This window comes from Sphingopyxis sp., from assembly GCF_036261875.1.
Taxonomy (GTDB): domain Bacteria; phylum Pseudomonadota; class Alphaproteobacteria; order Sphingomonadales; family Sphingomonadaceae; genus Sphingopyxis.
On sequence record NZ_DATAJZ010000025.1, the window covers coordinates 109,448 to 220,522 of the forward strand.

General features: G+C 65.8%; 107 protein-coding genes and 5 tRNA genes (1 of these 112 running past the window's edge). 68 read left to right on the forward strand and 44 right to left on the reverse strand.

Annotation, left to right across the window (positions count from 1 at the left end; all coding sequences use genetic code 11):
• The first annotated feature begins 79 nt into the window (after positions 1-79).
• The 5 genes from pdhA (at position 80) to VHO04_RS11860 (ending at position 4,473) form a co-directional block, all read left to right on the forward strand.
• Positions 80-1,150, forward strand: a complete 1,071-nt coding sequence (gene pdhA, locus VHO04_RS11840; RefSeq protein WP_257550391.1) for a pyruvate dehydrogenase (acetyl-transferring) E1 component subunit alpha — start codon at positions 80-82, stop codon at positions 1,148-1,150.
• A gap of 1 nt (position 1,151) precedes the next feature.
• Positions 1,152-2,549, forward strand: coding sequence for a pyruvate dehydrogenase complex E1 component subunit beta (locus VHO04_RS11845; RefSeq protein ID WP_329628469.1), 1,398 nt, complete (start codon positions 1,152-1,154; stop codon positions 2,547-2,549).
• Between the two features lie 133 nt (positions 2,550-2,682).
• Positions 2,683-3,318 carry a hypothetical protein gene (locus VHO04_RS11850; RefSeq protein ID WP_329628470.1) on the forward strand — a complete coding sequence of 212 codons (636 nt, stop codon included), beginning with the start codon at positions 2,683-2,685 and terminating at the stop codon, positions 3,316-3,318.
• A gap of 88 nt (positions 3,319-3,406) precedes the next feature.
• Positions 3,407-4,126 carry a serine O-acetyltransferase gene (cysE, locus tag VHO04_RS11855; protein ID WP_329628471.1) on the forward strand — a complete coding sequence of 240 codons (720 nt, stop codon included), beginning with the start codon at positions 3,407-3,409 and terminating at the stop codon, positions 4,124-4,126.
• A complete protein-coding gene (locus VHO04_RS11860) occupies positions 4,126-4,473 on the forward strand; it encodes a DUF2794 domain-containing protein (protein WP_329628472.1) in 348 nt (115 codons plus the stop codon). The genes cysE and VHO04_RS11860 overlap by 1 nt, the downstream gene beginning before the upstream one ends.
• Here VHO04_RS11860 and VHO04_RS11865 read toward each other — a convergent pair.
• The 3 genes from VHO04_RS11865 to VHO04_RS11875 all read right to left on the reverse strand — a co-directional run bounded on the left by VHO04_RS11865 (position 4,451) and on the right by VHO04_RS11875 (position 7,225).
• Positions 4,451-5,524, reverse strand: a complete 1,074-nt coding sequence (locus VHO04_RS11865; RefSeq protein ID WP_329628473.1) for a hypothetical protein — start codon at positions 5,522-5,524, stop codon at positions 4,451-4,453. The two genes, VHO04_RS11860 and VHO04_RS11865, sit on opposite strands and share 23 nt — an antisense overlap.
• Before the next feature lie 80 nt (positions 5,525-5,604).
• Positions 5,605-6,261 (reverse strand): DUF4328 domain-containing protein, encoded by a 657-nt coding sequence (locus VHO04_RS11870; RefSeq protein WP_329628474.1) that lies wholly within the window; start codon positions 6,259-6,261, stop codon positions 5,605-5,607.
• Between the two features lie 61 nt (positions 6,262-6,322).
• Positions 6,323-7,225 (reverse strand): SDR family oxidoreductase, encoded by a 903-nt coding sequence (locus VHO04_RS11875; protein ID WP_329628475.1) that lies wholly within the window; start codon positions 7,223-7,225, stop codon positions 6,323-6,325.
• Between the two features lie 208 nt (positions 7,226-7,433).
• Between VHO04_RS11875 and VHO04_RS11880 the strand changes: the two genes are divergently transcribed.
• Positions 7,434-8,798 (forward strand): OprO/OprP family phosphate-selective porin, encoded by a 1,365-nt coding sequence (locus tag VHO04_RS11880; RefSeq protein ID WP_329628476.1) that lies wholly within the window; start codon positions 7,434-7,436, stop codon positions 8,796-8,798.
• 7 nt (positions 8,799-8,805) lie between these two features.
• On the opposite strand, the gene VHO04_RS11885 is transcribed toward VHO04_RS11880, so the two are convergent.
• The 3 genes from VHO04_RS11885 to VHO04_RS11895 are packed head-to-tail and all read right to left on the reverse strand — an operon-like array spanning position 8,806 to position 10,976.
• On the reverse strand, positions 8,806-10,011 hold the full coding sequence (locus VHO04_RS11885; protein WP_329628477.1) for a diaminopimelate decarboxylase: 1,206 nt from the start codon (positions 10,009-10,011) through the stop codon (positions 8,806-8,808).
• A gap of 10 nt (positions 10,012-10,021) precedes the next feature.
• The gene (locus tag VHO04_RS11890; protein ID WP_329628478.1) at positions 10,022-10,498 is read right to left on the reverse strand and encodes an SET domain-containing protein-lysine N-methyltransferase; all 477 of its coding nucleotides are present in this window, start codon (positions 10,496-10,498) and stop codon (positions 10,022-10,024) included.
• 49 nt (positions 10,499-10,547) lie between these two features.
• Complete coding sequence (locus VHO04_RS11895) at positions 10,548-10,976, reverse strand: ATP-binding protein (protein WP_329628479.1); 429 nt, start codon at positions 10,974-10,976, stop codon at positions 10,548-10,550.
• Between the two features lie 124 nt (positions 10,977-11,100).
• Here VHO04_RS11895 and VHO04_RS11900 point away from each other — a divergent pair, with 124 nt between their 5' ends.
• A complete protein-coding gene (locus VHO04_RS11900) occupies positions 11,101-11,436 on the forward strand; it encodes an STAS domain-containing protein (RefSeq protein ID WP_329628480.1) in 336 nt (111 codons plus the stop codon).
• Here the strand turns inward: VHO04_RS11900 and VHO04_RS11905 are convergent, their stop codons facing one another.
• From VHO04_RS11905 to VHO04_RS11915, 3 genes are read right to left on the reverse strand one after another with little or no spacing between them, the layout of a single operon-like run.
• Complete coding sequence (locus VHO04_RS11905) at positions 11,437-12,657, reverse strand: hypothetical protein (protein ID WP_329628481.1); 1,221 nt, start codon at positions 12,655-12,657, stop codon at positions 11,437-11,439.
• Positions 12,648-14,039, reverse strand: coding sequence for a HAMP domain-containing protein (locus VHO04_RS11910; RefSeq protein ID WP_329628482.1), 1,392 nt, complete (start codon positions 14,037-14,039; stop codon positions 12,648-12,650). Before VHO04_RS11910 ends, VHO04_RS11905 begins: the two co-directional genes overlap by 10 nt.
• Entirely contained in the window at positions 14,029-16,443 is a 2,415-nt protein-coding gene (locus VHO04_RS11915) for an MFS transporter (protein ID WP_329628483.1), read from the reverse strand. The genes VHO04_RS11910 and VHO04_RS11915 overlap by 11 nt, the downstream gene beginning before the upstream one ends.
• Before the next feature lie 113 nt (positions 16,444-16,556).
• Here VHO04_RS11915 and VHO04_RS11920 point away from each other — a divergent pair, with 113 nt between their 5' ends.
• Positions 16,557-18,179, forward strand: a complete 1,623-nt coding sequence (locus tag VHO04_RS11920; protein WP_329628484.1) for a PP2C family protein-serine/threonine phosphatase — start codon at positions 16,557-16,559, stop codon at positions 18,177-18,179.
• Between the two features lie 139 nt (positions 18,180-18,318).
• Here VHO04_RS11920 and VHO04_RS11925 read toward each other — a convergent pair whose 3' ends face one another.
• Positions 18,319-19,110, reverse strand: coding sequence for a hypothetical protein (locus VHO04_RS11925; RefSeq protein ID WP_329628485.1), 792 nt, complete (start codon positions 19,108-19,110; stop codon positions 18,319-18,321).
• 181 nt (positions 19,111-19,291) lie between these two features.
• Between VHO04_RS11925 and VHO04_RS11930 the strand changes: the two genes are divergently transcribed.
• From VHO04_RS11930 to VHO04_RS11945, 4 genes are all read left to right on the forward strand, one after another.
• Complete coding sequence (locus VHO04_RS11930) at positions 19,292-19,945, forward strand: PepSY-associated TM helix domain-containing protein (protein WP_329628486.1); 654 nt, start codon at positions 19,292-19,294, stop codon at positions 19,943-19,945.
• Positions 19,946-19,956: 11 nt separating this feature from the next.
• Entirely contained in the window at positions 19,957-20,481 is a 525-nt protein-coding gene (locus VHO04_RS11935; RefSeq protein ID WP_329628487.1) for a DUF2271 domain-containing protein, read from the forward strand.
• A gap of 20 nt (positions 20,482-20,501) precedes the next feature.
• Complete coding sequence (locus VHO04_RS11940; protein WP_329628488.1) at positions 20,502-21,350, forward strand: DUF4198 domain-containing protein; 849 nt, start codon at positions 20,502-20,504, stop codon at positions 21,348-21,350.
• A 104-nt stretch (positions 21,351-21,454) separates the two neighbouring features.
• Positions 21,455-22,312: an FAD:protein FMN transferase gene (locus VHO04_RS11945; RefSeq protein ID WP_329628489.1), complete on the forward strand. Its 858-nt coding sequence runs from the start codon at positions 21,455-21,457 to the stop codon at positions 22,310-22,312.
• A 10-nt stretch (positions 22,313-22,322) separates the two neighbouring features.
• On the opposite strand, the gene VHO04_RS11950 is transcribed toward VHO04_RS11945, so the two are convergent.
• The 3 genes from VHO04_RS11950 to VHO04_RS11960 form a co-directional block, all read right to left on the reverse strand.
• On the reverse strand, positions 22,323-22,964 hold the full coding sequence (locus VHO04_RS11950; RefSeq protein WP_329628632.1) for an energy transducer TonB: 642 nt from the start codon (positions 22,962-22,964) through the stop codon (positions 22,323-22,325).
• A 70-nt stretch (positions 22,965-23,034) separates the two neighbouring features.
• On the reverse strand, positions 23,035-23,712 hold the full coding sequence (locus VHO04_RS11955) for a Fe2+-dependent dioxygenase (RefSeq protein ID WP_329628490.1): 678 nt from the start codon (positions 23,710-23,712) through the stop codon (positions 23,035-23,037).
• Positions 23,713-23,787: 75 nt separating this feature from the next.
• Complete coding sequence (locus VHO04_RS11960; protein WP_329628491.1) at positions 23,788-26,091, reverse strand: catecholate siderophore receptor Fiu; 2,304 nt, start codon at positions 26,089-26,091, stop codon at positions 23,788-23,790.
• Here VHO04_RS11960 and VHO04_RS11965 point away from each other — a divergent pair.
• Positions 26,085-27,305, forward strand: a complete 1,221-nt coding sequence (locus VHO04_RS11965; protein ID WP_329628492.1) for a hypothetical protein — start codon at positions 26,085-26,087, stop codon at positions 27,303-27,305. The two genes, VHO04_RS11960 and VHO04_RS11965, sit on opposite strands and share 7 nt — an antisense overlap.
• Positions 27,306-27,328: 23 nt before the next feature.
• Here the strand turns inward: VHO04_RS11965 and VHO04_RS11970 are convergent, their stop codons facing one another.
• The 7 genes from VHO04_RS11970 to VHO04_RS12000 all read right to left on the reverse strand — a co-directional run bounded on the left by VHO04_RS11970 (position 27,329) and on the right by VHO04_RS12000 (position 32,016).
• Positions 27,329-27,820 carry a hypothetical protein gene (locus VHO04_RS11970; RefSeq protein WP_329628493.1) on the reverse strand — a complete coding sequence of 164 codons (492 nt, stop codon included), beginning with the start codon at positions 27,818-27,820 and terminating at the stop codon, positions 27,329-27,331.
• Positions 27,821-27,838: 18 nt separating this feature from the next.
• Positions 27,839-28,174 (reverse strand): hypothetical protein, encoded by a 336-nt coding sequence (locus VHO04_RS11975; RefSeq protein ID WP_329628494.1) that lies wholly within the window; start codon positions 28,172-28,174, stop codon positions 27,839-27,841.
• Between the two features lie 10 nt (positions 28,175-28,184).
• Entirely contained in the window at positions 28,185-28,658 is a 474-nt protein-coding gene (locus tag VHO04_RS11980; protein WP_329628495.1) for a hypothetical protein, read from the reverse strand.
• Positions 28,659-28,664: 6 nt separating this feature from the next.
• Complete coding sequence (locus VHO04_RS11985; protein WP_329628496.1) at positions 28,665-29,141, reverse strand: hypothetical protein; 477 nt, start codon at positions 29,139-29,141, stop codon at positions 28,665-28,667.
• Between the two features lie 114 nt (positions 29,142-29,255).
• Complete coding sequence (locus VHO04_RS11990; RefSeq protein WP_329628497.1) at positions 29,256-30,161, reverse strand: AraC family transcriptional regulator; 906 nt, start codon at positions 30,159-30,161, stop codon at positions 29,256-29,258.
• Between the two features lie 215 nt (positions 30,162-30,376).
• On the reverse strand, positions 30,377-31,105 hold the full coding sequence (locus VHO04_RS11995) for an energy transducer TonB (protein ID WP_329628498.1): 729 nt from the start codon (positions 31,103-31,105) through the stop codon (positions 30,377-30,379).
• 44 nt (positions 31,106-31,149) lie between these two features.
• Positions 31,150-32,016: an alpha/beta hydrolase gene (locus tag VHO04_RS12000; RefSeq protein ID WP_329628499.1), complete on the reverse strand. Its 867-nt coding sequence runs from the start codon at positions 32,014-32,016 to the stop codon at positions 31,150-31,152.
• 89 nt (positions 32,017-32,105) lie between these two features.
• Here VHO04_RS12000 and VHO04_RS12005 point away from each other — a divergent pair, with 89 nt between their 5' ends.
• Complete coding sequence (locus VHO04_RS12005; RefSeq protein ID WP_329628500.1) at positions 32,106-32,897, forward strand: SDR family oxidoreductase; 792 nt, start codon at positions 32,106-32,108, stop codon at positions 32,895-32,897.
• A 43-nt stretch (positions 32,898-32,940) separates the two neighbouring features.
• Here VHO04_RS12005 and VHO04_RS12010 read toward each other — a convergent pair.
• Both VHO04_RS12010 and cpdR read right to left on the reverse strand, forming a co-directional pair.
• A tRNA-Val gene (locus tag VHO04_RS12010) sits at positions 32,941-33,015 on the reverse strand.
• 181 nt (positions 33,016-33,196) lie between these two features.
• Complete coding sequence (gene cpdR, locus VHO04_RS12015; RefSeq protein WP_329628501.1) at positions 33,197-33,574, reverse strand: cell cycle two-component system response regulator CpdR; 378 nt, start codon at positions 33,572-33,574, stop codon at positions 33,197-33,199.
• 138 nt (positions 33,575-33,712) lie between these two features.
• On the opposite strand from cpdR, the gene VHO04_RS12020 reads away from it, so the two are divergent.
• The gene (locus tag VHO04_RS12020) at positions 33,713-34,582 is read left to right on the forward strand and encodes an N-formylglutamate amidohydrolase (protein ID WP_329628502.1); all 870 of its coding nucleotides are present in this window, start codon (positions 33,713-33,715) and stop codon (positions 34,580-34,582) included.
• A 241-nt stretch (positions 34,583-34,823) separates the two neighbouring features.
• Here VHO04_RS12020 and VHO04_RS12025 read toward each other — a convergent pair.
• Both VHO04_RS12025 and VHO04_RS12030 read right to left on the reverse strand, forming a co-directional pair.
• Positions 34,824-34,900 (reverse strand) — tRNA-Pro (locus VHO04_RS12025).
• Between the two features lie 104 nt (positions 34,901-35,004).
• On the reverse strand, positions 35,005-35,433 hold the full coding sequence (locus VHO04_RS12030; RefSeq protein ID WP_329628503.1) for a JAB domain-containing protein: 429 nt from the start codon (positions 35,431-35,433) through the stop codon (positions 35,005-35,007).
• A 139-nt stretch (positions 35,434-35,572) separates the two neighbouring features.
• Between VHO04_RS12030 and thyA the strand changes: the two genes are divergently transcribed.
• The 4 genes from thyA (at position 35,573) to VHO04_RS12050 (ending at position 40,237) form a co-directional block, all read left to right on the forward strand.
• Positions 35,573-36,508: a thymidylate synthase gene (thyA, locus tag VHO04_RS12035; protein WP_329628504.1), complete on the forward strand. Its 936-nt coding sequence runs from the start codon at positions 35,573-35,575 to the stop codon at positions 36,506-36,508.
• Between the two features lie 93 nt (positions 36,509-36,601).
• Positions 36,602-37,909 (forward strand): 3-methyl-2-oxobutanoate dehydrogenase (2-methylpropanoyl-transferring) subunit alpha, encoded by a 1,308-nt coding sequence (locus VHO04_RS12040; protein WP_329628505.1) that lies wholly within the window; start codon positions 36,602-36,604, stop codon positions 37,907-37,909.
• A 20-nt stretch (positions 37,910-37,929) separates the two neighbouring features.
• Positions 37,930-38,934: an alpha-ketoacid dehydrogenase subunit beta gene (locus VHO04_RS12045; protein WP_329628633.1), complete on the forward strand. Its 1,005-nt coding sequence runs from the start codon at positions 37,930-37,932 to the stop codon at positions 38,932-38,934.
• Positions 38,935-38,938: 4 nt separating this feature from the next.
• Positions 38,939-40,237: a dihydrolipoamide acetyltransferase family protein gene (locus tag VHO04_RS12050; protein WP_329628506.1), complete on the forward strand. Its 1,299-nt coding sequence runs from the start codon at positions 38,939-38,941 to the stop codon at positions 40,235-40,237.
• A gap of 105 nt (positions 40,238-40,342) precedes the next feature.
• Here the strand turns inward: VHO04_RS12050 and VHO04_RS12055 are convergent, their stop codons facing one another.
• The 4 genes from VHO04_RS12055 to VHO04_RS12070 all read right to left on the reverse strand — a co-directional run bounded on the left by VHO04_RS12055 (position 40,343) and on the right by VHO04_RS12070 (position 48,026).
• Positions 40,343-45,409 (reverse strand): hypothetical protein, encoded by a 5,067-nt coding sequence (locus tag VHO04_RS12055; protein ID WP_329628634.1) that lies wholly within the window; start codon positions 45,407-45,409, stop codon positions 40,343-40,345.
• 90 nt (positions 45,410-45,499) lie between these two features.
• Positions 45,500-46,561, reverse strand: a complete 1,062-nt coding sequence (locus VHO04_RS12060) for a hypothetical protein (RefSeq protein ID WP_329628507.1) — start codon at positions 46,559-46,561, stop codon at positions 45,500-45,502.
• A 74-nt stretch (positions 46,562-46,635) separates the two neighbouring features.
• Complete coding sequence (locus VHO04_RS12065) at positions 46,636-47,100, reverse strand: hypothetical protein (RefSeq protein WP_329628508.1); 465 nt, start codon at positions 47,098-47,100, stop codon at positions 46,636-46,638.
• 11 nt (positions 47,101-47,111) lie between these two features.
• Complete coding sequence (locus VHO04_RS12070) at positions 47,112-48,026, reverse strand: hypothetical protein (RefSeq protein WP_329628509.1); 915 nt, start codon at positions 48,024-48,026, stop codon at positions 47,112-47,114.
• A 280-nt stretch (positions 48,027-48,306) separates the two neighbouring features.
• Here VHO04_RS12070 and VHO04_RS12075 point away from each other — a divergent pair, with 280 nt between their 5' ends.
• Both VHO04_RS12075 and VHO04_RS12080 read left to right on the forward strand, forming a co-directional pair.
• Positions 48,307-49,506 (forward strand): AI-2E family transporter, encoded by a 1,200-nt coding sequence (locus VHO04_RS12075; protein ID WP_329628510.1) that lies wholly within the window; start codon positions 48,307-48,309, stop codon positions 49,504-49,506.
• Positions 49,507-49,549: 43 nt separating this feature from the next.
• Positions 49,550-49,626 (forward strand) — tRNA-Asp (locus VHO04_RS12080).
• A gap of 79 nt (positions 49,627-49,705) precedes the next feature.
• On the opposite strand, the gene VHO04_RS12085 is transcribed toward VHO04_RS12080, so the two are convergent.
• The 4 genes from VHO04_RS12085 to VHO04_RS12100 form a co-directional block, all read right to left on the reverse strand.
• On the reverse strand, positions 49,706-49,936 hold the full coding sequence (locus tag VHO04_RS12085) for a DUF2842 domain-containing protein (protein ID WP_329628511.1): 231 nt from the start codon (positions 49,934-49,936) through the stop codon (positions 49,706-49,708).
• Positions 49,933-50,508 (reverse strand): 5-formyltetrahydrofolate cyclo-ligase, encoded by a 576-nt coding sequence (locus VHO04_RS12090; RefSeq protein ID WP_329628512.1) that lies wholly within the window; start codon positions 50,506-50,508, stop codon positions 49,933-49,935. The genes VHO04_RS12085 and VHO04_RS12090 overlap by 4 nt, the downstream gene beginning before the upstream one ends.
• A 234-nt stretch (positions 50,509-50,742) precedes the next feature.
• Complete coding sequence (locus VHO04_RS12095; RefSeq protein WP_329628513.1) at positions 50,743-51,183, reverse strand: cell division protein ZapA; 441 nt, start codon at positions 51,181-51,183, stop codon at positions 50,743-50,745.
• Complete coding sequence (locus VHO04_RS12100) at positions 51,176-51,391, reverse strand: hypothetical protein (RefSeq protein ID WP_329628514.1); 216 nt, start codon at positions 51,389-51,391, stop codon at positions 51,176-51,178. Before VHO04_RS12100 ends, VHO04_RS12095 begins: the two co-directional genes overlap by 8 nt.
• Before the next feature lie 156 nt (positions 51,392-51,547).
• Here VHO04_RS12100 and tkt point away from each other — a divergent pair, with 156 nt between their 5' ends.
• The 5 genes from tkt (at position 51,548) to VHO04_RS12125 (ending at position 57,511) form a co-directional block, all read left to right on the forward strand.
• Positions 51,548-53,515 carry a transketolase gene (gene tkt / locus VHO04_RS12105; RefSeq protein ID WP_329628515.1) on the forward strand — a complete coding sequence of 656 codons (1,968 nt, stop codon included), beginning with the start codon at positions 51,548-51,550 and terminating at the stop codon, positions 53,513-53,515.
• A 37-nt stretch (positions 53,516-53,552) separates the two neighbouring features.
• Positions 53,553-54,560, forward strand: coding sequence for a type I glyceraldehyde-3-phosphate dehydrogenase (gap, locus tag VHO04_RS12110; protein WP_329628516.1), 1,008 nt, complete (start codon positions 53,553-53,555; stop codon positions 54,558-54,560).
• Between the two features lie 129 nt (positions 54,561-54,689).
• Entirely contained in the window at positions 54,690-55,886 is a 1,197-nt protein-coding gene (locus VHO04_RS12115) for a phosphoglycerate kinase (RefSeq protein WP_329628517.1), read from the forward strand.
• A 99-nt stretch (positions 55,887-55,985) separates the two neighbouring features.
• A complete protein-coding gene (locus tag VHO04_RS12120; protein ID WP_329628635.1) occupies positions 55,986-56,855 on the forward strand; it encodes a fructose bisphosphate aldolase in 870 nt (289 codons plus the stop codon).
• On the forward strand, positions 56,855-57,511 hold the full coding sequence (locus VHO04_RS12125; protein ID WP_329628518.1) for an O-methyltransferase: 657 nt from the start codon (positions 56,855-56,857) through the stop codon (positions 57,509-57,511). The genes VHO04_RS12120 and VHO04_RS12125 overlap by 1 nt, the downstream gene beginning before the upstream one ends.
• 49 nt (positions 57,512-57,560) lie before the next feature.
• Here the strand turns inward: VHO04_RS12125 and VHO04_RS12130 are convergent, their stop codons facing one another.
• A complete protein-coding gene (locus tag VHO04_RS12130; protein WP_329628519.1) occupies positions 57,561-57,965 on the reverse strand; it encodes a hypothetical protein in 405 nt (134 codons plus the stop codon).
• Between the two features lie 44 nt (positions 57,966-58,009).
• Between VHO04_RS12130 and thiE the strand changes: the two genes are divergently transcribed.
• Both thiE and VHO04_RS12140 read left to right on the forward strand, forming a co-directional pair.
• Positions 58,010-58,636: a thiamine phosphate synthase gene (gene thiE, locus VHO04_RS12135; RefSeq protein ID WP_329628520.1), complete on the forward strand. Its 627-nt coding sequence runs from the start codon at positions 58,010-58,012 to the stop codon at positions 58,634-58,636.
• Positions 58,637-58,665: 29 nt separating this feature from the next.
• Entirely contained in the window at positions 58,666-59,154 is a 489-nt protein-coding gene (locus tag VHO04_RS12140) for a M23 family metallopeptidase (protein ID WP_329628521.1), read from the forward strand.
• Here VHO04_RS12140 and VHO04_RS12145 read toward each other — a convergent pair.
• On the reverse strand, positions 59,151-59,303 hold the full coding sequence (locus VHO04_RS12145; protein WP_329628522.1) for a hypothetical protein: 153 nt from the start codon (positions 59,301-59,303) through the stop codon (positions 59,151-59,153). The two genes, VHO04_RS12140 and VHO04_RS12145, sit on opposite strands and share 4 nt — an antisense overlap.
• Before the next feature lie 126 nt (positions 59,304-59,429).
• On the opposite strand from VHO04_RS12145, the gene VHO04_RS12150 reads away from it, so the two are divergent.
• The 3 genes from VHO04_RS12150 to VHO04_RS12160 all read left to right on the forward strand — a co-directional run bounded on the left by VHO04_RS12150 (position 59,430) and on the right by VHO04_RS12160 (position 63,040).
• Entirely contained in the window at positions 59,430-61,391 is a 1,962-nt protein-coding gene (locus VHO04_RS12150) for an OPT family oligopeptide transporter (protein ID WP_329628523.1), read from the forward strand.
• Positions 61,392-61,503: 112 nt separating this feature from the next.
• Positions 61,504-62,067, forward strand: a complete 564-nt coding sequence (efp, locus tag VHO04_RS12155; protein WP_297660157.1) for an elongation factor P — start codon at positions 61,504-61,506, stop codon at positions 62,065-62,067.
• A gap of 154 nt (positions 62,068-62,221) precedes the next feature.
• On the forward strand, positions 62,222-63,040 hold the full coding sequence (locus VHO04_RS12160) for an inositol monophosphatase family protein (RefSeq protein ID WP_329628524.1): 819 nt from the start codon (positions 62,222-62,224) through the stop codon (positions 63,038-63,040).
• 109 nt (positions 63,041-63,149) lie between these two features.
• Here the strand turns inward: VHO04_RS12160 and VHO04_RS12165 are convergent, their stop codons facing one another.
• On the reverse strand, positions 63,150-63,632 hold the full coding sequence (locus VHO04_RS12165) for a YbjN domain-containing protein (protein WP_329628525.1): 483 nt from the start codon (positions 63,630-63,632) through the stop codon (positions 63,150-63,152).
• A 215-nt stretch (positions 63,633-63,847) separates the two neighbouring features.
• Between VHO04_RS12165 and VHO04_RS12170 the strand changes: the two genes are divergently transcribed.
• The 21 genes from VHO04_RS12170 to VHO04_RS12270 all read left to right on the forward strand — a co-directional run bounded on the left by VHO04_RS12170 (position 63,848) and on the right by VHO04_RS12270 (position 83,143).
• Positions 63,848-64,222, forward strand: a complete 375-nt coding sequence (locus tag VHO04_RS12170) for an NADH-quinone oxidoreductase subunit A (RefSeq protein WP_297660166.1) — start codon at positions 63,848-63,850, stop codon at positions 64,220-64,222.
• A 17-nt stretch (positions 64,223-64,239) separates the two neighbouring features.
• Positions 64,240-64,806 (forward strand): NADH-quinone oxidoreductase subunit B family protein, encoded by a 567-nt coding sequence (locus VHO04_RS12175; protein WP_329628636.1) that lies wholly within the window; start codon positions 64,240-64,242, stop codon positions 64,804-64,806.
• Positions 64,806-65,723 carry an NADH-quinone oxidoreductase subunit C gene (locus VHO04_RS12180; RefSeq protein ID WP_329628526.1) on the forward strand — a complete coding sequence of 306 codons (918 nt, stop codon included), beginning with the start codon at positions 64,806-64,808 and terminating at the stop codon, positions 65,721-65,723. The genes VHO04_RS12175 and VHO04_RS12180 overlap by 1 nt, the downstream gene beginning before the upstream one ends.
• Before the next feature lie 50 nt (positions 65,724-65,773).
• Positions 65,774-66,991: an NADH-quinone oxidoreductase subunit D gene (locus VHO04_RS12185; RefSeq protein WP_329628637.1), complete on the forward strand. Its 1,218-nt coding sequence runs from the start codon at positions 65,774-65,776 to the stop codon at positions 66,989-66,991.
• A gap of 14 nt (positions 66,992-67,005) precedes the next feature.
• A complete protein-coding gene (locus tag VHO04_RS12190; protein WP_329628527.1) occupies positions 67,006-67,380 on the forward strand; it encodes a hypothetical protein in 375 nt (124 codons plus the stop codon).
• Positions 67,380-68,048 carry an NAD(P)H-dependent oxidoreductase subunit E gene (locus tag VHO04_RS12195; protein ID WP_329628528.1) on the forward strand — a complete coding sequence of 223 codons (669 nt, stop codon included), beginning with the start codon at positions 67,380-67,382 and terminating at the stop codon, positions 68,046-68,048. The genes VHO04_RS12190 and VHO04_RS12195 overlap by 1 nt, the downstream gene beginning before the upstream one ends.
• 109 nt (positions 68,049-68,157) lie before the next feature.
• Positions 68,158-69,447, forward strand: a complete 1,290-nt coding sequence (nuoF, locus tag VHO04_RS12200; RefSeq protein ID WP_329628529.1) for an NADH-quinone oxidoreductase subunit NuoF — start codon at positions 68,158-68,160, stop codon at positions 69,445-69,447.
• Positions 69,444-69,743: a hypothetical protein gene (locus VHO04_RS12205; RefSeq protein ID WP_329628530.1), complete on the forward strand. Its 300-nt coding sequence runs from the start codon at positions 69,444-69,446 to the stop codon at positions 69,741-69,743. The genes nuoF and VHO04_RS12205 overlap by 4 nt, the downstream gene beginning before the upstream one ends.
• Positions 69,740-70,072 (forward strand): hypothetical protein, encoded by a 333-nt coding sequence (locus tag VHO04_RS12210; protein ID WP_329628531.1) that lies wholly within the window; start codon positions 69,740-69,742, stop codon positions 70,070-70,072. The genes VHO04_RS12205 and VHO04_RS12210 overlap by 4 nt, the downstream gene beginning before the upstream one ends.
• Positions 70,065-72,101 carry an NADH-quinone oxidoreductase subunit NuoG gene (gene nuoG / locus VHO04_RS12215; RefSeq protein ID WP_329628532.1) on the forward strand — a complete coding sequence of 679 codons (2,037 nt, stop codon included), beginning with the start codon at positions 70,065-70,067 and terminating at the stop codon, positions 72,099-72,101. The genes VHO04_RS12210 and nuoG overlap by 8 nt, the downstream gene beginning before the upstream one ends.
• A complete protein-coding gene (gene nuoH, locus VHO04_RS12220) occupies positions 72,098-73,141 on the forward strand; it encodes an NADH-quinone oxidoreductase subunit NuoH (RefSeq protein ID WP_329628533.1) in 1,044 nt (347 codons plus the stop codon). The genes nuoG and nuoH overlap by 4 nt, the downstream gene beginning before the upstream one ends.
• The gene (gene nuoI / locus VHO04_RS12225; protein ID WP_329628534.1) at positions 73,138-73,626 is read left to right on the forward strand and encodes an NADH-quinone oxidoreductase subunit NuoI; all 489 of its coding nucleotides are present in this window, start codon (positions 73,138-73,140) and stop codon (positions 73,624-73,626) included. The genes nuoH and nuoI overlap by 4 nt, the downstream gene beginning before the upstream one ends.
• 168 nt (positions 73,627-73,794) lie before the next feature.
• Positions 73,795-74,406 (forward strand): NADH-quinone oxidoreductase subunit J, encoded by a 612-nt coding sequence (locus VHO04_RS12230; RefSeq protein ID WP_329628535.1) that lies wholly within the window; start codon positions 73,795-73,797, stop codon positions 74,404-74,406.
• Positions 74,403-74,708, forward strand: a complete 306-nt coding sequence (nuoK, locus tag VHO04_RS12235; protein ID WP_053554267.1) for an NADH-quinone oxidoreductase subunit NuoK — start codon at positions 74,403-74,405, stop codon at positions 74,706-74,708. Before VHO04_RS12230 ends, nuoK begins: the two co-directional genes overlap by 4 nt.
• 4 nt (positions 74,709-74,712) lie before the next feature.
• Positions 74,713-76,746, forward strand: coding sequence for an NADH-quinone oxidoreductase subunit L (gene nuoL / locus VHO04_RS12240; RefSeq protein WP_329628536.1), 2,034 nt, complete (start codon positions 74,713-74,715; stop codon positions 76,744-76,746).
• Positions 76,743-78,299 carry an NADH-quinone oxidoreductase subunit M gene (locus tag VHO04_RS12245; RefSeq protein WP_329628537.1) on the forward strand — a complete coding sequence of 519 codons (1,557 nt, stop codon included), beginning with the start codon at positions 76,743-76,745 and terminating at the stop codon, positions 78,297-78,299. The genes nuoL and VHO04_RS12245 overlap by 4 nt, the downstream gene beginning before the upstream one ends.
• The gene (gene nuoN, locus VHO04_RS12250; RefSeq protein WP_329628538.1) at positions 78,296-79,735 is read left to right on the forward strand and encodes an NADH-quinone oxidoreductase subunit NuoN; all 1,440 of its coding nucleotides are present in this window, start codon (positions 78,296-78,298) and stop codon (positions 79,733-79,735) included. The genes VHO04_RS12245 and nuoN overlap by 4 nt, the downstream gene beginning before the upstream one ends.
• Positions 79,657-80,460: a biotin--[acetyl-CoA-carboxylase] ligase gene (locus VHO04_RS12255; RefSeq protein ID WP_329628539.1), complete on the forward strand. Its 804-nt coding sequence runs from the start codon at positions 79,657-79,659 to the stop codon at positions 80,458-80,460. Before nuoN ends, VHO04_RS12255 begins: the two co-directional genes overlap by 79 nt.
• A 2-nt stretch (positions 80,461-80,462) precedes the next feature.
• Complete coding sequence (locus VHO04_RS12260) at positions 80,463-81,248, forward strand: type III pantothenate kinase (protein ID WP_329628540.1); 786 nt, start codon at positions 80,463-80,465, stop codon at positions 81,246-81,248.
• Positions 81,245-82,879 carry a ribonuclease J gene (locus tag VHO04_RS12265; RefSeq protein ID WP_329628541.1) on the forward strand — a complete coding sequence of 545 codons (1,635 nt, stop codon included), beginning with the start codon at positions 81,245-81,247 and terminating at the stop codon, positions 82,877-82,879. Before VHO04_RS12260 ends, VHO04_RS12265 begins: the two co-directional genes overlap by 4 nt.
• 3 nt (positions 82,880-82,882) lie before the next feature.
• Complete coding sequence (locus VHO04_RS12270; RefSeq protein WP_329628542.1) at positions 82,883-83,143, forward strand: DUF1467 family protein; 261 nt, start codon at positions 82,883-82,885, stop codon at positions 83,141-83,143.
• A gap of 435 nt (positions 83,144-83,578) precedes the next feature.
• Here the strand turns inward: VHO04_RS12270 and VHO04_RS12275 are convergent, their stop codons facing one another.
• Positions 83,579-85,954 (reverse strand): hypothetical protein, encoded by a 2,376-nt coding sequence (locus tag VHO04_RS12275; protein ID WP_329628543.1) that lies wholly within the window; start codon positions 85,952-85,954, stop codon positions 83,579-83,581.
• A gap of 68 nt (positions 85,955-86,022) precedes the next feature.
• On the opposite strand from VHO04_RS12275, the gene VHO04_RS12280 reads away from it, so the two are divergent.
• Positions 86,023-86,319 carry an Hpt domain-containing protein gene (locus VHO04_RS12280; protein ID WP_329628544.1) on the forward strand — a complete coding sequence of 99 codons (297 nt, stop codon included), beginning with the start codon at positions 86,023-86,025 and terminating at the stop codon, positions 86,317-86,319.
• 168 nt (positions 86,320-86,487) lie between these two features.
• Positions 86,488-87,771, forward strand: a complete 1,284-nt coding sequence (locus VHO04_RS12285; protein WP_329628545.1) for a tetratricopeptide repeat protein — start codon at positions 86,488-86,490, stop codon at positions 87,769-87,771.
• 73 nt (positions 87,772-87,844) lie between these two features.
• Here the strand turns inward: VHO04_RS12285 and VHO04_RS12290 are convergent, their stop codons facing one another.
• Positions 87,845-88,318, reverse strand: coding sequence for an Lrp/AsnC family transcriptional regulator (locus tag VHO04_RS12290; protein ID WP_297664689.1), 474 nt, complete (start codon positions 88,316-88,318; stop codon positions 87,845-87,847).
• A 168-nt stretch (positions 88,319-88,486) separates the two neighbouring features.
• On the opposite strand from VHO04_RS12290, the gene VHO04_RS12295 reads away from it, so the two are divergent.
• From VHO04_RS12295 to VHO04_RS12305, 3 genes are all read left to right on the forward strand, one after another.
• Entirely contained in the window at positions 88,487-90,106 is a 1,620-nt protein-coding gene (locus VHO04_RS12295) for a histidine kinase dimerization/phospho-acceptor domain-containing protein (protein ID WP_329628546.1), read from the forward strand.
• 59 nt (positions 90,107-90,165) lie between these two features.
• Entirely contained in the window at positions 90,166-91,191 is a 1,026-nt protein-coding gene (locus VHO04_RS12300; protein ID WP_329628547.1) for a polysaccharide deacetylase family protein, read from the forward strand.
• A 72-nt stretch (positions 91,192-91,263) separates the two neighbouring features.
• Positions 91,264-91,339 (forward strand) — tRNA-Ile (locus VHO04_RS12305).
• Positions 91,340-91,459: 120 nt separating this feature from the next.
• On the opposite strand, the gene VHO04_RS12310 is transcribed toward VHO04_RS12305, so the two are convergent.
• The gene (locus VHO04_RS12310) at positions 91,460-92,626 is read right to left on the reverse strand and encodes a cytochrome P450 (RefSeq protein WP_329628548.1); all 1,167 of its coding nucleotides are present in this window, start codon (positions 92,624-92,626) and stop codon (positions 91,460-91,462) included.
• Between the two features lie 148 nt (positions 92,627-92,774).
• On the opposite strand from VHO04_RS12310, the gene VHO04_RS12315 reads away from it, so the two are divergent.
• Genes VHO04_RS12315 through VHO04_RS12330 form a run of 4 tightly spaced genes read left to right on the forward strand, consistent with a single transcriptional unit; the run spans position 92,775 to position 97,262 of the window.
• Positions 92,775-92,951 carry a hypothetical protein gene (locus tag VHO04_RS12315; RefSeq protein ID WP_257550217.1) on the forward strand — a complete coding sequence of 59 codons (177 nt, stop codon included), beginning with the start codon at positions 92,775-92,777 and terminating at the stop codon, positions 92,949-92,951.
• Positions 92,952-92,972: 21 nt separating this feature from the next.
• Positions 92,973-95,612: a lanthionine synthetase LanC family protein gene (locus VHO04_RS12320; RefSeq protein ID WP_329628549.1), complete on the forward strand. Its 2,640-nt coding sequence runs from the start codon at positions 92,973-92,975 to the stop codon at positions 95,610-95,612.
• The gene (locus VHO04_RS12325; RefSeq protein ID WP_329628550.1) at positions 95,599-96,441 is read left to right on the forward strand and encodes a phytanoyl-CoA dioxygenase family protein; all 843 of its coding nucleotides are present in this window, start codon (positions 95,599-95,601) and stop codon (positions 96,439-96,441) included. The genes VHO04_RS12320 and VHO04_RS12325 overlap by 14 nt, the downstream gene beginning before the upstream one ends.
• Positions 96,441-97,262: a TauD/TfdA family dioxygenase gene (locus tag VHO04_RS12330; protein ID WP_329628551.1), complete on the forward strand. Its 822-nt coding sequence runs from the start codon at positions 96,441-96,443 to the stop codon at positions 97,260-97,262. Before VHO04_RS12325 ends, VHO04_RS12330 begins: the two co-directional genes overlap by 1 nt.
• Before the next feature lie 19 nt (positions 97,263-97,281).
• Here VHO04_RS12330 and VHO04_RS12335 read toward each other — a convergent pair whose 3' ends face one another.
• A complete protein-coding gene (locus tag VHO04_RS12335; protein ID WP_329628552.1) occupies positions 97,282-98,007 on the reverse strand; it encodes a sulfotransferase family 2 domain-containing protein in 726 nt (241 codons plus the stop codon).
• A gap of 37 nt (positions 98,008-98,044) precedes the next feature.
• On the opposite strand from VHO04_RS12335, the gene VHO04_RS12340 reads away from it, so the two are divergent.
• The 3 genes from VHO04_RS12340 (at position 98,045) to VHO04_RS12350 (ending at position 101,614) form a co-directional block, all read left to right on the forward strand.
• Positions 98,045-99,520, forward strand: a complete 1,476-nt coding sequence (locus tag VHO04_RS12340; RefSeq protein WP_329628553.1) for a M20 family peptidase — start codon at positions 98,045-98,047, stop codon at positions 99,518-99,520.
• 37 nt (positions 99,521-99,557) lie between these two features.
• Positions 99,558-99,634 (forward strand) — tRNA-Pro (locus VHO04_RS12345).
• A 126-nt stretch (positions 99,635-99,760) separates the two neighbouring features.
• Complete coding sequence (locus VHO04_RS12350) at positions 99,761-101,614, forward strand: hypothetical protein (protein WP_329628554.1); 1,854 nt, start codon at positions 99,761-99,763, stop codon at positions 101,612-101,614.
• Here VHO04_RS12350 and VHO04_RS12355 read toward each other — a convergent pair.
• Together VHO04_RS12355 and VHO04_RS12360 are read right to left on the reverse strand one after the other, a co-directional pair.
• Positions 101,607-101,891, reverse strand: a complete 285-nt coding sequence (locus VHO04_RS12355) for a hypothetical protein (RefSeq protein ID WP_329628555.1) — start codon at positions 101,889-101,891, stop codon at positions 101,607-101,609. The genes VHO04_RS12350 and VHO04_RS12355 overlap by 8 nt on opposite strands.
• 259 nt (positions 101,892-102,150) lie before the next feature.
• A complete protein-coding gene (locus VHO04_RS12360) occupies positions 102,151-103,515 on the reverse strand; it encodes a M20/M25/M40 family metallo-hydrolase (protein WP_329628556.1) in 1,365 nt (454 codons plus the stop codon).
• A gap of 270 nt (positions 103,516-103,785) precedes the next feature.
• Here VHO04_RS12360 and ettA point away from each other — a divergent pair, with 270 nt between their 5' ends.
• Positions 103,786-105,465 carry an energy-dependent translational throttle protein EttA gene (ettA, locus tag VHO04_RS12365; RefSeq protein WP_329628557.1) on the forward strand — a complete coding sequence of 560 codons (1,680 nt, stop codon included), beginning with the start codon at positions 103,786-103,788 and terminating at the stop codon, positions 105,463-105,465.
• Between the two features lie 44 nt (positions 105,466-105,509).
• On the forward strand, positions 105,510-105,914 hold the full coding sequence (locus VHO04_RS12370; protein WP_329628558.1) for a PaaI family thioesterase: 405 nt from the start codon (positions 105,510-105,512) through the stop codon (positions 105,912-105,914).
• On the opposite strand, the gene VHO04_RS12375 is transcribed toward VHO04_RS12370, so the two are convergent.
• From VHO04_RS12375 to VHO04_RS12385, 3 genes are read right to left on the reverse strand one after another with little or no spacing between them, the layout of a single operon-like run.
• The gene (locus tag VHO04_RS12375) at positions 105,899-107,248 is read right to left on the reverse strand and encodes a chloride channel protein (protein WP_329628559.1); all 1,350 of its coding nucleotides are present in this window, start codon (positions 107,246-107,248) and stop codon (positions 105,899-105,901) included. The genes VHO04_RS12370 and VHO04_RS12375 overlap by 16 nt on opposite strands.
• 52 nt (positions 107,249-107,300) lie before the next feature.
• Positions 107,301-107,810 carry a CinA family protein gene (locus VHO04_RS12380; RefSeq protein ID WP_329628638.1) on the reverse strand — a complete coding sequence of 170 codons (510 nt, stop codon included), beginning with the start codon at positions 107,808-107,810 and terminating at the stop codon, positions 107,301-107,303.
• A 51-nt stretch (positions 107,811-107,861) separates the two neighbouring features.
• The gene (locus VHO04_RS12385) at positions 107,862-109,040 is read right to left on the reverse strand and encodes a bifunctional 2-C-methyl-D-erythritol 4-phosphate cytidylyltransferase/2-C-methyl-D-erythritol 2,4-cyclodiphosphate synthase (protein ID WP_329628560.1); all 1,179 of its coding nucleotides are present in this window, start codon (positions 109,038-109,040) and stop codon (positions 107,862-107,864) included.
• A 97-nt stretch (positions 109,041-109,137) separates the two neighbouring features.
• On the opposite strand from VHO04_RS12385, the gene dusB reads away from it, so the two are divergent.
• Together dusB and VHO04_RS12395 are read left to right on the forward strand one after the other, a co-directional pair.
• On the forward strand, positions 109,138-110,136 hold the full coding sequence (dusB, locus tag VHO04_RS12390; protein ID WP_329628561.1) for a tRNA dihydrouridine synthase DusB: 999 nt from the start codon (positions 109,138-109,140) through the stop codon (positions 110,134-110,136).
• Positions 110,133-111,075, forward strand: the 5' portion of a protein-coding gene (locus tag VHO04_RS12395) for a two-component system sensor histidine kinase NtrB (protein WP_329628562.1). 152 nt of this gene lie beyond the right edge of the window; the window shows 943 of its 1,095 coding nt (coding positions 1-943); its start codon is at positions 110,133-110,135; its stop codon lies beyond the right edge, outside the window. Before dusB ends, VHO04_RS12395 begins: the two co-directional genes overlap by 4 nt.

Below are 111,075 nucleotides of genomic sequence, written 5' to 3' on the forward strand. Positions count from 1 at the left end.
AAGCGGGCGTTGCCAAGCGGGGCGTCGCTCTCCTATAGGAGGCCTTGCCGTAACGGCTAATCGCAAGAGGAAATCCGCCTTGGCCAAAGAACCCGCGCGTAAGACTGCCGCGCCGAAAAAATCCGCTTCCACCCCAGCGCCCGCCACCAACCGCGAGCAGCCGAGCGAGCCCGCTCCCTATCAGGCGACGCCCGAGGAGCTTGAGAAATTCTATCGCGAGATGCTGCTCATCCGCCGCTTCGAGGAAAAGGCCGGGCAGCTCTATGGCCTCGGCCTGATCGGTGGCTTCTGCCACCTCTATATCGGTCAGGAAGCGGTTGCGGTCGGGCTCCAGTCGGCGCTCGACGGCGACAAGGACAGCGTGATCACCGGCTATCGCGACCACGGTCACATGCTCGCCTACGGCATCGACCCCAAGGTGATCATGGCCGAACTCACCGGCCGCGCCGCGGGCATTTCGCGCGGCAAGGGCGGCTCGATGCACATGTTCAGCGTCGAGCATAAATTCTATGGCGGCCACGGCATCGTCGGCGCGCAGGTGTCGCTCGGCACCGGCCTCGCCTTCGCCCACAAATATCGCGGCGACGGCGGCGTCGCCATGGCCTATTTCGGCGACGGTGCCGCGAACCAGGGGCAGGTGTACGAAAGCTTCAACATGGCCGAGCTCTGGAAGCTGCCGATCATCTTCGTGATCGAGAACAACCAGTACGCCATGGGCACGTCGGTCAACCGTTCGTCGGCCGAGGACCAGCTCTATCGCCGCGGCGAAAGCTTCCGCATTCCCGGAATGCAGGTCGACGGCATGGACGTGCTCGCGGTGCGCGGCGCGGCCGAGGCGGCGCTCGAATGGGTGCGCGCGGGCAAGGGGCCGATCCTGCTCGAACTCAAAACCTATCGCTATCGCGGCCATTCGATGTCCGACCCTGCCAAATATCGCAGCCGCGAGGAAGTGCAGGCGGTGCGCGACAAGAGCGATGCGATCGAGCATCTCAAGAAGCTGATGCTCGACGCCGGGATCACCGAGGACAAGGTCAAGGATATCGACAAGGAAATCCGCCAGATCGTGAGCGACGCGGCCGACTTCGCCGAAAGCGCGCCCGAACCCGAACTTCACGAACTTTATACCGACGTGCTGGTGGAGCAATATTGAGATGGCGATCGAACTGAAGATGCCGGCGCTGTCGCCGACGATGGAAGAGGGCACGCTCGCCAAGTGGCTCGTCAAGGAAGGCGACACGGTCAAGTCGGGCGACATCCTCGCTGAGATCGAGACCGACAAGGCGACGATGGAATATGAAGCGATCGACGAAGGCACGATCGCGTCGATCCTGGTTCCAGAAGGCACCGACAATGTGAAGGTCGGCACCGTGATCGCGACGATCGCGGGCGAGGGGGAAGAGGCGGCGCCTGCGCCTGCGCCCGCCAAGGACGTCGCCCCAGCGGAAGCTGGGGCCGCCAGCGAGAGCGAGCCGACACCAGCGGCCCCAGCTTCCGCTGGGGCGACGGTCAAGGCGCCCGCACCCGCCGTGCGCGCCGCCGATCCGTCGATCCCCGAGGGTACGGCGACGGTGAAGCTCACCGTCCGCGAGGCGCTCCGCGATGCGATGGCCGAGGAAATGCGCGCCGACGACCGCATCTTCGTGATGGGCGAGGAGGTCGCCGAATATCAGGGCGCCTACAAGGTCACGCAGGGGCTGCTCGACGAGTTCGGCGCGCGCCGCGTCATCGATACGCCGATCACCGAATATGGCTTTGCCGGGCTCGGCACCGGCGCGGCGATGGGCGGCCTCAAGCCGATCATCGAGTTCATGACCTTCAATTTCGCGATGCAGGCGATCGACCACATCATCAACTCGGCCGCGAAGACCAATTATATGTCGGGCGGCCAGATGCGCTGCCCGATCGTGTTCCGCGGGCCGAATGGCGCCGCGTCGCGCGTCGCGGCGCAGCACAGCCAGAACTACGCCCCCTGGTATGCGAGCGTCCCCGGCCTGATCGTGATCGCGCCCTATGACGCTGCCGATGCCAAGGGCCTGCTCAAGGCCGCGATCCGCAGCGAGGACCCGGTCGTCTTCCTTGAGAACGAGCTTCTCTATGGCCGCAGCTTCGACGTTCCCGACGTCGCCGACTATGTCCTGCCGATCGGCAAGGCCCGGGTGATGCGCGAAGGCAAGGATGTGACGATCGTCAGCTATTCGATCGGCGTCGGGCTCGCGCTCGAAGCCGCCGATGCGCTGGCGGGCGAGGGGATCGAGGCGGAGGTGATCGACCTGCGCACGATCCGTCCGCTCGACATCGCGACGGTGCTCGCCAGCCTTAAGAAGACCAACCGGCTCGTTGTCGTCGAGGAGGGCTGGCCGACCTGCTCGATCGCCAGCGAGCTCGCGATGGTCGCGATGGAGCAGGGCTTCGACGATCTCGACGCCCCGGTGGTGCGCGTCTGCAACGAGGATGTGCCGCTGCCCTATGCCGACAATCTCGAAAAGGCGGCGCTGGTCGATACGCCGCGGGTGATCGCGGCGGTGAAGGCGATCACCAACCGGGGATAACACCTCGTCATGGCGAGGAGCGACGCGACGAAGCCATCTCCAGCTATCGGCATACGGGTCGCGGGCTGGAGATTGCTTCCCCCGGCTTTCGCCGGGGTCGCAATGACGGTGATGGGATGATACCGCGCTGCGCATGAACGGCGACGCCGAATCCGAAGCCAGTCCTTACCCCGACATCCGCGACCCGCGCGTGATGGTGGCGGTGCCGCGCGAGCGGCGGCCGGCGATCGCAGCGCTGTGGGCGCTTGCCGAGCGGCTGACCAAGCTGCTCCGCGATGCGCGCGAGCCGATGATCGGGCAGATCAAGCTCGCCTGGTGGCGCGACATGTTGGCGATGCTCGCGAGCGATCCCGGCGAATTACCGAAGGGCGAGCCGCTGCTCGCCGAATTGCAGGTGACGTGGGCAGGGCAGGGCGGGCTCGATGCGCTTGTCGATGCTGCCGAGGCGATGCTGCTTGCCGAAAACGAAACGGAACGGTGCGACGCGGCGGCGGGGTTCGGCGAAGCGCTGTTCCGCCTCTCGGGCGGCGCTGGCGGCGCGCGCTGGGGATTGCTGTGGGGCGCGGGGCTTCAGCGAGGCGAAGCGGAGGCGCGGCAACTTTTCGCCGATGCCTGCGACCGGCCCGCGCCGCCGCGCGCATCCTTCCGGGGAAACAAGGCCCTGCTGATGCTCGATCGCTGGGCCGCCGCGATCGCTGCGCGCGATGGCGAACGGCGCTGGCGGAGCGAGGAATTGCGGCTGCTGCGGATCGGCCTTTTCGGGCGCTGAGCGACAAAAGCACGCGCGGGGGTGGAAATGCCGCCGCCGAACATCTATCTTGCGCGGTACAGAAATAGGGTCGCAGGGGACAGACGCGATGTTCAACGGGCTGATCGCCTATCTGGATTCGATCAAGGCGCGCGATCCCGCGCCGCGGACGCGCTGGGAAATCCTGCTCTATCCGGGGCTGCTCGCGGTCGGGATGCACCGCATCGCGCACTGGCTGTTCGAGGCGGACCTGTTCTTTCTCGCGCGCTTCGTCAATCATCTGTCGCGCTGGCTGACCGGGATCGACATCCATCCGGGCGCGCAGATCGGACGGCACCTGTTCATCGATCACGGCTTTGGCGTGGTGATCGGCGAGACCGCCGAGATCGGCGATAATGTCTCCATCTATCAGGACGTGACGCTGGGCGGCACCGATCCCGCCAACGGCGTCGGCGGCAAGCGCCACCCGACCTTGTGCGACGATGTGATCGTCGGATCGGGCGCGCAGATTCTCGGCCCCGTCACCGTCCATGCGCGGGCGCGCGTCGGCGCCAATGCGGTGGTGACCAAGGACGTGCCCGAAGGTGCGGTGATGGTCGGCATCCCGGCCCGCTCGACCTTGCTCGACGCAAGCGAATATGCGCGCGAGTTCGTGCCCTATGGCACGCCGTGCTGCGAGACCTTCGATCCCGCCACACAGAAACTCGAACTGCTGCAATGCCAGCTTGAGCAGATGCAGAAGCAGATCGCGATGCTGGTCGCGGAGCGCGATGCGCTCAAAGCGGAAGCCGACGCGCCGCAGCGCAAGGGGAGTCGGAAAAGCGCCTGATGGGAACGGTGACGCCTCTGCCGTTCAGCAATCGGGCGGCACCGCAGCAGACCGGTTTCGAGCGCACTGAATTGATGCGCATCCTCGACCTCTATGGCCGTATGGTCGCGGCGGGGCATTGGCGCGACTATGCGATGGATTTCCACCGCGATGCCGCGATCTTCTCGGCCTTTCGCCGCGCCGCCGAGCGTCCCGAATATCGCATAGAAAAACGCCCCGCCTTGCGGAGCCGGCAGGGCATGTGGGCCCTTGTCTCCGAAGCCGGGGCGATATTGAAGCGCGGGGACGAGCTTGCGGGCGTGCTCGCCCCCGTCGAGCGCAAGCTTATGAAGCTGGTCGGGGACTGATCGAACGGATCGTCGCCGGCAACTGGTTCGCCAGATTGTCGGGAAGCAGGCTCACCACCGCGGCCCGGGCATTCTGCCAGAAGGCGGAAAGCAGCAGCAGCGCCGACCCGATCACGAACGCCGTCAGCGCGACGTTGAGTTCGACCGCGCCGAAAGTGCGGAACAGCTGCGTCATCGCGAACAATACATAGGCGAGCGCCGAGACGAGCAGCGCGCGGCGGTCGATCGCAAGCGCGATCAGCCCGAACAGGATATAGATACCGACGACGAGCACCGCCGCGCCGCTGCCGATATCATCGCCGCGCGTCACACCGAGCAGGTGAAAGACCGGGTGGGCGATCATCGGCGCGGCGAGCAGGTGGAGCCAGAAAGCGACGTCGCTGCGGCGCGTCTGGCGCACCCGGTCGCTGCGATCCCACCACATGGCGAGCGTGAAGACGCCGAGGCCGGCGATGAGCACGAGGATCATCGGCAGCGTGCCGTCGGGGCTGGGCACGCCGGTGGCGGCCAGCACGAGCGCCACCGCGGTCGCGGCGAGCGCGGCGGTTCCGGCGGCGACGGTGATCGGCACCATGAAGCGTTTCCAGTGGAACCAGGTCGCGCCCGCCGTTACGGCGGCGATGACACCGATCAGCGCCGCGCCGGTCGCCTCGTCGAGCCGTGGGCCGAAGATCGCTTCGCCATGCTTGAACAGAAAGCCGATCATCGTTGCGCAGACCCCGGCCGAAAAGGCGAGGACGAGGACGATGCTCGGCAGCGCCATACGGCGTTTGCGCGTGAAATATTCGGCGAGACCCCACGCCGATGCGGCAACGAAAGCGCCGGCGAGGGCGGGGTGGATCGATTCGCCGATCCAGCCGACCGCGACGAGCAGGATCACCGCGGCGATGCTGACGAAGATGTCGTTGAAACCTGTGATGAGGCGGAAGGATTCCTCGTCCGCTCCGGGGGCTTCGCGCACCGACGCGATATGCGACCGAGAGGCCTGCGCGGCCTCCGGCGTCAGCACTTTCGCATCGACCGCGGCTTGCAGGTCGCTTTCACTATACATCGGGGTCGTCCTTCCTGGATCCGATCCCCTTGCCCCATGGGGCTTTTAGCAAAACTGTGTTAGTGTTGCAATACGATATATCACGCAAAAATATGGGCGGCGTTGAGCCGCGCACGCTGCGCTTCGGTGATCCGGCCCACCAGCCGATAGGCGGCGGGATACAGCACCAGACTGACGGCCGACGCGACGAGACCCACCTGTTGCCCCATCAGGAGCGATTCCGACGAAGACGGGTTGAAGGTCATGCGGAAGGATATGTTGGAGGCGATATTGGAGGCTATCCAGCAACCCCACCATAGCGCGAGCAGGCCCTCTGCGTGGTCGAGCCGTTCGCCTTGTTCGCCATGGCTCGCGTTCCAGATCTGGCGCATCGCCGAGAAGGGTTTGAACAGGTTGGCGAAGGGAATGAAATACCAGCCCACGGCCCATCCGGGCGTGTAGGCGAAGCCCGCGACGTCGGCGGCGACGACGTTGGCGGCCGCGCGATATATCCACATGGCGAAAAAGACGGTTGTGACAAGCGTGAGCACGCCGTCGGCCATCCCGACGATGGCGTAGAGCCCCGATGCACCGGTCAGTTCGACGCTTTCATCGAGCGACACATATCCCAGAAGCTCGGCGATTTGCCCCGCGAGAACCGCGGCGATCACCACGAATCCGCCGGCCAGCAGAAATTTGACGATCTTCGCGCGCCGCTGAAGCAGATCGATGCCGTCGGCCAAGCTCATTTCGGCCATGTATTCCCCCGTTCCGGGGGCGCCGCCCCGGCGCCCCCTTCGGAAGGATGGAATATCAGGCTCAGCCCAGGGCCTGCAATGCCTTCATCACCGCCATCGACTGCTCGGCGCCCGATTGCGGGACAGTCTCGCCATTGCGGTCGATGATCTTGTCCCACGCGGCGGCGACGCCTTCGGGGGTGCGCTCACCCTCGGGCAGCGCGATGCCGGGGGTCATGGTCACATAGGCGGCGTGGAAGGCGCCGGCGCCGGCGCCGACGATCATGTTCGTCGGCGCATCCTCGCTGACCAGATAGAGCGCGGCGGGGACGACATTCTCCGGCGTGAACTTCTCGAACAGTTCGGGCGGGAAGATGTCCTCGGTCATGCGGGTGCCCGCGACCGGCGCGATCGTGTTGCAGCGGATGTTGTATTTCGCGCCTTCGAGATGGAGCGTCTTGGTGAGGCCCGCGAGCCCGAGCTTCGCCGCGCCGTAATTGGCCTGGCCGAAATTGCCGTAGAGGCCGGTCGACGAGGCGGTCATCAGGATGCGGCCATAGGCCTGCTCGCGCATGATGTCCCACGCCGCCTTGGTGACGTTGGCGCTGCCGAGCAGGTGGACCTGCACGACGAGGTCGAAGTCGGCGGGCTCCATCTTGGCGAAGCTCTTGTCGCGCAGGATGCCGGCGTTGTTGATCAAAATGTCGACGCTGCCCCACTCGGCCTTCGCCTTGGCGACCATTTCGGCCATATGGTCATATTCGGTGACGCTGCCGCCGTTCGACATGGCGGTGCCGCCCGCGGCGCGGATTTCCTCGACGACCTGGAGCGCGGCATCCGAATGGCCGGTGCCGTCGCGCGCGCCGCCGAGGTCGTTGACCACGACCTTCGCACCGCGCCGCGCGAGTTCGAGCGCATAGGCGCGGCCGAGCCCGCCGCCCGCGCCGGTCACGATGGCAACACGTCCGTCAAATTTGATCGTCATGATGATCTCCCGAAAGGGCCGCCGAAAAGGTTGCCCGTAAAAACTGGTCAGAAAGCTGGCACGTCCTTAGCCATTCATCGCGGGCAGGCAAGGGGCGAATGAAAAGCTATTCGGTAACCGAAATGTCATCGAAATGACGTGCAACTGTCATGTAGCGGTCATAGGAGCGCCGCGAGATTGTCACCTATCACAGCGGAGCAATTCCCTCATGCGCCCTCTTCTGACCGCGTCCTTTCTGGCGACGACGATGTTCATCCTGCCGCAGGCCGCCCACGCCCAGGCGATGACCGCCGAGGAGGCCGCCGATCTGCGCGCGCAGATCGAAGCGCTGAAGGCGCAGGTGCAGACGCTCGAGTCGCGGCTCGACGCCGCGACGGGGCAACCGGCGTCAGCGCCCGTCACGGCACCCGCGCCCGCTGCACCGGCGGTGACCGCGAAGCCCGCGACCGAAATCGTCTGGAAAGGGGCGCCCGAGATCAGAACCGCCGACGGCTGGAGCTTCAAGCCGCGCGGGCGGATGCAGGTCGATGTCGCGAGCATCGACGCGCCGACGGGCGTGACCAATGCGCGCGGCGGCGTCGGCACCGAATTCCGCCGCATCTATCTGGGGTTCGACGGCAAGATTCCGGGCGGGTTCGCCTATCGGGCCGAGGCCGACTTCGCGAACAGCGGCGTCGAACTGGCCGACGTCTATCTGACTTATGGTCCCGGTCCCTTTTCGGTGACCGCGGGTCAGATCAAGCCCTTCTGGTCGCTCGACGAACTAACGAGCGATCTGTTCAACAGCTTTACCGAGCGCGCCGCCTTTACCCAGGCATTTAATTTCAAGCGCCGCGTCGGCCTGTCGGCGCAGTATAAGGGCAAGGCGCTGCTGCTCCAGGGCGGGATATTCGGCGACAATGCCAATGACCTGCTGAGCGATACGAACAATAGCGTCAGTTTCGACGGTCGGGTGGTGTGGATGCCCAAATGGGGTGACACGCAGCTTCATCTTGGTGGGTCGGCGCATTGGCGCAACATCAACGACGCGCCGGGCGGTCTCAGCTATGCGGCCCGGCCCTTCATCCATACCACCGACGCCCGCATTGTCAGCACCGGCGCCTTCACCGTGTCAAGCGAACGCGGGCTGGGGCTGGAGGGCGCGGCGCTTCGCGGACCGTTCCATGCCGCGGGCGAAGCCTATTGGCATACCGCCCGCCGCCCCACCTTTGCCGATCCGACCTTCTTTGGCGGCTATGCCGAGGTCGGCTATGTCCTGACGCGCGGCGATGCGCGCGGTTACAAGGACGGCGCCTTCGACCGGCTGTCGCCGAAGCGCCCGATCACCGAGGGCGGACCGGGGGCTATCGAGATCAACGCACGTTACGACCATCTCGACCTCAACGACGCGGGGATCGTCGGCGGGCGCCAGCGCACGCTGGGCGTCTCGCTGGTATGGGCGCCGATTTCCTATGTCCGCCTGACCGCCAATTACGGGCATCTGATGTTCGACAAGGCCGCGATCGGTACGGTGACGGGCGACCGCGACTATTCGGCCGACGCCTTCGGCCTGCGCACCCAGTTCGATTTCTGATCTTCTCTCAGTCGAGCAGCGTTTCGCGGAAGGCGCCGCGCATACAATGATCCGAACTCATCGCGGCGCCATAGCCGCCGGCGTTGAGCAGGGCGATGACGTCGCCCTCTTCGAGCGGGGGTAGAGCCACGTCCTCGGCCCAGAGGTCGAGCGCCTCGTTGATGTTGCCGGCGACGGTGCAACGCTCGAACGACGCAGGGTCCGACGCGCGCGGGACGCAGGCCACGGGCTCGCAGGGGAGGTCGTAGAAGGCCGGTTCGGGGTGCAGGTTGAAGCCGCCATCGACGCTGACGAACAGCGTGTCCTGCTTGCGTTCGACGTTGGTGACGCCGAGCAGGAGCATTCCGGCGTCCTTGACGAGATAATCGCCGGGCTCGACTGCGATCTCGACTGCACAGCCGGCAAAGTGGCGCCGCAGCAGCGCGGCCCATTTCGCAAGATCGAGCGGTTTGTCCGACGCGCGGTGCGGCACGCCCAGCCCGCCGCCGATATTGACGACGCCCACGTCGGGAAGGTCGGCGAGGAACGCGAGGCCCGCTTCCAGCGCCGCTTCCCAGTCGGCGAGCTGTTCGTCGAGATAGCCGCAGCCGACATGGAAATGCAGGCTGGTGACGCGAAGGTCGTGCGCTCGCGCGGCGGCCAGCGCTTCCGCCCATTGTTCGCGGTAGATGCCGAATTTGGTCGTCCGCGCGCCTGCGTAGGTCAGGCGTTCGCTGTCGCCATAGCCGACTCCGCGCGCCGGATTGACGCGAATACCGATCGTGCGGCCGGGCACGCGCTCGCCGATCCGGCGGATCATGCCGATCGAATCGCAATTGATGACGAGATCGCCGTGCGCGAGCAGCGCGTCGAGATCGCGGCGTGCGACGCCGGTGCCGGTGAAGCTGATCCGGTCGGCGGTGAAGCCGCAGGCCAGCGCACGCTCCAGTTCGCGTGGCGAACAGATATCGATGCCGCACGCGTCGGTTGCGGCCAGCATTGCGAGGAGGGGCGGGTGGCGGTTGGCCTTCATTGCATAATAGAGGCGGTGCGGGCGGCCGGTTTCGGCGAGCGCGGCGTGCAGGCGCGCGAGATTCGCGCGGACGCGCGCGGCGGAATAGAGATAGAGCGGGCCGTCGGCCGCCTCGGCGAGCGCGGCGACGTCGCGGCCGGCGAAGATCAGCCGGCCGGCGTCATGGCGAAGGTCGTCGCGTTCCCACCAAGGCGCTGACATGGCTTGCTCGTCAGACCGGCGCGGCGGCGCCGTCCTGCGCCGCCAGATAGCGGGCTCCCGCCGCACTGATCGGCTCGTCGCGTCCGGTGATCCAGCGGCGGCAGTCGGGCGCGCCGCAGGCGCAGGCGAACTGGACATAGAGCCGATCCTCGGTAGCCGCATAATCGATCGACAGCAGCTCGCCCGCCGCGATCGCGCGCAGCGCCACCAGCTCGAAGCGCGCCATGTCGAGGCGGCAGTTGGGATCGCAGGCGTGCGACAGATAGCCGATATGCCGCGTTCCCGCGATGTGCGACCCCGGCCGCACCTGCAGGCTGTGCTGAGAGACGCGCGGGCCGATGTCGCCCTCGAAGCGTTCGATGACGCTTCCCGCAGCGCAGGCGCCGAGCGCCCGGACGCAAAGTCCCAGCGCCGCGTCGCGGCAGACCGCGAGCAAAGGCGCGGACGCCGCCGGATCGGCCACGAACTTGCGCGACGATGTGAACATGCAACATCCCCCGATCGCGCCGTGCCCCCCACGGGCGGCGCTGCGGCCCCTAATCCGAATCCTTTAGCGCGAACATCTTATGGAATCGTAGCCGGTTCCGTCCGTGATCGCGATCATAGCGGATTTCGTCCATCGTTTCGCGGACGATATGCAGGCCGAGCCCGCCGATCGGCCGGTCCTCGATCGACAGCCTGGTGTCGGGCGGCGCGGCGGCGAGCGGGTCGAAGGCGATGCCGTCGTCGACGATCTCGCCCGCGATTCGCCCTTCCGCAATGCGCAGGCCGACCGTGACGGTCGGCTCGCCCTCGCGGACGCCATGGGCGAAGATATTGCTGACGATCTCGTCCAGCGCGATCAGTGTCTGGGCGGCGGCGCGATCGGGGACTGCATGCTCGGCGAGAAAGGCCTCCGCGCCGTCCATCATCGCCTGCAAATCGGCATCGCCATCGGACAAGGTGCAATTGAATTCGGTCGCCACGATGCCGATCGTTCCATAATGCGGGGGCTTGCGCCCGCGGGACGTCAGCTTAATCGAGTGGAAAAATTTCACAATCGCTACATAAGAGTATGTGGCGGCGCGCGCCGCAGGGCAATGGGACGGAATGATGGATATCAGCGAACAGCAACTCGACGGCGCGTGGCTCGTCGCGGCATCGGGCCGGATCGACAGCAACAGCGCGCCGCAGCTCGAGGCGGTGCTGCCTGATCGCGTGCAGCGGCATGAGGCGACGATCATGGATCTCGCCGGGGTCGCCTATGTCAGTTCGGCCGGGCTGCGCGTCTTTTTGAAGGGGATGAAGGCGGCGAAGGCGGGCGGCCACCGGCTGGTGCTGACCGGCCTGTCCCCGGCGGTTCACGAGGTTTTCGACATCAGCGGCTTCACGCCGATCTTTGCCATCGAAGCCGATGTCGACGCGGGGCTTGCCGCGCTTCGCTGATCAGGCCGGGCCGACGACGGCGAGGATGCCATCGGGTTCGAGCAGGGCGTCGATCCGGTCGACCGTCGTCGCGGGCGGCGCATCGGGGGCCGTGCGGACATAAGATTCGGCGGCAGTCGCGGCATCGATGATCGCCAGCAGGCGAGGAGCGGCCGGCGGTTCGCTTTCGCTCCAGGCAAGATGACGAAGCTGCGTTGCGGCGAAGGATTCGCGCAGCGCCTTCAACGCATCATCGGGAGTCCTTTCGTGCCAATGGCGTTCGAGAAAGTCGCGCGCCGCGATCGCGTGAACCAGCGCCTCGCGAGGGTCGCCGTCGCATTCGCCGGTCACCAGCGCCGCCTGCCCCTGCGTCTCGCAGAGCGCGAAAAAGCTGCCGGGCGCTGCATTGCCGCATAGCCGCGCCGCGACGCGCGCGCCCGCGGTCGTCGCGTCGATCGCCGGAAAGGCTGCGCTGCGCCATGTGGCGAGCGCCGCGGCGTCGGTCCGGTCGCGATCTTCCTGCGCCAGCCGCTTGTCCAGCCCCGAAAGCGCTGCGCGCCGATTGGCGTCGAGCAGGCGCAGCGCCGCCGCGAGATCGGACGCTTCGGTGATGGTCAGCGCGGTCGTTTCGGGGGCGGGAGCGCCCGTGTCGAGCGCGGTCATCAGGCGCCGGCTCACCGCCAGTTCGCGCTGGATTCGCCGCGCGACGTGCCAGCCGGCAGCCAGGCCGACGCCCCCTGCCGCCGCGACCCCCGCGACGATCCAGCGCAAGAGGTCGGCCAGCCGCGCGAACAGCGGCTCGGCATCGATGCGGGCGGCCACGAAGCCGCCGCCCGCGAGGCGCGCGCGCGCGACGATGTGGCGATTCCCGCCGATATTCGTCAGCGGGCTGACCTCGGCAGCGGCCCGGGGAACGGTGTGATCCGGCGTCCACGGCCGATCCGGCGGCACGAGCGCCATGGCCCGTCCGGCTGCGTTTACCAGATAGAGCCCTTCGAGCCCTTCGACCTGCCGCGTCGCGGAAATCAAGGCGGTTCGGCGGACGGGATTGGCGAGCCGCGCGGCTGGATCGTCCATCGCCGAGAGGAATTCGGCGGTGGTAATCGCCGCCGCAAGCGCGCGCGCGTCGAGGCCGCGTCGCATCTCGGCCTCGGTCTGGAAATAGAGGAGGGCGCCGTTCACCGCCGCAAGCAGCAGCAGCAGCGGGATCGCGGCGGCGAGGATGATCGACCTTATCCGCATGACGGCAGCGCTTCCATGTCGAGCAGACCGACGATGAACGGGGGGCATTCGCGCGCAATGGTGAACAGGTGCGCGCGCGCGAGGCAAAGCGATTGCATCCCTTCGGTGCCCGCGCGGTAATCCTGCGCGGCGGGAAGCGAAAAGAGCAGCGACGGAACGTCGAAAAGCGAGGGTGCGCGCGCTTCTCCCGCCATCGCCCAGCCTGCGACGACGATGTGCAGCACCTGCGCAGGCTGACCGCGCTCGATCAGCAGCGCGCCGGGTGGCGACGATCGCGGACGGACGTGCTGCGCGACGAGCAGAAGCTCGCGGGCTGACAGTCGGTCGAAGGGCGCGATCGAGGCCAGCGCCGCCATATGATCGATGACCTTGGCGGGGATGGCCGCGCGCTCCCGTTCGGGATCGACCGGGGCGGCGCGCGGCGCGAGGGTTTCGGACGCACGGTCGTGCGGGCCGTCCACCGGCATGACCGGCGCTCCGCTTTCGTGGCCGAACAGCCATGCCTCGCTCGCCGCCAGCCGATGCTGCGCGGCGCGCGCAGCGGCGCTTTCGAGATCGGCGGTCGCGTGGGCGCTCAGTGCCGCGAGTGAAGCGGTGAGATCGCGCACCTCGCGCGGGGCATGCCCATCGGCGGGTGGGCGATGATCGCCGGCGGCGATGCGTAGCGCTTCCTGCGTCAGCCGCTCGATCGGCCGCGCGACGCGCCGCACGATCTGTAAGGTGACCAGCAGACAGGCGAGAAGCGAGGCGATGCCGATCATTGCGCTCAGGAACAGGGCGTTCTGGGTCGCGACGCGAATGACCGACACATTGACGTCTGCGCCGGCCGTGCCGCTGATTGCTCCGCCGGCGCCATAGACCGGCGCCGCCGCGGTCTTCAGCAATCCCCATTTTTCCTGATATTCGACCGGCGAGACATAGATGTCCCGCCGGTGCTGCACATCGCGGAGCCCCGCCATCGTCTCCGCGGGTAGGGTGTCGGGCGACCCTGACGGTGTGTGCTCCTCGCCCTCTGTGCCGTCGAGGATGTAGCGCACCTCGGTCGGACCGCTCGTTATCTGCGTGTAGATATAGGTGAGCCCCAGCCGCTCGCGAATCCGGCGCATCGGCTCGACGTTCCGGCGATAGCGGATGTCCTGCTCGATCGCTGCGGGATCGCGCCCGGCCTTCGCCGCGTCGATCAGCCAGTCGTGATCGGCGGGGTCGATTAGCGCGCCGGTCAGCGCGCTCGTCGCGATCAGCCGGTCGTCGAACTGACGCAGGATCGTGGCGTTGATCCGGTTGTAGACGAAAATCGCCCCCAGCAGCGCCGCGAGCGCGACCACCGGCAGGAACACCCGCAGCAGCAGCGTCTGGATGCCGATTTTCCGGTTACGCCGCATGGTTGCGCCCGTCCTGCACGCGCAGCATCACCAGCGCGAGGTCGGGGTGCCGCGCGGCGACCCGCCCGATATCGTCGTGTGCGATCCAGAAGCGGTCGCCGCTGGCGGTGACGCCGCTCCAGGCGCTGGCAAGGGGCTCGGTCCGCGCCGCTTCGGCAAGGCTGGCGAGTGATTCGAGCGTGGCAGCGGCGAAGTTCGGGGTTCGGCGCAGCGTGTCGATCATGGCGACGCGGCCCGGACCGGTCGCACGCCGCAGGTCGAGCAGTGCGAGCAACTGGCGGCGCAGCGGGGTCGGCATTCCCGCGCGGATCAGAGGCGCGGTCCGGCGAGCAAATTCGCCTTGCGAAAGGCGCTGGTGGAGCAGGGCCAGTGCAACGGCCACCTCGACGGGGGCGCCGCTGTCGAGAGCGGCCTCGGCGAGTGCGATGATCTCGTCGCCGGACGGGGGCGCGGCGGCGTTCGGTTCGGGCGGTCGCAGCACCGCATCGACGTGACGGAACAGCGCATGGCCGATGCCCGTCTCGACCGCCTCCATGGCGTTGGCGCGCACCTTGGCATTGGCGGAATGGAGCGACACGATCAGCAGGTCGAAATCGGGCAGCAGGCCGCGCAGCGCCAGCAGTTCGAGCAGGAAATCGACCGCCGCACCCGCGCGCTCGCGCTGGGCGCGGGCGAGCAGGCCGGCGAGGCCCGAGCCATCGTCGGCCGCGTCAAGCCGCCGGGCGCTGTCGATCGCCCGCCGCGCGGCGTCGAGTTCGGCGGCGACGATCGCGTCCGATTGCGCCGCGAACTGTGCCTGCGACAGGCTGGCGAGCGCGCGCGCTGCCACCGCGCGCTCGCCTTGCGGGCGGCGTGCATCGCGCAGCGCGGCGACGAGATGCGGGATGGCGGTCTCCCCGAAATCGGCAATCAGCGCCGCGCTTTGGCGCCGTTCGCGCGGGCTTTGCCGGGGCGCCGCCGCGAGGAGATCGGCGATGGCGTCCGGATCGGCGAGGCGGGACTGGTCCGTTTCGCCGTGCAAGCCGGCGGCAAGGAAGTGGAGCGGCGTGCCGGGCGACGCCGACAGATCGCGCAGCCGTGCCTCCGCCTCTGGGGCCAGGGCCGGGACCGGCGCGCCGAAATTGAGCCAGCCCTGCCGCATGTTGCCCGCCATCGCCGCCGGATAGAACTGGCGCAGCAGGACGACGGTCGCGATCAGCAGCGCGCCCAATATCACCCCGATTCCCGAAAGCTCGCGCAGGTCGAGATATTTGGCGGCATAGAGCAGGAAACCGCCCGCGATCAGGCTGGCGAGCGGCTCGCACATCCCCTCGATCACGGTGCGGAGCGGGCGCTTGATCGCCGAGGGCACCGCGTTGAACAGCAGATTCTGGTTGTTGTATTCGATCGAGGTCAGCACGCCGTGATAGGCGAAAAAGGCCGCGATCGCGGCCGCATAGCCGCTGCTGAGAAAGAAGAAGCCGAACACCGCGAAATAGGTGAGGGGCAGAATGAAGGCGACGTTGCGGACGCCGAGGCGCATCACCAGCCGGTTGAAGACGAACAGGCAGACGAGGAGGTTGAAGATGTTCGACGCCGCATAGAGCGCGCCGAACAGCGCCGCGAGCTGGGCCTCGCTGCGCCCCTGCTGGAGCACCGCGGCATATTGATATTCGGCGAGATTGGTCATCAGCAGCGTGACGAACAGGGTCGCCGTCAAAACGAGCGTGTAGCGCGAGGTGCGGAAGCTGTTCGCCATCATCGCGACCTGCTCGGCTACCCCCGCCGGTTGCCCGCTTTCCTCGGTGTCGCTTTCGCTGAGCTGCGGCCAGCGGCGGCCGAGCGACCGGGCGAGCGGCATCGTCGCGAGCGCGATCCCGGCCCAGAGCAGGAGGAAGCCCGGTAAGGGGACGACGGCGGCGAGCAGATTGACGATCAGCGCCCCGGCCGCGGTTCCGAGCGCGCAAAAGGCGGCGAACAAAGGGAACAGCCGTTTGGCGTCCTGAATGTCGAAATAGGCGTCGGTGAAGTTCCAGAACAGGCTGTAGAGCGCGATATACCACATCGCGAGATAGAGCTTCAGTACGTAATAGAGCGGCGCACTGTCGCCCGCGCGGCCGAGCAGCGCCCACAGGATCACGCCGCCCGCGACGAGCATCGCCAGCGTCGCCATCACCATATGGTTCAGCGAAAAGCGCACCATCAGGACCGAAAACAGGCCGGTGTAGACCAGCATCACCGCCGGGGTGAGCATGAAGATCACCGGCAGCGCGTCGGCGCCGACATGGCTGAAGAAAGCGGCGTCGCCGGCGCTGAAGCCGATGCCGAGCCCCATTTGCAGCAGAAAGCCGAACAGCGCGAACTGCGCGAGTTTCGGCCACTCCCCCGGCTCGACGCGCAGCAGACGGTTCAGCCTGTCGATCAAGATGTTTCGCCCCTTCGCCCCGCAATGCCGCATCGCATAGCAACAAAATATTGATGAAGTCAGCCGCACGGTTGTCAGCACGGGCAAAAGCAGCGATGGTGGCGGCAGGGGCGATGACGGGACGCAAACGAAAATTCGGGCTCAAGCCCCAGCTGTTGTTGCTGCTGTTCGCGCTCAACCTGATCGCGGCGACGGCCTATTCGGTCGTGCTTTATACGATCGATCGCGCCGAGATACTGGCCGGAATCGATCGGCAACTCGTCACCGCGGCCAATGCGGTGCAGGAAATCGTGCCGCGCGGCTATCACGACGGAATCAGCGACGCGGCGTCGGTCTCGCCCGGGCAATTCGACGTCGTGCAGGACCGGCTGTCGCATTTCGCGAACGAGTCGGGGCTGGTCTACGCCTATACCTATATGCAGTTCGGCCCCGAGATTCGCACCGTCGCGACCAGCGCGACGATTGCCGAAATGCAGTCGGGGACGGAGACGCACTTCTTCGCGCTCTATGACACGGCGCCTGCCCGCCTGCGCCAGAGCTTCCGCGACGGACGGGTGCGGTTCGACGAATATAGCGACAGCTTCGGCCGCTTCCGCTCGATCTACAAGCCAATGCGGATGCGCGACGGGCGCACCTACGTCATCGGTGCCGATATCGACCTGCACCAACTCGACGCCAGCCTGCGCAAGGCGCTGATCCAGTCGATCGCGGTCGGGGTCGTCATGTTCGCGCTTTCGCTCGCCGTCGGCTGGTTGCTGATCGGGCGGATCGTGCGGCCGCTGGCGCAGCTCACCGCTTTCACCCGCGGGATGGAGGAGCGCAGCTTCGAACCCGACGAGCGCGAACTGCTCGCGATACAGCAACTCGGCGGCGCGCGGCGCGACGAGGTCGGCAGCCTCGCCGAAGCGATGTCGGGGATGATCGCGCGGCTGCAGCGCTATCTGATCGAGGTCGAGACCGCGACTGCGGCGCGCGAGCGCGTTGAGGGCGAGCTGACCGCGGCGCGCGATATTCAGATCGGAATGCTGCCGCGCAAATTTCCGCCCTTTCCGGGGCGCACCGACCTCGACGTTTTCGCGATGCTCGAACCGGCGAAGCAGGTCGGCGGCGACCTTTACGATTATTTCCTGATCGACCGGAACCGGCTGTTCTTCGTCGTCGGCGATGTCGCGGGCAAGGGGGTGCCGGCGGCGCTGTTCATGGCGATGACCACGACGCTGTTCAAGGCGCAGGCGCTGTCCGCGACCTCGACGGCCGAGATCATGACGCGCGTCAACGCCGAACTGGCACGCGACAATGTGGCGGAAATGTTCGTCACCGCGCTGGCCGGCATATTGGACCTGCGCGACGGCAGCGTCGTCTATAGCGACGCCGGCCACGAAGCGCCCTTCATCGTGCGCGCGGACGGCCGCGTCGAGCGGCTGGAGAAGCAGCAGGGCATGGCGATGGGCATCTTCGACGATGTCGCCTATCGCTCGGATCGCTTCACGCTGGCGCCCGGCGACGCGGTGGTCCTGTTCACCGACGGGGTGTCGGAGGCGACGGGGCCGGACGAAGAACTCTATACCGCCGCGCGCATCCGGGCGGCGCTGGAGCGCAGCCGCGAGAATCCATCGGCGCGTTATATCGCCGAAGGCCTCGCCGACAGCGTGCGCGCCTTCGTCGGGGAAATCCCGCAGTCGGACGATATCGCGATTCTGGTGGTCTGCTACGAAGGGCCAGCGGGGGGCGGTTAGGGCATGATCGAGTAAACCCCGAAACTCCGTGTTCTTATCTCGTCATCCCGGCGAAGGCCGGGACCTCGCCGTTTCGGCCTGACGCACCGGCGAGATCCCGGCCTTCGCCGGGATGACGATTCCCTCAACATGACCAGGCCTAACTTCGCAGCACCAGCGGCGCGCGGTCGACGCCGTGCATCTTGCGCAGATAGAGCCGCATGTCGGCGATTGCGTCCAGCAGCCGCTTCGGCTCGCTCGGCGGGGCAGCGGCCGCCGCGGCAACGAGCGGGCATTCTTCGATCTCCCACGGCAGGAAGTCGAAGCCGGTTTCGGCGTCGCTGACCCAGACGATCGGATAGGGGCGGCCGAACATCACGCCCTTCAATTCGTCGCGGCCGACGAGGTGGAAGGCGAGATCGCCGGCGTTGCGGGCGCCCAGCAACTGTTCGAGCAGGTCGAGCGAGACGACGAGGCTCGACGGACGGGCATATTTGGAAAGGCGGAAGCCGAGATCGACGTCGGGGCCGATATAGTCGATATGCCGCGCCCCGTCGCCCGCCGCCAGTTCGGCGATGTCGAGTTCGATATTCTGTTCGCCGAAGGCGACGAGCCAGGCGGTGCCCTTGAGCCGCAGCGGAATGCGCTCGAAATAACGGCTTTCGTAGAGTGCCATCGCGCGGAGCAGCGCGCGCAGAATCGACGCCGCCTCTTCGGCGCTCTGCGGCTCGGCGGCGAAGATAACCTCGTCGCCCATCGCCTTCCAGATGTCGATCGACGGCGTGCGCTCGTCATCGATGAATTCGAAGCCGACCTGCCCGGCGAGGATCAACGGAAAATTGCAGAAGAAGGCCTGGAACACCTCGAGCCAGCCCTGGCTTCCCTGGCCCGAAAAGCGGGCCTTGAACTGGGTCGAGCCGACCATGTCGATGGATAGGAAGAGGCGGATCATGTCATTCCCCGAGCGGCGATAGCGGGCGGCGGCGCGCGATCTATACCCGCGCCCCGTTAACATAAGCAGACGACAGGACCACGAAATATCGTCGGTGTCGGGACAGGGCCGGAGCGTAATTCTATTGTAATTGCGAATCGTTCTCGATAATGGCGGGCATCGCTTTCAACCAGAAGTCCCCATGCACGCACCCCCATCCTCGCGCACGGCCCCGCGCCCGCCGGTCAAGAAGAGCCGCAAAGCCTTCTGGTTGAAGCAGCTGCACATGTGGCACTGGATGAGCTCGGCGATCAGCCTGATCGGCCTGCTGCTGTTCGCGGTCACCGGCTTCACGCTCAATCACGCCGCCGACATCGAGGCGGCGCCGGTTGTCGCCCAGAAGACGGCGCAGATGCCGCAGACGGTGCTCGGCCAGCTCGGCGTCGATCCGGCGGGGGGCAAGGGCGTCCTGCCGCGACCCGTCGCGGCGTGGGTCGAGAATCATTTCCCGGTCAAGGCGACGGGCGAGGCCGAATGGTCCGCCGACGAAGTCTATCTGCCCGCGCCGCGGCCCGGCGGCGACGCGTGGGTCGCGATCGACCGTGCGAGCGGCGCGGTGTCGAGCGAGATCACCGACCGCGGCTGGATTTCCTATCTCAACGACCTCCACAAGGGCCGCAATTCGGGCGGCGAGTGGAGCCTGTTCATCGATGTCTTCGCCTTTGCCTGCCTGATCTTCGCGATCACCGGGCTGGTCCTGCTCTGGCTGCATTCGGCGAAGCGCAAGAGCACCTGGCCGCTCGTCGGCGCCGGCCTGATCCTTCCCGCGGCCATCGCGATCGTCTTCATCCACTAAGGAGAGTCTTCATGCAGTCCCCTTCGCGCACGCTTCTGGTCGGCGGTTCGCTGAGCGCCGTGCTGACCGCCCCGGTTCTGGCCGCCGCGCCCGCGACGATGGACGTCACCATCACCATCCCGCGGCTCAAGGTCGCCGAATATCACCGGCCTTACGTAGCGATCTGGGTCGAAAAGGCGGGCGCTCCGGCGAAGACGGTCGCGGTCTGGTACGATTATGACATGAAGAAGAACGAGGGCACTAAATGGCTGCGCGACGTGCGCCAGTGGTGGCGGGCCTCGGGCCGGACGATGACCTTTCCCGCCAACGGCATCACCGGCGCGACGCGCGCGCCGGGTGCGCAGAAAATCTCGTTCAGCCGTGCCCAGCTCGGCGCAACCGCGCCCGGCAATTATGTGCTGGTGATCGAGGCGGCGCGCGAGGTCGGCGGACGCGAACTGCTCCGCATCCCCTTCGCCTGGCCGGCGAAGGCCGGCCCCGGCGGCCGCGCCGCGGGCAAGACCGAACTCGGCGCCGTCACGGTCGCCTTCCGCTGATTTAACGAAAGGGCAGGGCAATGAAGAAGCAGATTTGGGGTTTCGCGGCGACGGTCGCGCTGGCGGCGATGGCCGCGGTTCCGGCGAGCGCGCATCGCCAGTGGATGCTGCCGTCGTCGACGGTGCTGTCGGGTGACGATGTGTGGGTGACGGTCGACGCCGCGGTGTCGAACGATCTTTTCTATTTCGAGCACCAGCCGCTGCGGCTCGATGCCGTCCATGCGTGGGCGCCCGACGGCAGCGAGGTGGCGATCGAGAATAAGGCGACGGGGCGCTATCGCAGCACCTTCGACGTCCATCTGACGCAGAAAGGCACCTATCGTATCGCGTCGGTGTCGGATTCGCTGATGGGCAGCTATGAACTGAACGGCAAGACCGAGCGCTTGCCTCGCGGCACCACTGCCGCCAACCTTGCCGAGCGGCTGCCGGCGGGGGCGACCAATGTGAAGACCGCCGAGGCGAACAACCGCAACGAGATTTTCGTGACGGTCGGCGAGCCGACGACGACGTTGTTCAAGCCGACCGGCAAGGGGATCGAGATGGTCCCGGTGACGCATCCCAACGACCTGTTTGCGGGCGAGGCGGCGACGTTCCAGTTCCTGCTCGACGGCAAGCTGGCGGCGGACCTGCCGGTCACGGTGATCCCCGGCGGCATCCGCTATCGCGACCAGCTCGGCCAGATCGACCTCAAGACCGATGCCGAGGGCAAGGTCGCGGTGACCTGGCCCGAGCCCGGCCTATACTGGATGAACGTCACGACGCCGCAAACCGCGCGTGGTGAAGGCGGCGAGGGCGGCCCGCCGCCGGCATCGGCCGCGCCGCAGCGTCGCGCGGGTTATGTCACCACGCTCGAGGTGATGGCGCCCTGAGCGAACAACCCGGCGACCGCATCCTGATCCCCCGCGCGCTGACGCCCGCTGCCTTTGCGGCGCGAACCGGCGCGGGGGATATCCAGATCCTGTCGGGCGAAGCGATGGGGACGAGCTGGTCGCTGCACGCGGTCGCCACCTTGTCCGATCTCGCGGCGGGGGTGGAGGCGGCGTTCGACTGCGTCATTCGGCAGATGAGCCAGTGGGAGTCTGACTCCGATTTATCGCGCTTCAATCGCGCGCCCGCGGGCGCGTGGCGGGAGATTTCTGCCGAATTTGCGCATGTGGTCGCGGCGGCGCTGGCGATTGCGGATGCGAGCGATGGCGCCTTCGATCCTGCTCTGGGAGCGATTACCGAATGCTGGGGCTTCGGGAGCCGGGGTCCGGTGGATCGCGTCCCGCGCGATCAGCCTATCGTGGAGCGGCGCATCGAACTGGAGGAGGGCCGCATCCGGCGCAGCGAAGGCGCACAGCTCGACCTGTCGGGGATCGCCAAGGGCTATGGCGTCGATCTCGCCGCCGAATGGCTGCTCGGGCAGGGCGTGCGTCATTTCCTGCTCGAACTGGGCGGCGAATTGCGTGGCGAGGGGATACGGCCCGATGGCCAGCCGTGGTGGGTCGATGTCGAGATGCCCCCGACGACGTCGATCGCACCGTGGCGCATCGCGCTGCACGATTTGTCCGTGGCGACCTCGGGCAACTACCGGCGCGGCTTCGTGGCGGACGGGCGGCATTATTCGCACAGCTTCGATCCCATGACCGGGCGGCCGATCGTCAGCACCGTGTCCTCGGTGACGGTGCTGCACCGAAGCTGCATGATGGCCGACGGTTGGGCGACCGCGCTGACCGTGCTGGGACCGGAGAAAGCGCTCGCGCTCGCCGATGCGCAGGGGCTCGCGGCATCGATGGTCGCTGGGACTCGCGAACATGTCTCGCGCGAATGGCGCGCGATGCTGGGCTGAGGCGCGCGCCCTATCCGCGCAGGACGAACGGGATCTCGACCAGTCCCCTGACCTTCACCGCCTGGCCGCTGCGCATCGTCGGCGCCCAGCGCCATTTGCGTACCGCGCGGAGCGCCGCTTCGTCGAGGCGGTCGAAGCCGCTGCTGCGCGCAACCGAAATCGCCGCGACCGAGCCGTCGATGTCGAGCGTCAAGGAAAGCACCACCGTTCCCTGCTCGCGGTGCCGCCGGCTTTCGGTGGGATAGCGCGGCGGGGCGCCCGATACCATGCGCGTGCCGAGATCGCTCGCCTGCACCGTCGAAGGCGGCGCGGGCGGGGCCGGGGGTGCAGGCGGCGTGGGTGCCGGGACTGGCGGCGCCGGAACCGGATCGGGCGAGGTCTGGATCGGCGGCTGATCGGTCGGAATCGCAACCAGCGGACGCGGGGCGAAGACCGGCGCCTTATGCTGCGGCGGCACTTCCTTCGGCGGGGACGGCGGCGGTGGGGGCGGCGGTGCGATCGACAGATTGACCACCGCCAGCTTCGCGGCCTCGGTCTGCGCGCGGTGATAGCCGGTGTGGAGCAGCACGGCGAACAGCCCCGCCGTCAGCAGGGCGGCGAGCGCGGCGGCGGGCAGATTGAGCCTCTGATCCTCGCCATAGCGGCCAGGCATCACGGAGCCCGCGTTCGCGAAAACGCCGCGGGCCGATACCGCCGCGCGCGCCCGCATTGCCGTCTCGGGCTCAGGTTTCGGACCAGCGCCGGAGGAGATTGTGATAGACGCAGGTGAGTTGGAGGACAGCATTGTCGTCGGCTCCGTCGAGCGTGAGTTTCTGGATGGCGGTGTCCATCTCGAACAGCATCCGCCGCAGGTCGTTGTCGCGCACCATGCTCTGTATCCAGAAGAAGGATGCGAGCCGCGCGCCGCGGGTCACCGGCTCGACACGGTGAAGGCTGCTCGAGGGATAGAGGATCGCGTCGCCGGCGGGCAGCGCGACGGCATGTTCGCCATAGGTGTCGCTGATGATCAGCCGGCCGCCCTCATAATCGGCGGGATCGTTGAGGAAGAGCGTGCACGACAGGTCGGAGCGCAGATGCTCGCCCGTCGCCAGCTTCATCACCGCGCCGTCGACGTGAAAGCCATAGGCGCCGCCGCCCGCATAGCGATTGAAGCGCGGCGGCAATATCTTGCGCGGCAGCGCGGCGGCAAAGAAGAGCGGGCTGCGCTTCAGCGCCGCGAGCACCGCGGCGCCGAGTTCGGCCTTGAGCGGCGAAGCGTCGGGCACCTGCTCGTTGCGTTTGACCTTCGCGCCCTGCGCACCGACCGTCTCGCGTCCGTCGGTCCAGTCAGCGCCGTCGAGACGGCGGCGGAATTCCGAGGCCTCCGCCGGCGTCAGGACATTCGGGATATGCAGCAACATGCCGGCTCAAATCCTTTTCAAACGGCGAAGGCGGGAGGCGCGCCCCCCGCCCAGGCCCTGGTCGGTTCCGGCTCCCTAGAAGCGGAAATCGGCACTGAACAGGAAGGTCTGCGGCTGCCCCGGCGTGTAGCGATAGCCGCTCTTGTTGATCGCCGCGACATAATCTTTGTCGAAGAGATTATAGGCGTTCAGGCGCAGTTTGACGTTGTCGTTGACCGCATAGCCGAGCAGCGCATCGACGACCGTATAGCCCTGGGTGCGAGGCGGCGTGCCCACCGCGCCGTCGGTCCCGCGCCGCATCCCGCTGGTATAGCGGACGCCGCCGGCGATCTCGAGGCCGAAGGGCGCGCGATAGCTGGTCCAGGACGAGAAGCTGTCGTCGGGAGAGTAGGTCAGGCCTTCGCTGCCGTCCGCCGCGATGCCGCTGCCGTTCGTGACCTTGGTCTTCTGATGCGCGTATCCTGCGGAGATCGACCAAGCGTCGGTGATGTTGCCGACCACCGACAGCTCGACGCCGCGCACCCGCTTCGAACCGCTCTGGATGTCCGACGGGTCGGTCGCGTTGATCTCGTTCAGCACCTTGGTCTGGAAGATCGCCGCGTTGACTGCGAGCGCGCCGTCGAGCACGTCCCACTTCACACCCGCCTCGATCGTCTTGGCCTTTTGCGGCTCGAAGTCGGGATTGTTGGCGCTGTTGCCGGTCGCCAGGGTGAAGGCTTCGCCGCCCGGAGGCTGCTGCGACAAGGCGTAGTTCACATAAAGGCTGAGCGGCTCCACCGGCTTGAGCACCGCGCCCAGTTTCCAGTTGAACAGCGTGTCCTTGGCCTTCAGGTCGGCGGTGGTGACGATCGAACCGACCGGGGCGGTCCCGCACGGCACCGCGCCGCGGCCGGTGCCGTTGTTGCAGATGGCGGTGTTGACGTAGGTCGTCTTGTAATGATCGAGGCGGATGCCGCCGGTGATCAGCAGCAGCCCGTCGAAGAATTTGGCAGTGTCGAAGGCATAGAAAGCCAGCGTGTTCGTCTTGCCGCGTCCGGCGGTTCCGTTGCGCGAATGGGTATAGTCGCTCGTGTCGTTCCAGTTCGGGTTGTAGAGGTTGGCGACCGGCAGCGTGCCCGTCGAACTGTGGCCGTAGATGACCTGTTTCTCGCTGGTCAGTTCGGCGCCGATGCTCAGATTATGCTCGATCGCTCCGGTCGCGAAATCGGCGCGCAGGTTGAGCTGATCGGTCAGGATGCGGTTTCGCGCGTCGCGGATCGTGGGGTTGCCGCGGGTCAACGTATAGGCGGACAGATCGTCGGGGTTGGCGGGATTGCCGACGATGTTGGCGCCCGTCGACATGAAAGCGGTCAGCAGATAATCCTGCTCGGTCTGGCCGATGCGCGCGACGTTCGACAGCCGGACATTGTCCGAAAAATCATGCTCGATGATCAGCGTCGCCATCTGCGCCTTCACATCGTCATGATCCTTGCGCGTGCCATAGAAATTCTTCGAATCGACGGGGTGGCCGACCAGCGACTCCAGCCCGGCCTGCGGCTCCCAGCCGGGAAGGGCGATCGTCGGGACATAGCCGTCGGGGATATTGTCCTGATCGACATAGAGCAGGTTCAGATAGGCGCGGGTCGCGGTGTCGAGCCCGAGGCCGAGCGAGGCGGCGAGGCCGAGCCGCTGATTATTGACATGGTCGCGGCCCGGAACGTCGCTGTCCTGCCACAGCATGTTGAGCCGGAGCGCGCTGTTGCTGAGGCCACCGAGGGTCTGGTTGACATCGGCGGTGATCCGCTTCTGCCCGTCGACGCCGACCGACAGCGTGCCCGACAGCGCGCTTTCGAGCGTGGCGCGCTTGCTGACCAGATTGATCGCGCCGGTCGGCGAGGTGCGGCCGTTGTCCGTGCCCGCCGGGCCCTTTTCGACCTCGACCGCCTCGGTGTTGAAGATGTCGCGCGACACCGATCCCAGATCGCGGATGCCGTCGACGAAGATGCTGCTCGACGTGTCGAAGCCGCGCATGCGGATCGAATCGCCGCTCGTCGTATTACCGTTCTCGCCGGCGTAGAAGGTGCCGACGCCGGGGCTGTTGCGCAGCACTTCGGTCAGCGTCGTTGCGCCCTGTTCGTTGAACAGTTCCTTGCTGATGACCTGAATCGTCTGCGGCGTGTCGCGCAGCGGCTGGGTGAATTTGGGCGAGGAGGGCTTGTCGACCTTATAGCCTTCGTCGTCGATGGCGGTATCGGTGACCGTCACGCCGCCGAGCACCGGCTGTTTCGCTTCCTGTCCATCCTGCGCGAGCGCGGGAGTTGCCGCGATACCGAAGCAGCTCAGCGCCAGATAGGCCGGAGCCGCCGCCGACATGGTTTCGCGCAAACGCAAGAATGACATGGATTTCCCCTTTTCCGTCCGAAGGTCGTGACGGGGGTCCCGCTATTGAGAGTCGTTCGCAGAGTCAATGTTTATTGATAATCATTCGCGATATTGTCGCTATTTTGTCGCAAAAGCGAGGGGCTGGCGCCTTCGAAGGGCAAGGCGCGCAGCCGCCCATATTCGCTTTTCGACAAGATCGCTCTTCGTCCCCGTCCAAGACAAGCGATGCGTGCCCCTTAAAAAGTGTCTCGGCCGATGAAGGGGAATGTCCGATGTGGAGCCTGCGTCATCCGACTCGAACGGGGTTGATCTGGGTCAGCGTGCCGCTGATCGGCCTGATGCTGACGGTGGCATTTGTCGTGCTGGGGGATCGATTGATCGATTCCTATTACGCGGCGTCGAAAACCCCCTCATCGGCGATTCAGACATGGGTGTTGGTGCCCAGCGCCGTCTCGGGCGCGATATTTTTCCTCAGCCTCTTCATCGTGCCGCCCTATATCGCCAAGGCGTGGCGCGCGTGGCGCTATATGCGGCGTCTCGCCGAGCCTGAAAGCGCCAATCTCGTCGCCGGTTGGACCGTGACTGCGTCCAACTGGGCGCAGTTCCAGCGCGATTTGCGTAACGCGCGCGACAAGGGCGATGGCGACGGTCTTTCCAAGATGGCGATGTCGCTGTGCGACCTCGATGCGCCGGCTACCGGGGTCGATATTCGCGTCGGAGAAGAAGGGGTGCAGGTCGGCGCACGATATTTCGCCTTGCGCGGCGGCCTGTCATCCAGCCTGACCGGGGTGATGCCGGGGGCTTTGGGGCGCGGCGCCCCGCGTTCGGGCGCCGACTATCTGACGTTCGTTTCGACCTTCGAGGGCTCGTCGCGTTCGCTCGGCGCCTATGCGGTCGAGGAGATCGGACTGCTCGTCCCCGTCCCGCCGGCCGATCGCGCCGCGATGCAGCGCGTGCTCGATCATTTCACGCCGGCGGCGATTGTGGACCTGGCGGCGCGCGACGCGCGGCGCGGGCGGGTCGGCTGCCTTCTCAACCTGAGCCTGCTGGCCGTCAGCATCGGGATGATGGCACCGTCCGCCATCTTCGGTGGCTATTATCAAATCGGCTGGTACGGACTGGAGTTGTTCGCCGTCTGGCTCGCCTGGCTGGTCTATTACCTGATTCAGGTCATTTTCGGGATGATTGTCGGCCTCGGTCATATGCTCCGAATGATGCGCGCGCCGCGATAGCGACGGAACCGGGCCGCCGACGGTTATGCGGCCGGGCTGCCCGCCTGTTCGGCGCGTTCGCGCGCTCGCGCCGCGGCCTGCGCCGCGCCGGTCAGCGAGAAACGGGCCTCACCGAACTGCCCGGCGTCGAGCGGGAAGGCGATGCCAAGCTCCCCGCCTGCTGCCATCGCATCGGCCAGTCCGCCGCCCAAGGGGAGAACGAAAGCGCGGAAATCGCCGATCGTCGTGCATCGCATCGTGGCCGCGAACGTCGCCGTCCGCGAACCGATCAGGACCGGATAGTCGCGCCCGTCGTCGCACGCGATTTTCGGATTGAAGAAGGCGTCGCATTTCGTGCGGTCGCACACCAGGCCGAACAGCGATCCGGCCGGGGTGGCAGTGCTGGCGGTGATCGCACCGTCCGCCGGCCCCTGGACGATCCAGTCGCCATAGCTTTCCGCCTGCCGTGCCGCCGCGTCGGGGGACAGGATCAGGATCGCGGCGCTGAGCGCGACCCCGAAGCCGTTACGCGGCATGGCGGCGCGTCCTGGCGGTCATCGGGCCTCCATGGCCGCGACGCATTTGTCGATGTTCATCGCGCCATAGTCGAAGACATGCTGGCTGCCGTCGGCAAGCGTCACCGTCGCGCGCTTGCTGAACAATTTGCGCTGGACGTCGATGGCCCGGATATCGGTCTTCTCGATCGCCAGTTCGCCATCGGCGGCGTAATTGCCGAGCGTGCCGAGGAGGCTGGCGTCGAGCTTTGCATCATAGAGCAGCCGCTGATTGGTAACGGTCAGCTTGCCGTTATATTTGCCGCCGCCGGGCGGGAGATAGAAGAGCGTCCAGGTATCGATGGTGCTTTCGCCGGGGCGAAGGGTCGCGGTCATGGCAAACTCCTTATCGTATCGGATTACCGGATAGCGGCGCGCTGTCGTCGGGCATCAGCGACCATCGGCCGAGGATCGTTCCGATCAGCGCCGAAACGAAGAAGGTCAGCGCATGGCCGTCGTGGCTGGTGAGGTGAAACAGAATGCCGAGCGGGACGAGTTCGATGATGGCGACGACGGCGACCATCGTGCCGACCCGTTTGGCGCCGGGCAGAGCGATCCAGTCCTCCGCGTCGTGCGAAGCTTTCCTGCTCCATGCCAAGGGACTGGCATAGCCCGACGCCCAGGCCCCGGCGCCGCCGAAGCTGAGCAAGCCGCAATAGATGCCGACGACCAGCCATATCGCATAAGGCAGCAGCGCGCTGAAGAAACGCGGCAGCAGGACTTCGAGAAAGACGCTGCCGATGGTGCCGACGACGGCCGCCAGCAACAGGCTGCACGTCAGCACGGCGATCGTCTTCAGCGCCGTCGTCAGCACGGCCATGTCGGATCAGCCCTGGCCGGACAGGGCCTGGCGGCACTTGCCGTCGACCTCGTTGCCGACCCAGGTGGCGAAATCCTCGAACGGGCGCTTCTCGAACTCGGCCTGCACCGCGGCGTCGGCTGCATGGATCGCCTCTGTCGCCTGTTCGGGGGTCTTGCCGATCGTGCCCGCCGCGCGTTCGGCAATTTGCGCGAAGGCACTCGCGGCGGTGTCGCGCTGCGACGCGCGCTTCGCCAGGTCTTCGGCATCGGTCCCGCTGCTTTGCGCCGCGAGGGTGCTGTAGAGATTGGAAAGCGACTTCAGCTTGGCCGAACAATCGGCGGCCAGGGCAAAGCCCGCCTCTCCCGACAGTGCGGCCGGAAGCGCCGGGTCGGCGGAGCCCGTCGTCGTGCTGCCCTGATCGGCATCGCTTTTGGCTCCCGAACAGGCAGCGAGTGTCGCGGCGGCGGCTAGGGCAAGCGGCATGAATATGGATCGCGGCATCGGACGAACTTCCTCCCCTGATTGGCAAGCTCTGCGTGCCGCTATCTTGCAACGGTCTTCGAAGGGGCGTCTTGGGCTAGGGCGCAATGGCGATTTGCGTGAAAACGAAATCCGTCAATGGTGACGGGCAAGCGCTCTATGCCGGACATCCGACGGTGTTTCGCCATAGGCCTTGCGGAAACTGTTCGTGAAATAGCTGAGATCCCCGAAACCGCAGCCATAGGCGATGTCCGAGATCGTCCGCTTCGCCAAATGCGGCATGGACAGGCGTTGATGGGCCAGCGCCAGCCTTTCCCGCAGGACGAAGGCGGTGAAGGTCACGCCGTCGATCTCGAAAAGCAATTGAACCGACCGCGCGCTCAAACCGGCGGCGTCGGCGACCGACCGGATGCCGAGTTCGGAAGAGACGAGATGGGCAAGCGTCCAGCGCTTGATGGCGTCCAGCCGCGCCGCCCGCAGTCCCCGCTGCGAAGCAAGCTCTGTCGCGTCCCGGTCGGTTCCGACCGCCAGCGCCACCAGATCGGCCATGTGGAGGGCGGCGCGGTGGGCGAGCTCAGCCGCGGGGCCGGCATCGTGCAGCACGCGATAGCTTGCGAGATAGGATTTCAGCAACTGCATCGCCGGATTATCGGGCGATATGCGCCGCATGAGCGCGGCTTCGGCATCGGGCAGCAGCGGGGACAAGAGCGAGCGTTGCAGTTTCACCGACACATGCGGAAAGGCTTCATGCGTTTCAAAATCCATGCGGTCGGCGCACGAAAGGAGAGCCGCAGATCCATCGGCGGGCAACTCGCTGCCGAATTGCAAGACCCCTCCCCTGGCGGGCGAGGTGCTCCACAGCAGCGTGAAATCATCGTCGCCGCGCGAAAGGTCGTAGCTGGATGCGACATGCGGAGAGACCCAGGCATCGGTGACGGTCAGCCCCGGCAAGACCCGGGTTTCGACCTCCATCTGCGGGTCGTCGGTCTTGGGCGTGAGGTCGAGATTCGCTATGGCGCGCCCGGCGACCTCCCGCATCATTTCCTGACGTTGAGGCAGCGGTATCTCGGCAAGCGAAAACCGGAAGGTGGCCGCATCACTCTCCATACACGCGCTCCCCGTCGCGGAGTTACGAGAATAGAGACCCAGTCATTGTTGTTTGACCGGAGGCTATGGCCTGAATCCCTTTGCGTCAATCGCGCGCCGATCGTGGATGACAATCCAAGGAGCGATTCGCTCCGCGCGGGCGGAAGAGATCAGCGTCGCTTTTCCAGCCACCAGCTTTGCCGCCAGCCATAGGAACTGGCGATCGGATCGCCCGCACTGTTGGTCGCGGGCCTGAAACGGAAACGGTCCTCGATCAGCCGGCAGGTCGTTGCATCGAGCGAGGCGTCGCCGCTCGACCGGGTGACGCGGCAGCCGGTGACGCGTCCGGTCGGCTGAATGGTGAAGCGCACCTCGACCTCGCCGCCGATCTTCGCGCGCGCGGCTTCGCGCGGATAGTCGCTGTCGCGGATCGTGCCGCTGCGCCAGACCGCCTTCGATCCGCCGCCGGTGCCGCTTCCCGAGCCGCCCGCGCCGGTTCCATTGCCGCTGCCGCCCGCGCCCGATCCGGGGCCGGGGTTGGGCGTTGCCCCCGCCGAGGCGTCGCTGCCGGCGCCGGGGGTTGGCGCCGCGGGAATCGGTGGAGGCTTGATCGGCGGCAGCTTGGGCTTGGGCGCGGCGACGGGTGCCGCCCTGGCGTGCTTGTTCGCGGCCGAGGCCTTGCCGCTCGCCGTGTCGTTATCGACGGACGCGGGCTGCGGCTCCTCGTGCGGGGGCGGCGGGGCAGGGAGGGCGATGGCGGCGATCGTTTCGCTCGCCTTGCGGACGATGCGAAGGTCGAGGCCGTTGACGAGAAGGAAACCCGCCGCCATCACCGCAAGCAGCGTCGCGCCACCCGCTGCGGTGTGCTGCCGGCCCGAAAGCTGCCCCGTATAGACCATGGCGCATCCCGAGCGCGCGACCGCCGCGCGCTTTCGCCGCCGGTTTAGAGGAAATCGCCTAGCGTGGACATGAACCGGTCGAACTGGTCGTGATGGAGCCAGTGACCGGCATTTTCGAACTCGATCACTTCCGCACTCCGGAAATGCGCGATGCGCCCGTCCTTTTCGGGATTCGAGGCCCAGCTATCGGCGCCGTAGAGGAGCAATGTCGGGCAGGCGATCGCCGACCAGAGCGATTCGATGTCGGCTTGCGGCAGGTCGACCACCGGCCAGACGTTCAGATAATTGTCGAACTTCCAGCTCCACGTCCCGTCCTCGTTGCGGCTGATGCCGTGGATGGTGAGGTGGCGCGCCTGCTCGGGGGTCAGATAGGCATTTTCGGCCATCATCCGCGCCAGCGCATCGTCGAGCGTCGCATAGCGGCGCGGCGTGCGGCCTGCCGCCTGCCTTTTGTCGTCGATCCATTTGCGAAACCGTTCGGCGAATGGGGTCGCGGCGCGTTCGGCGAGCACCTTCGGCGAGGGGCCGAGCCCTTCGATCGCGACCAGCTTGCGGACATTCTCGGGATAGAGGCTGGTGTAGCGCAGCGCGATATTGCCGCCCATCGAATGGGCGACGATCGTCACCGGCGCGAGGTCGAGCTGATGGACGAGCTGCGCGAGATCGTAGACGAAAGCGCCCATCTCGTAATTGCCGTCGGGCGCCCAGGCGCTGTCGCCATGGCCGCGCAGGTCGGGCGCGATGACGTGCCAGCGATCGCGCAGTTTCTCGGCCACCCAATCCCAATTGCGGCAATGGTCGCGGCCGCCATGGACGAGAAGCAGGGGCGGTGCCTCTTCGTTACCCCAATCGACATAGTGCAGTTTCAAACGCTGCGAGACGAAACTGTTCGAGGTGGGGCCACTTGCCATCGGCGCTTCCTTGTTGTCTGGTTGCGTTTCAAAAGGCGACTGGTCTCGATCCGTCAAGCCCCATCGCCGCAACTGGGAGAAACTGGAGCATGTCGACCTTTCGGGATAATCTGCTGGCGGGCAAGACCGCGTTCGTTGCCGGCGGCACGAGCGGGATCAACCTTGGCATCGCCAAGCGCTTCGCCGAACTCGGCGCGAAAGTGGCGGTCGCGGGCCGCGATCCCGACAAGGCGGCGCGGGCGGCCGAGGAGATCGGTTCCGGCGCGCTCGGGCTGTCGGGCGACGTGCGCGATTATGCAGCGATTCGCGGGGTGATGGAGACGGTGGCCGACAGGCTGGGGCCGCTGGACATCGTCATTTCGGGCGCGGCGGGCAATTTCCTGGCGCCGGTGCTCGGCATGTCGTCGAACGCCTTTCGCACTGTAGTCGACATCGACCTAAACGGCACCTTCAACGTGTTCCGTGGCTGTCACGACCTGCTCAATCGCCCCGGCGCCTCGCTGATCGCGATCACCGCGGGGCAGGCGATCAACGCCTCGGCGCTGCAGGCCCATGCCTGCGCGGCGAAGGCGGGGATCAACCAGCTGATCCGCGTCCTCGCGCTCGAATGGGGGCCGGAGGTGCGCGTCAACGGCATTTCGCCGGGGCCAATCGCCGATACCGAGGGAATGAAGCGGCTCGCGCCCGATGCGGAGACGCGGGCTGCGCATTACGACCGGATCGCGATGAAGCGCTGGGGCAAGGTCGCCGAGGTCGCCGAATCGGCGGTCTTCCTCTGTTCGCCCGCCGCGAGCTATATCACCGGGACGATCCTCGACTGCGACGGCGGCAGCCAGATCGGCGACGCATCGCGCGGCGACCTGGCAAAGGGGATGGCCTGAACGCAAAAACGCCGCCAGCCCGTGCGGGTGGCGGCGTTTTGAATGGTGGGCGTGGCAAGGATTGAACTTGCGACCCCTGCGATGTCAACACAGTGCTCTACCACTGAGCTACACGCCCATCCCTTGGGGTGACGCGCCCCCTAAAGGCCTCCGCGCCGCTTGGCAAGCCTTTCGTTAGAGTTGGATTCCGCTGCGCGGAATTGCGGCACCGGCCCGCTCCCCCACCCGGCCTCCCCAACGATAGTAACCTAGGGAGGCCGGGTGGGGAGCGGGCCGGTGCCGCTTCCACGGATCAAACGTTAGGGCTGGCTCGACCGATCGGCGCGGCCGAAGAGATTATCGACCTCGCGCACCAGATCCTTGAGGTGGAAGGGCTTCGACAGCAGCTTCGCCTGCGGCACATTTTCCTCGGCGCGAAGCGACACGGCGGCGAAGCCGGTGATGAACATCACCTGCGTCTGCGGCGCCGCTTTCGCCGTGTGCTGCGCGAGTTCGATCCCGTCCATCTCGGGCATGACGATGTCGGATAGCAGCAGGTCGAAGGTGCCCGAATCGATATAGGGCACCGCCGCGGTGCCGCGATCGACGGCGGTGACGTGATAGCCGGCGCTGGTAAGCGCGCGCGCCAGATATTCGCGCATCACATCATCATCTTCGGCGAGCAATATGCGAATCATCTGGCAATCTGTTCCCTGGTCCGGCGGCGCGCGAGTCTGGTCCGCGCCCCCTGTTTAGCGCGTCCCCCTGATAGCGCGAGACCTTTAACAAATCCCGTCACACTGGATTCTTCTGTCGATTTTTGGCACGCTTCGTCGATGTCGCTTCACACTCCGTCGTCCGCCGCCATCGCCATCGACCGGCCGGCGGAGCTTAGCCCGGTCGTCGTGTCGGTCTCCCACGCGGGACGCATCTATCCACCCGAGATACTGGCGGCTGCGCGCGTCGACCGGTCGGTGCTCGAACGGCTCGAGGATGGCTGGTGCGACCTGATCGCCGCCCATGCGGTCGAGGCGGGCGCTACCGTGGTACAGGCGATGTGGGCGCGCGCGGTCGCCGACTGCAATCGCGGCGAAGGGCAGATGGCGCCGGGCGAAGTCGCGCCGCCGCTTCGCCCCCGCTTTTCGGCGCCGGGGCGCAAGGAGCGCGCCGGACTTGGGGTCGTGCCGACGCGCCTTGCCGATTGCGGAGCGCTGTGGAAGCGGCCGATCGACGGGCCGCAACTCGACTGGCGGCTCGACGCGCTGCACCGGCCGTTCCATCGCGCGCTCGCCGCCGAACTGGCGGTTGTGCAAAGGCGGTTCGGCCAGGCGATCCTGATCGACCTGCACAGCATGCCGCCGATCCCGCGTGGGCAGCCGGGGCACGGTGCGGGGATCGTCATCGGCGATCGTTTCGGCGGAACCGCGGACGAAGCGTTGATCGAGTTGATCGTCGACGAAGCCGAGGGCCTCGGCGTTCCCGTCTCGCGCAATCAGCCTTATGCCGGCGGACATATCGTTCGGACGCACGGCAAGCTGGCGGATGCGATTCAGGCGGTGCAGATCGAGATTGACCGCAGCCTCTATCTTCAGGCCGACCGCACCCCCGACCCCGAACGCGTGGCGGCGCTTCGCAACTGGTTTTCCGGGCTTGTCGAAAGGGCAGGGCGGATTGGGGCCGATGTCCTGCCGCTGGCTGCCGAATAAAAAACCACCTCGTACCGAAGTACGAGGTGGCCAGGGTCCAGGGAGGACGCACCCGCGTCTTGCGACGGGGCACTCGCCACGATGGAAAGGGGGAAAACCACGGTGGCGTAACGACAATCTATGCATTGTCGCGCCGACTTACAAGAGCCGTTGATTACAAAAGAAACCGATCCGGCAGAGTGCCGCTTTTAGCGCGCAGGCGCGGCCGAGTTGCGGTCCCATATCGATTGCGGAAATAAGCTGGTCGGGGAGAGAGGATTCGAACCTCCGGCCCCTGCCTCCCGAAGACAGTGCTCTACCAGGCTGAGCTACTCCCCGACCGATCTTTGCGCCGGCGGACCGGCGCGAAGGCAGGGCGGTCCTCTAGACGCGCAATTTGCGAACATCAAGCGCCAATCGGCATGGTCCCGACGATTGTTTTCCTAGATCAGTCCGGCGCTGCGAAAGCTGAAATGTCCGTTCTCGACGAAGATCAGATGATCCGACAGGTCGATGCCGATCAGCCGCAGGAACTGCCCGGCCTCCTGCGTACAGCGAAGGTCGGCATCGCTGGGCCGCGCGATTCCGGACGGGTGGTTGTGCGCCATCAGCAGGGTGGTGATGCGCCGGCCGAGCAGGCGGTTCCAGCACGACGGGGTGATGACGCAGCGTCCGCTCGCATCGCCCGCCGCGCTTTCAAGCCCCGCGAGCCGGCCATAGGCGTCGAAGCCCGCGAGCAGCGCGATTTCGCGATCGGCGAACAGCATCGGACGCAGCAGATGACGCGCGATCGCATCCTCGGCGTCGCGGGATATGAAGCCGGCTGCCCCCGCGGCGCGTGGCAGTCTGTCGATGGGTTCGCGCAGGATCATCCCGCGCTTGTGCGACGGGCGCCACGGTCGCCCAAGCGGCGATTGAGCCGTATCGGAGGATTGCGGCCCCGCACCGCCGACCCTCTTGTCGAGCCGCGGCACGGGGCCTAGCAAAGAGGGCGACAGCGAGGAGCGTCTTTTGTCCGATTCCATCCATTATGAGCTGCAATATCTCGATCTGATGCGGCGCATCTGGACCGAAGGCGACGAGCGCGTCGACCGCACCGGAGTCGGCACGCGCTCGCTGTTCGGCGAGACTATGCGATTCTCGCTGAAGGACGACGCGATCCCGCTGCTGACCACCAAACGCGTCTATTGGAAGACCGCGCTGCGCGAACTGCTCTGGTTCCTGACCGGCGACACCAATATCCGCCCGCTGGTCGCGCAGGGGGTGAAGATCTGGACCGACTGGCCGCTCGATAGCTATCGCCGCACGACCGGCGAGGCGATCAGCGCCGCCGATTTCGAGGCGCGGATTGTCGCGGACGAGGCCTTCGCGGCGCAATGGGGCGACCTTGGCCCGGTCTATGGTCATCAATGGGTGAACTGGCCGCGCTACGAAGCGGCAGGCGAAGGGCTGTTCCGCCGTGCCGCTGAGGGGCACAACCAGATCGCGGCGCTGATCGAGTCGCTCAGGACCAATCCGGGCTCGCGCCGCCATATCTTCACCGGCTGGAACGTCGCCGATCTCGATCGCATGGCGCTGCCGCCGTGCCACATGACCTATCAATTCCATGTCCGCAGCGACGGTGGGCTGTCGTGCCTGCTTTTTCAGCGCTCGTGCGACCTCGGGCTCGGCTTTGCCTTCAACATCTTCGAGGCGGCGCTGTTGACGCGGATGATCGCGCAGCAATGCGATCTTCACGCGCACGAGGTCGTGTGGACCGGCGGCGACGTGCACCTTTATCTCAACCACGCCGAACTGGTCGAGGAGCAGTTGCGGCGGGTTCCCGAGGGCGCGCCGAAGCTGCGCATCCTCCGCCGTCCTTCGAGCATTTTCGACTACCGGTTCGATGATTTTGCGGTCGAAGCCTATGCGCCGCAATCCCATATTTCCGCGCCCGTCGCAGTCTGACCACCGGCGTTGCATTTCCATGGCGACTGAAATAATATGTCGCCGCCACGAAATATAACTAGGCGCTGATTCGCGCCCCGAAGGGAAGAAGATATGCCCGAATCGCCCAAGGCGGAACCGGGGCGTTCGGCGAGCAATCTGCCGCCGCTGTCGCTCCATATTCCCGAGCCGCGCTACCGCCCCGGCGACACCCCCGACTTCGGCGACATCGCGATTCCCGCAGTCGACGCGACCCCGCGTCCGGGCGAAGCAACCAAGCCCGACGCGATGCGCGAGCTTTGCTATGGCCTCGTCCGCGTGCTCGATTTCGACGGCGCGGCCAAGGGGCCGTGGGATCCGAAGCTGTCGCCCGACCGGTTGCGCACGATGCTGCGCACCATGATGCTCGTCCGCGCTTTCGACGATCGGATGTTCCGCGCCCAGCGGCAGGGCAAGACCAGCTTCTACATGAAGTGCACCGGTGAGGAGGCGACCTCGGTTGCCTCGACGATGGCGATCGACCGCACCGATATGGTGTTTCCCAGCTATCGCCAGCAGGGCGTTCTGATCACGCGCGATTATCCGCTGATCCAGATGATGAATCAGATTTACTCGAACCGAGGCGATCACCTGCTCGGTCGGCAGCTTCCGATCATGTATTCGGCACCCGAGCATGGCTTCTTCAGCGTGTCGGGCAATCTCGCGACCCAATATCCGCAGGCGGTGGGCTGGGCGATGGCCTCGGCGTCGAAGGGCGACAACCGCATCGCGACGACATGGTGCGGCGAAGGCTCGTCGGCGGAGGGCGATTTCCACTCGGCGCTGACCTTTGCCACCGTCTATAATGCGCCGGTCATCTTCAACGTCGTCAACAACCAGTGGGCGATTTCCAGCTTTTCGGGCTTTGCGGGCGGGGAACGGACGACCTTCGCGGCGCGCGCGGTCGGCTATGGCATCGCCGGGCTGCGCGTCGACGGCAACGACCCACTTGCGGTCTATGCCGCGACCCAGTGGGCCGCCGACCGCGCGCGGACGAATAATGGCCCGACGCTGATCGAGCATTTCACCTATCGCAGCGAGGGGCACAGCACGTCGGACGACCCGAGCGCGTATCGCCCCGCCGACGAGGCGACAGCCTGGCCGTTCGGCGATCCGATCGCGCGGCTGGCGCAGCATCTCGAACTGCTCGGCGAATGGGATGCAGAGCGCCATGCGGCGCAGGCGAAGGAACTCGACGATCTGGTGAAGACGACCCAGAAGCAGGCAGAAAAGCTCGGCATTTTGGGTCACGGTATGCATCAGCCGTTCGAGACGATGTTTCAGGACGTGTTCGAGGAGATGCCGTGGCACCTCAAGGAGCAATGCGCCCAGATGCTCGCTGAGCAAGAGGCCAAGTTCGGCCCCAACTGGAAGCCCGAATAATGGCTGACCAAAGCAAAACGATGAACATGATCGAGGCGATCAACAGCGCCATGGACATCATGCTCGAACGCGATCCCGCCACCGTCGTGATGGGCGAAGACGTCGGCTTTTTCGGCGGCGTGTTCCGCGCGACCGCGGGCCTCCAGAAAAAGCATGGCAAGACGCGGGTGTTCGACACGCCGATCAACGAGTGCGGCATCATCGGCGTCGCAGTCGGCATGGGCGCCTATGGCCTGCGTCCGGTCCCCGAAATCCAGTTCGCCGACTATATCTATCCGGGGCTCGACCAGCTCGTGTCCGAGGCGGCGCGGCTGCGCTACCGCTCGGCGAATGACTTCATCTGCCCGATGACGGTGCGCACGCCGTTCGGCGGCGGCATCTTCGGTGGCCAGACGCACAGCCAGTCGCCCGAGAGCATCATGACGCACATTTGCGGCGTCAAGACGGTGATCCCGTCGAACCCCTATGATGCCAAGGGCCTGCTGATCGCGGCGATCGAGGACAATGATCCCGTCGTCTTCCTCGAGCCCAAGCGCATCTACAACGGCCCGTTCAGCGGCTATTACGACCGCCCGGTCGAGCCCTGGTCGAAGCATGACGCGAGCGCGGTGCCCGAGGGCTATTACCGCATCGACCTCGGCAAGGCGGCTACGGTGCGTGCGGGCGAGGCGGTGACGGTGCTCGCTTACGGCACGATGGTCCATGTTGCGAAGACGATCATCGAGGAGATGGGCGTCGATGCCGAAATCCTCGACCTGCGGACGCTGCTCCCGCTCGACATCGCGGCGATCGAGGCGTCGGTGAAGAAGACCGGGCGCTGCCTGATCATCCACGAAGCGACGCGCACTTCGGGCTTCGGCGCCGAACTCGCGGCGCTGGTGCAGGAACGCTGCTTCTACCATCTGGAGGCGCCGGTCGAGCGCGTGACCGGCTTCGACACGCCCTATCCGCACAGCCTCGAATGGGCCTATTTCCCCGGCCCGGTGCGCATCGCGACCGCGCTGACCAAGATCTTGAAGGACTGACGCCATGGCCCGCTATTCATTCCGTCTGCCCGACATCGGCGAAGGCATTGCCGAGGCCGAAATCGTCGCGTGGCACGTGCGCGTAGGCGACCGCATCGAGGAAGATGCGCAGCTTGCCGACATGATGACCGACAAGGCGACCGTCGAAATGGAATCGCCGGTGACGGGGATCGTCGTCGAATTGGCGGGCGAGGTCGGCGACATGGTTGCGATCGGGTCGACGCTCGCGGTGATCGAGACCGAGGGCGATGTTGCGGAAACTCCCACGGAGGAAGCGGTTGAGGAAGAGATCGTCGCGGAAAACCCTGGCGCGGAAGAGATTTCGGTGGCGGAGTCTGCACCCACACCGGAACCCGTTCGCGCTGAGCCTGTCGAAGCGCCATCATTGTCTCCGGAAGCGAAGAACAGTCCTTCGACAAGCTCAGGACAAACGGGGCATGGAAAGCCGGTTTTGGCTTCCCCCGCCGTCCGCGCCCGCGCCCACGATCTCGGCGTCGATCTGTCGCAGGTGCAGGCCGAGGGCGACCGCGTTCGCCATGCCGACCTCGATGCCTTTCTACGTTACAGCGCCGGGCAGGGCTATCACGCCTCCGGCGCGAGCCGGGCGCGCGCCGACGAGCCGGTCAAAGTCATCGGGATGCGTCGCAAGATCGCCGAGAATATGGCGGCGTCGAAGCGCGCCATTCCGCATTTCACCTATGTCGAGGAAATGGACGTCACAGCGCTCGAGGCGATGCGCGCCGATTTGAACGCCAACCGCGGCCAGCGGCCCAAGCTGACGATGCTGCCGTTCCTGATCGTTGCGATCTGCCGCGCGATCCCGCAGTTTCCGATGATCAACGCGCGCTACGATGACGAGGGCGGCGTGGTCACGCGCTATGGCGCCGTGCATCTCGGTATGGCGACGCAGACCGATGCGGGGCTGATGGTCCCGGTGATCCGCGACGCGCAGGACAAGAATGTCTGGCAGCTTGCGTCGGAAATCACGCGCCTCGCCGAAGCTGCGCGCACCGGCAAGGCGAAGGTCGAGGAACTGACCGGCGGCACGCTGACGGTGACGTCGCTGGGCCCGCTCGGCGGTATTGCCACGACGCCGGTGATCAACCGGCCCGAGGTTGCGATCATCGGGCCGAACAAGATCGTCGAGCGCCCGGTGTTCGACGGCGACGATATTCGCCGCGCGAAGCTGATGAACCTGTCGATCAGTTGCGATCACCGCGTCGTCGATGGCTGGGACGCCGCGAGCTATGTTCAGGCGCTGAAGAAGCTGATCGAGACGCCGGTGCTGCTGTTCGCGGACTGATAAGCCTCGTCATTGCGAGGAGCGTAGCGACGAAGCAATCTCCAGCTATCGGCCGTGCGGGGCGAGGGCTGGAGATTGCTTCGCTTCGCTCGCAATGACGGGGTGTTACAATCCCAATCCAGCAAAGCTCGTCTGGTCGAACTTCAGCCTGAAGGTCACATAGGCGCCCGAGCGCGAGAAGCGCGCGTCCTCGAAATCGCGGTCGTGGAAGCCCGCGAAATTATAGCCCAGGGTGACGTTGGCATTCTTCATCGGCGCCAGCGTCAGCGTCGGGCCCGCGGCCCAGGCGATGGTGTCGCCGCCGGTGCCGATGCGCGCGGTTCCCGAGGCGCCGACATCGACATGCTCGCCGAGGTTGAAGCGGAAATCGGCACCGAGCAGGTTCGACCAGCCCCTTACGTCGTCCTCGCCGAAGCGGTCGAAGCTGTAGCGCGTGCCCCAGAAGAAGCCGATCTCGGCGCGTTCGGTCCATTCTCCTCCGCGCCCTTTGAGCGGCGTCCAGTTCACCGACAGGCTGTTGAGCAGGCGGCGGCTCGTCGCGTCGCCGTCGATCGTCAGCGCGGCGCCGCCGACCGGCCCGGCCTGACCCGCGACCGCGCCGCGCACCTTGTCCGAGCGGAATTCGGCCTTGTCGAGCCACGAAAGCTGCGAATCGGCGGGGCGATGCGCCCAGCTCGCCTCGAAGCTGATGACTTCGGTCGTGGGCGTGGTGCCGCTGCCGCTCGCTTTCGCATAGGTGAAGAGCGCGCCGAGAGCCCGGCCTTCGCCGAGCTGGCGGAGGGCGCCGAGCGTCAGGCCCGTGCGGTCGGCGAGTTCGCCGTCGCGATATTCGGCGCGACCGGTGAGCGTCCAGCACGGGGTGCGATAGGTTGCACCCGCGCTGATCGCGAGGAAATCCTCGGTCAGCGTGCCATTGTCGCCGAGGAAGCCGCCCGAGGCGACGGGTTGATCGACGTTGAGCACGTCCTTGGCGCGAATGCCGCCGAGGGTGCGGTTGCCGTCGACCGACAGGTCGACCGACCAGCGTTCGCCGAGCTTGAGCGACTGCGACAGGCCGTAGGCCGCGAAGCTGCGCGGACCATATTCGCCGATGTCTTGCTGGTTCGCGGTCGCGAGCAGGCGAGCGCCGGCCCAGGGTGCGAGATCGAAGCCGAGGCGGGCGGTGCGCGCCTTGACCGTGTCCCCGTCGGTGATCTCGTAGCTGCCGACCAGATTGACGTCGCGCGTCACCGCATAGCGTGCGCCGATGCGATGGCGGGTCGGAAAATCGACGCTGGCGTCGTCGCCGCCGAGCGCGAATTCGGTCTGCGCGTCGAGTTCGAGCTTCTTGTCGAACAATCGCTGCGTCGCGCCGAGCTGGACGATGTCGGACGTATTGCGCGATCCGTCGGTGAGGCGATCGTCGGCATGGGTCAGGCCCGCGCGCATCACGGTGGTGCCATTGTCATATTCGACCAGCGCCTTGGCGGCGCGGCGGCGCGCATCGACGTTCAGATAATCCTCCTGCCACGCGCTGCCCGTCAGCGACAGGCTGCGGCTGGCCTTGACGCGGGCATCGAAGCCGAATTTGCGCGTGCCGTCCTCGCCGCTGTTGAGCTGGCCGGTGCCGAAGCCCGCTTCGCGTTCCCGGACATAGGCGAGAACGTCCATGCTGCGGCTGTGATGTTCGGCCTCGATCAGCCACGCCTTGGCGGTGCCCGCCGCCGCGCCGCCGTTCTTCGCCTTGGCGTCGCTCACCGCATATTCGGCGCGGACCTCCGTATCGGCGTCGGGGCGATAGCGCGCGTCGACGCCGCCGAGGTCGGTCTTTGCGCTGTTGTCCTCGTCGTGGATGAAGGTCGCACCGACGCGCAGTTTCTCGTCGCTTGACCGGTAGCTGACGCGGCCGCCCGCGTTCAACACGTGCTCGCCGACGCCATCGACCTCATATTCGGCGACGATGAATTGCGGGTCGAGCGCTGACGAACGGCTGAGCACCGGCGCGCGGAAACGCAGCGTGCCCGCCAGATAGTCGATGTCGTAATCGATGTTGCGGGTCAGCGTGACGCTGTTCACGATCCGCTCGCTGTGCAGCCGGTCGCGCGTCTCGATGACGATCCGCTCGCTGTTCGGCAATATGTCGCGTGCGCCGAGCTGATAGGGGCCGGTCAGGCCGTTGCCCTGAATCTCGTCGCGGCGGAAGCGGTAGGGGGTATCGGCGGCGAAGGCGGTCGCGGCGATGTTGCGGCCGCGATACTCGGCCTTGCCGCCGTTGAGCGCGCGCTGGTAGCGGGCGAGCTGCGGTTCCGAAATCCCGGTCTCGATATCGCCGAACATCGCATAGAATTGCAGGCGTTCGAGGCGCAGATAGAGCTTGCGCACCGATGCCGCGTCGTAGCGTGTTTCGCCCCGGTCGGCGTAGATGGTGTAATAGGCGCGCGGGTCGATCACGCCGCCGAAGCGTGCGTCGTCCTGATCCTTGTCGCTGTCATAGGCCAGCGTCATCAGCCATTTGCCCTGCACGCGCCCCTTGGCATAGAGCGCGAGGCGCGCGTCGGCGTCGAGATCGTCGAGCGTCTCGGCAACCGGCTCCATGCGGTCGTCGAGCGTGTTGTAGCCGATCGTGCCCGCGGCGAAGCCGACGACGATCCACGGACGGTCGCCGGGATCGAGCCAGGTCTCGATCGTCTGCTTGCGCTCGACCTTGTCGTCGCGGAAGGCGAAATCCATCGTCAGCGTGCCCGACGCGGTCGTCGGATCGAGCTCGATATAAGCGATGCCGTCGTCGCCATCGATGCGCCACACCGGCTGCGCGCGTTCGAGGCCCGAAAGCTGGCGCGCCTGCTGCGCGTCGGCCTCGACGGCGGGATAATGGGGCGCGGGGACGCTGAAATCGCCGGTCAGGCCCGATCGGATCGGCTTGCCGTCGCGGTCGGTCAGGCGCACGGCGATGACCGGGCGGGTGACGCCGTCGGCGACCAGCACCGACTTTTCGCGGATCAACGTCGCGCGCATCGGGGTGATCGCATAATGGACGCTGCGTTCGAGCGTTTGGACGACCGCGCCACTGGCGTCGGTCACCGTCGCGGCGAGGCGGTTGTCGCCTTCGCGAATCTCGATCCCGCGCCACAGGCTGACCGCGACCTGCCCGTCGGCCGATTTGCTCACCCCTTCGAAGGTCAGCGGATCGACGGGCTTGCCGTTGATCGTCAGCGCGACTTTCTGGCCCGGCGCGTGCTTGATCGCGGCACGGATCGCCTTGGTGCGGGGATTATGGTCGATGTCGGGAAAGAGCCAGCCGATGCCCGGCGCCTGACCCGCGAGCCAGTCGCGGTGTGCGCCGGCGGCGTCGGGGTCGCTCATCGGCTTGGGCGCCTTGAATTTCACGCTGTCGGGCGCGGTGCGCGTCGCAGCGGCGGCGGCGCGGAAGTCGGCGCGCTTCAGCGAGCCGCCGCGACCCTCTACGAAGCGCGAGATTGCGCTGCCCGCGCTTGCGGTCGAGCGCGCGCAATCGACGGCTTCGCGGTCGAGCGGCAGCGTCGAGGGATCGATCTGGACGACATGCAGGCCGGGGCGGACGCCTTCGAAATGATAACGGCCTCCTTCGTCGGTGACGGTGTAGCTGCCGTCCTGCAGCATCACGCGGACGCCCGCGATGCCGGGCGCCTTGGTGGGGTTCACGGCGCAGCCGCCGTCGGTGATGCGGCCGATGATCGTCATGCGGTCGCCGAGCTGGTCGCGCTTGATCGCGATCGTCGCCTCGGCGACATTGCTCTCGGTCCCGCGATTGTCGGCGGCCGAGGCGCGGTTGAGCGCGCTGCCGGGCTGCGCCGACACCGTGACTTCGGCGATATAGGTGAGTAGCACGCTGCCCGCGGGCGCGATCGGGGGTAGGGCGACGGTGAAATCGCGGCCGTTGGCGTTGACGGCGGCGTCGACGCGTGCGCCGTCCACGCGCACCGTGTCGGTGCGCAGGCGCAGCCCGGCGGGCAGCGTGTCGCTGACCGTCACCGCACCGGTCGAGCGACGGGCGTCGCGATTCGCGACTTCGATACGATATTGCACGACGTCGCCCGGAACCGCGGTCTGGGTCGACGTCGTCTTGCGCAGCACGAGCGGCAGGCCGGGCTGGTCGACCGGAATGTCGACCCGCACCGGCGCCGGGCTGTCGAGCGTGAAGACGCGGCCGTAGCTCGCGTCGGTGATGGTGAAGGGCTGGCCGTCGTCGGGACGGCGCAGGCCCGCGAGATCGACGGCGCTCGATTTCGACGGCGCGCTATAGGGTGCGGGCGGCTCGACGATCAGGCGGTAGGAGCCGGGCGCGACGAAGGGAAAGCGATAGTCGCCGGCGGGAAAGCTGTAGACCCGCCCGCTCGCGTCGGTGACGTCCTGCCCGGTCACGATCGTCGCGGGATAGGCCGAGGCGCCGTCGTCGCCGAACACCTGCGCCGGCTGGCCGGTCGCGGTGTCGATGAGCGTCACGCGGCTGCCCGGAACCGCCGAGCCGTCGCCGCTGTCGAACACCATTCCGAAGGGGTCGACGAGGAAATCGATCGTCGCCGTCGCGACAAGGCTGGCGTTGGCCTGGTCGGTGACGCGGAGCTGGATCGGCGATCCCGGATCGACCGACAGGCGGCAATCGCCCGCGACGACGGCGGGCGGAACCCCGATCGTGTTGATGAAGCCCGCGAACTCGCCGCTGTTCGCGGCGGTTTCGGTGAGGGTGATGCGCTCGCTGTCGCCGTTCGCGAGATCGAGCACTACCGGCAGCGTGTCGATCGCCTTCGGATCGACGTTCGCCGAGGCGAGCGCGACGCCGACAACCAGCACTTCGCCGGCGCGAAACGCATCGCTGCTCTGGAGCGAGGCCGGGGCGGTCGAAAGGCCGGCATAGGCGCCGGCGAGCTGGATCAGGCTGCCGGCGGCGGCGCGCGCGCCCGGATTGGCGGCGGCGCAGCGGGTCGGAACGAGCGGCGCGGTCTTGTCGCCGCCGCTCCCGACGAGGCGATAGGTCTTGATCACCGGCTGTTCGGGCGGACGGGCGCGGACGGTAACGTCGACGCGGTTCGACATAATCTGGCCGGGCTGGCCGCCATCGGTCCATTCGGCCGACGCGGTGTTGGAAATCACCTGCGCGTGCGCGGGCCCCGCAGGCAGCAGGGCTGCCGCGGCCACAGCGGCCACGAAGGACATATAGGCTTGGCGGAATGGCATCGCTGGTCCCGAAAGGGCAGCGGGAGGCAGGCGATTCGCCTATTCCCGCTGCCCCGTCATTCCGTCCGGTCAGTTGACCGTGGCTCGAAATACGAGCGTGCGCGTGTCGCCTGCCGCGACGGTCGCGATCGTCCCCGATACGTTCGGATTCGTGTAGCTGCCGCCCGCGACGCCATTGGCGTTGCAGGTGCCGCCGGTGACCGTGCCGTTCAGCAGGATCGAGCTGGTGACGAAGGTCAACTGGCCCGGAACCGGGTCGGTGATGACCACCGAGGTCGCGTCGGCGCTGCCGCTGTTGGCGACCGCGATGCAATATTCGACGACGGCGCCCGGAATCAGCTTCGGATTGCTCGTCAGGTTGAACGGATCCGAGATGACGCGGCTGGTCTTGGTGACCGCGAGCGTCGCCGTCTGGACGGTATAGTCGTCGTTGTCGCTGTGCGAGCCGTCGCGCGCCGTATCGCCCGCAACCCCCGCGATGTCGGCAAAGACGGTATCCTTGCCCGCGGTGTTCGCGCCGGTCGTCTGGGTGATCGCCAGGCCCTGTGTGCCCGCCGTGCCGCCCTCGCGCGCCGTGGCGCGCAGCGTCACCCCGGCAACGGCATTGTTGGCGAGGCCCGCCGGAATGTCGGCGACGACGAACAGGCGGGTCGGCGTGTCGACCGCGAGCTCGTCGATATAGGTGACGAGCGCGTCGCCCGCGTCCCAGTCACCGACTACGCCGCTCGCCGTATTGTCGCGATAGATACGGATATTGGTCGCATCGAACGTGTCGGTTCCGCCATGCGAGGCGGTGCCGCCGGTGATCTGCGTCGCCGCCAGCGCGAAGTCGAGCACTTCGTTCGAGCTGTTGGTGAGCTGGAAGGTCGTGACGGCATTGCTCTGTCCCGGCACGACATTGGTCGTGACGGTCCCCACCTCTTCGACGAGCAGGTTGATCTTGCGGTCGACGGTGAAACTGTTCGACGCGCTCTCCTGACCTTGCGAAACGCCGCCGACCTTATAGTCGATGGTAGCGGTATTGGTGATCGAGGTTCCCGCGGTCGTCCCGGCCGCATAGGCCGGGCCGGCGGCAGCGACGGACGCCGCTGCCACACCGATGGTCCCCCAGTAAGTCAGCTTGCTGGTCATAGCTGAATCCCCAGGCTTGATTGGCTGCCAAATTCCCCACCGCCGGCAACCGTTAAGCGGTTTTGATTACGTCGTTATTTGACGATTCCCCTGAACATGAGCTTCCCCGCGCCCCCGGCCGGGATTGGCTTCTGGAACGCCCAGCGGATGTGCGTGACATCGGCGGGCTGCGCCGGGCGGCGGCTACCGTCGGCGAGCGGAACGGTCAGCGTGTCGAGCGTGCCCCAGGTCTGGCCGCCATCGACCGAGACGATCGGCCGGGTGTCGCCCGCATCGGCGAAGCGGACCGCCGACGGCATCGGATTGGTGACCACGAAGCGGTCGGCGGCCTGGGCACCGGCGTTGCGATAGTTGAGCACGAAGACGAGCCGGTCGCCGGGAACGACGATCTTCGGTTCCTCGAGTAGCACCCGCTGCTTGCCGCTGGCGTCGGTGGTCACCCGTTCGACGAACACGCTGTTGTCGAGCGCGACCTGGTTTGCCGCAAGCGCCGGAGCAGGCGCAAGAGCGGCCGACAAAAGAATAAGAGCGATACGCATACGCATCTCCATCATTTGATCTTGGTCTTGAAGGTAACGGCGCGGGTCTGGCCGCCCGCGACTGTGCCGAGTTGAACGCGGATTCGCGTGCCGTCGTAATCGCCCGCATCGGCATCGGTCGCGTCGGTCAGCCCCGTGGCGCCGAGCTTGATCGAATTGACGACATAGGCGGTGTCCGCAGGCACATTGTCGGTGATCGCAAGGCCGTTCACCGAGCCCAATCCGGCGATGGTCGCGGTGATCGTATAGGTGATGGTGGCGCCCGGAACGGGTTCGCTGCCGCCGAACGGATCGACGACCGCGGCCGATTTGACGAGCGTCACGGTCGCCGCCGACACTTTGTAGGCGCCATTGTCCTGTCCATCGGCGCCGGTCGAACCTACGATCGCATCGCCGCCACCTTCGCCCTTGCCCGCGAAGCTGGTGCCGGGCGCGCCGGTGCCGGTCTTTGCCGCAGCGACAAGCGTGACGATCCCGCGATTGCCGTCGACAGCCGACGCCGGCGTCGTCGCGAGGACGAACAGGGTCATCGCCGTATCGGGCTGAAGCGGCGATTCCGACCCCGCCACATAGAGGGTGTCGGTCGGATCCCAGGTGCCGTTGCCGTTGGCGTCGATGAAGATCTGCGTGACGACGGGATCGTAATTGTCGCCGCCGACGTTGGCGATCGTGCTGAGCGCGAAGGCTTCGGGGCCGTTGCCGGTGTTGGTGACGCGATAGGTCAGTACCTGGTTCGTCGCTCCGGGCGCCGTCGGCACGTCGGTGGCGTTGCCAGCGACGGTGACGTCGAGCAACTCATCGACTTTCAGATCGACGCGGTTCGAATCGATCGTCTGCGTGCCGCCGCCGTTATCGAAGCTGGCGCTGGCGGTATTGCTGATCGTCGTGCCGGCGAGCGTTCCCGCGGCGTGGGCCGCGGTTGGCATGATGCATGTCGCGACGAGCGCGATGACTGAACAGGAGGGAAGAAGAAGCGAATGATGCTTCGCGCCCCCCACAGGCGCTTTCACCATGATTTTGACTCCAAAGCTGGTCCTTGGAATTCGCCATCGCGGAAAAAGAAAAATTTCTGGTTAAAATACCGATAGAAAATGGGATTTTGACCCGTATCGGGACATGCGGAATAATCCGTCCGCGAATCCGGCACGGCTGGCGCGGCGCGGAAAGCTCGCGTAGGATGAAGCGGTTAAGCGGGAGTCAGACGTCGTGGCCGAGGACAGGGGGAGCAAGGACACGCGACCGGCGCGCTCCGGTCCTCTGCATCAGATCGAAATCGACGATTTCCGGCGCGACCGCCTGCTTGCGGCGCTGGCGCTGATCGTCGGCGCGGCCTTCTGCCTCGCTTTGCCCTTTGCCTTGCAGGCGGGAGCGGAGTTCTTCCTGCCGCTGACTGCGGCGATCGTCATCTCGATCGCGCTGGTGCCGCTGCTCGAATGGCTCGAGCGGCGCGGCGTGCCGTCGGGGCTGGCGGCTTTCCTGTCGCTCGCGGCGTTCCTGATGCTGGTCAATGCGGCGCTGGCGATCATCGTCGTGCCCGCGACCGGCTGGTTCGCGCGGATTCCCGAATCCATTCCGCGTATCCAGAGCAACCTGGCTCCGCTTATCGATTTTTATGCGAGTTTTCAACGTTTTGTAGATCGAACCTTGATGTCCGTGGCAAGCGGAACCGAGGCGACGGCGCAGGCGGTCGCGGCGCAGGCGCCGTCATCGGTGGTCGATTATTTCATTTCGGCGGCGCCGGCGGCGGCGATCCAGCTTTTCTTCGCGGTGCTCGTCATCTTCTTCTTCCTTGCCGGCTGGACGCGGCTGCGGCGTGGGACGATCCGTCGCCGCGGCAGCTTCGACGGGGCGATGCAGACCGCGCGGGTGATCCAGAATGTCGTCGATGCGACCGCCGACTATCTGGCGACGATCACGATGATCAACGCGATTCTGGGGCTCATCGTCTCGCTGCTGCTCTGGGCGCTCGGGATGCCGTCGCCCTTCATGTGGGGCGGGATCGTGTCCTTGTGCAATTTCGTGCCCTATCTGGGACCGATCGTCGCCGCGGTGCTGCTCGGGCTCGGCGGGCTGATGACGTTCGACGCGGTCGGATTTGCGCTGCTGCCCGCGCTGATCTTCATCGGCGTGCATCTGGTCGAGGCGAATCTCGTCACGCCGCTGGTGCTCGGGCGGCGGCTGACGATCAATCCGCTGCTGATTCTCGTGTCACTGAGCTTTTGGGGGTGGGTGTGGGGGACGCCGGGGGCGCTGCTCGCGGTGCCGCTTCTGCTGATCCTCCAGACTGTCCTCCACTCGACCGGAACGCCCGATCTTGCGGGTTTCCTGTTCGAGCGCGGCACGCTGACGACGACCGATGAGATGCGCGAGCGATTAAATCGCACAAAGGGCGATAGCGACGGTTGACAGGCCGAAGCGCGGCGCATATTGGCGCTGCTCCCAAGCACACGCGGGTGTAGCTCAGTTGGTTAGAGTGCCGGCCTGTCACGCCGGAGGTCGCGGGTTCGAGCCCCGTCACTCGCGCCATTTCCTGCCCTTTCGGGCGAAATGGCCACCGCAGCTTGGGACCATCAAAACCAGAGTTCGACGGGGTCGGCGCGGCGCTTCAGCCGCGCCACCGTCCCAGTTCCATCCAGCGCAGCAGTGGCTTCAGTGGCAGCACCCAGATGATGCCCGCGACGAGGTAGAAGATCGCCTGGATCAGGACCGGCCAGATGCCGATCCACGGCGACAGCGCGACAACCAGCGTCGCCCACAGCGCGATCAGCAGCAGGATCATGAAAATACCGGCGGGCTTGCGCCAGCTCGGCGGCGGGTCGGCGGGTAGCTGGCTCACAGTCGGTCTCCGGTCACGATATATTCCTGTTCGGTCAGAATGGCGTCGAGCCGCGCGTCGGTCGGCTCGATGGGAACAGTGTCAACTTCCTGCACCGACCAGGCGATTCCGATCCGCATGATATCGGGATAGGCCGCGAAAAAGCGGTCATAATGCCCCCCGCCCTGGCCGAGGCGCCCCCCATGGCGGTCGAAGCCGACGAGCGGGCAGAGGATCAGGCCGGGACGCAGGTATTCGGCGTCGTCGGCGGGTTGCGGCGTTCCCCATGGGCCTTTGACGAGCGGGGCACCGGGCTGCCAGCGGCGGAAATCCATCGTTTCGACGCGCCCGTCATGGTGGGGAAGCGCCAATGTTTCCTCTGTCAACATCGGCAATATGTCGGGTTCGGAGCCCGAGGCGACATAAGCGGCGACAGGGCCGGACGCCGCGACGAGATCGGCAAGCGGCGCGGGCAGGGCGCGAAACGCCGTCAGCCGCGCCATGGCGTCCAGATTGGCGGCGAAATGCCGGCGGCGGAAACGTAGCTTCGCGCGGAGTTTCTGCTTCTGCTGGGCGAGGCTGTCGGAAAGCATGGCGTTTCCGCTCCTCTGAAATGTGATGGCGGGTGGCGGGACCACCGTGGGTCGTTTGCTGGAAGATCCTCTGACGCCAGTAACGTCAGGTGGGGACCATATACGTCGGACCAGGGTCCGGGCAGGGACAGCCCCCTAGGATGATGTATCGCCTCAGGGATTTTCGCAAAAGCTCGTACCGGGCAGTGCCCGCCGCCCCCTATGTAGGGCGGCTGCAGCGCGGTCTCAAGGGATTTAGGGTATTTGCTCGATCCGCGTCGCCAGCGTCTCGATACGGTCGGCGATCTGGAGCAGTGCGCGGTCGTGCGACGGCTTGGCGCTCGTCGGGTTTGGGGGCGTCGGGTTCGAGGGCGGCGCTTTTTTGAGCGCATCGAGTTCGGCGAGCGCGGCTTTCAGCTCGTCGCGCGCCTGCGCTTCGCGGCTTTCGGCGAGCGCCACCGCGGCGCGGAGCGAGTCGGATTGCGGCTCGGCCTTGGCGGCCTTGCCCTTGGCTTCCTGCGCCTCGTCGGCGAGCATCAGCGCCGCGAAGAGCAATTGACGGACTTCGGTGCCGCCCGGCATCGCGCGGACCTTTTCATCGACCACGGTTGCCAGATTCAGAAGCTGCGGTTCCTGTCCGTCGGCGCAATGGACGTCGTAGGCGCGTCCGGCGATGCTGAGCTTGACGTCAGCCATTTTTCGCCTCCGCGATCAGCCGATCGAGCTCGCCGATCACCGCCACGACCTCGGCCTTCAGCGCCGACTGGTCGCTGGGCGCGGATTGAGGCGGAGCGGATTCGGGTGCGGGGCGATTCGCCCGTTCGGTCAGCACCGTCTCGATCCGGCTCAGCGCCCGTTCGATGCGGCCGATGGCCAGGCTGGATTCGTCAAGGTCGAGTTCCATGTCCATGGGTTAGCAGCGCCGGACATGGGGTGCAATCGCCTCTCCGCGCCGAAATAGCTGCTATTTTGTGCCGCGGCGGTTGACTCCGGCGCCCACCATCGCGAAGGGCTGTCCCCACCGAATCCGGCCATCTTCACATCCTTTTCCGGGGGACAAATGACACTGCCCGAACGCCAGCTCGCCAACGCCATCCGCGCGCTTGCGATGGACGCCGTCCAGGCCGCGAACAGCGGCCATCCGGGGATGCCCATGGGCATGGCCGACGTCGCCACCGTCCTCTATTCGGACTATCTGAAATTCGACCCTTCGGATCCGAAATGGGCCGATCGCGACCGATTCGTCCTGTCGGCGGGGCACGGCTCGATGCTCGCTTATGCGACGCTGCATCTTGCGGGCTATGCGCGGCCGACGATGGACGACATCCGCAATTTCCGCCAGCTCAGCAGCCCGTGCGCCGGGCATCCCGAGAATTTCGAGCTTGCGGGCATCGAGACGACGACCGGGCCGCTGGGGCAGGGGCTGGCGACCGCGGTGGGCATGGCGATCGCCGAACGGCACCTCAATGCGATCTATGGCGACGATCTGGTCGATCACCGCACTTGGGTGATCGCCGGCGACGGCTGCCTGATGGAGGGCATCAACCACGAAGCCATCGGTCTTGCCGGGCATTTGCAACTCGGCCGCCTGATCGTGCTGTGGGACGACAACAAGATCACCATCGACGGATCGACCGACCTGTCGACGAGCGAGGATGTGCGGGCGCGCTATGCCGCGACCGGCTGGCACGTCGATAGCTGCGATGGCCACGATCCCGCCGACATCCGCCGCGCGATCGACGGTGCGCTTGCCGCGGGCCGCCCGTCGCTGATCGCGTGCAAGACGCTGATCGGCTTCGGCGCGCCGAACAAGCAGGGCACTTCCGCGACCCACGGCTCGCCGCTCGGCGCCGACGAGGTTGCCGCGGCGCGCGCCACCCTCGGCTGGACTGCCGAGCCGTTCGTCATTCCCTCCGACATCGCCGATGCGTGGAAAGCGTTCGGGGAGAAGGGCGAAAAGCTTCACGCCGAATGGAATGATCGTCTCGCAAACAACGAAAAGAAAAGGGATTTTGAAGATCGCCTGAGCGGCAAGCTGGTGCCGGGCGTTGCGTATAAGACCTATCTCGACGGTCTCGTCGCCGAGCCGCCGAAGGTGGCGACGCGCAAAGCGTCGGAAAATACGCTGGGCGCGCTCACCGCCGACATCGCCGCGCTCGTCGGCGGCAGCGCCGATTTGACGGGTTCCAACAATACGAAAACATCGTCGACCAAGCCGCTGACGAAAAGCGATTATTCGGGCCGCTATGTCTATTACGGTATTCGCGAATTCGGCATGGCCGCGGCGATGAACGGCATGGCGCTGCACGGTGGCGTCGCCCCTTACGGCGGCACGTTCCTCGTCTTCGCCGACTATTGCCGCGCCGCGATCCGCCTGTCGGCGCTGCAGCGGCAGCGCGTCGTCTATGTAATGACTCACGACAGCATCGGCCTCGGCGAGGATGGCCCGACGCACCAGCCGATCGAACATCTGCAATCGCTGCGCGCGATGCCGAACCTGCTCGTCATGCGCCCCGCCGACGCGGTCGAGACCGCCGAATGCTGGGCGATCGCGCTGGCGCAGGACAGCCGCCCGTCGCTGCTAGCGCTGACCCGCCAGAATCTGCCGCCGCTGCGTCATGACGTCACTGAAAATCTTTGCCTGAAAGGCGGTTATCGCCTGCGCGATGCGTCGGCGGCGCGCAAGGTCGTGCTCGTCGCGACCGGCTCCGAAGTCTCGCTCGCGCTCGAAATCGCCGACAGGCTCGAGGCGGCGGGGCAGGGCGCTGACGTTGTTTCGATGGTCTCGACCGAGCTGTTCGACGAGCAGGACGCCGCTTATCAAGCCGACATTCTGCCTGCCGATGCGCTGATCGTCTCGATCGAAGCCGGCACGACCTTCGGCTGGGAACGCTACACCGGCCGCGACGGCCTGCGCTTCGGCATCGACAGCTTTGGTGCATCGGCGCCGATCGACGATCTCTACCGGCATTTCGGCCTGACCGTCGAGGCCATTGCCCCCCAGATTTTGGCGCGCCTCGGCCACTAAGCACCGACCGCCTCCTCCGCAGAAAGGACTCCCCGACATGGCAGTGAAAGTCGCAATCAACGGTTTCGGACGCATCGGCCGCAATGTGGCGCGCGCCATATTGGAGCGTACCGACCATGACCTTGAACTGGTGTCGATCAACGACCTTGGCGATGCAAAGGCGAATGCCCGACTGCTCCGCCATGACTCGGTGCATGGCGCGTTCAACGGCAGCGTCGAAGTCGACGGCAACGACCTGATCATCAACGGCAAGCGCATCCAGGTGACCGCCGAGCGCGATCCCGCTGCCCTGCCGCACGCCGCGAACGGCATCGACATCGTGATGGAATGCACGGGCTTGTTCACCAACAAGGCCGGCGGCCAGAAGCATCTCGACGCCGGGGCCAAGCGCGTGCTGATCTCGGCTCCCGCCAAGGAAGTCGACCTGACCGTCGTCTATGGCGTCAACGACGACCAGATCACCGCCGATCATCTGATCATCTCGAACGCATCCTGCACCACCAACTGCCTTGCGCCCTTCGCCAAGGTGCTGCACGAGGCGATCGGTATCGAGCGCGGGTTGATGACCACGATCCACGCCTATACCAACGACCAGAAGATCCTCGACCAGATCCACAGCGACCCGCGCCGCGCCCGCGCCGCCGCGATGTCGATGATCCCGACCTCGACCGGCGCGGCGGTAGCCGTCGGCCTGGTCCTGCCCGAACTCAAGGGCAAGCTCGACGGGTCGTCGATCCGCGTTCCGACCCCGAATGTGTCGGTGGTGGACCTCACCTTCACGCCGTCGCGCGACACGACCGCGGAAGAGGTCAACGCGGTGCTCAAGGCTGCGGCCGAAGGCCCGTTGAAGGGCGTGCTCGGCTATACCGAGGAGCCGCTGGTTTCGATCGACTTCAACCATAATGCGGCCAGCTCGACCATCGACAGCCTCGAAACGGCGGTGATCGACGGCAAGCTGGTGCGCGTGCTGAGCTGGTACGACAATGAATGGGGCTTCTCGAACCGCATGATCGACACCGCGGGCGTAATCGCGGGGCTGCTGTAAGCCGTCCGTGCCCCTGCGAAGGCAGGGGCCCATCACGGGCCGTATCCATATCGAACGGCCGATGGCGGGCAAGGAGAGCATAGGAGATGGGCCCCTGCTTTCGCAGGGGCACATGCGATCGGAGTTAGGATGAGCAGCTTCAAGACCCTCGACGACATCGGCGACGTCACCGGCAAGAAGGTGCTGGTCCGCGTCGATCTCAATGTTCCGATGGCGGGCGGCGCGGTTGCCGACGATACGCGCATCCGTGCGGCGATGCCGACGATCCGCGAACTGTCGGACAAGGGCGCGATCGTGCTGCTGCTCGCGCATTTCGGACGGCCAAAGGGCGCGAAGAACCCGACCCAGTCGCTGAGCCTCGTCATCGACGGGGTCGCCGACGTGCTCGGTCATTCGGTGATGTTCATCCCCGATTGCATCGGCGAAGGCGCCAAGGCGGGGGTCGCGGTGCTCGCGCCGGGTGACGTCGCGGTGCTCGAGAATACGCGCTTTCACCCGGGCGAGGAGAAGAACGACCCCGCCTTTGCCGACGCGCTCGCCGAGGTCGGCGATCTTTATGTCAACGATGCTTTTTCGGCCGCACACCGCGCGCATGGGTCGACCGAGGGCATCGCGCACCGTCTCTCGGCCTATGCGGGCCGCGCGATGGAAGCCGAGCTCAACGCGCTCGATGCCGCGCTCGGCAATCCTGCGCATCCGGTCGCCGCGGTGGTCGGCGGCGCCAAGGTGTCGAGCAAGATCGACGTGCTCCGCAATCTTGTCGGGCGGGTCGATCATCTGATCATCGGCGGCGGCATGGCGAACACCTTCCTCGCCGCGCGCGGGGTCGATGTCGGCAAGTCGCTGTGCGAGCATGACCTCGTCGATACCGCCAACGCGATCTTCGACGCCGCCGATGCCGCGGGCTGCACGATCCATCTTCCCTATGATGTCGTCGTCGCGAGGGAGTTCGCGCCCAATCCGCCGACGCGCATCGTCAACGTGCATGAGGTCGCGGCCGACGAGATGATCCTCGACGTCGGCCCCGCCGCAGTCGAGGCGCTCGCCGACGTGCTCAAGAATTGCCGCACTTTGGTGTGGAACGGCCCGCTCGGCGCATTCGAGACGCCGCCCTTCGACACCGCGACGGTCGCGCTGGCGAAGACCGCCGCAGCGCTGACCCGCGAAGGCTCGCTGATTTCGGTCGCAGGCGGCGGCGATACCGTCGCGGCGCTCAACCATGCCGGGGTCGCCGGCGATTTCAGCTTCGTCTCGACCGCGGGCGGCGCTTTCCTCGAATGGATGGAAGGCAAGCCGCTGCCCGGCGTTGACGCGCTCAAGGCCTGATTTTCTCGCGCATTTGCTTCCGGCCCGCCGGAAAGCTATGCGCGCTGCAACATACGTATGCAACCAACCGGAGATGTTATGACCACCGCCAATGCCGCCATGCTCGACCAGATCAAATCGGGACAGGGGTTCATCGCCGCGCTCGATCAGAGCGGGGGTTCGACGCCGAAGGCATTGAAGGGCTATGGCATCGAGGAAGACGCCTATGCGAACGACGAGGAGATGTTCGGCCTGATCCACGCAATGCGCAGCCGCATCGTCACGGCGCCCTGCTTCAACGGCGAAAAGGTGATCGGCGCGATCCTGTTCGAGCGCACGATGGACGGCGAGGCGGGCGGCAAGCCGGTCCCGGCGCTGCTCTGGGAACGCGGCGTCGTTCCCTTTCTGAAGGTCGACAAGGGGCTCGAAGCCGAGGCCGATGGCGTCCAGCTCATGAAGCCGATGCCCGACCTCGACGCGCTGTGCGACCGCGCGGTCGCCAAGGGCGTGTTCGGCACCAAGATGCGCAGCGTCGTCAACCTCGCCAATCCGGCGGGGATCAAGGCGATCGCGCGCCAGCAGTTCGCCGAGGCGAAGCGCATCGCCGCGCACGGCCTGGTCCCGATCATCGAGCCCGAAGTGAACATCAAGAGCGTGGAGCGCGACGCCGCCGACCGCCTGCTGCTTCAGGAAATGCTGGCCGAACTCGACGCCTGGGATGGCGCGCCGGTGATGCTCAAGCTGTCGCTACCGACCGAATCGGGCCTGTTCCAGCCGCTCGTCGATCATCCGAAGGTGCTGCGCGTCGTCGCACTGTCGGGTGGCTTTGCGCGCCCAGAAGCCTGCGTCGAACTGGCGAAGAATCCCGGCATCATCGCCAGCTTCAGCCGTGCGCTGCTCGAAGACCTGCGCCACCAGATGAGCGACGACGCGTTCAACGCCTCGCTCGGCGGCGCGATCGACGAGATTCACGCAGCCTCGGTCGCCTGATGGCGGCCGACTGGCAAGCCGTCGACGATTATATCGCCGGGAAACTGCTCGGCGACGACGATGTGCTTGCCGCCGCGCTGTCCCATAACGCCGCGCAGGGCCTGCCGCCGATCGACGTGTCGGCGGCGCAGGGCAAGATGCTGTTCTTGCTCGCGCAGACCGCGGGCGCGAAGCGCATCCTCGAAGTCGGAACGCTCGGCGGCTATTCGACGATCTGGCTCGCGCGGGCACTGCCCGCGGGCGGCGCGCTGGTGACGCTCGAACTCGAAGCGCATCACGCGGCGGTGGCACGCGCGAATCTGGAGCGGGCGGGCGTTGCCGACAAGGTCGATATCCGGGTCGGCCCGGCTGCTGACAGCCTGGCCGCGATGGCGACGGGCGCACCGTTCGATTTCGTCTTCATCGACGCCGACAAGCAGAACAACGCCCTTTATGTGGACGAGGCGATCCGGCTCGGGCGCAGCGGCACGACGATCGTCGTCGACAATGTCGTGCGCGAAGGCGGCGTGCTCGACGCGAACAGCGGCGACGAACGGATCGCGGGGACGCGCGTGCTGTTCGACCGGCTGAGCGCCGATCCACGGCTCGACGCGACCGCGATCCAGACGGTGGGCGCGAAGGGCTGGGACGGGTTCGTGCTGGCGCGGGTGCGTTGAGCAACACACGCCGTCATTGCTTCGTTTCGCTCGCAATGACGAATATGTCTTACAGCCCGCCCATGAAGCGGAAAGCGAAGCGATAGTCCTCGGGCTTGATCGGGCGATCGGTCCGGCGTGCGGGCGAAACGCTTTCGAGCAGGATCGTGCCGTCGGCGAGCGGCGTCTGCTTGCCCAATATGACCTCGAACGGCTGCGATCGTCCGCCGGGGCGAACCCAGAGCATCTTCAGGCGAAGCTGCCCGGCCCAGACGCACATGACATTTTCGGGGCAGCGGCTGTCCTCCAGAACCGCGACCGGTTGAATGATCGGCCCGTCGGCATAGGCACGCTGGCCGAGTGCGACGCTGCTCGCGTCGGGAAGCGGCGGCGGCCCATCGCCGCCACGCGGCGTCGTGGCGCAGGCGGACAGCGTGAAAGCGGCAGCGATAAGGGAAAGGGCGAGGCGCGGCATGTTCTGCATTTGCGGGATAATCGCCGCGTCGCTATGAACCCGCCATGACCACGCCAGCCTGCCAGCTTTACCTGATCTCTCCGCTCGACGTCGGGGGCGATTTTCTCGCGAAGCTCGAGGAGGCGCTGTCCGCCGCGCCGGTCGCGGCGTTCCAGTTCCGCGTCAAGGATGTGAGCCAGCACGAGGCGGCGCGGCTCGCCGAGCCGTTGCAGGCGATCTGCGCCGCGCACGATACCGCCTTCATCGTCAACGACGACATGGCGCTCGCGAAGCGGCTCGGCGCCGACGGCGTCCATCTGGGACAGGGCGACGGCGACCCGCAGGAGGCGCGACGTTTGTTGGGGCCGGGCGCGCAGATCGGCGTGACCTGCCACGACAGCCGTCACCTCGCGATGGAAGCGGGCGAGGCGGGGGCCGACTATGTGGCGTTCGGCGCCTTTTTTCCGACGACCACCAAGGCGGTCGAGCACCAGGCCGATCCTGAAATATTGACGTGGTGGCAGGGGCTGTTCGAGCTGCCCTGCGTTGCGATCGGTGGGATTACCGTCGACAATGCCAAGGTATTGATCGAGGCGGGCGCGGATTTCCTCGCGGTGTCGGGCGGCGTCTGGGCGCATCCCGAGGGCCCGGCGGCAGCGGTGCGGATGTTCGATAAGCTGATGGCGGGGTGACGGGGACCGGGCTCAGGCTTTTCTGCGCCGTGGCCGCTTTCGCCGCGATTGGAGCTGCGCCTGAACCCGACATCATCATCCCGGTCGAGGGGATGCGCGCGTCGGATCTCGTCGATAGCTGGGACAAAGACCGCGCTGGAGGACGCATTCACCATGCGATCGACATTCAGGCGCCGCTCGGCACGCCCGTGCTTGCGGCGATGGACGGGCGGATCGAGAAACTGTTCGCGTCGAAACGCGGTGGACTCACCATCTATCAGCGTTCGGCGGACGGTCGGCTGATCCTCTATTATGCGCATCTGCAGGGCTATCGCCGCGGCCTCGCCGAAGGACAGGCGGTCAAGCGCGGACAGGTGATCGCGACGGTCGGGGCCAGCGGTAATGCCGACCCGGCCTTTCCGCACCTCCATTTTCAGATGCTCGCGACGGTGCCGGGAAGCGGCTGGCAGGATGGCGAGCCGATCAATCCCTATCCGCTGCTGACGGGAGCGAGAGCGGGAGTAAGGAAAAGGAATTAGGCCAACGGATGCTCGCGATCGGGCGTCTTGCCGGACTTGTCATTGTCGCTCTTGCGCCAGCCGAACAGGCCAGCGCAAGGCGTGGGGCGCCGGGCGGGCTTCGGCGGCGTGCGGGGCGGAGCCCGGTCGGGAAGATCGATATTCATCATGCGCGCCTTATGAATCGGGCGCGGGCCGTTATATTGGATCGATGCGTCAAATCCGCTTCGGTTCATCGCCTTTTCGCTTGCCTCGAAGCGCGCCGCCCGCGACAGGTTGCGGTGAGGGAGTATCTGATGACGAACGAGAAGCAGAACGGCCTGGCCGTGCGCGAACTGACGCTGCGCGCGATCCTGCTCGGCGGGGTGTTGACATTGGCTTTCACCGCGGCGAACGTCTACCTGGGGCTGAAGGTCGGGCTGACCTTTGCCACCTCGATTCCCGCCGCGGTCATTTCGATGGCGCTGCTGCGCTATATGTCGGGGGCGACGATCCTCGAGAATAATATCGTCCAGACGATCGCGAGCGCCGCGGGCACGCTCGCGGCGATCATCTTCGTGCTGCCGGGGCTCGTCATGGTCGGTTACTGGCAGGGTTTCCCGATGCTGGAAACCACCGCGATCACGATGCTCGGCGGCATATTGGGCGTGCTCTTCTCGGTGCCGCTGCGCCGCGCACTCGTCGTCGATGCTGATCTGCCCTATCCCGAAGGCCGCGCCGCGGCCGAGGTGCTGCACGTCGGCGCCGCCAGCGCCGAAGGCGCGGCCGAGAACAAGGCCGGGCTGTCGGCGCTGCTGTGGAACAGCCTGATCTCCGCCGGCTTCGCGCTGCTCACGCAGATGAAGCTCGCCGCCGCCGAAGTGTCGCGCTGGTTCAAGGTGGGCGCGGGCGCGACGGGCATCTCGGGCGGCCTCGGCTTCGCCTTGTTCGGCGTCGGCCATCTCGTCGGCCTGTCGGTCGGTCTCGCACAGCTCGTCGGACTGGTTGTCGGCTGGTGGATCTTGCTGCCGATCCTGACCCAGGGTGTCGCCGGACCCGATGCGGAAACGATCGCGAACACGGTGTTCCGCGACGATGTCCGCTTTTTCGGTGCGGGGGTGATTGCGGTGGCCGCGCTCTGGACTCTGCTCAAGATCGCCGGGCCGGTGATCGGCGGCATCCGCTCGGCGATGGCGGCGAGCAAGGCGCGCCATGCTGGCACGGCGCTCGCGGTCGAGGAGCAGGATATCGCCATCGGCTGGGTGTTCGGCGGTTCGCTGCTGATTCTGCTGCCGATCGCATGGCTGCTGTGGTCGGTGCTCGCGGGCGGGCCGCTGGCGGGGTCGGCGGCGATCCTGATTGCCGGGGCGCTGGTCTTCGTCATCGTCATCGGCCTGATGATCGCCTCGGTCACCGGCTATATGGCCGGGCTGATCGGCGCGTCGAACTCGCCCGTTTCGGGGATCGGTATCCTCGCGATCATCGCCTCGTCGCTGCTGCTCGTCGGGCTGCTTGGACGCGGTGGCGGCGCGGAGGCGAGCGCGGCGATGGTCGCCTATGCGCTGATCGTCACCGGCATTGTTTTCGGTATCGCGACGATCTCGAACGACAATCTGCAAGACCTCAAGACTGGCCAGCTCGTCGGCGCGACGCCGTGGAAGCAGCAGGTCGCGCTGATCATCGGCGTCGTCTTCGGCTCGCTTGTCGTGCCGTCGGTGCTCAATGTGCTGAACGAGACGGTGGGCTTCGTCGGCGTTCCCGGCGCCGGTCCGAACGCGCTCGCCGCGCCGCAGGCGGGACTCATCTCCTCGCTCGCCAAGGGCGTGCTCGGCGGCGACCTCAACTGGGCGATGCTGGGTTATGGCGCGCTTGCGGGCGTGGGCTTTGTCATCGTCGACGAACTGCTCGGCCGCGCGAAGAAGCTGCGCCTGCCGCCGCTCGCGATCGGCATCGGCATCTATCTGCCGATGGCGGTGATCCTGCCGGTGGTGATCGGCGCGGTCGGCGGCTGGTTCTATGACCGTTGGGCAGACCGCCGCGCGAATCCGGCTTTTGCCCACCGTATGGGCGTCCTGACCGCGACGGGCATGATCGTCGGCGAGAGCCTGTTCGGCGTCCTCTACGCGGGCCTCGTCTATGCGACCGACAGCGATGCGCCGCTCGCGGTCGTTGGCGATGGATTCCATGTGCCGTCGATTCTGGTCGGCGTCGGCCTGTTCGTCGTGCTCATCCTGACGAGCTATGCGCGAACCCGCAAAGCCGTCGAAACGACCGCCTGAGTACGGATCGCTTGCCCTTCGCCGCGTCCGCCGCTAAGGGCGCGCTCCTGAACCGGTGTGCGGCTACGCGCGCCGGCGGCTCTTTCCATCCTTGTTGAAGCGAGTGTGCGCGATGAAAATCACCGGCGTTGAAATCCGTCCCGGCAATATTATCGAATATGAAGGCGGCATCTGGAAGGTCACCAAGATCCAGCACACCCAGCCGGGCAAGGGCGGCGCCTATATGCAGGTCGAAGCCAAGAACCTCATCGACGGGCGCAAGCTCAACAACCGTTTCCGCAGCGCCGACACGGTCGAGAAGGTCCGCCTCGACACCAAGGATTTCCAGTATCTTTATGCCGAGGGCGACGATCTCGTCTTCATGGACAAGGACACGTTCGAGCAGATCAACATCTCGAAGGAAGTCGTCGGCGACGCGCACGAATTCCTGCAGGACGGCATGGAAGTCGTGCTCGAACTGTGGGAAGAACGCCCGATTTCGGTCGAACTGCCCGAGCAGATCGAAGCGACGATCGTCGAGGCCGACGCGGTGGTGAAGGGCCAGACGGCGTCGTCGTCCTACAAGCCCGCGATCCTCGACAATGGCGTGCGCGTCATGGTGCCGCCGCATATCACCAGCGGCACGCGGATCGTGGTCAATGTCTATGACCGCGAATATGTCCGCCGCGCGGATTGATTGAGTTCCCCTCCCGCAGGCGGGAGGGACGCTTGAGAATTCCCCTCCCGAAGGCGGGAGGGGTTAGGGGAGGGTCTGTCGAGGGCGGGCGCTTCCCGGTAGAAACATTCCCTCCCCCGACCCCTCCCGCAAGTGGGAGGGGGGAGATTTAGCTATGGCCGTATCGGGCATCATCACCGTCATGGAACGCGCCGCGCGCAAGGCCGGCACGAAACTGCGCCGCGATTTCGGCGAGATCGAGCATCTGCAGGTTTCGCAAAAGGGGCCGGCCGACTTCGTGTCGAAGGCCGATCAGGCCGCCGAGCGCACGCTTTATGACGAGCTGACCCACGCGCGTCCGGGCTGGGGCTTCCTGATGGAAGAGGCCGGCGAGATCAAGGGCGAGCCGGGCAAGCCGCGCTTCATCATCGACCCGCTCGACGGCACCTCGAACTTCCTTCACGCCATCCCGCAATTTGCGATCTCGATCGCGGTGCAGGAACCGAAGCTCGGCGGCGGCTGGGGCGACGTCACCGCGGCCTTGATCTATCAGCCGGTGACCGACGAAAGCTATTGGGCCGAACGCGGCCGCGGCGCATGGCTGCACGACCGGCGCCTGCGCGTCGCGTCGCGCCGTCATCTCAACGAATGCCTGATCGCGACCGGGATCCCTTTCATGGGGCATGGCGACATGGCGCAGTGGAGCCGCATCTTCGGCGCGGTCGCGCCCGAGGTTGCTGGAATCCGCCGCTTCGGTGCCGCGAGCCTTGACCTCGCCTGGGTCGCGGCGGGGCGTTTCGATGGTTTCTGGGAAAGCGACCTCAACATCTGGGACGTCGCCGCCGGCATATTGCTGGTGCGTGAAGCGGGCGGTTTCGTCAGCGACTTTCGTGGCGGCGACCGTGCGATCGAGCGCAGCGAATTTATCGCGGGCAGCGGCGCGGTGCATAGCAAGCTGCAGAAACTCGTCGCGGGCGCGCTGCGCAACGCGTGATCGCGATCCTGTCCCCATCGTCATGCCGGACTTGATCCGGCATCCCGCTTAGCGACGCCCGCTAGCGGGACCCCGGATCAAGTCCGGGGTGACGAAAAAGGACGGCGTCTTACTTCTCGAAAATAAACTCGCGATAGCTGTCCATCAGCGAGGCCCAGGTGTTGAAGGTCTCGCCCAGATTCTCGCGCGGGATGCCCGCAAAATCCACGTCGACGTCCATCTCCAGGACTGGGTCGCCCTCGTCGTCCTTGTAGCTGCGCGCGAAGCGCTTTTCCTTGTTCCACTGGTTGAACCGGTCGAGCGACACATCCTTGGCGTCGCTGAAGCCCATGTAATATTGCAGCGTCTTGCAATTCTTATGGTCTTCGCAGTTCATGAAGATGATGAGGAACTTGAGCCCGTTGCGGCTGCTTTCGATATAGGGGTCCGCGTCGGCCTTGCTGACCAGCGTGGCGGGCCATCCTTGCGACTCGACGATCGCCTTGATCGTGGCCGGGTTTTTCGCATTGACCAGTTCGGCGTGCGCCGGCGTCGCGGAAAGCGCGAGGGCGGCGCCCATCGCCAGCGTGGTCCCGAAAGAAAATGATCGCATGTCAGCTCCCTGATTGAAAAGTGGGTTATAATCACCCGAAACGCCGACCCACGCAGGCGGCGTAACACAGCATTAGGCGATCGGGCCAGCCTTCCTTATGCCTTTGGTCACAATGGTAACGAAAATCCTGCCCGCAGCGCTTGCGGGGCGGGGCGCACTGGCCTAAAGCGCCCCGCGATAACGGTGGCAAACACCTGAATAGACTGCGAGCTCCCATGGTCGATCTGACGCAATATCTGCCGATTCTGCTCTTTCTGGTCATCGCCGTTGGCCTGTCCTCGGCGTTCGTCTTCCTGCCGATGGGCGTCGCGCGCCTGACCGGCACGCACAAGCCCGACCCGGCGAAGCTGACCGAATATGAATGCGGCTTTCCCGCGTTCGAGGATGCGCGCAGCCAGTTCGACGTGCGCTTCTATCTTGTCGCCATCCTCTTCATCATCTTCGACCTCGAAGCCGCCTTCCTCTTTCCCTGGGCCGTCAGCCTCAAGGAAATCGGCTGGGCGGGCTGGGCGACGATGATGGTCTTCCTTGCCGAACTTGCGATCGGCCTTGTGTACGCGTGGAAAAAAGGCGCGTTGGATTGGGAATGAGCACTTCCAGCATCATCATGCCCGGCCAGACGCCGGTCGCCTCGGGCACCAACCCCGGAGCCTTGCCGGTAGCGCCGGGGACAAGCCCCGACGCGGGCTTTTTCGACGACCTCAACAGCGAGGTCGGCGACAAGGGCTTTCTCGTCACCTCGACCGAGGACCTGTTCAACTGGGCGCGCACCGGCTCGCTGTGGTGGATGACCTTCGGGCTCGCCTGCTGCGCGGTCGAGATGATCCACGTCAACATGCCGCGCTATGACATGGAGCGTTTCGGCGTCGCGCCGCGCGCCAGCCCGCGCCAGTCGGACGTGATGATCGTTGCGGGGACGCTCTGCAATAAGATGGCCCCGGCGCTGCGCCGCGTTTACGACCAGATGTCGAATCCCAAATATGTGATTTCGATGGGAAGCTGCGCCAACGGCGGCGGCTATTATCACTACAGCTATTCGGTGGTGCGCGGCTGCGACCGCATCGTGCCGGTCGACATCTATGTCCCCGGCTGCCCGCCGACCGCCGAGGCGTTGCTCTATGGCGTGATGCAGTTGCAGCGGAAGATTCGCCGCACCGGGACGATCGAACGCTGATGGCCAGTCCCGCTCCCCTGATCGCGCCCCGCGAGGGCATCGGCGCCGCGCTGAAGAAACTGCTCGGCGACGACCTGGTCGAGCATGTCTTCGCCGTCGGCGAGGACAGCATCACCGTGCGCCGCGACGCCATCGCAGGCGTGATGATCAGCCTTCGCGACAATTTGGGCTATCAGCAGCTCATGGAAATCGCCGGGGTCGACTATCCCGACCGCGCCGAGCGCTTCGAGGTCGTCTATCACCTGCTCAGCGTGACGAAGAATCACCGCCTGCGCGTCCGCGTCTGCACCGACGAAGCGACGCCGGTGCCGAGCATCGTGCCCGTGTGGCCGGTAGCCGGCTGGCTCGAGCGCGAAGTGTTCGACATGTACGGCGTGCTGTTCGCGGGCAATCCGGACCTGCGCCGGATTCTGACCGACTACGGCTTCCAGGGCCATCCGCAGCGCAAGGATTTCCCGCTGACCGGCTATATCGAGCTGCGATACAGCGAAGAGGACAAGCGCGTCGTCTATGAGCCGGTGAAGCTGGCGCAGGATTTCCGCAGCTTCGACTTCCTCAGCCCGTGGGAAGGCGCCGACTATGTGCTGCCGGGCGACGAAAAGGCCGGCGGGACCGGCGAGGCGCCGGGCAAGGGCGCGCCGACGCCGATGACCGCGCAGCAGGTCAAGAAGGCCGACGACGAGGCTGCGAAGAAGGCGCCGCCGCCGACCCCGAAGACGACCGAAAAGACCGCGCAGACGGGCGCGGGCGCCAAGACCGATCTGAAGGCCGCGAAGCCGAGCCGCGACGGCGCGAAGACGACGGCAGTGGCGAAAGCGAAGACGCCCGCGACGAAGAAAGCCGAGAAGGCACTCGCGAAGGCGAAGGCTCCGGCCAAGCCGCGCGCACCGCGCAAGCCTAAAGGAGGCGACGCATGACCGACTCTCCCCAAATGGCTTCTGGAGCGGTCAAGCACCACGGCAGCGACATGTTCGAGGGCTATCCGGTCGACACCGCCGACACCGCGGGCGATCAGGTCGTCACCAACTACACGATCAACTTCGGCCCGCAGCATCCGGCGGCGCACGGCGTGCTGCGCATGGTGATGGAGCTCGACGGCGAGATCATCGAGCGCGTCGATCCGCACGTCGGGCTGCTCCACCGCGGCACCGAGAAGCTGATCGAATACAAGACCTATCTGCAGGCGCTGCCCTATTTCGACCGGCTCGACTATTGCTCGCCGCTCGGCATGGAGCACAGCTATGTCCTCGCGATCGAGAAATTGCTCGACCTCGAGGTGCCGGCGCGCGCGCAATATCTGCGCACCCTGTTCGCCGAGCTGACGCGTATCTGCAACCACATGCTCAACATCGGGTCGCACGTCATGGACGTCGGCGCGATGACCCCGAACCTGTGGGTGTTCGAGCTGCGCGAGGATTGCCTCAATTTCTTCGAGCGCGCGAGCGGTGCGCGGATGCACTCGGCATGGTTCCGCCCCGGCGGCGTCCATCAGGACGTCCCCGAAAAGCTGCTCGTCGACATCGGCGAATGGTGTGAGACGCGCCTTCCCAAGCTGTTCGGCGACGCGATGAGCCTCGTCATCGACAACCGCATCTTCAAGCAGCGCAACGTCGATATCGCGACGGTGAGCAAGGAAGACGCGCTGGCGTGGGGCTTCTCCGGCCCGATGATCCGCGGCAGCGGCATCCCGTGGGATATCCGCAAGTCGCAGCCCTATGACGCCTATGCCGCGATGGAGTTCGACATTCCGGTCGGCACGCGCGGCGACTGCTACGACCGCTTCATGGTCCGCGTGCAGGAAGTCTATCAGTCGGCGCGCATCATCAAGCAGTGCCTGCGCGATATGCCGAGCGGCCCGATCGCCAGCCTCGACCGCAAGGTCGTGCCGCCGAAGCGCGGCGAGATGAAGCAGTCGATGGAATCGCTGATCCATCACTTCAAACTCTATACCGAGGGCTTCCACGTCCCGGCAGGTGAGGTTTACGTTGCGACCGAGAGCCCCAAGGGCGAATTCGGCGTCTATCTGGTCAGCGACGGCACCAACAAGCCCTATCGCTGCAAGATCCGCCCGACGGCGTTTTCGCACCTGCAGGCGATGGACATGATGGCGAAGGGCCACATGCTTGCGGATACGACCGCGATCATCGGCGCCATTGATGTGGTGTTCGGGGAGTGTGACCGGTGAGGGCTCCGCTCCTTATGATTTCGGCGCTTTTTGCGGCGCCTCCGCTTCTGGCGAAAGAAAATCAGCAGATAGTTGTCGCAAAACGGTTTGCTACTTCGCTGCTCGCCGGCCAGCCGGTAGAGATTTCCGATTTCGTTTCGCCGCCCAATGCGAATGACTTTGCCGCACTGTCGGTAGTGTCCGAATGTCGTCTCCTCAATGTCGGCTACCCGGCGGTACAGGATCCCAAACGGCCGAACATTTTTGTCGAAGTTCGCGATCACGTGTCTGTCAGGCTGGACTGCCCGCATACACCGGGAGATACGCCTGCCGGTCTCTCTCTCCTGTTCGAAAACGATAAAATTAAAAGTATCGAAACACACAATCTTGACTTGATAGGGCGGGATTAATGGCTGACGCACCCCAAATCCCCGACGAAGCCGAAGTCCGCGCGCGCTGGGGCGCTTTCGCGTGGACTCCCGAGAATGCCGAAAAGGCGAAGACCGTCATCGCGCGCTACCCCGCCGGGCGCCAGCGTTCGGCGGTGATGCCTTTGCTCGACCTCGCGCAGCGGCAGGTCGGCGCCGAGACGAACACGCAGGGCTGGCTGCCGGTGCCGGTGATCGAATATGTCGCGGCCGCGCTCGATATGCCGTTCATCCGCGCCTATGAAGTCGCGACCTTCTACACGATGTACAATCTCGCGCCGGTCGGCCGTTATCATGTGCAGGTGTGCGGGACGACGCCGTGCCTGCTGCGCGGGTCGGACGATGTTATGGCCGCGTGCAAGAACCGCGGCATGGTGAAGGGCAAGACCACCCCCGACGGCCTGTTCACGCTGACCGAGGTCGAGTGCATGGGCACCTGCACCAATGCGCCGATGGTCCAGATCAACGACGATAACTACGAAGACCTCGATTACGACAGCACGGTCCGCCTGCTCGACGATCTCGCCGCGGGCAAACAGCCGAAGGTGGGCACCCAGAACCCCAAGCGTCACACGAGCGAGCCCGAAGGCGGCCCGACGACGCTGGTGGAGATGGTCAAAGCCAACCATGACTATCGGAAGGACTGGTAATGGCGGTCTGGATCGCATTGGGTTCCGCCTTCATGGGCGTCGCCGTCGTTTTTATCGCCGTCTTTGCTGCACGTCAGGGCAGCAAAGAGAAGGGTGAGTGAGGCCAGCCATGCTTGCTGACAAAGACCGCATTTTTACCAACCTTTACGGGTTCCAGCCGTGGAACCTGAAAGCCGCGCAGGCGCGCGGCGATTGGGACAAGACGAAAGACCTGATGAAGCGCGGCCAGGACGCGATCATCGAAGAGGTCAAGGCATCGGGTCTGCGCGGCCGCGGCGGCGCGGGCTTTCCGACCGGCCTCAAATGGTCCTTCATGCCGAAGGAGCCGCGCGCCGACCGCCCGAGCTTCCTCGTCATCAACGCCGACGAATCCGAGCCGGGGTCGTGCAAGGACCGCGAGATCATCCGCCACGATCCGCACAAGCTGATCGAGGGCGCGCTGATCGCGGGCTATGCGATGCGCGCGCGCGCCGCCTATATCTACATTCGCGGCGAGTTCATCCGCGAGGCCGAAACGCTCTTCGCGGCGGTGCAGGAAGCCTATGACGCCGGCCTGCTCGGCAAGAACGCCGCGAAGTCGGGTTATGACTTCGACGTCTTCGTCCACCGCGGCGCCGGCGCCTATATCTGCGGCGAAGAAACCGCGATGATCGAAAGCCTTGAGGGCAAGAAAGGCCAGCCGCGCCTGAAACCCCCGTTCCCGGCGGGTGCGGGCCTCTATGGCTGCCCGACGACGGTGAACAATGTCGAAAGCATCGCGGTCGTCCCGACGATCCTGCGCCGCGGCGCGTCGTGGTTTTCGAGCTTCGGACGCGAGAACAACAAGGGCACCAAGCTCTTCCAGATTTCGGGCCATGTCGAGCGCCCGTGCGTCGTCGAGGAAGAGATGGGCATCCCGTTCCGCGACCTGATCGAGAAGCATTGCGGCGGCATTCGCGGTGGCTGGGACAATCTGCTGGCGGTCATCCCCGGCGGCTCGTCGGTGCCGCTCGTCCCCGCGGCCGAGATCATGGACGCGCCGATGGATTTCGACGGGCTGAAGGCGCTCGGCTCGGGCCTCGGCACCGCCGCTGCGATCGTCATGGACAAGTCGACCGACGTCGTTCAGGCGATCAGCCGCATCAGCTATTTCTACAAGCATGAAAGCTGCGGCCAGTGCACGCCGTGCCGCGAGGGCACCGGCTGGATGTGGCGCGTGATGGAACGGCTGCGCACCGGCGACGCCGACATCAGCGAGATCGACACGCTGTTCGACGTGACCAAGCAGGTCGAAGGCCACACCATCTGCGCGCTCGGCGACGCGGCGGCATGGCCGATCCAGGGCCTCATCCGCCACTTCCGCCCCGAACTCGAACGCCGCATCTGTGAGAATGGCGGTGCTCTGGAGGCGGCGGAATGACGATGCCTACCAGCAAGCTCGCTACTTTATTCTATACGCTCGCGATCGCGCATCTGCTCTTTGTGGCTTACGGCGCGGTGCAAGCTTATGGCGCCGATCCTCGCGGCGACGCGCGCTTTGACTATTTCCAGTTCACGTTTCCGAGCGTGATTTACACGCTGATGAGCCCTGCATTTTGCGTGCTCGCCGGCCTGCTTGCGCAGACGGTGAAAAATGCCAGCGATTTTATGGCGGAACAGGTCGAGCGGCGAGACTTCGAACAGGCTGCGGACAACGCGGGACGGATCGGCTCATGAGCAAGGCATCCGTTCTTGGCATCGCTCTGATCGTCCTCGCCGTCACCGCGATGGCATTGTTGATGGCCTTCCAGCAAATCCATTTCTGGCAGCTTTCGGCTTTGCAGGCTTCCGGGGCGGAGCATGATCCGATGTTCGGGCCGTCGCTGGATGAGTTGGTCGAAATGGCAGCGTTCGGCGCTTTTCCAAACAATATTCCCGGAATCTTGAAGTTGCTGACCCTTCTGTCTGGCGTAGCATTGATCGTCTCGACGCAGAATCAGCTGCGCGCGATGAAAAAAATCCTCGAAAACTCGACCTCCAAATCAAAGGGGCATGCTGGTGCCTAAAGTAACTGTAGATGGCGTAGAACTCGACGTTCCGCAGGGCGCGACCGTTCTGCAGGCGTGCGAGCTGGCGGGGAAGGAAATCCCGCGCTTCTGCTACCATGAGCGTCTGTCGATCGCCGGCAATTGCCGCATGTGCCTCGTCGAGGTCGCACCGGGGCCGCCGAAGCCGCAGGCGTCGTGCGCGCTGCCCGCCGCCGAAGGCCAGATCATCAAGACCGACAGCCCGATGGTGAAGAAGGCGCGCGAAGGAGTGATGGAGTTCCTGCTCATCAACCACCCGCTCGACTGCCCGATCTGTGATCAGGGCGGCGAATGCGACCTGCAGGACCAGTCGGTCGCCTATGGCCGCGGCGCCTCGCGCTATGACGAGAACAAGCGCGCGGTGACCGAGAAATATATGGGGCCGATCGTCAAGACGGTGATGACGCGCTGCATCCAGTGCACGCGCTGCGTCCGGTTTGCCGAGGAAGTCGCCGGGGTCGAGGATATCGGCGCGATCTATCGCGGCGAGAATATGCAGATCACCTCCTACCTCGAACGTGCGGTGGCGAGCGAGCTTTCGGGCAATGTCGTCGACCTGTGCCCGGTCGGCGCACTCACCTCGAAGCCCTATGCGTTCGAGGCGCGGCCGTGGGAGCTGACCAAGACGCTCGGCATCGACATGAGCGACGCAGTCGGCACCAACGTCCGCATCGACAGCCGCGGGCGCCAGGTGCTGCGCGTGCTGCCGCGCGTCAACGATGATGTGAACGAGGAATGGGCGAGCGACAAGACGCGCCACCATGTCGACGGCCTGATCCGCCGCCGTCTCGACCGACCTTATATCCGCAAGGACGGCCAGCTCGTCGAAGCGAGCTGGGCCGAGGCGTTCGACGCAATCAGGGCCGCGAAGGCGGGGTCGTCGGTCGCGGCGATCGCGGGCGACATGGCCGATTGCGAAACGATGTTCGCTGCGAAGGCGCTGGTGACGGCGCTCGGCGGCAATCTGTTCGAGGGGCGCCAGACCGGGCTCGACTATGACGTCACCAGCCTGTCGGCGGTGAATTTCAACACCGGGATTGCCGAGGCCGAGAATGCCGACGTGATCCTGCTCGTCGGCACGAACCTGCGCTGGGAAGCGCCGCTGATCAACACGCGCGTCCGCAAGGCGGCGTGGAAGAAGGGCGCGAAGGTCTTCGGCATCGGGCCCGAGATCGACCAGACCTATAAGGTCGAATGGCTCGGCGACGATGCCTCGCTGGTCGCGAAGCTGCCGGCGCATGTCACCGACGCGCTCAAGGGCGCCGAGCGGCCGATGCTGATCTTCGGCGGCGGCGCGCTATCGGTGCCGGGCGTGCATGGCGCGGCGCTGGCGCTCGCCAAGTCGGTGAACGCGGTCAAGGACGCCGCTTCGACAAGCTCAGGACAGGGCTGGAACGGCTTCAACGTCGTCCATTTCTCGGCCGCGCGCATGGGCGCGCTGATGCTCGGCTATTCGCAGCCGGGCGGGATCAAGGACGTGATCGCGGCGAAGCCGAAGCTCGCTTTCTTCCTCGGCGCCGACGAGGTCGATTTCGCGGCGTTCACAGGAACGCTGAAGGTCTATGTCGGCCACCATGGCGACAAGGGCGCGCACGCCGCCGACGTCATTCTGCCCGCGGCGGCGTGGACCGAGAAGGATTTCACCACGGTCAACACCGAGGGCCGCGTCCAGCGTAGCGAGAAGGCGGTGTTCGCGCCGGGCGACGCGCGCGAGGACTGGAGTATCTTCCGCGCGCTTGCCGATGCGCTGGGCGTGTCGGTCGGCTTCGACAGCTTTGCCGAGTGCCGCGCGGCGATGGTCGCGGCGGTTCCGGCGCTGGGCGCGGAAGGGCTCGCCGACTATGGCTGGTCGGTTCCGAAGCTGCCCGCGAAGCCCGAGGCGCGTGCGATCCCGTCGCCGATCAAGGATTTCTATCTGACCAACGCCATCTGCCGCGCGTCGCCGACGATGCAGCGCTGTTCGGACGAACTGCTCCACGGCGGAGATTATGCGGAGGCGGCGGAATGACCGAGTTTTTCCAATCTCTCGGCATGTCCTACGAATGGGCGTGGGGCGTCGCGACGATCTGCGGCATCCTGTTGATCGCTCTGCCGCTGATGCTCGCGGTCGCGATGATCATTTATGCCGACCGCAAGATCTGGGCGGCGATGGCGCTGCGGCGCGGGCCGAACGTCGTCGGGCCCTTCGGTCTGCTCCAGAGCTTCGCCGACGGGCTGAAAGTGTTCCTGCAGGAAACGATCATCCCGTCGAGCGCGAACCGCGGCCTGTTCCTGATCGCGCCGATCATCACCTTCACGGTGGCGCTGATGGCGTGGGCGGTGATCCCGTTCAATTCGGGCGCGGTGCTCGCCGACATCAATGTCGGGCTGCTCTATATCCTCGCGATCAGCTCGCTCGGCGTTTATGGCGTCATCCTGTCGGGCTGGTCGTCGAACTCGAAATATCCCTTCTTTTCCGCGATGCGCGCCTCGGCGCAGATGATCAGCTATGAAGTCTCGATCGGCTTCATCCTGATCGGCGTCGTGCTGTTCGCCGACAGCTTCAACCTCAATGAGATCGTCAAGGCGCAGCAGGGGCATGGGCTCGGGCTGATCAACGCCTTCGGCTTCAACCTGCTGCTCTTCCCGCTCGCGGTGCTGTTCTTCATCTCGTCGCTGGCCGAGACTGCGCGCACGCCGTTCGATTTGACCGAGGCCGAAAGCGAGCTCGTCGCGGGCTATCAGACCGAATATTCGTCGATGAGCTTCGCGCTCTTCTGGCTCGGCGAATATGCCAACGTGCTGCTAATGTGCACGCTCAACGCGGTGCTTTTCTGGGGCGGCTGGCTGCCCCCGCTCGACTGGGCGCCGCTCTATGTCGTCCCCGGCATCATCTGGTTGTTCGCGAAGATACTCTTCTTCTTCTTCGCCTTTAGCTGGGTGAAGGCGACCGTCCCGCGCTATCGCTACGACCAGCTCATGCGGCTGGGTTGGAAGGTGTTCCTGCCGATCTCGCTGCTCTGGATATTCCTGATCTCCGGCTATCTGATGCTGACGAGGTATTCATGAGTAACATCGCCCATCTCATCAGAACCTTCACCTTGTGGGAGTTTGTGCAGGCCCATTGGCTGACGCTCAAATATTTCTTCAAGCCGAAGGCGACGATCAACTATCCGTTCGAGAAGAACCCGCTGTCGCCGCGTTTTCGCGGTGAACATGCGCTGCGTCGCTATCCGAACGGCGAGGAGCGCTGCATCGCGTGCAAGCTGTGCGAAGCGGTGTGCCCGGCGCAGGCGATCACGATCGAGGCCGAACCGCGCGATGACGGCTCACGCCGCACGACGCGCTACGACATCGACATGACCAAGTGCATCTATTGTGGCTTTTGTCAGGAGGCCTGCCCCGTCGATGCGATCGTCGAGGGGCCGAACTTCGAATTCGCGACCGAAACGCGCGAGGAGCTGCTCTATGACAAGGCGAAGCTGCTCGCCAATGGCGATAAATGGGAGCGCGCGATCGCGGCGAATCTTGCCGCCGACGCGCCCTATCGATAAGGGCGCGCGGATGATCGATTCAGCCATGAATATCCTCCCCGGAACGGGGAGGGGGACCACCCGAAGGGTGGTGGAGGGGCACGCGGTGTCGAACGCGGTGGATGCGGGCTTGTGCCCCTCCACCATGCTTCGCATGGTCCCCCTCCCCATGCTGGGGAGGATCGAAGCATGATTCAGCTCATCGCCTTTTACCTTTTCGCGGCCATCACCATCGCCTCCGCGGCGATGGTCATTTTCGCGCGCAATCCGGTCCACAGCGTCATGTGGCTGATCCTCGCCTTCTTCAACGCGGCGGGGCTGATGCTGCTCGCGGGGGCCGAGTTCATCGCGATGCTGCTCGTCATCGTCTATGTCGGCGCGGTCGCGGTGCTGTTCCTGTTCGTGGTGATGATGCTCGACATCGATTTCGCCGAGCTGCGTGCCGGTTTCGTCCGCTATCTGCCGCTCGGCGCGCTCGTCGCGATCATCCTCGCCGCCGAACTCGTCTTCGCGGTCGGGGCGTGGCAGGCGGGCGGGGTCGACCTGGCCGCGCGCGCGGCGCCTGCCGTCGCCGACACCAGCAACATCCAGCAGATCGGCGAACTTCTTTACACGCGCTACAACTTCCTGTTCGAGGCGGCGGGCATCGTCCTGCTCGTCGCGATGATCGGCGCGATCGCGCTGACGCATCGGCAACGTGGGGGCGTGCGCAGCCAGAATATCTCGGCGCAGAACCGGCGCCGTCCGCAGGACGCGACGCGCCTCGTCGATCCGGGCGTCGGGCAGGGGATGGAATTGTGATTTCGGTCGGCCATTATCTCGCCGTTTCGGCGGTGCTGTTCACGCTCGGCGTGCTCGGCATCTTCATCAACCGCAAGAATATCATCGTCATCCTGATGGCGATCGAGCTGATCCTGCTCGCGGTAAACATCAACCTCGTCGCGTTCAGCGCCGCGCTCGGCGATCTCGTAGGGCAGGTGTTCGCGATGTTCGTGCTGACGGTGGCCGCGGGCGAAGCGGCGATCGGTCTCGCCATTCTCGTCATTTATTTCCGCGGCCGCGGCACCATTGCCGTCGACGATGCCAACCGGATGAAGGGGTAAGCCGGTGATTCAGGCGATCGTTTTCCTGCCGCTGCTCGCGGCGATCGTCGCTGGCCTCGGCCAGCGCGTCATCGGCAATGCGCCGTCGAAGATCATCACCACGGGCGCGCTGTTCCTGAGCTGCGCGCTGAGCTGGCCGATCTTCCTGTCGTTCGTCGCGGGAACGGGCGAAGCGGGCGTGACGCCGGTGCTCCACTGGGTTTCATCGGGCGCGCTCCAGTTCAACTGGGAACTGCGCGTCGACACGCTGACCGCGGTGATGCTCGTCGTCATCACGACGGTGTCGGCGCTCGTCCACCTCTATAGCTGGGGCTATATGAGCGAGGACCCGGATCAGCCGCGCTTCTTCGCTTATCTGTCGCTCTTCACCTTCGCGATGCTGATGCTCGTGACCGCGAACAATCTGGTCCAGATGTTCTTCGGCTGGGAAGGCGTCGGCCTCGCATCCTATCTGCTCATCGGTTTCTGGTACAAGAAGCCGAGCGCCAATGCCGCCGCGATCAAGGCGTTCGTCGTCAACCGCGTCGGCGACCTCGGCTTCATGCTCGGCATTTTCGGCACCTTCCTGGTGTTCGGCACCGTCTCGATCCCCGAGATCCTGGCCGCCGCACCGGGCATGGCGGGGTCGACGATCGGCTTCCTCGGCCACCGCTTCGACACGATGACCGTGCTTTGCCTGCTGCTGTTCATCGGCGCGATGGGCAAGTCGGCGCAGCTTGGGCTGCACACCTGGCTGCCCGACGCGATGGAGGGCCCGACCCCGGTGTCGGCGCTGATCCACGCCGCGACGATGGTCACCGCGGGCGTCTTCATGGTCTGCCGCCTGTCGCCGATGTTCGAGGCCGCGCCGGTCGCGGCGGGCGTCGTGACCTTCGTCGGCGCAGCGACCTGCTTCTTCGCCGCGACGGTCGGCACGACGCAATGGGACATCAAGCGCGTCATCGCCTATTCGACCTGTTCGCAGCTTGGCTACATGTTCTTCGCGGCGGGTGTCGGCGCCTATGGTGCGGCGATGTTCCACCTTTTCACGCACGCCTTCTTCAAGGCGCTGCTGTTCCTCGGCGCAGGTTCGGTGATCCATGCGATGCACCATGAGCAGGACATGCGCTATTATGGCGCTCTCCGTAAGCACATTCCGCTCACTTACTGGGCGATGATGGCGGGGACGCTGGCGATCACCGGCGTCGGCATCGCGGGCGTCGCGGGTTTTGCGGGCTTCTATTCGAAGGACGGCATCCTCGAGGCGGCCTATGCCGCGGGTGGTGGCGGTCAGGTCGCTTTCTGGGTCGGCACCTTCGCGGCGCTGCTCACCAGCTTCTATTCGTGGCGCCTCGTCTTCCTGACCTTCCACGGCAAGCCGCGCTGGGACCAGAGCGAGCATATCCAGCACGCGGTGCATGACGATCATGAGCATAGTCATGACGACCACGCCCACGCGCATCATCACGACGCGCACGGTGACGGCACCGCGGGCTATCATCCGCACGAAAGCCCGCTCTCGATGCTGATCCCGCTCGGCGTCTTGTCGCTCGGCGCGGTGTTCGCGGGCTTCGTCTTCCACTACCAGTTCATCGATCCCGAGGGCGGGCTCGCCTTCTGGAAGGGCAGCCTCTTCTTCGACGAGCATCTGATGCACGCGGCGCATCAGGTGCCGACCTGGATCAAGTGGATGCCGTTCACCGCGATGGCGATCGGTCTGGTGATTGCGTGGAACAATTACATCCGCGACACCAGCCTGCCGGCGAAGTTCGTGGCGCAGTTCAGGCTGCTGCACCAGTTCCTGTACAACAAATGGTATTTCGACGAGCTCTACAACGTCCTGTTCGTGAAGCCCGCCTTCGCGATCGGCCGCTTCTTCTGGAAGCGCGGGGATGAAGGCACCATCGACCGCTTCGGTCCTGATGGCGTCGCGGCGCTCGTCCAGGGGGGCACGCGGCTCGCGGTCCGGCTGCAATCGGGTTATGTTTATGGATATGCGTTCGTGATGCTGCTCGGTCTCGTCGGCCTCGCCAGCTGGGCCATGGTGAAATTCCTGTGAGCGGCCTTCCCATCCTGTCGCTGATGCTGGCGATCCCCGCGATCGCCGCCATCGCCTGTCTGTTCGTCGAGGCGAAGCCCGCGCGCATGATCGCGCTCGGCGCGACGCTCGTCGATTTCGCACTCGGCATCATGCTGTGGGCGAATTTCGACATCGGCGGCGCGCAATGGCAGTTCGTCGAACGCGCCGACCTGTTCGGCCGTTTCCAGTGGGCGCTTGGCGTCGACGGCGTCGCCATGATGCTGATCGTGCTCAGCACCTTCCTGATGCCGCTCTGCATCCTCGCGAGCTGGGAATCGATCAAGCAGCGCGTCGGCCTCTACATGGCGATGTTCCTCGTCATGGAAGTCATCATGATCGGCGTCTTCGCGGCGCAGGATCTGCTGCTCTTCTACATCTTCTTCGAGGGCGTGCTGATCCCGATGTATCTGATCATCGGCATCTGGGGCGGCCAGAACCGCATCTATGCGGCGTTCAAATTCTTTCTCTACACGCTGCTCGGGTCGGTGCTGATGCTCGTCGCGATGATCGCGATGATCCGCGAGGCGGGGACGACCGAGATTCCGGTCCTGTTGAACTATAATTTCCCGCCGGAGATGCAGACCTGGCTGTGGCTCGCCTTCTTCGCGAGCATGGCGGTCAAGATGCCGATGTGGCCGGTCCACACCTGGCTTCCCGATGCGCACGTTCAGGCGCCGACCGCGGGCTCGATGATCCTGGCGGGCGTGCTGCTGAAGATGGGGTCTTACGGCTTCCTGCGCTTCATGATGCCGATGTTCCCCGACGCCTCGGCTCAGTTCATGTGGCTCGTCTTCGCGCTGTCGATGGTCGCGGTCGTTTATACCAGCCTCGTCGCGCTGGTGCAGAGCGACATGAAGAAGCTGATCGCTTATTCGTCGGTCGCGCATATGGCGATCGTCACCGCTGGCCTCTATGCCTTTAACCAGCAGGGGATCGAGGGCGCGCTGATCATCATGCTCAGCCATGGCGTCGTCTCGGCCGCGCTCTTCTTCTGCGTCGGCGTGATCTATGACCGGCTGCACACGCGCGAAATCAGCCGCTACGGCGGACTTGCGGTGAACATGCCGGCCTATGCGCTGTTCTTCATGCTGTTCACCATGGCGTCGATCGGCCTGCCGGGCACCAGCGGCTTCGTCGGCGAATTCCTGAGCCTCGCCGGCATCTATGAAGCGTCGAGCTGGGCGGCGTTCGTCTGCACCACCGGCATCATCCTCGGTGCCGCTTACATGCTCTATCTCTATCGCCGCGTCGTGTTCGGCGAATTGACCAAGGACGATGTGAAGGCCATGCCCGACCTCAATCCCCGCGAATGGGCGATCTTCGTGCCGCTCGCCGCGGTCGCGGTGTGGATGGGCGTCTATCCCGAAAGCTTTCTCGCGCCGATGCGCGGCGACGTGACCACGGTGGTCGCGCGGCTCGCCCCGGCGAAGCCCGCGGGCGACGCGCATCTTGCCGCGGGCAAGCCCAAGGCGGCCGCTCCGGCGCACGGAAACGCCAAAGGCGAAGCGCATCATGCGGGAGGCGTCCAATGACCGCCGATCTCGCACTCGTCTGGCCCGAGCTGATCCTGACGATCGGCGGGCTGATCACGCTGATGCTCGGCGCCTTCGCGGGCGATCGGCAGGTCGGGCTCTATCAGCTCGCGGCGCTGCTGACGCTCGCCGCCGCCGCGGTCGCGGTCGCGGCGCTGTTCGGCACCCAGGCTTCGGTCTTTTCGGGCACGCTCGCGGTCGACGGCTTCGGCGGGTTCGCCAAGCTGCTCATCTATGCCGCGAGCTTCGTCTGCATCGCGATCGCGCCGCGCTATTTCGGCGACGCGATGCGCGCCGAATATTCGGCGCTGATCGTCTTCGCGGCGCTCGGCATGGGTATCATGGCCTCGTCGCGCGACCTGATGACGCTCTATGTCGGGCTCGAGCTCAACAGCCTTGCCTCCTATGTGCTCGCCAGCTTCATGCGGGGTGATGATCGGTCGAGCGAGGCGGGGCTCAAATATTTCGTCCTCGGCGCGCTCGCCTCGGGCATTCTCCTGTTCGGCATTTCGCTGCTCTACGGCTTTTCGGGCACGACCGATTTCGCCGGGGTTGCCACCGCGATGGCGGGCGGAGTCAATATCGGCCTGCTGTTCGGCATCGTCTTCGTCGTCGCGGGGCTGGCGTTCAAGATCAGCGCGGTGCCGTTCCATATGTGGACCCCCGACGTCTATGAAGGCGCGCCGACCCCGGTGACGACCTTCTTCGCCAGCGCGCCCAAGGTCGCGGCGATGATGCTGCTGACGCGCGTCCTGATCGACGCGATGGGGCCGGCGGGACCGGCGCTCGCGGCGTGGCAGCAGATCATCATCTTCCTGTCGCTCGCCTCGATCATCCTCGGCGCGGTCGGCGCGATCGGGCAGAAGAATATCAAGCGCCTGCTTGCCTATTCGTCGATCAACAACGTCGGCTTCATGCTGATCGGCCTCGCCGCGGGAACGCAGCAGGGGGTCGAGGCAGTGCTGACCTATCTGCTCGTCTATGTCGTCACGACGATCGGCGCCTTCCTGTTCGTCATGCAGCTCCGCGATGCTGATGGGCGGATGGTCGAGAGCATTCCCGCCTATGCCGGCCTGTCGAAGCGCCAGCCGGGGCTCGCCGCGGCGATGGCGGTGTTCCTGTTCAGCCTTGCCGCCATCCCGCCGCTGTTCGGTTTCTGGCCGAAGTATCTGGTGTTCGAGGCCGCGGTAAACGCCGGGCTTGTGCCGCTGGCGGTCGCCGGGGTCGTCGTATCGGTGATCGGCGCCTTCTATTATATCGCGATCATCAAGACGATGTACTTCGACGAGGAGCCCGAGACGGTGATCCGCAATGGCGGATCGCGGGTCGAGGGGGCGGTGATCGGCGTCAGCGCGCTGTGGCTGTCGGTGATCGGCTATCTCTTCATCCCGATGCTAGCGGCGACCGCGGCGAGCGCCGCTTCGGTGCTGTTCTGATCCCGCCGATCGAGCGGATCGCGCAGACAGGTTCGACCAACGCCGACCTGCTGGCGCGGCTGGCGGGCGGCGAGCATGTCGGCGAGGGGCACTGGCTCGTCGCCGACCGCCAGACCGCCGGGCGCGGGCGGCTCGGGCGGCCGTGGGGCGACGGGCAGGGCAATTTCATGGGCTCGACCGTCGTTCACTTGACCGCGGGCGATCCGTCGCCCGCGACGCTAGCGCTGGTCGTCGCGGTCGCGCTGGCGAAGGTGGTGACGATCTTCGCGCCCTCGGTTCCGCTTCAGCTCAAATGGCCGAACGACCTGCTCGTCGATGGCGCGAAATGTTCGGGCATATTGCTCGAACGCAGCGGCAATGCCGTGGTGATCGGGATCGGGGTCAACCTCGCCTCGGCGCCCGAGCTGCCCGATCGCGCAACCTTTTCCTTTGCTGGGGCCGGTATCGCGATCGACCGCGACCGCTTCGCCGAGGCGCTGGCGGTCGCGCTGCTCGATGCGCTGTGGAGCTGGCGGCAGGAGGGTGTCGAAAGCATCGTGCGCGCCTGGCTGCCGCTTGGGCATCCGGTCGGGACGCCGCTCCGCGTGGCCGAACAGGGCATCGACGGCACCTTCGACGGGCTCGCGCCCGACGGCGCGCTGCGCTTGCGCCGCGCCGACGGGGAGGTCATGCTGATCCACGCGGGCGACGTCGAGCTGCGCCGTCCGGTCGAAAAGGGGGAATAGCCGTGCTGCTCGCGATCGATGTCGGCAACACCAACGCCAAATTCGCGCTGTTCCGGGAAACCGAACTGCTCGCGCGCTGGCGCATCGCGACCGACGACCGCCGGACCGCCGACGAATATATGGTCTGGCTCGATCAGCTCATGCGCATCGAGGGGCACGACCGTGACGAGGTCGATGCCGTCATCATCTCGACCGTGGTGCCGCGCGCGCTGCACAATCTGCAACTGCTGGCGCACAAATATTTCGGCGTCGACGCGCTCGTCGCCGGGCGCGAGCCGGTGAGCTGGGGCATCGCGCTCAAGGTCGACGAGCCGCAGTCGGTCGGTGCCGACCGTGCGGTCAACGCGATTTCGGCGCAGGCGGTCGCGCCGGGCCAGGACAAGCTCGTCATCAGCTTCGGCACCGCGACGACGCTCGACCATATCGGGCCCGAGGGCGCCTATCTGGGCGGCATCATCGCGCCGGGGGTCAATCTCTCGCTCGAAGCGCTCGTCGCCGCTGCGGCCAAGCTACCGCGTATTGCGATCGAAGCGCCGCCGACGCCCAGCGTCATCGGCCGCACCACCGAAAGCCAGATGCTGATCGGCGTCTATTGGGGCTATGTGGCGATGATGGAGGGCTTGATCGCGCGGATGAAGGCCGAAATCGCCAAACCGCTGACCGTGATCGCGACCGGCGGCCTCGCGACCCTGTTTCAGGAGCAAGCGCATCTGTTCGATCGTATCGAGCCCGACCTGACGCTGAACGGGCTGATGCACCTCTATCATCAAAGGAATATGAGCGCATGACCACCCCCGGCAAGGAGCTGCTTTTCCTCGCGCTCGGCGGATCGGGTGAGATCGGCATGAACGCCAATCTCTATGGCTGCGACGGCAAATGGATCATGCTCGACCTGGGCGTGACCTTCGGCAGCGCCGATTATCCGGGCATCGACATCGTCATGCCCGACCTCGAGTTCATCGAGGACCGCAAGAAGGACCTGCTCGGCATCGTGCTCACTCATGGGCACGAGGATCATATCGGCGCTATCCCCTATCTCGCCGCCGACCTTGGCGTGCCGCTCTACGCCAACCGCTTCACTGCGGGGCTGATCGCGCACAAGCTCGCCGAAGAGGGGCTGGAGAAAGAGGTCGAGATCCGGGTCGTCGACATCGACGCGCAGTTCCAGATCGGCCCCTTCGGCATCCGCCTCGTTCCGCTTGCGCATTCGATCCTGGAGATGAGCGCGGCGGTGATCGACACGCCCTATGGCCGCATCTTTCACACCGGCGACTGGAAACTCGACGAGGAGCCGATCCTCGGCGCGCCCGCGACCGCGGCGGCGCTGACCGCGGTCGGCGACGAGGGCGTCGACGTCCTCGTCTGTGATTCGACCAACGCCTTCAACGCCGAGGCGTCGGGGAGCGAAGGCAGCGTCCGCGACGGGCTGATGCACGCGGTCGGCGCGGCGAAGGGCAGGGTGGTCGTCACCACCTTCGCCTCCAACGCCGCGCGGCTCGCAACCTTGGGCGCGGTAGCGAAGGCGACGGGGCGCACCCTGTGCGTTGCCGGGCGTTCGCTCGACCGTATCCTCGGCGTCGCGCGGTCGGTCGGATATCTCAAGGATTTTCCACCGACGGTCGATTTCGACGAGGCGATGCGGCTGCCCCGCGACAAGCTGATGGTCATCGCGACCGGCGGGCAGGGCGAACCGCGCGCCGCGCTCGCGCGCATGGCGGGCGACGTCCACCAGATCAAGCTCGAGGCGGGCGATACCGTCGTCTTCTCCTCGAAGCAGATTCCGGGGAACGAGGTCGCGATCGGGCGGATCATGAACCAGCTCGCCGCGAAGGACGTGCTGACCGTCACCGAGAAGCAGGCGCATATCCACGTCAGCGGCCATCCGGGCCAGCCCGAGCTCGCCGCGCTCTACGGCTGGCTGCGGCCGAAGCTGATCGTGCCGGTGCACGGCGAAATCCGCCACATGCACGAACAGGCGCGCTTCGCGCTCGAAAAGGGCGTGCCCGACGCGCTGGTGCAGGAAAACGGCGATCTCGTCCGCCTCGCGCCCGGCCCGGCGCGGATCGTCGAGCGGGTGCGGTCGGGGCGGCTGCTCCTCGACGGCGACGTGATCCTTCCCGCCGATGGCGAGACGATCAACGAGCGGCGCAAGCTGGCGCTGAACGGGCAGATTTCGGTCGCGGTGGTGCTGTCGGGCGGCAAGTTCGTCGAGAGCGCCATCCATTATCGCGGCGTGCCCGTCGAGGACGACCGTGAGACCTTCATCGAGGAATTGAACGAAGCGGCCGAACAGGCCGCGACCGGAAAAGCGCGCGACCGCGACGCACTCAAGGAAGCGATCCGCCTCGGCGTCCGCCGCGTTGCGACCGACTGGACCGGCAAGAAGCCGATCACCGACGTGCTGATTATGGATATCTGAGCGATGAAATGGACCTCGGCCCTCGCGATCTACACGCTCTTCTGGGCGTTCAGCGCCTTCTTCGTGCTGCCCTTCCACGGCCGCCGGACGGAAGACGATGCGGTGCCGCTGGTCAAAGGGCAGGAACCGGGCGCCCCCGCGCGTTTTCGTCCAGGGCGCATCCTGCTGCAGATGACGGTCGTCGCGACGATCGGCTTCGTGATCTTTTATATCGGTTATTTGCAGGGCTGGGCCGATCCCGATGTGCTGAGCGGGCGGGCCTGATCCGGGGGGCCGGCCGACGCAAGGATCGCGTGACAGTTCCAAAGTTCAGGAAAGTTCAGCCTATTGGATCGCCCCGATAGGGGCTCCGCGGCACATGGCACGCCTCGCCGTGGCCGTGCCGCAAGCTGGACCGCGACCGCCTTTATCCACTAATGAAGGAGCCGGACGAAAGCTCGCACAGCCGGATAATGTAGGAAAGGCCTATTTGAAGGCGATGCCTGCTTTGGGGTTGGAGCGGCCGTCGCTGATCCTCCCCGGCACGGGGAGGGGGACCATGCGAAGCATGGTGGAGGGGCGCCCTCGATTTACGCTTCGGTCGAGACAAGGCGCGCCGTGACGCACCTGCCCCTCCACCATCTTCGGTGGTCCCCCTCCCCGTGCCGGGGAGGATATCTTGTCCGCAATCGGTCGAAACCCGCCATTGCGGAAACCCGATCAGTTCCGCAGCCGGTCGATCGCCTGCGCCAGCGCGACATAGAGCTTGCCGATGTCCGACGACAGCAGGGTGACGCTGATCGCCGAGCCGTCGCGCGCGCCGATCAGCAGGCGCAGCATCGCTTCGAAATCGTGGATGAACTGGTTCACCGACGCGTGGAAGCCGTCGTCATTCTGATAGAGGCGCAGGATTTCCTTGGCCTCGCTATTCTCGACCAGCTTGACCGCGCGGCGCGAGAAGACGCCGCGATCGCCCTTCAGATAGGCGTCCCACGCGGTGTCGCTGACCTCGCTCGACAGGATTTTGGTCATGTCGATCGCGGTCGATTTGAGCGCTTCGGTCAGCACCCCGACCTGCTTCGCGAGCGAATCGCGGTCCGATGCGGCGATCGCCTGTTCGGCCTCGATCGCGCGCTGCTCGACGCTGGCGCTGGTGTCCATGATGGTGATGAGCTGGCGCATCAGCCGGTCGGCGGCGCCGTTCGCGGCCTCGACCGCGCGCTGCGAGGCGTCCTCGATCGCGGTGAGCTGCGCCATGATCTCCGACTTGAAGGCGGCGTCGATCGCTTCGCTCGCGGTCGCCTGCATCGCCTCGCGCGCGCCGGCGACGAGATTCTCCAGCGTCCGGCGCGCTTCCTCGGCCGCCGCATCGGCGGTCGTGCGGACCTCGCCGAGTGTGGCGATCATCCGCGCGCCGCCCTGTTCGGCGAAGTCGTCGGCGCCGCTGCGCAGCCGCGCGAGCGCGGCATCGGCCTCGGCGAGCGATGCGTTGACGCGATCGGCGAGCGCCTGCTGGCTTTCGGCGTGCGCCGCCATCTTGTCTTCGCTCGCCTGCAAGGTCGATTTGACCGCGCTGACGTGCGACAGCGCCGACTGCGCCACCAGTTCCGACGCTTCGAGCATCGGTTTGAGCTCGGCGAGCGTCGTCTGCGTCGTCTTGCCGTGCGAGGCCATGCGATCGAGCGAGCGCGGGAGCGTTTCGTCGAGTTCGCGCGTCACCGCGTCGAGCGCGAGCAGCAGTGATTCGGCCTGGGTGATGAGCTGGTGCGCCGAGCCGTTGCCGGTCTGCACTTCCGCCATGAAGGCGGCGAGCTGGTCCTTGGTGCCGTCGATCGCGCGGCCGATCACGCCGGTGCTCGCCGAAACGCTGACGTCGAGAAGCTCGAGCTGCTGGCCGACGTCGGCGACATGCGTCTTGATCCGCGCGGCGAGCGCTTCGCTCGCTTCGCCATGCGCGGCCAGATCCGCCCCGATCGCCTCGCCCGCGGCGCGGGCGGCGGCGAGGCGCGCATCGAGCTGGGTCGCGGCGGTATCGACGCCGTCGCGGAATTGGCGCCAGCTATCGTCCATTCGGGCGGTCACCGTGGCGATCGTCGATTGGAGATCGTCGCGCGCGGTCGCGGCCGCCTGTGTCATGCGGGCGAAGGCGACGTCATGGGCTTCGGTGACGTGCGCGGACGCCTCGACCAGTCCCGCTTCGGCATCCTTCGCCTGCTGCTGCAACGCGCCGATCGCCTCGTGCAGGCTGGCGGCCGATGCCGCACCGGCATCCCTGGCCTTGACGGCCTCCTCGGACAGCGCGGCGAGCCGGGCTTCGAGATTCGCGCCCTGCTGGTGCGCGACCAGTCCCGCCTCGCGGAAATTGACCGCGAGCCGCTGCGCGACATCGTCGATTCGCGGTAGCCCGGCGAGCAGCCCGTCCATCCGCTGCATCGCGACATCGCCCGACCGCGCGAGCTGGTCGTGCGCATTGGCGATGACCGACGCATTGGTTGCGAGCTTGTCGCTGCTTTCGGTGAGCCGGGTCACCGTATCGAGACCGAGTTGCTGAACGCTGCGCGCCTGTTCGGCGAGTTGCCGCTGCGCGTCGGCGAGATGTGCCGCCAGCGCGCGCATCGAATCGTTGAGCGCGTGATTTTCGTCGCGAAGCGCCTTGGCCGCGCGTGCGAACCGCGCCTGTTCGGATCGGCCCGAGCGCAGCAGCGCCATCCACAGCACCGCGAGCAGAGTCAGCGGCATCGCGACCGTCGCGACGAGCGCGGGCCAGTCGGTCAGCGCGGGTGCACGCGAAAAACCAGCCGTCGCGGCGGCGAGTGCGAAGATCGTCCAGCCCAGCCCGACGCCTATCAGCAGGATGGGAGCGGCGCGGTCGCGGAAGGCCGCGGGCGTTTCCGCCGCGCCGGAACCGTCATCCTCTTCGGTTTCGGCGAGCGCCGACATATCGAGCCAATCCCGCTCCACGGATGCGGCGGCTTCGGGCTCAGGCGCGGATTCGGGCGCCGCGACGTCTGCCGGGGCAGCTTCGTCCGCACCGTTCGATTCCGGCTTTGCCGCGGCATCCCGCCACAATCCGACGATCTTCTTTTCCCCCGTCATCCCGCCATCTTAGCATCAAATGCCGGCCATGGAACGGAAACTTAACCACGATCTGCCAAGGCTGTGGAATGTCGTTCGATAGCGGACCCCTCGATCGGTACATCAGCGCGGCGGTTGGCGACGATCCGGCCGCGGCGCATGAGTTGCGCGCAAGCTTCGTTTCGGGCGCGCGCGAGCTTGCCGACCTGATGCGCCGGTCGCGCTGCGACGCGAACTGGCATGCCGCCGCCGAACGCTTGAAAAGCCTGGCCGCGACATTCGGCATCATCCCGTTGATTCAGCTTGCCGAAGCGGCGATGGACGGCGTGCCGGGCGATCCGGCCGTCCTGCGCGATATCAACGCGGCGATCGAGAGCATCGCATAAGCGCGCCTGCATCGGCGGGTTCAATTCCGGTTCAGCCGCCCGCCGCCAATGGAAATATCGATCCCGGCCGTCTTGCCTTGGCAACGCTACGGGTCTAGCCGCGTTCTGAACTGCGGCTGGCCCCCGCTTGTCTTAAGGCAAGTCGGCCGTTTCTGAGGAGAGATTTTGATGTTCACCCGTTTCCGCCCGATGTCCGCAACGGCGATGGCGGCTATTCTCGGCTGCTCGATGATGGCGATGACCGCCCCCGCGGCGGCGAAGGAAAAGCCGAAGAAGGAAGAGGCGGCGAAGGGGCCGTCGCTCAGCCCGAGCAAGGCCTTCGAGCCCGCCGGCAAGAAGATGCAAGATGCCGCCAAGAAGAAGGATGCGGCGGCGCTCCAGGCGGCGGTGACCGAAGGACAGAGCGTTGCGAGCAGCAACGACGACAAATATTTCTTGGGCTTCTACACGCTGCAACTCGGCATCCTGAACAAGGACGAGGCGCTGCAGGAGCAGGGGCTCGACACGGCGCTCGATTCGGGTTTCGTCCCCGCCGCGGACGCGGGCCTCTATAATTTCTATTCGGGCCGTTTCGCTTATGTGAAGAAGGATTATCCGAAGGCGATCAAGCGTTTCGAAGCGGCCAAGGCTGCTGGATCGGCGGAGGAAGCGCTGCCGACCCTGCTGATGGACAGCTATTTGAACGCCGGTCAGGTCGATCAGGGGCTTGCCATCGCGAAAGCCGGGATCGAAGCGGCCCATGCCGCGGGTCGGCCCGCGCCCGAAGACCTCTATGTCCGCCCCGCCAAGGCGCTTCAGGCCGCGAAGCGGACCGATGATCTGCTCGACATTTTGACGCTGCGCGTGCGCGATTATCCGCAGCCGGAAATCTGGCGCAACACGCTCTACATCCTGCTCCAGCAGGTCGGCGGCGACAAGGACCTGAACCTCGACATCCTGCGCCTGATGCGCGCCACGGGCGCGATGACTGACCGCGGCGAGTATCTGGAATATACGGCGCTCGCCACCGACGCCGGCTTTCCGGGCGAAGTCGTTGCGGTGATCAACGAGGGCCTGGCCAAGAATGTGTTCCCAAAGACCGACGCGCGCTTTGGTCCGCTCCTCGCGTCGCAGACCGAGCGCGCCAACGCCGATCGGGCGGGGCTGATCGCCGACGCGGGCAAGCCGGGGCTGACCTCCAATCCCAAGGTTGCGCGCAGCACCGCCGACGCGCTTGTCGGTATCGGTGAGGTCGCGAAGGCGATTCCGATTTATGAAGCGATCGCGGCGACCGATCCGGTTGCGCAATATCGCCTGGGCGTCGCGCAGGCGCTGGCCGGTCAGGCGGATGCGGCGACCGCAAGCTTCGCCAAGGTGCAGGGAAACCGGGCGCGCCTTGCCAAGCTGTGGACCGTTCATGCCCAGCCCAAGGCGGCTCCCGCGGCACCGGCCGCTCCCGCCCCCGCCAACTGATCGCGCGGTCCTTTAACGAAAAGGGCGCCTTTCCATGGAAAGGCGCCCTTTTTTCTGCCCGATCGTATCGCGGTCAGGTTTCGACGGGAATCCCCGAAAGCTGCTTGGCGGTGCGGATCGTCAGCGAGGTCTTCACGCTCGTGACATTGGGCGCCGAAGTCAGGTGCGCGGTCAGGAAGGACTGGAAGCTTTGCAGGTCGCGCGCGACGACCTTGAGCAGGAAGTCGATCTCACCATTCAGCATATAGCATTCGCGCACTTCGGGAAGCTGGCCGACATAATCCTCGAAGGATTTGAGGTCGGACTCGGCCTGGCTACGCAGGCTCACCATCGCAAAGACGGTGATGCCATAGCCGAGCTTCGCGGCGTCGAGGTCGGCGTGATAGGAGCGGATGACGCCCGACTCCTCCAGCGCGCGCACCCGGCGCAGGCAGGGCGGCGCCGTCAGCCCGACCATCTGGGCCAGCTCGACATTGGTCATCCGCCCGTTTTTCTGCAGCTCGGCGAGTATCTGCAAGTCGATCTGATCGAATTTCTGGCTTGCCATCATTGAAACATCCGCTTTCTAAAACTGCGGTGACCATAATATTATTTCAGCCGATTGCAATTGTCCCACAATGTGACGCGGATGGTTAAGGCACTTTCATGACCGGGTGATTCACGCTAGCCGCTAAGCATACGCTAACCAACGAACAGGGTGTGGGACCGGCTTCGCGTGACTGCTGACTCGATGATCGCGACCATCTTGCGCCAGGCGCCGGGCGATCCGCGTGCGCGCATCGCGGCGTGGCGCCAAATCTCCGATATTCTCGCGCAGCGCGGTAATCAACTATCCGATGAGGATGTCCGGCGCGCCTTTCATGCGCTTGCCATATTGCGGCCGCAGGTTCCCGAAAAGATACGCCGTGATTGCGCCGCGGCGATCGCGCGTCACGGCCGCTTCGCGCCGCTCGTCGCTTTCTATGCCAATGACGTGCCCGCGGTGTCGGCGGCGATGCTCCAGCGCGCGCGGCTGACGGGGGCCGACTGGCTTGCGCTGCTTCCCGCCACCGCCGCGACCGCGCGCTCGATTCTCGCCGGGCGCGACGATCTGCCCGGCGATGTCCGGCGCGCGCTCGAAAGTCTGGGCGCGGGGTCGGTCGCGCTGCCGCAGCCGGCTTCGGCGGCCGTCGAGTCGCGGGCCGACGAGCCGTTGACGGCTGCGGACAGCGCGCCGAGCCAGATCAGCGAACTCGTCCGCCGTATCGACCGTTTCCAGTCGGCGCGGGCGCAACCCGCGGCGCGCAAGGCCAGCACCGGCTTCCTGTTCGAGGCGGGCCCCGACGGGCTGATTCGCTGGGTCGACGGGATCACGCGCGGCGCAGCGATCGGCCTGTCGATCGCCGAATCCGCCCTCGGCGGGGAGCCGGGTGCCGATGGCGCGGCGGCGGGCGCCTTTCGCCAGCGCGCGGAAATCGTCAACGCCCGCATGGTTCTCGAAGGTGCGGCGACCGACGCCGGTGAGTGGCGCTTTTCAGCCGTACCCTGGTTCGATTCGGCAACGGGGCAGTTCCGCGGCTATCGCGGCAGTGCGCGCCGTCCACAGCCGAGCGAAATGCCTTATGGACGTCCGGCGGCCGAGGAATCGGGCGATTCCATCCGCCAGCTGATTCACGAGCTGCGCAGCCCGCTCAACGCGATTTCGGGGTTCGCCCAGATCATCTCGGGCCAGATGTTCGGGCCGGTCAGCGCTTCCTATCGCGCGATGGCGGAAGCGATCGTCGCGGACGCGGCTGCGATCCAGGCGATCATCGAGGATCTCGACACCGCGACCCGTGCCACCGGGCCGCAGGTGCCGCTGCCGCCGGGCGAGACGGCCGACCTTGGCGTTGTAATGACGCAGGTCGAGATGGATTTGGGTGCGATCCTTGCCGATCAGCAGGTCGGCCTCAGCATCTCGCGGGTCGGCGGGCCGTTCGTCGCGCAGGTCGGCGACGCCAATTCGCGGCGCATGATCGGGCGGCTGCTGACCGCGCTCGTCGATATTTCGGAACCCGGATCGGTGCTGACCGGGCAACTCGTGGTCGAAGCGGCGCAGGACGATACGCTGCAATTGCGCGTCGTCCGTCCGCTCGCGATCCGTTTCGCGACCGCCGCCGACCTGCTCGACCCCGGGTTCAGCCCCGAAGGCGAAGCCCCCGGCGCGGCGATTCTGAGCCTCGGCTTTTCGTTGCGCCTCGTCGACAGCCTCGCGCGCGGGGCAGGGGGACATCTCGATATCGGGCATAACGCCTTGACCTTGCATCTGCCCTCGGCCAACCCAAGGACCGAGCTCGGCGTTCAGCAGGGCGAATAGCCCGCGGGACGGGCTTGGGGGTAGCCCGCGTGCGGGCTTCAGGGGCGGAAGGGGAAAAGGTGCAGCCTGCGGGCAGTTTCCTGACGTATCCGGCGGATGCGGGGCTTATCGGTCTCGAAGGCGGCGAACGACCGCGCTTCTGGGTGACGTGCGACACCGAGGAGGATTTCGACTGGTCGGCGCCGTTCGCGCGCACTGGATACCGGCTCGATTCGGTCCCCGCGCTCGCCGAATGCCAGAGCTATTTCGAGCGCGCGGGGGTGAAGCCCATCTATCTGGTCGACTGGCCGATCGTCGCGGACGATCGCGCGGTCGCCATATTGGGCGACGCGCAGGCGCGGGGGCGCTGCGAGATCGGCGCGCAACTCCATCCCTGGGTCACGCCGCCGCACGACGAGCCGGTGAACGAGCGCAACAGCTATACCGGCAATCTGCCGCCGGCTTTGCAGCGCGCCAAGATGACGGCACTGCGCGACGCGATCCGTGACCGGTTCGGCGTGGTCCCCACGGTCTATCGGGCCGGGCGGTACGGCCTGGGGACCGAAACCGCCGCGATGCTCGCCGAGCTTGGCTTCCGATGCGATACGTCGGTGCGCTCCGGTTTTGACTATCGCGGCGGACACGGCCCGGATTATCGTACCGCACCGCTCAAACCCTGGTGGGTGCCGACGGCGCATGGCGCGGTGCTCGAGGTGCCGGTGACGACCGTCTTTGGCGGCCTTATGGGGCTGAAGGGCAAGCGGCTCTATCATCGTATCACCCGCGACGGCACGCGTATACGGGCGGCGTTGGCGCGGCTCGGGCTGGTCGAACGGATCGCGCTGACGCCCGAGGGCATCCCCGCGGAGCATGCGTGCCGCGCGATCGACATCGCGCTGGACCGGGCGTTGCCCGTGCTCAATTTCTCTTTCCATTCGCCGTCGCTGCAGCCCGGAAATACGCCTTATGTCCGAAGCGCCGCCGATCTCGATCTTTTTTATCGCTGGTGGGACATGGTGCTGGACCATCTGGCGCTGCGCGGGGTCGAGGCGACCGATGCTACCGCCATCCTCGCGATGGCAGAACGGAAAGCGCCGGCTGTTTGATCCAAGCCGCTTGCCAATCGCCGCGATGCTCCGCTATCGCCCCTACATCCCCCGCCGGGTGCGTGAAAATGGGGGCCTGTAGCTCAATGGTTAGAGCTGGCCGCTCATAACGGCTAGGTTGCGGGTTCGAGTCCTGCCGGGCCCACCATAACCTCTCCCTCATGGCTGCGATGCGGCATAGGTAGATGCTTGTTTGACAGGAATGTATTTTCCGCTCGCTGTCGGCCTCGTCTTGGGAATGGTGCGGCGCAGGGGTCGGAAGAGCTTGCTATTCACCGCCGACGAAAATGGGTAGCGAGCGCAAACCGCGCATCACCAGGCCCGGTATCCATTCGAGTTCATGATCGGTGGAAAGTGCCAGATCAGGAAAGCGCCGCGCCAATTCCTGCACGATGGTCCGCGAAGCAACGCGTGCAATGCCCGCGCCCGGGCAGATATGGGGGCCGCGACCGAAGGAAAGATGCTGGGCGAGCCCGGCGCGGGGACATTCGAAAAGCGAACCGGTCCTGAAGATCGATGGGTCGCGGTTTGCAGCCCCGAGAGCGATGAAAATCATATCACCCTTGTGAATGGCGGTGTCGATCATTTCGAAGTCTTCGCGCGCATAGCGCGGTGTCGAAAGCTCCAGCGACGGGTTGAACCGCAAACATTCCTCGATGGCGCGCACGGCGGCATCGTCATCCGCCGCCACCGCCCGCCAGGTTTCGCGATCGCCGGCCAGCAGCCAGACCGCAGACGACAGCAGATGGCCCGTCGTTTCGTAGCCGGCGGAGAGCAGGAGATAGGCAAGGGCCATTGCTTCGTGCGTGTTCAGTTCGCCTTGCGACGCTGCTCTGCCAAGCGCTGCCAATGCACCATCGCCCGCATGGTCGGCATTCTTCTGGACGAGCCCCGTCAGATAGGCCTCGATTTCGTCCGCAATTTCGTCCGCCTGATCTGCTCCGTCCAGATCCGACCGCGTCAGCCGGTCGTTCCAGGCGTCTATCTTTGCCATGTCGTCGAGCGGAATACCGACGATCGTACAGGCGATCTCCAAAGCTGCGGGCATGGTGACATGGGACACAAGATCGAAGCGCGTCGCGTCGCGGTCGAGGGTTGCCAGACGGCGAGCGATGATGTCGCTCGCCAGAGCCTCGATCCTGGCGCTCGTCCAATGCGCCAGGGCGTGACGAAGCTGGCGACGAAGCCGCGTATGTTCGGGCGGATCGGTTACGAGCAGGTGGCGGTACAGACGATGCGTTTCAGGGGCGGCTCGCTCCTGAAGCGGCGATATTTTGGAAAGCCGATGATCGGTCAGGAGGCTGCTGGAAAGTGTATGGCCTGTCACCAGCCAGGCCTCGCCGCCGAACGGAAGTGCGAATTTTAACAGGGGACCTCTGGTGGCTGCAAGCTGGCTGACCGCGTCGATGCTGCGACCCTTGAAATCGGCGTCCATGAAGGGCAGCGACGCCAATATGTCCGACAAAATTTCTTCTCCGGCCAAAGCATAAGCGATATCGAGCTTGACATCCTGTAACCCAAGTTGACATTATCCAACCGAAATCTTTCGATTTCGGGTCGCGCCCTAATTGGAGGAATGTAACATGCAGGCCAATTTGAACGTGATGCGCCGCGAGTTCGAAATCGTGAAAGAACGGATGCTGGCTGGCGGCGATATCGATTTCAAAGCTGTATCTGCTGCCGCGACGGTGAGCGCGGACAATGATCTTCACGCCGGGCATCGCTGCCCTTGGCATACGTGCCAGGCAACGCGGCACTGATCCCACTCTAGGACTCCGATAATGTCGGGGCGGACGGCGCTTCTTCATGATTATGAAGAAGCGCTTTCCTTTTTATGCGAACAGCTCGGTGACGACTGGACCGTGCGCCGATGGCGGGACGGAAACTGTTGCTGGCAGTTTCACGCACCCTCGGCCGCGGCAGATGTCGCGCAGGGATGGAAGGTGCATGTCGCCGTTGCGGTCGGCGAAGCGGCGATCTTTGCCCGCACGCTGACGCCGCTGCTGGCGGAGCTGCGCGTTCCCTTCAAGCTTCCGGCCTCGCTCGATGCGATCGCCGCGATCAATGCCGGGGAAGGCGGAGCCGAACAGGTCGGCAAGATCGCAACCCTCTATCCTGCCGATGACGCATGCGCACGCGAGGCGATTCACGCCGTCGACCGACTGTGGCCGGCGAGCGCCGCGCCGGCGATCCGGACGAGTTTGCATGTTCGGCCCGGCTCGGCCGTGGCTTTTCGGTTCGGCGCGTTCGATTCGCGCAGCCGGATCGTCGACAGCCGCGGGATCATTCACGCCGCCGTGCGACTGCCCGGCGGCCATTTGGTCGCGGACGAACGGATCATCGGGGGAAAGCCGCCGGCCGGGATCGAACCGCCGCTTCCCGGCTTCGCGCCCGATGGCTGGGATGATGTCGCCGGAAAGCAGATGGCGATCGGCGACCTGCGCCTGGTCCTTCTCGGAGAAATCAAGCAAACGGTGCATAGCCGATTGCTCTTCGCCGCCGACCGCGACAGCGGGGCGACGCTGATCGTTCGCCAGCGCGCGCCGGGCGAGACCCGCTACCCCGACGACGGCAGCGCCGAAGAGCGGATCGCGCGCGAATTTCATGCCCTCAAAGAAATCGGCGGAAAGCAGGGATGCGCGCCGCGCGCGATCGCCTGGTGCGGCGGTGGCATGGCGAGCCTCGCGATGGAGGATGTCGAAGGCAGCCTCCTTTCGGAATTGCCGCGGCCGATGCGTATGCGGTTGATGCCGTCGATGGCGCGCGCACTGGCCGAGGTGCACCGCTGCGGCTGGGTTCATGGCGATGTGAAGCTGGAGAATGCGATCGCCCGCGACGAGTCTGTCGCCCTCATCGATTTCGAGCTTGCAGAGCGCGCCGGCTCGCGCATTTCGGGGCGCGGCACCGACGCCTATATGCCCCCCGAGGCGGCGAAGGATGTGCACGCGCATCCTGCCCAGGATATTTACGCTCTCGGCGTCAGCCTCTTTCATGCCGCGACCGGCTTTCCGCCCGGCCTGCTCGCGCCGCGGCCGGGGCTCCTTGCCGATCTTCTCCGCCGCGAAGGGGCGGGGCGGGCCGCCGATGTCGTGGAACGGATGACCGCCGACGACCCGATGGAGCGGCCGTCGGCCGAGACGAGCATCGACCTCCTCGCGGCCCTGAGCGAGGACGCCGTGCCATCGGGCGAGACATCCGACGCATCGCCCGATGCTTCGCGCCTTCGTCCGGCTATCGAGGCTGCGGTTGCGGCAACGGCGGACTTTCGAATGGAGGATCGCGGTGCGCGCTACTGGCGCAATACGCATTTCCAACGCCATTTCGAATGCGAGGCGATCAATATCGGAGCCGCGGGGATCCTGATCGGTCTGTTGGTGGCGGGCGGCGCGGTCGATGCCGATTGCCGGGACGACATCGCCGGAGCGGCGGACTGGCTTGCTGCGAGACCCGCGGAAGGCCAGGCGGCCGGGCTTTTTACGGGCAATGCCGGGGTTGCTTTGGCGCTTGCGGCTGCCGGACGCGCGCTCGGCACGGATAAATATAGCGCGGCTTCGCGTGCCCGCCTTGCCGCCGCCGCCGCGGACGACCGCGAACTCGACCTGTTCTCGGGCAGCGCCGGGACGCTGTTCGCCGCCGCCGCGATGTCCGAGTTGATCGAGGAGGATTGGCCGCTCGATCTCGGCAGGGTCGCGATGCGGAGGCTGGAAGATTGCAGGACCACGGTCGATGGCTTGACCGTCTGGCGTGCCGGAGAGGGCGGCGGTTCCGACTTTCTCGGCTGCGCGCACGGGAGCGCCGGTATCGCCGCGGCGCTCGGCTATTGGGCGAGGCGCACCGGCGACCATGACGCCGCCGCCCTCTCGGTGGCGACGTTGAAAGCGCTCGCGAGGCGCGAGATGGACGCCGCGAATGAGCAGGGAATGCGAATGCGCCTGGACAGCGACCAGTGCCACGCCCCGGGCAATTGGTGCCACGGAACGGCCGGTTTCCTGTGGTCGCTGCTCGCGGGCCCCGGCGCGGATTACGAACTGACGGAGGAAATCGATTGGGCCGTCGCGTCGCTGGCTGAGCTTCCGGCGATCGCCACGCCAATTTATTGCCATGGTCTGGCGGGGCAATTGGAGCTTTGGCAAATGGTCTCGGCCATGGAGCGGCACCGGACGCTCGCTGTGGGCAAGATCGGCCGCCTCGCCGCCAATCTGGATTTCATGCGGATCGGGAAGGGCGGTCGTGACGTCTGGATATCCGACGACCCGTCGATCGTGACGCCCGACCTGTGGGTCGGCTTCATGGGCCCGGCCGCGGCGCTGACGCTTGCGGTGCAGGACGAAAAGCGAACCCTGTTGGATGGCGGACTGCTTCGGGACGCCGCGGACCGATGGGGCAGGGGAAGGCGCGGAGGGACGGATGACGGCAGATGAGTTGAAGCACGCCCGCGCGGCCTTTGTGGCGAATGGCGTCGTCCGCATTCCCGCTGCCCTGTCCGGCGCGCAATATGACGCCGCGGAGAGGCTGTTCGACTGGAGCATCGCCAACCCCGGCCCCTATGCCGGGGACGTGCTGGCGGGTGTCGAAGGCTCGTTCTTTCAGGATCATGCGAACCCCGAAGCCCTTTCGCATTATCGCGCTTTCGCGATGGAAAGCGGCTTGGCCTCGCTGATCGCCGACGTGCTCGGCACGAAGGATCTGTGGCTGCTCTATGAGCAGGTCTGGCGCAAGGAAGGCGGCGCGACGCGGCGCACGCCCTGGCATCAGGATTTGCCTTACGTGCCGATGGCGGGTCATCATATGGCGACCGCATGGATCAGCCTCGATCCGGTTTCGGAGGGTGCTTCACTCGAATTCGTTCGCGGGTCGCATCGGGGACCGCTCTATAATCCGACCGCTTTCGACGCGGAGGACGAGCGTGCCGCCATGTTCGAGGACGGCATCTGGCCGCCGTTGCCCGAGATCGAAGCGGATCGGAGCGCTTTTCCAATCGTTCGATGGGCGGTGGAGCCGGGCGACATATTGCTGTTTCACCCGGCGATCCTGCATGGCGGAGCGCCGACCGCCGCCGGCGCGCGGAGGCGCACGATATCCTTGCGGGTGTTCGGCGACGACGTCACCTGCTGCCCGCGCCCCGATCAGGGGATTGCCGAGGTCGATCGGCTGGCGGCGGACGAGGCTTGCGACGACCCGATCCGCATCCTTGCCGGCAAGCCCGAAGGAACGCCCTTTCGCCATCCCGCCTTCGCCAAGATCGTCTGATGCCGTTCGACGTCGTTCCGCGGCCGCAAGGATTCTGCGCCCTGGTGCAGACCGATGATCCGGCCAGCTTGCTGGAGGAGGGCGCCCGCGAACGACTGGATGATGCGCTCAGCCGGTTCGGCGTTTTGATCTTCCCGGGATTGATGGCCGACGATGCCATGCATGTCGCGCTGGCCGGGATTTTCGGGGAAATTCAGACCTTCGGTACGAAGAGGATTTTCCGGTCGGCCAATTTCGATGAGGACGGCGCGCTTTTTCGACCGGATAGCGACAAAGCGCGTCTGTTGCGCCTCAACTGGCTGTGGCACAGCGACGGTGTCTACCGCGAACGCGACATTCGGGCCGTCCTGCTTCGCGCCGAAACGATCGAAACGGGGTGCGGGGACACGGAGTTTTCCGACCTCGCGGCAGCCTTTGACGCTCTTCCGCCGGATTTGCGGAGCAGAATAGAGACATTGTCGGTCGAGTATAGTTTCGAGCATATGATCCTCGGCGCGGATGTGCCTTCGGTGTCGGCCGACGAGCGGCCGCATCTTCCCCGGGCGCGGCACGCGTTGGTCCAGACCCTCGCCGACGGGCGCAGGTCGCTACGGTTGAGTCCGCCCTATATGGAACGAGTCATCGGGTGGGGCCGCGACGAAAGCCAGGCGCTGTTTCGGCAACTGGCCGATTTCGCGACGCGCCCCGAATTCCTGTTCCGGCACCGCTGGGCCGCGGGCGACCTGATCGCGTGGGATAATCGCTGGACGATGCATCGCGTGCTTCCCTACGACGACAGGGGGCTGCGGCGGGATATGCGTGGCGCGGTGGCGCTTGCCTGAACGGGCGGGATCAGGCGCGTCAGAATTCGTAGCCGAGCCACGCGATATCGGATTGGTAGCGGCTGGCGATCGCCTCGCGCGTTTCCGCGTCGTAAAATTTCCGGTAGGGACGGCGGTCAGGCGATTGGTTGACATGCGGCAGGGCAATGGACTCGCCGAAAATCCGCATCGATATCTCGGCAAACTGCCGGCTGCCATCTTCAAATCGGATGATGTGATCGACCAGGCTTTGCCCGTTCTCGTCGTGCACGAACGACCATTGCGGCATGAGGTGCCGCTCCTCGTTGCTGCCTTCGGGGGCGGGATAAGCCGTGAGGATGAAGTCCCGGAAATCCATCTCGCGCGCATATCTATATTTATATTCGGAAACCGCGCGGTCCCACGGGTTTCGCACGACGGTGAATCGGAAATAATCGTTGAAATCGATCGGCGCCAAATGGCCTTTCGACAGATATTCCCCGGCGGTGAGATGGGCGAGAAAGGGCGGGCCGGCCTCAGGGTCATGGTTGGTCGTCAGCAGCAGCGGACCACGGCTGGCCCAATCAAGGCCCATCTTGTCGAGAAAGACTTGCTCGATGCTCTGCCCCCCGGTTTTCGGGATGTGGATGAACAGCGTCTTCCAGCGATGACAGATCATTTTCGCCCCAGTCAGATTCGGTAATTTCAATGTCCGTTTAGCGGACGATCGCGCTTTTTGCCGCTGTAATTGAGTATGGGCCCTAATTGGGTTGCAAATCGGAACCATTCGCGGTCTTCTGAAAATCCGAGAAGGGGAGAGTCATATGCGTAAACGTGGGATCATCATCTTGGGCGGCGTCGCACTGGTTGCCGTTACCGCGGCAACGGTCGCGGTGCGCACCGCGGGTTTCTCTCCCGCGAACGTCGCCGACGGAAGCGATGTCCGGATCGCCGCCGCTCCACCCTATGACCTCGACGCCGCCGTTCGCCACCTCAGCGAAGCCGCGCAGATTCCCACCGTGTCGAACCAGGATCCGGCCGACAATCAGATCGCCGAATGGGACCGGCTGCACACCTGGCTCGCCTCGACCTATCCCGCCGCGCACGGCGCGATGACGCGCACGATCCTGCCGAACAAGACGCTCGTCTATTATTGGCCCGGCAGCGACGCGTCGCTCGCGCCGATCATCCTGATGGCGCACCAGGACGTCGTGCCGGTGACGCCGGGGACCGAGAAGGACTGGAAATATCCGCCCTTTGCGGGGACGATCGCCGACAATGCGGTGTGGGGCCGCGGCACCGTCGACGACAAGGGCTCGCTGATCGGCCTGTTCGAGGCGGTCGATGCGCTCGCGAAATCGGGCTTCAAGCCCAAGCGCGGCCTATATCTGGTTTCGGGCCATGACGAGGAAGCCGGCGGGTCCGGCGCGATCGCAGCGGCGGCGAAGCTGAAGGCCGAGGGTGTCAAGGCGATCTACACGCTCGACGAGGGCGGCCTCATTCTCGCCGATACGCCCGTGATCGACGGCCCCGCGATCATGATCGGCATTTCCGAAAAGGGCTATGCGACCCTGAAGATTACCGCGAACGCACCCGGCGGTCACAGCTCGATGCCGCCGGCCGAGACGGGGGTGACGACGCTCGCCAAGGCGGTGCTTGCCATCGCCGACAAGCCCTTCCCGCTGGAAATTCGCGGCCCCGGCGAACAGATGATCGAAGCGCTCGCGGCGAAGAAGGGCGGGACGACCAAGATGGCGGTCGCCAACCAGTGGCTGTTCGGGCGGCTGCTCAAGGGCGGGATCGCCGACACGCCCTCGACCGCCGCCGCCTTCCACACCACCATCGCCCCGACGATGCTGGAGGGCAGCCCCAAGGAGAATGTCCTGCCGCAATCGGCGAACGCGCTGATCAACTATCGCATCGCGCCCTGGAACAGTTCGGCTGACGTCATGGCGCGCGCGAAGGCGGCGGTCGGCGACGCAAAGGTCGATCTCAGCTGGGTCAAGCCGCCGCGCGAGCCCTCGCGCGTGTCGTCGACGAGTTCGCAGGGCTGGAAATGGATCGCCGCCGCGGCGCGCGCGGAAGCGCCCGACGCGGTGCTGACGCCGATGCTGGTCGTGGCGGGCACCGACAGCCGCAGCATGGAGCCGGTGTCGGAGGACGTCTATCGCTTCATGCCGCTGCGCGTCTCGCTCAAGGAATCCGCCATGATCCACGGCACCAACGAGCATATGGCGATCGACAGCTTCAAGAAGATGATCGATTTCTATGCGCGGCTGATCGCGACGTCTGCGGGATAGACTTGGGGCCTCAGCCTGTCTAAGGCGCCCGCACGGTCGGGGAGTGGCGCAGCCCGGTAGCGCGCTTGCTTTGGGAGCAAGATGTCGCAGGTTCGAATCCTGTCTCCCCGACCAGCTTCCCCAAAAGGCCCCGTTATTGCACGGGCTGCGCGTCCTGAACGCGCGTCAATCACCCTTAACGCGCTGATAAACATTTGTCTTTAAGGCGGTCCCTCGCAAATGGGACCAAGGCATTTGAAGATGGTGGGCATCCGTCCGGGGAAATGGATTGCGGCGCTATGCGCGCTGATCGCGTCGTTGTGCGCCGCGAGCCCCGCGCTTGCGGCCAATTGCTATTATGCGACGTCGCAGGGATCGACCGGGCCCGCCGACTGGCAGACCTATTGCTGGCTCGACCTCGGCGGCTACAACGACACGACCGCGCGGGGCACGAACGGACAGGCTTTTTCCTACACCTTGCCCGACGGCACGGTGATGAGTTTTCGGCTGAAGGTCTCGGGTTCGGCGGCGACATCGGCGGCGGCACCGTCGTGGACCGGGGCGGCGGTCGGTAACACGGCCTTTCTCGGCATCGCGGGACGTCCGATCCTCTATCAGACCGCGGCGGGCACGACGACGGTGACGATCTCGAACATCGCGCTGACCCCGCCGGCGTCGGGGACGATCAGCAATTTCATGTTCGTCGCCGCCGACGGCGAGTCGAGCAACGAGAATGAATCGCTGCGCTTCCAGGCCAACGGTGGCGGCTGGCAGGAGCTCGACCGCGCCGGGCCGATCAGCGGATCGACCTATCCTTCGGTCTCGGGCGTCGGGACGAGCAACTTCACCGAAAGCGGCGCTGCGGGGACGGTGGGCGCCTATATCATGGGGTCGACCTCGCCGACGCAGGTGACGACCACGATGGTCGGTGGCGGGCTTCAAGGGGCGATGTTCGCGGTGCGCTTCGCCTCGATCCGGCTCAACACCCAGATTTCGGGAACGCGGATTAACGCGGCCGACCAATTCGCCTTTTCGATCAACGCCACCGGCAGCGGCACGGTGCTGGCGTCGGGCACGTCGAGCGGGGCGGGGCTGGGGCCCTTCACCGCCGCCGCCCTGTCGAGCACCGCGGCGATTCCGCTGACGCTGAACCAGGCGATGGCGGCGGGCAGCAGCAGCGCGCTCGGCCAATATCGCTCGACACTGACGTGCAGCAACACCGCATCGGGCTCGCCGACCGTCATGCCGAACGGCGTCGTCACCACCTCCTATGATTTCGGCACGCTGCGCTTTGGCGATGCCGTCCAGTGCAGCTTTACCGAGACGCCCTATCCGCATCTCCGCCTGACCAAGGCGCTGGCGGCGTCGGGGCGCCAGTTCGCGGGCGACCAGTTCGTGATGACCATTGCGCAAGGGGCGACGGTCACCGCGACGACGACCACGACCGGCACCGGAGCAAGCGTCGGCAATGCGTCGACGGCGCAGACGCAGGTCGCCGCGGGAACCGCCTATAGCTTCGATGAGGCGCCAGCGGGAACGACCAGCCTCGGCCAATATTCGGCGGTTCTGAGCTGCGCCAACGGCGCCTCCTCGTCGACCGTGCTGCCGACCGTCGTCGGCGGCAGCGTGACGCCGCAGATGGGCGACGTCATCAGTTGCACGATCACCAACACGAAACGCGCATCGAATGCGACGCTCGACATCGCCAAGACCTCGGCGCTCGTCTCCGATCCCGTCAACGGGGCGATCGACCCCAAGGCGATCCCGGGCAGCATCGTGCGTTACACGCTGGAAGTCCGCAACAGCGGGCCGGCGTCGGTCGACAACAACAGCATGTTCATCGTCGATACGCTGCCGCTTCAGATTTCGGTGGGGACCGCGGCGAATCCGCTTTTCACGCAGGGATCGAGCGGGCTGACCTTCAGCAGCGCGACCGATATCCGCTATTCCAGTTCGGCGGCCCGCCCTGCAAGCTTCGCCGCCTGCACCTACACGCCGGTCGCGTCCTATGATCCGGCGGTGAAATATGTCTGCCTGCGGCCGCGCGGCACGATGGCGGGGTCGACCGGCGTTCCGACCAGCTTCACCATCAGCATCCAGGCCCAGATCAAATAGGCAAATAAGCTTTGGGCAACGAAAAAGGCGGCCTTCCCGAAGGAAGACCGCCCTTGTTCGTTTCAGTCATTGCCCCGAAGGGCTGCGACTTACTTCTTTTCTTCAGCCGGAGCAGCAGCCTTGGCGTCAGCGGCCGGAGCAGCGGCAGCAGCCGGAGCAGCAGCGGCGTCGGCAGCGGCCGGAGCGGCAGCAGCGTCGGCGCCAGCAGCGGCAGCGTCGGCACCAGCAGCGGCGGCATCGGCGCCAGCAGCAGCGGCGTCGGCGCCTTCTTCAGCAACCGCGTCCGCAGCCGGAGCTTCGGTGGTGGCAGCTTCGTCAGCAGCCTTCTCACCGCAAGCGGCGAGGGCGAACATGCTGGCGGCAACGGCGATAGCAGCAAACTTCTTCATGATGTGTGGGCTCCCTAAAATGCCTTTCCGCGCTGGGGAAACTTTCCCGTCCCGCGAGCGGCGGGATTTAGCCTTTCCGCGTGAATCGTCAACAAAAATAATTGAGATGTCCCGTGCGCGCGGAAAACTGTCATTTCCCCGAAACAATCAGGGAAGCTCGGAATCGCTGCTGTTCGCGAGAATCGCCAAAGTCGCGGTCCAGGCGACAACATTTTGTCGCAATTGCGCCGGATCGACCTTGTCGAGCGTGTCATCGGGCGTGTGGTGAATGTCGAAATAGCGGGTGCCGTCCTGTTGCAGGTCGACGATCGGCGTGCCGGCGGCGGTGAGCGCGCCGATGTCGGTGCCGCCGCTGGCGGGAGTCTTGCCGGGCGTGATGCCGAGCGGCGCGAGCGCCGCCGCGATCCGCTCGGTCAGCGGTTTCGCGCTGTCGGGCAGCTTGAAATCGACGCGCCAGACGCGGTCGGCGCCGAAATCGGATTCGAGCGCGGCGGCGTGGCGTTCCTTGCCATGCGCATCGAAATAGGCCTTGCCGCCGAACCCGCCGACTTCTTCGGCACCCGCCCAGAGGATGCGGATCGTGCGGCGCGGCTGGCCTGCCGTCATGACATGCTTCGCCGCGGCGGCGATGATCCCGCAGCCTGCCGCATCGTCGATCGCGCCGGTGCCCTGGTCCCAGCTATCGAGATGGCAGGCGGCGATCACGGGACTCGCGGCGGGGTCGCTGCCCGGCACCTCGGCGATGACGTTGCCCGATGCCTGCTGCTCCAGCCGGCGCGGCGTCAGCAGCAGCTTCAGGCGCAGCGCGCCCGGGCGGCGCTGCCACTGGCGGACGAGCTGGTCGGCGTCGGGGCCGGAGATGGCGGCGGCGGGGATCGGGGTCACGCCATCGTCGAAATTGGTCACGCCCGCGTGCGCGATGCGATGGCTGTCGGTGCCGATCGAACGGATGACGATGGCGAGCGCCCCCTTCTTCGCCGCCACGCTCGGCCCCATGAAGCGTCCGCGCCCGAAATAGCCGTAGCCGCTGCCGTCCTGCGCCGCCTTCATCTGGTTGTCGACGAAGACGATCTTGCCCTTCACCGCTGCGTCGGGCGCGGCGACGAGGGCGTCATAGCCGTCGAAATAGGCGACCTCCGCCTCGATCCCCTTCGGTCCGGTCGCGCCGCTGTTGCCGAGCCCGACGACGGTCAGCTTCTGCGGCAGGAAGGGCGCGGTGAGCCAGGCCTCCTCCGTGCCGCGCTGCCATACCGGCATTTGATAGGCCTCCTCGCGGACATTGGCGAAGCCCATCGCTTTCAGCCGGTCGACGGCCCAGCGCCGTGCCGCGGCCTCGCGATCGCTGCCTGCGGGGCGCGGGCCGATTTCGGTGGTCAGATCCTCGGTGATCGACCAGGCCGGATCGTCGCCGCTTTGCGCGAGGTCGACTGCGCTCGGTGCGGCGCTGGCGGTGGTTGCGAGAAGGAGGGCGGCGATCCCGACAAGGCGGGCGGGGATGGATGAGCCTGTCATGACGCTGTCCTAGCGGGCCGCGTCCGTCCCTCGCAAGCCTCGATTGCCTCCTCGTCACCCCGGACTTGATCCGGGGTCCCGCTTGTCACCGTTGCTGGGCGGGACCCCGGATCAAGTCCGGGGTGACGAAAAAGTAAAGGCACGTCTCTCGTTTCAAACGACGTCATCACCCAAATGCCCAATCGATTGCCAACCCCGCGCCCATTCGCTAACCGGCGCCCAACTCTTCCGGCCGCGAGCGCGCGGCCCAGCCTCTACCGGAGCATATCGATGGCCGCCCAATATAGTTTCGTGATGAAGGGTCTGACCAAGACCTATCCCGGCGCGCAGAAGCCGACGCTCAACAATCTCAGCCTGCAATTCTATCCCGATGCCAAGATCGGCATCGTCGGCCCGAACGGCACCGGCAAATCGACGCTGATGAAGATCATGGCCGGCATCGACAAGGATTTCACCGGCGAAGCGTGGCCGGGCGAAGGCATCACCGTCGGCTATCTGGCGCAGGAGCCGCAGCTCGACCCGAACAAGACGGTCAAGGAAAATGTCATGGACGGGGTGCGCCCGGTCGCCGACATGATGGACCGCTTCAACGAGATCAGCGCGCTGATGGCCGACCCGCCCGCCGACGCCGATTTCGACGCTTTGATGGAGGAAATGGGCACGCTGCAGGAAAAGATCGACGCGGTCGACGGCTGGACGCTCGACAACCAGCTCGAAATCGCGATGGAAGCGCTCCGCTGCCCGCCCGGCGACTGGAGCGTCGAAAATCTGTCGGGCGGTGAAAAGCGCCGCATCGCGCTGACCCGCTTGCTGCTCGAAAAGCCGTCGATCCTGCTGCTTGACGAACCGACCAACCACCTTGACGCGGAAAGCGTCGCATGGCTGGAAAAGCATCTGGTCGACTATCCCGGCAACGTTATCCTCGTCACCCACGACCGCTATTTCCTCGACAATGTCGTGAACTGGATCCTCGAACTCGATCGCGGCCGCTACTTCGTCTACGAGGGCAATTATTCGACCTACCTCGACAAGAAGGGCAAGCGACTCGAACAGGAGGCGCGGGAGGATCAGGGGCGCCAGAAGGCGATCCGCGACGAGCTCGAATGGATCCGGCAGTCGCCCAAAGCGCGTCAGGCCAAGTCGAAGGCGCGTATCAAGAGCTTCGACCAGCTTGTCGAGGCGCAGGAAAACCGGACCCCCGGCAAGGCGCAGATCGTCATCCAGGTGCCCGAGCGCCTCGGCGGCAAGGTGATCGAGGTGACGGGCATCTCGAAGGCCTATGGCGACAAATTGCTGTTCGAGGACCTGTCCTTCACCCTGCCGCCCGGCGGCATCGTCGGCGTCATCGGGCCGAACGGCGCGGGCAAATCGACTTTGTTCAAGCTGATCACCGGACAGGAACAGCCCGACAGCGGCAACGTCGCGATCGGGGACACGGTTCGCCTCGGCTATGTCGACCAGAGCCGCGACGCGCTCGATCCGAACAAGAATGTCTGGGAGGAGATCTCTGGCGGTCACGACATGATGTCGATCGGCAAGCACGAGATGCAGACGCGCGCCTATGTCGGCGCCTTCAACTTCAAGGGCACCGATCAGCAGAAGAAGGTCGGCCAGCTTTCGGGCGGCGAGCGCAACCGCGTCCATATGGCGAAGATGCTCAAGGCCGGCGGCAACGTGCTGTTGCTCGACGAACCGACCAACGACCTCGACACCGAAACGCTCGCGGCGCTGGAAGAAGCGCTGGAGAATTTCGCGGGCTGCGCGGTGGTCATCAGCCACGACCGCTTCTTCCTCGATCGCCTCGCGACGCACATCCTCGCCTTTGAGGGCGACAGCCATGTCGAATGGTTCGAGGGCAATTTCGAGGCCTATGAGGAAGACAAGATCCGTCGCCTCGGCGACGAGGCGACGCGGCCGCACGCGACGACCTACAAGAAGCTGACGCGCTGACCGGCATGGCAGGGGAGGCGCCCATCTCTTCGAGCGCGATCCGCATGGACGCGGACGCGCTCAACGCCTTCATGGCGGACGCCTTCCCCCATGCGAAGCCGGGCTCGCGCGGTCATGTCGTCTCCGCCGCGCCGGGGCACATCCACGCGCGGATCGACCCCAATGAGCAGGCGCTGCGCCCCGGCGGATTGATTTCCGGCCCGACGCAGATGGGCTTTGCCGACATGGCAGCCTATGCGCTCGTCCTCGCGCATATCGGCCCGGTCGCGATGGCGGTGACGAGCGCGCTCAATTATCAGTTCCTGCGTCCCTGTCGTCCGGGGCCGGTGTTCGCCGACGCGCATATGCTGCGCCTCGGCAAGCGGCTGGCGGTGATGGACGTGCGCATCTGGACCGACGATGCCGACAAGCCGGTCGGACAGGCGAATGTGACCTACGCGATTCCCTGAGGATCGCCATCGGCGCGCGGATTTTTGGCGGGCAGCATTTGCCGCGACAGGCCGTGATAGAGGCGGGTCGGACAGATTTGCGCGCTCGTCCAGTCGGCGATCAGCGCGGTCATGAACAGTGGCACGATAACGCCCCGCGCCGCCGTCGCCTCGATCAGGATGATGACGGCCGTCAGGGGCGCGCGCACGACGCCGACGAAATAGGCGACCATTCCCATCATGACGACTGCGCCCGCCGGGCTGTCAGGAAAAGCGGGCGTCAGAAGATTTCCGAATCCCGCGCCGACCGCGAGGGACGGCGCGAAGATGCCGCCCGGAGCGCCGCTGAGTGTCGAAGCGAGCGCGGCCGTGAACTTTGCGGGAAAGAACCAGAGCTTGCCCTGATTGCCCTCGACCAGGAATTTGGTGACGTCATAGCCGGTGCCCCAGGTCGCGCCGTCGGTGGCGATCCCGACCAGTGCGACGACGAGCCCGCAGACCGCGGCAAAAACGACCGGCCGCCTGGCTGCGCGGCGCGCCCAGCCGGCGGTGCGATCGCTCGCGGCGAGGATGATTTTCGCAAACAGCCCGCCGGCAAGCCCGCCGCCGATCCCGGCGATCGGTGCGATCAGCAGCGCGTCGGTGACCGGAAGCGTATCCCGCATCACGCCGAGATAGACATAATCGCCCGCGACCGAGAGGCTGACGAGGCCCGCGATCATCACGGCGCCCATCGTCAGAACCGCGACGCGTTGTTCATAGGCCGCGGCCAGTTCCTCGATCGCGAAGGCGATGCCCGCCAGCGGCGTATTGAAGGCGGCGGCAACCCCTGCGGCACCGCCGGCGATGAAGACGCCGGCGGTCATGCGGACCTTCAGCAGGCGATGCATGGCCACCATGATGGCGGCGCTGACCTGCACCGTCGGTCCCTCGCGTCCGACCGAGCCGCCCGCGGCCAGGGTGGCGAGCGTCAGGCCGAGCTTTGCGCAGGCCGTGCGCAGCGACACCAATTTGCTTTTCGCGGCCTGTTCGGGGTGACGTGCCGCCGCGATGATCTGCGGAATGCCCGATCCGCGCGATTCGGGAAAATAGCGGTTGGCGGTCCAGACGATCAGGGCGAAAGCCGCGGGGGTGACCAGAACGGGCAGCCACCATAGCCGTGCGGCGAGAGCGAATATCAGCGGCTGGACGCGGTCGCCGGCCGCGGCAAAGGCCAAGGCGATCATGCCGAGCAGCACGGCACCGCTGACCATCGCGATACGGCGGCGGATATCGACGACCTCGCTACGGGCGCGGCGGTTCAGGCGCAGCAGCCACAGGCGGGTCAAGCGTGACAGGATGGGCTTTGTCCGCATTCGGGCGCCTTGGCCTCCGATGGGCGGGAGTGCAACCCCAGCCTGTCTTCACTCAAGCTGCGGGGAGGGCGATATCCTCCGACGGCCGCAGCGAATCCTTGGCGGGCTGAAGCAGATCGAGCGCGAACAGGGTCGCGGCGTGACGGATGGCGGCGCGATCTTTCGAGTCGAACTGCACCCGCTGGGTGAAATAATCGTCGGGGTCCTGCCCGCGCAGCGCGCGCGCGAAGACGACCTGGCCGACCGGCTTCTTCTCCGATCCCCCGCCGGGCCCCGCGATGCCGGTGATCGCGACCGCGACATCGGCGTCGCTGTTCGCCAGCACCCCTGCCGCCATTGCCCAGGCGGTCGCGAGCGAGACCTCGCCGAAGGTTTCCAATATTTCGCCGCTGACGTCGAGCTGGCGCTTCTTTGCATCGCCCGAATAGGTGATGAAGCCGGCGCTGAACACGTCGGAACTGCCCGCGATATCGGTTAGTGCGGCCGACACCATGCCGCCGGTGCAGCTTTCGGCGACGGCGACCGTGCGCCCGGCGGCGCGGTTCGCGGCAAGAACCGACATGGCGGCTTCTTCACGCGCGGTCTGGCGCGTTTCGACGATCGACGACAAGGTTCAATTCTCCGGAAGTGACAGGGTGGCGACCGCCTGTGCGGCGATCCCTTCGCGGCGGCCGGTGAAGCCCAGCCGCTCGGTCGTTGTGGCCTTCACACTAACGCGTTCCAGCGGAATCGCAAGGATTTCGGCGATGCGGGCGCGGATGGCGGGGCGGTGCGGGCCGATCTTGGGCGCTTCGGCGATGATCGTCAGGTCGACATGATCGATGCGCCCCGCGCGCGCGGTGACCCGCTCGGCGGCGAAAGCGAGGAAGCGGTGCGAGGCGGCCCCGCGCCATTGCGGGTCGCTCGGCGGGAAATGGTCGCCGATATCGCCGTCGGCGAGCGCGCCGAGGATCGCGTCGGTGATCGCATGGAGCGCGACGTCGGCGTCGCTATGCCCCTCAAGCCCATGACTATGCGCGATTTCGATCCCGCCGATCCACAACGGCTTGCCCGTCACGAGGCGGTGAACGTCATACCCCATGCCGACCGCGGTTCGCATCATCGTCGCTACCCCCAGAAGCCCGGAAAGGATCGCCATATCCTCGGCATATGTCAGTTTGTGGAGTCGCGCATCGCCGACGACCGCTGCGACGCGACCGCCAAGGCGGCGAACGAGCTGCGCATCGTCGGTCGCGGCCTCATCCGCCGCGGCGGCATGGGCGCGGCGCAAGATACCGAGCCGGACGGCCTGCGGGGTCTGGACGCGCGCAAGGGCAGCGCGATCGACCGCATCGCCGGCCTCGCCCGAGGCCTGTTCGACCAGCGTGTCGGGAACCGGCAGCGTGGGGATCGCGGCATCGCTTTCGTGAAGCGCGGCGATCAACCGGTCGATGACGTCGGCGCCAACGCCGGGACGCGCGGCATCGTGAACGAGGATGAGCGCCTCTTCGTTCCAGTCGGTCAGCGCGGCGAGGGCGTTGGCGACCGATTGCTGGCGCTCGGCGCCGGGCTCTGCGGAAATCCAGCCTTCGGGGAGCGCGCCCATCGCCGCCATGACGTCATCATTTGCCACCAGCACACCGGCAGAAATCGCGGGATGCGCGGCGAAGGCGTCGAGGCTCCAGCGCAGCACCGGCTTGCCGCCGAGCGCTTCGAGCTGCTTCGGCCGGGCGAAACCGGTGCGGCTTCCCCGGCCGCCGGCGAGCAATATGACCCCGATGTGCGGGGAAAGGGGGGGCAGGGACTCGGCCATGTCGCGCGCCGGTTAGCGCAGCCGCGACTTGCGGGAAAGCCGCTTAGCGTGTAGGGCGTGCTCAAAATTTAGGCAATTTCGACGAAAGCTCCCCGCCATGGCGCCGCTCCGGCCCATCCAGATCGGCCCCATCACCATCGCGGATCCCGTGATCCTCGCGCCGATGACGGGCGTTTCTGACATGCCGTTCCGCACCCTGGTGCGCCGCTACGGTTCGGGGCTCAACGTCACCGAGATGATCGCGAGCCAGGCCGCGATCCGCGAAACGCGCCAGTCGCTTCAGAAGGCGGCGTGGCATCCGGTCGAGGAACCGGTGTCGATGCAGCTCGTTGGCTGCACCCCCTATGAAATGGGCGAGGCGGCCAAGCTCAACGAGGATCGCGGCGCGGCAATCATCGACATCAACATGGGCTGCCCGGTGCGCAAGGTCACCAATGGCGACGCGGGGTCGGCGCTGATGCGCGACCTGAAGCTCGCCGCCGCGCTGATCGACGCTTGCGTCAAGGCGGTGTCGGTCCCCGTGACCGTCAAGATGCGCATGGGCTGGGACGTCGACAGCCTGAACGCACCCGAACTCGCGCATATCGCCGAGGATCTGGGCGCGAAACTGGTCACCGTGCACGGCCGCACGCGCAACCAAATGTATCGCGGCACCGCCGACTGGGCGTTCGTCCGCACGGTCAAGGATGCGGTGTCGATCCCGGTCATCGTCAACGGCGACATCTGTTCGGCCGACGATGCCCGCACCGCCATCGCGCAGAGCGGCGCCGACGGCGTGATGATCGGCCGCGGTGCCTATGGCCGGCCGTGGCTGCTCGGGCAGGTGATCGCGGCGCTGCGCGGGGAGGGCGAGCGCCCCGACCCCGGCGTCGACGAACAATATGAAATCATCACAACGCATTATCGCGCGATGCTCGACCATTATGGCGAGATGACCGGGGTCAATATGGCGCGCAAGCATCTGGGGTGGTACGTCAAGGGCCTGCCGGGCTCGGCCGAGTTTCGCAACAAGGTCAACCAGATCCCCGACAGCCGCGGGGTGCTCGACGCGCTCGAGCAATTCTACGGGCCCTATCTGAGCAAGGCGGCCGCGTGAGCGCGCTGACGTCGAGCATTCCGATGTTCGACCATGACGAGATCATCCAGTCGCATCCCGTCGCCACGCTGCTGATCGACCGGGGCGGAGTGATCCTGTTCGTCAATGCTGCCGCCGAGCAGCTCTGCAATATCGGGCGCGCGGCGATGGTCGGGCGCGTCATCGACGATGTGATCGGCATGGACCGCAGCTTTCGTCAGCGGATGAACGATCCGGCCGCCCCGGCGCTGTTTGCGCATCGCGCCGAAATCACGCTTGGCGGGCGCCGGTCGGTCTTCGTCGACATGCAGCTCGTGCCCTATGGCCGCAGCGGCCACCGCATCCTGACGCTCGTGCCGTCGCAGCGCGAAGCCGATCTGATGGGCGGCGCGATCGGCCGTTCGGGCCGCGCCGCGGGCGCCGCCGCTTCGATGCTCGCGCACGAGATCAAGAATCCGCTCGCGGGGATCAAGGGCGCGGCGCAACTGCTCGCGCGCAAGGCCGATGCCAGCGGCGAGCGCTTCACGACCCTGATCTGCGCCGAGGTGGACCGGATCACGACGCTGATCGACCAGATGGAGCATTTCTCGCGCGGGCAGCCGATCGCCTGCGGCCCCGTCAACCTCTATCAGCCGATCCACCAGGCGATGGAGACCGCGCGCGCGCGCCAGTTTCCGGGTATCGGCTTCGTCGAGGATTTCGATCCGTCGCTGCCGCTGGTGCACGGCAATCACGATGCGCTGGTTCAGATTCTGCTCAATCTGATCACCAACGGCTGCGAGGTTCTGGCGGGGCGCGACGATGGCATCGTGCGCATCGCGACCGCCTATCGCCACGGCTTGTCGATCGACAATGGCGACGGGCGCGGCCGCATCGCGCTGCCGATCGAGGTCAGCGTCAGCGACAATGGTCCCGGTGTTCCCGCCGATATTCGCGGCGACCTGTTCGATCCCTTCGTCA

Excerpts from the sequence above, each read along its gene's own strand:
- VHO04_RS12100 (WP_329628514.1), bottom strand. The coding sequence starts at position 51,391 with ATGGAACTCGACCTTGACGAATCCAGCCTGGCCATCGGCCGCATCGAA.
- VHO04_RS11950 (WP_329628632.1), bottom strand. The coding sequence starts at position 22,964 with ATGCCTGGCCGCTATGGCGAGGATCAGAGGCTCAATCTGCCCGCCGCC.
- nuoN (WP_329628538.1), top strand. The coding sequence starts at position 78,296 with ATGACCGCCGATCTCGCACTCGTCTGGCCCGAGCTGATCCTGACGATC.
- VHO04_RS12065 (WP_329628508.1), bottom strand. The coding sequence starts at position 47,100 with ATGCGTATCGCTCTTATTCTTTTGTCGGCCGCTCTTGCGCCTGCTCCG.
- VHO04_RS11900 (WP_329628480.1), top strand. The coding sequence starts at position 11,101 with ATGATGGATATCAGCGAACAGCAACTCGACGGCGCGTGGCTCGTCGCG.
- VHO04_RS12320 (WP_329628549.1), top strand. The coding sequence starts at position 92,973 with ATGTCGGGGCGGACGGCGCTTCTTCATGATTATGAAGAAGCGCTTTCC.
- VHO04_RS11875 (WP_329628475.1), bottom strand. The coding sequence starts at position 7,225 with ATGACGATCAAATTTGACGGACGTGTTGCCATCGTGACCGGCGCGGGC.
- VHO04_RS12165 (WP_329628525.1), bottom strand. The coding sequence starts at position 63,632 with ATGCGATCATTTTCTTTCGGGACCACGCTGGCGATGGGCGCCGCCCTC.
- VHO04_RS11960 (WP_329628491.1), bottom strand. The coding sequence starts at position 26,091 with ATGTCATTCTTGCGTTTGCGCGAAACCATGTCGGCGGCGGCTCCGGCC.
- VHO04_RS12330 (WP_329628551.1), top strand. The coding sequence starts at position 96,441 with ATGCCGTTCGACGTCGTTCCGCGGCCGCAAGGATTCTGCGCCCTGGTG.
- VHO04_RS11945 (WP_329628489.1), top strand. The coding sequence starts at position 21,455 with ATGGGGACGAGCTGGTCGCTGCACGCGGTCGCCACCTTGTCCGATCTC.
- VHO04_RS11860 (WP_329628472.1), top strand. The coding sequence starts at position 4,126 with ATGGGAACGGTGACGCCTCTGCCGTTCAGCAATCGGGCGGCACCGCAG.
- VHO04_RS11985 (WP_329628496.1), bottom strand. The coding sequence starts at position 29,141 with ATGCCGCGATCCATATTCATGCCGCTTGCCCTAGCCGCCGCCGCGACA.
- VHO04_RS11935 (WP_329628487.1), top strand. The coding sequence starts at position 19,957 with ATGCAGTCCCCTTCGCGCACGCTTCTGGTCGGCGGTTCGCTGAGCGCC.
- VHO04_RS11940 (WP_329628488.1), top strand. The coding sequence starts at position 20,502 with ATGAAGAAGCAGATTTGGGGTTTCGCGGCGACGGTCGCGCTGGCGGCG.
- VHO04_RS12005 (WP_329628500.1), top strand. The coding sequence starts at position 32,106 with ATGTCGACCTTTCGGGATAATCTGCTGGCGGGCAAGACCGCGTTCGTT.
- VHO04_RS12045 (WP_329628633.1), top strand. The coding sequence starts at position 37,930 with ATGAACATGATCGAGGCGATCAACAGCGCCATGGACATCATGCTCGAA.
- VHO04_RS12000 (WP_329628499.1), bottom strand. The coding sequence starts at position 32,016 with ATGGCAAGTGGCCCCACCTCGAACAGTTTCGTCTCGCAGCGTTTGAAA.
- VHO04_RS11965 (WP_329628492.1), top strand. The coding sequence starts at position 26,085 with ATGACATGGATTTCCCCTTTTCCGTCCGAAGGTCGTGACGGGGGTCCC.
- VHO04_RS12095 (WP_329628513.1), bottom strand. The coding sequence starts at position 51,183 with ATGGCTGACGTCAAGCTCAGCATCGCCGGACGCGCCTACGACGTCCAT.
- VHO04_RS12060 (WP_329628507.1), bottom strand. The coding sequence starts at position 46,561 with ATGACCAGCAAGCTGACTTACTGGGGGACCATCGGTGTGGCAGCGGCG.
- VHO04_RS12070 (WP_329628509.1), bottom strand. The coding sequence starts at position 48,026 with ATGCCAACCGCGGCCCACGCCGCGGGAACGCTCGCCGGCACGACGATC.
- VHO04_RS12050 (WP_329628506.1), top strand. The coding sequence starts at position 38,939 with ATGGCCCGCTATTCATTCCGTCTGCCCGACATCGGCGAAGGCATTGCC.
- VHO04_RS12370 (WP_329628558.1), top strand. The coding sequence starts at position 105,510 with ATGGACGCGGACGCGCTCAACGCCTTCATGGCGGACGCCTTCCCCCAT.
- VHO04_RS12030 (WP_329628503.1), bottom strand. The coding sequence starts at position 35,433 with ATGATCCTGCGCGAACCCATCGACAGACTGCCACGCGCCGCGGGGGCA.
- VHO04_RS11910 (WP_329628482.1), bottom strand. The coding sequence starts at position 14,039 with ATGCGGCGTAACCGGAAAATCGGCATCCAGACGCTGCTGCTGCGGGTG.
- VHO04_RS12040 (WP_329628505.1), top strand. The coding sequence starts at position 36,602 with ATGCCCGAATCGCCCAAGGCGGAACCGGGGCGTTCGGCGAGCAATCTG.
- thiE (WP_329628520.1), top strand. The coding sequence starts at position 58,010 with ATGACCACGCCAGCCTGCCAGCTTTACCTGATCTCTCCGCTCGACGTC.
- VHO04_RS12175 (WP_329628636.1), top strand. The coding sequence starts at position 64,240 with ATGCCCGGCCAGACGCCGGTCGCCTCGGGCACCAACCCCGGAGCCTTG.
- VHO04_RS12055 (WP_329628634.1), bottom strand. The coding sequence starts at position 45,409 with ATGTCCTTCGTGGCCGCTGTGGCCGCGGCAGCCCTGCTGCCTGCGGGG.
- VHO04_RS12090 (WP_329628512.1), bottom strand. The coding sequence starts at position 50,508 with ATGCTTTCCGACAGCCTCGCCCAGCAGAAGCAGAAACTCCGCGCGAAG.
- VHO04_RS11845 (WP_329628469.1), top strand. The coding sequence starts at position 1,152 with ATGGCGATCGAACTGAAGATGCCGGCGCTGTCGCCGACGATGGAAGAG.
- VHO04_RS11970 (WP_329628493.1), bottom strand. The coding sequence starts at position 27,820 with ATGCCGCGTAACGGCTTCGGGGTCGCGCTCAGCGCCGCGATCCTGATC.
- VHO04_RS11990 (WP_329628497.1), bottom strand. The coding sequence starts at position 30,161 with ATGATGCGGGAGGTCGCCGGGCGCGCCATAGCGAATCTCGACCTCACG.
- VHO04_RS11870 (WP_329628474.1), bottom strand. The coding sequence starts at position 6,261 with ATGGCCGAAATGAGCTTGGCCGACGGCATCGATCTGCTTCAGCGGCGC.
- VHO04_RS12180 (WP_329628526.1), top strand. The coding sequence starts at position 64,806 with ATGGCCAGTCCCGCTCCCCTGATCGCGCCCCGCGAGGGCATCGGCGCC.
- VHO04_RS12360 (WP_329628556.1), bottom strand. The coding sequence starts at position 103,515 with ATGACAGGCTCATCCATCCCCGCCCGCCTTGTCGGGATCGCCGCCCTC.
- VHO04_RS12185 (WP_329628637.1), top strand. The coding sequence starts at position 65,774 with ATGTTCGAGGGCTATCCGGTCGACACCGCCGACACCGCGGGCGATCAG.
- VHO04_RS11980 (WP_329628495.1), bottom strand. The coding sequence starts at position 28,658 with ATGGCCGTGCTGACGACGGCGCTGAAGACGATCGCCGTGCTGACGTGC.
- VHO04_RS11925 (WP_329628485.1), bottom strand. The coding sequence starts at position 19,110 with ATGATCCGCCTCTTCCTATCCATCGACATGGTCGGCTCGACCCAGTTC.
- VHO04_RS12195 (WP_329628528.1), top strand. The coding sequence starts at position 67,380 with ATGGCTGACGCACCCCAAATCCCCGACGAAGCCGAAGTCCGCGCGCGC.
- VHO04_RS12315 (WP_257550217.1), top strand. The coding sequence starts at position 92,775 with ATGCAGGCCAATTTGAACGTGATGCGCCGCGAGTTCGAAATCGTGAAA.
- ettA (WP_329628557.1), top strand. The coding sequence starts at position 103,786 with ATGGCCGCCCAATATAGTTTCGTGATGAAGGGTCTGACCAAGACCTAT.
- VHO04_RS12150 (WP_329628523.1), top strand. The coding sequence starts at position 59,430 with ATGACGAACGAGAAGCAGAACGGCCTGGCCGTGCGCGAACTGACGCTG.
- VHO04_RS12190 (WP_329628527.1), top strand. The coding sequence starts at position 67,006 with ATGATTTCGGCGCTTTTTGCGGCGCCTCCGCTTCTGGCGAAAGAAAAT.
- VHO04_RS12285 (WP_329628545.1), top strand. The coding sequence starts at position 86,488 with ATGTTCACCCGTTTCCGCCCGATGTCCGCAACGGCGATGGCGGCTATT.
- dusB (WP_329628561.1), top strand. The coding sequence starts at position 109,138 with ATGGCGCCGCTCCGGCCCATCCAGATCGGCCCCATCACCATCGCGGAT.
- VHO04_RS12230 (WP_329628535.1), top strand. The coding sequence starts at position 73,795 with ATGATTCAGCTCATCGCCTTTTACCTTTTCGCGGCCATCACCATCGCC.
- VHO04_RS11920 (WP_329628484.1), top strand. The coding sequence starts at position 16,557 with ATGACGGGACGCAAACGAAAATTCGGGCTCAAGCCCCAGCTGTTGTTG.
- VHO04_RS12160 (WP_329628524.1), top strand. The coding sequence starts at position 62,222 with ATGGCCGTATCGGGCATCATCACCGTCATGGAACGCGCCGCGCGCAAG.
- nuoF (WP_329628529.1), top strand. The coding sequence starts at position 68,158 with ATGCTTGCTGACAAAGACCGCATTTTTACCAACCTTTACGGGTTCCAG.
- VHO04_RS12310 (WP_329628548.1), bottom strand. The coding sequence starts at position 92,626 with ATGGACGCCGATTTCAAGGGTCGCAGCATCGACGCGGTCAGCCAGCTT.
- cpdR (WP_329628501.1), bottom strand. The coding sequence starts at position 33,574 with ATGATTCGCATATTGCTCGCCGAAGATGATGATGTGATGCGCGAATAT.
- VHO04_RS11885 (WP_329628477.1), bottom strand. The coding sequence starts at position 10,011 with ATGTCAGCGCCTTGGTGGGAACGCGACGACCTTCGCCATGACGCCGGC.
- VHO04_RS11880 (WP_329628476.1), top strand. The coding sequence starts at position 7,434 with ATGCGCCCTCTTCTGACCGCGTCCTTTCTGGCGACGACGATGTTCATC.
- gap (WP_329628516.1), top strand. The coding sequence starts at position 53,553 with ATGGCAGTGAAAGTCGCAATCAACGGTTTCGGACGCATCGGCCGCAAT.
- VHO04_RS11905 (WP_329628481.1), bottom strand. The coding sequence starts at position 12,657 with ATGCGGATAAGGTCGATCATCCTCGCCGCCGCGATCCCGCTGCTGCTG.
- VHO04_RS12020 (WP_329628502.1), top strand. The coding sequence starts at position 33,713 with ATGTCGCTTCACACTCCGTCGTCCGCCGCCATCGCCATCGACCGGCCG.
- tkt (WP_329628515.1), top strand. The coding sequence starts at position 51,548 with ATGACACTGCCCGAACGCCAGCTCGCCAACGCCATCCGCGCGCTTGCG.
- VHO04_RS11975 (WP_329628494.1), bottom strand. The coding sequence starts at position 28,174 with ATGACCGCGACCCTTCGCCCCGGCGAAAGCACCATCGATACCTGGACG.
- VHO04_RS12340 (WP_329628553.1), top strand. The coding sequence starts at position 98,045 with ATGCGTAAACGTGGGATCATCATCTTGGGCGGCGTCGCACTGGTTGCC.
- VHO04_RS12130 (WP_329628519.1), bottom strand. The coding sequence starts at position 57,965 with ATGCCGCGCCTCGCCCTTTCCCTTATCGCTGCCGCTTTCACGCTGTCC.
- VHO04_RS12115 (WP_329628517.1), top strand. The coding sequence starts at position 54,690 with ATGAGCAGCTTCAAGACCCTCGACGACATCGGCGACGTCACCGGCAAG.
- VHO04_RS12380 (WP_329628638.1), bottom strand. The coding sequence starts at position 107,810 with ATGTCGGTTCTTGCCGCGAACCGCGCCGCCGGGCGCACGGTCGCCGTC.
- VHO04_RS12280 (WP_329628544.1), top strand. The coding sequence starts at position 86,023 with ATGTCGTTCGATAGCGGACCCCTCGATCGGTACATCAGCGCGGCGGTT.
- VHO04_RS12270 (WP_329628542.1), top strand. The coding sequence starts at position 82,883 with ATGAAATGGACCTCGGCCCTCGCGATCTACACGCTCTTCTGGGCGTTC.
- VHO04_RS11850 (WP_329628470.1), top strand. The coding sequence starts at position 2,683 with ATGAACGGCGACGCCGAATCCGAAGCCAGTCCTTACCCCGACATCCGC.
- VHO04_RS12275 (WP_329628543.1), bottom strand. The coding sequence starts at position 85,954 with ATGACGGGGGAAAAGAAGATCGTCGGATTGTGGCGGGATGCCGCGGCA.
- efp (WP_297660157.1), top strand. The coding sequence starts at position 61,504 with ATGAAAATCACCGGCGTTGAAATCCGTCCCGGCAATATTATCGAATAT.
- VHO04_RS12205 (WP_329628530.1), top strand. The coding sequence starts at position 69,444 with ATGACGATGCCTACCAGCAAGCTCGCTACTTTATTCTATACGCTCGCG.
- VHO04_RS12210 (WP_329628531.1), top strand. The coding sequence starts at position 69,740 with ATGAGCAAGGCATCCGTTCTTGGCATCGCTCTGATCGTCCTCGCCGTC.
- nuoH (WP_329628533.1), top strand. The coding sequence starts at position 72,098 with ATGACCGAGTTTTTCCAATCTCTCGGCATGTCCTACGAATGGGCGTGG.
- VHO04_RS12350 (WP_329628554.1), top strand. The coding sequence starts at position 99,761 with ATGGTGGGCATCCGTCCGGGGAAATGGATTGCGGCGCTATGCGCGCTG.
- VHO04_RS11865 (WP_329628473.1), bottom strand. The coding sequence starts at position 5,524 with ATGTATAGTGAAAGCGACCTGCAAGCCGCGGTCGATGCGAAAGTGCTG.
- nuoI (WP_329628534.1), top strand. The coding sequence starts at position 73,138 with ATGAGTAACATCGCCCATCTCATCAGAACCTTCACCTTGTGGGAGTTT.
- VHO04_RS11955 (WP_329628490.1), bottom strand. The coding sequence starts at position 23,712 with ATGTTGCTGCATATCCCGAATGTCCTGACGCCGGCGGAGGCCTCGGAA.
- cysE (WP_329628471.1), top strand. The coding sequence starts at position 3,407 with ATGTTCAACGGGCTGATCGCCTATCTGGATTCGATCAAGGCGCGCGAT.
- VHO04_RS11930 (WP_329628486.1), top strand. The coding sequence starts at position 19,292 with ATGCACGCACCCCCATCCTCGCGCACGGCCCCGCGCCCGCCGGTCAAG.
- VHO04_RS12265 (WP_329628541.1), top strand. The coding sequence starts at position 81,245 with ATGACCACCCCCGGCAAGGAGCTGCTTTTCCTCGCGCTCGGCGGATCG.
- VHO04_RS12290 (WP_297664689.1), bottom strand. The coding sequence starts at position 88,318 with ATGGCAAGCCAGAAATTCGATCAGATCGACTTGCAGATACTCGCCGAG.
- VHO04_RS12325 (WP_329628550.1), top strand. The coding sequence starts at position 95,599 with ATGACGGCAGATGAGTTGAAGCACGCCCGCGCGGCCTTTGTGGCGAAT.
- VHO04_RS12145 (WP_329628522.1), bottom strand. The coding sequence starts at position 59,303 with ATGATGAATATCGATCTTCCCGACCGGGCTCCGCCCCGCACGCCGCCG.
- VHO04_RS12385 (WP_329628560.1), bottom strand. The coding sequence starts at position 109,040 with ATGGCCGAGTCCCTGCCCCCCCTTTCCCCGCACATCGGGGTCATATTG.
- VHO04_RS12375 (WP_329628559.1), bottom strand. The coding sequence starts at position 107,248 with ATGCGGACAAAGCCCATCCTGTCACGCTTGACCCGCCTGTGGCTGCTG.
- VHO04_RS12335 (WP_329628552.1), bottom strand. The coding sequence starts at position 98,007 with ATGGTTCCGATTTGCAACCCAATTAGGGCCCATACTCAATTACAGCGG.
- VHO04_RS11890 (WP_329628478.1), bottom strand. The coding sequence starts at position 10,498 with ATGTTCACATCGTCGCGCAAGTTCGTGGCCGATCCGGCGGCGTCCGCG.
- VHO04_RS11995 (WP_329628498.1), bottom strand. The coding sequence starts at position 31,105 with ATGGTCTATACGGGGCAGCTTTCGGGCCGGCAGCACACCGCAGCGGGT.
- VHO04_RS12120 (WP_329628635.1), top strand. The coding sequence starts at position 55,986 with ATGCTCGACCAGATCAAATCGGGACAGGGGTTCATCGCCGCGCTCGAT.
- VHO04_RS12125 (WP_329628518.1), top strand. The coding sequence starts at position 56,855 with ATGGCGGCCGACTGGCAAGCCGTCGACGATTATATCGCCGGGAAACTG.
- VHO04_RS12170 (WP_297660166.1), top strand. The coding sequence starts at position 63,848 with ATGGTCGATCTGACGCAATATCTGCCGATTCTGCTCTTTCTGGTCATC.